At 43.8% G+C, this 115,343-nt stretch carries 114 protein-coding genes and 3 pseudogenes (1 of these 117 running past the window's edge); 71 read left to right on the top strand and 46 right to left on the bottom strand.

Going from position 1 to position 115,343, the window contains the following annotated elements; genetic code table 11:
- The first annotated feature begins 99 nt into the window (after positions 1–99).
- The 10 genes and pseudogenes from V6D42_RS10035 to V6D42_RS09990 all read left to right on the top strand — a co-directional run bounded on the left by V6D42_RS10035 (position 100) and on the right by V6D42_RS09990 (position 7,740).
- The gene (locus V6D42_RS10035; RefSeq protein WP_010333501.1) at positions 100–564 is read left to right on the top strand and encodes a MarR family transcriptional regulator; all 465 of its coding nucleotides are present in this window, start codon (positions 100–102) and stop codon (positions 562–564) included.
- A gap of 35 nt (positions 565–599) precedes the next feature.
- Positions 600–1,266, top strand: a pseudogene (locus V6D42_RS10030) (HlyD family efflux transporter periplasmic adaptor subunit).
- A 40-nt stretch (positions 1,267–1,306) separates the two neighbouring features.
- Positions 1,307–2,911: an MFS transporter gene (locus V6D42_RS10025; RefSeq protein WP_010333503.1), complete on the top strand. Its 1,605-nt coding sequence runs from the start codon at positions 1,307–1,309 to the stop codon at positions 2,909–2,911.
- 22 nt (positions 2,912–2,933) lie between these two features.
- Positions 2,934–3,464, top strand: coding sequence for an NAD(P)H-dependent oxidoreductase (locus V6D42_RS10020; protein WP_010333504.1), 531 nt, complete (start codon positions 2,934–2,936; stop codon positions 3,462–3,464).
- 12 nt (positions 3,465–3,476) lie between these two features.
- Entirely contained in the window at positions 3,477–3,851 is a 375-nt protein-coding gene (locus V6D42_RS10015) for a hypothetical protein (RefSeq protein ID WP_010333505.1), read from the top strand.
- Positions 3,852–4,020: 169 nt separating this feature from the next.
- Positions 4,021–4,800 (top strand): hypothetical protein, encoded by a 780-nt coding sequence (locus V6D42_RS10010; RefSeq protein WP_333513104.1) that lies wholly within the window; start codon positions 4,021–4,023, stop codon positions 4,798–4,800.
- 5 nt (positions 4,801–4,805) lie between these two features.
- Positions 4,806–5,177, top strand: a complete 372-nt coding sequence (locus V6D42_RS10005) for a GntR family transcriptional regulator (RefSeq protein ID WP_326333013.1) — start codon at positions 4,806–4,808, stop codon at positions 5,175–5,177.
- Positions 5,174–5,872, top strand: a complete 699-nt coding sequence (locus tag V6D42_RS10000; RefSeq protein WP_333513103.1) for an ABC transporter ATP-binding protein — start codon at positions 5,174–5,176, stop codon at positions 5,870–5,872. The genes V6D42_RS10005 and V6D42_RS10000 overlap by 4 nt, the downstream gene beginning before the upstream one ends.
- A gap of 16 nt (positions 5,873–5,888) precedes the next feature.
- Positions 5,889–6,806: an ABC transporter ATP-binding protein gene (locus V6D42_RS09995; RefSeq protein WP_010333509.1), complete on the top strand. Its 918-nt coding sequence runs from the start codon at positions 5,889–5,891 to the stop codon at positions 6,804–6,806.
- Entirely contained in the window at positions 6,799–7,740 is a 942-nt protein-coding gene (locus V6D42_RS09990; protein ID WP_168747275.1) for an ABC transporter permease, read from the top strand. Before V6D42_RS09995 ends, V6D42_RS09990 begins: the two co-directional genes overlap by 8 nt.
- Before the next feature lie 92 nt (positions 7,741–7,832).
- On the opposite strand, the gene cspB is transcribed toward V6D42_RS09990, so the two are convergent.
- Positions 7,833–8,036, bottom strand: coding sequence for a cold shock-like protein CspB (gene cspB / locus V6D42_RS09985; protein WP_010333511.1), 204 nt, complete (start codon positions 8,034–8,036; stop codon positions 7,833–7,835).
- Between the two features lie 445 nt (positions 8,037–8,481).
- Between cspB and V6D42_RS09980 the strand changes: the two genes are divergently transcribed.
- Positions 8,482–9,312, top strand: a complete 831-nt coding sequence (locus V6D42_RS09980; RefSeq protein ID WP_333513102.1) for a MetQ/NlpA family ABC transporter substrate-binding protein — start codon at positions 8,482–8,484, stop codon at positions 9,310–9,312.
- A 2-nt stretch (positions 9,313–9,314) separates the two neighbouring features.
- Here V6D42_RS09980 and V6D42_RS09975 read toward each other — a convergent pair whose 3' ends face one another.
- A complete protein-coding gene (locus tag V6D42_RS09975; RefSeq protein WP_333513101.1) occupies positions 9,315–10,394 on the bottom strand; it encodes a diguanylate cyclase in 1,080 nt (359 codons plus the stop codon).
- A 171-nt stretch (positions 10,395–10,565) separates the two neighbouring features.
- On the opposite strand from V6D42_RS09975, the gene V6D42_RS09970 reads away from it, so the two are divergent.
- The 3 genes and pseudogenes from V6D42_RS09970 (at position 10,566) to V6D42_RS09960 (ending at position 14,589) form a co-directional block, all read left to right on the top strand.
- On the top strand, positions 10,566–11,957 hold the full coding sequence (locus V6D42_RS09970) for an L-cystine transporter (RefSeq protein ID WP_333513100.1): 1,392 nt from the start codon (positions 10,566–10,568) through the stop codon (positions 11,955–11,957).
- A 364-nt stretch (positions 11,958–12,321) separates the two neighbouring features.
- On the top strand, positions 12,322–12,915 hold the full coding sequence (locus tag V6D42_RS09965) for a TetR/AcrR family transcriptional regulator (protein ID WP_244956497.1): 594 nt from the start codon (positions 12,322–12,324) through the stop codon (positions 12,913–12,915).
- A 153-nt stretch (positions 12,916–13,068) separates the two neighbouring features.
- Positions 13,069–14,589, top strand: a pseudogene (locus tag V6D42_RS09960) (FAD-dependent oxidoreductase).
- A gap of 229 nt (positions 14,590–14,818) precedes the next feature.
- On the opposite strand, the gene V6D42_RS09955 reads toward V6D42_RS09960, so the two are convergent.
- Positions 14,819–15,250 carry a hypothetical protein gene (locus V6D42_RS09955; RefSeq protein ID WP_333513099.1) on the bottom strand — a complete coding sequence of 144 codons (432 nt, stop codon included), beginning with the start codon at positions 15,248–15,250 and terminating at the stop codon, positions 14,819–14,821.
- Positions 15,251–15,404: 154 nt separating this feature from the next.
- Here V6D42_RS09955 and V6D42_RS09950 point away from each other — a divergent pair, with 154 nt between their 5' ends.
- Positions 15,405–15,974, top strand: coding sequence for a YhcN/YlaJ family sporulation lipoprotein (locus V6D42_RS09950; RefSeq protein WP_333513098.1), 570 nt, complete (start codon positions 15,405–15,407; stop codon positions 15,972–15,974).
- Between the two features lie 122 nt (positions 15,975–16,096).
- Positions 16,097–17,069 (top strand): annotated as a pseudogene (locus V6D42_RS09945) (hypothetical protein); the annotation flags it as partial.
- On the opposite strand, the gene V6D42_RS09940 reads toward V6D42_RS09945, so the two are convergent.
- On the bottom strand, positions 16,995–17,651 hold the full coding sequence (locus V6D42_RS09940; RefSeq protein WP_229147607.1) for a spore coat protein: 657 nt from the start codon (positions 17,649–17,651) through the stop codon (positions 16,995–16,997). The pseudogene V6D42_RS09945 and the gene V6D42_RS09940 overlap by 75 nt on opposite strands.
- Positions 17,652–17,795: 144 nt before the next feature.
- Between V6D42_RS09940 and V6D42_RS09935 the strand changes: the two genes are divergently transcribed.
- Both V6D42_RS09935 and srtA read left to right on the top strand, forming a co-directional pair.
- Positions 17,796–21,353: a 5'-nucleotidase C-terminal domain-containing protein gene (locus V6D42_RS09935; RefSeq protein ID WP_442893207.1), complete on the top strand. Its 3,558-nt coding sequence runs from the start codon at positions 17,796–17,798 to the stop codon at positions 21,351–21,353.
- Positions 21,350–21,946, top strand: coding sequence for a sortase SrtA (gene srtA, locus V6D42_RS09930; RefSeq protein WP_333513097.1), 597 nt, complete (start codon positions 21,350–21,352; stop codon positions 21,944–21,946). The genes V6D42_RS09935 and srtA overlap by 4 nt, the downstream gene beginning before the upstream one ends.
- 32 nt (positions 21,947–21,978) lie before the next feature.
- Here srtA and V6D42_RS09925 read toward each other — a convergent pair whose 3' ends face one another.
- A complete protein-coding gene (locus V6D42_RS09925; RefSeq protein WP_333513096.1) occupies positions 21,979–22,887 on the bottom strand; it encodes an RluA family pseudouridine synthase in 909 nt (302 codons plus the stop codon).
- Positions 22,888–22,998: 111 nt separating this feature from the next.
- Here V6D42_RS09925 and V6D42_RS09920 point away from each other — a divergent pair, with 111 nt between their 5' ends.
- From V6D42_RS09920 to V6D42_RS09855, 14 genes are all read left to right on the top strand, one after another.
- On the top strand, positions 22,999–23,394 hold the full coding sequence (locus V6D42_RS09920; RefSeq protein WP_286058825.1) for a YhcU family protein: 396 nt from the start codon (positions 22,999–23,001) through the stop codon (positions 23,392–23,394).
- 137 nt (positions 23,395–23,531) lie between these two features.
- Positions 23,532–23,954, top strand: coding sequence for a CBS domain-containing protein (locus V6D42_RS09915; protein WP_010333523.1), 423 nt, complete (start codon positions 23,532–23,534; stop codon positions 23,952–23,954).
- A 122-nt stretch (positions 23,955–24,076) separates the two neighbouring features.
- The gene (locus tag V6D42_RS09910) at positions 24,077–24,739 is read left to right on the top strand and encodes an HAD family hydrolase (protein WP_010333524.1); all 663 of its coding nucleotides are present in this window, start codon (positions 24,077–24,079) and stop codon (positions 24,737–24,739) included.
- Positions 24,740–24,754: 15 nt separating this feature from the next.
- Positions 24,755–26,296, top strand: coding sequence for a bifunctional GNAT family N-acetyltransferase/carbon-nitrogen hydrolase family protein (locus V6D42_RS09905; RefSeq protein WP_333513095.1), 1,542 nt, complete (start codon positions 24,755–24,757; stop codon positions 26,294–26,296).
- Positions 26,297–26,410: 114 nt separating this feature from the next.
- Positions 26,411–27,325, top strand: a complete 915-nt coding sequence (locus tag V6D42_RS09900) for an AEC family transporter (protein ID WP_333513094.1) — start codon at positions 26,411–26,413, stop codon at positions 27,323–27,325.
- 132 nt (positions 27,326–27,457) lie between these two features.
- Positions 27,458–28,810 (top strand): aspartate aminotransferase family protein, encoded by a 1,353-nt coding sequence (locus tag V6D42_RS09895; protein ID WP_333513140.1) that lies wholly within the window; start codon positions 27,458–27,460, stop codon positions 28,808–28,810.
- A 30-nt stretch (positions 28,811–28,840) separates the two neighbouring features.
- Positions 28,841–29,416: a glycerol uptake operon antiterminator GlpP gene (gene glpP, locus V6D42_RS09890; protein WP_029441192.1), complete on the top strand. Its 576-nt coding sequence runs from the start codon at positions 28,841–28,843 to the stop codon at positions 29,414–29,416.
- A gap of 170 nt (positions 29,417–29,586) precedes the next feature.
- Positions 29,587–30,411 carry an MIP/aquaporin family protein gene (locus V6D42_RS09885; protein ID WP_268446607.1) on the top strand — a complete coding sequence of 275 codons (825 nt, stop codon included), beginning with the start codon at positions 29,587–29,589 and terminating at the stop codon, positions 30,409–30,411.
- A gap of 18 nt (positions 30,412–30,429) precedes the next feature.
- Positions 30,430–31,920, top strand: coding sequence for a glycerol kinase GlpK (gene glpK / locus V6D42_RS09880; RefSeq protein ID WP_333513093.1), 1,491 nt, complete (start codon positions 30,430–30,432; stop codon positions 31,918–31,920).
- 140 nt (positions 31,921–32,060) lie between these two features.
- The gene (gene glpD, locus V6D42_RS09875; protein ID WP_333513139.1) at positions 32,061–33,728 is read left to right on the top strand and encodes a glycerol-3-phosphate dehydrogenase; all 1,668 of its coding nucleotides are present in this window, start codon (positions 32,061–32,063) and stop codon (positions 33,726–33,728) included.
- A 132-nt stretch (positions 33,729–33,860) separates the two neighbouring features.
- On the top strand, positions 33,861–35,606 hold the full coding sequence (locus tag V6D42_RS09870; RefSeq protein ID WP_333513092.1) for a phospho-sugar mutase: 1,746 nt from the start codon (positions 33,861–33,863) through the stop codon (positions 35,604–35,606).
- Between the two features lie 143 nt (positions 35,607–35,749).
- The gene (locus V6D42_RS09865) at positions 35,750–36,892 is read left to right on the top strand and encodes a GAF domain-containing sensor histidine kinase (protein WP_333513091.1); all 1,143 of its coding nucleotides are present in this window, start codon (positions 35,750–35,752) and stop codon (positions 36,890–36,892) included.
- A complete protein-coding gene (locus V6D42_RS09860) occupies positions 36,889–37,536 on the top strand; it encodes a response regulator transcription factor (protein ID WP_333513090.1) in 648 nt (215 codons plus the stop codon). The genes V6D42_RS09865 and V6D42_RS09860 overlap by 4 nt, the downstream gene beginning before the upstream one ends.
- Positions 37,533–38,057 (top strand): NADPH-dependent FMN reductase, encoded by a 525-nt coding sequence (locus V6D42_RS09855; protein WP_333513089.1) that lies wholly within the window; start codon positions 37,533–37,535, stop codon positions 38,055–38,057. Before V6D42_RS09860 ends, V6D42_RS09855 begins: the two co-directional genes overlap by 4 nt.
- A gap of 14 nt (positions 38,058–38,071) precedes the next feature.
- Here the strand turns inward: V6D42_RS09855 and V6D42_RS09850 are convergent, their stop codons facing one another.
- Positions 38,072–38,314 (bottom strand): YhdB family protein, encoded by a 243-nt coding sequence (locus V6D42_RS09850; RefSeq protein ID WP_010333534.1) that lies wholly within the window; start codon positions 38,312–38,314, stop codon positions 38,072–38,074.
- A 201-nt stretch (positions 38,315–38,515) separates the two neighbouring features.
- On the opposite strand from V6D42_RS09850, the gene V6D42_RS09845 reads away from it, so the two are divergent.
- Positions 38,516–38,839, top strand: a complete 324-nt coding sequence (locus V6D42_RS09845) for a YqzG/YhdC family protein (RefSeq protein ID WP_229147617.1) — start codon at positions 38,516–38,518, stop codon at positions 38,837–38,839.
- Positions 38,840–38,881: 42 nt separating this feature from the next.
- Here the strand turns inward: V6D42_RS09845 and V6D42_RS09840 are convergent, their stop codons facing one another.
- Together V6D42_RS09840 and nsrR are read right to left on the bottom strand one after the other, a co-directional pair.
- On the bottom strand, positions 38,882–40,315 hold the full coding sequence (locus V6D42_RS09840; RefSeq protein WP_333513088.1) for a C40 family peptidase: 1,434 nt from the start codon (positions 40,313–40,315) through the stop codon (positions 38,882–38,884).
- 152 nt (positions 40,316–40,467) lie between these two features.
- Complete coding sequence (gene nsrR, locus V6D42_RS09835; RefSeq protein ID WP_010333538.1) at positions 40,468–40,908, bottom strand: nitric oxide-sensing transcriptional repressor NsrR; 441 nt, start codon at positions 40,906–40,908, stop codon at positions 40,468–40,470.
- A 303-nt stretch (positions 40,909–41,211) separates the two neighbouring features.
- On the opposite strand from nsrR, the gene spoVR reads away from it, so the two are divergent.
- A complete protein-coding gene (gene spoVR, locus V6D42_RS09830; protein ID WP_029441196.1) occupies positions 41,212–42,618 on the top strand; it encodes a stage V sporulation protein SpoVR in 1,407 nt (468 codons plus the stop codon).
- A gap of 30 nt (positions 42,619–42,648) precedes the next feature.
- Here the strand turns inward: spoVR and V6D42_RS09825 are convergent, their stop codons facing one another.
- Positions 42,649–44,025: an alkaline phosphatase gene (locus tag V6D42_RS09825; RefSeq protein WP_333513087.1), complete on the bottom strand. Its 1,377-nt coding sequence runs from the start codon at positions 44,023–44,025 to the stop codon at positions 42,649–42,651.
- Positions 44,026–44,560: 535 nt separating this feature from the next.
- On the opposite strand from V6D42_RS09825, the gene V6D42_RS09820 reads away from it, so the two are divergent.
- Positions 44,561–45,565, top strand: coding sequence for a C40 family peptidase (locus tag V6D42_RS09820; protein ID WP_333513086.1), 1,005 nt, complete (start codon positions 44,561–44,563; stop codon positions 45,563–45,565).
- Positions 45,566–45,634: 69 nt separating this feature from the next.
- On the opposite strand, the gene citR is transcribed toward V6D42_RS09820, so the two are convergent.
- A complete protein-coding gene (citR, locus tag V6D42_RS09815) occupies positions 45,635–46,510 on the bottom strand; it encodes a transcriptional regulator CitR (protein WP_333513085.1) in 876 nt (291 codons plus the stop codon).
- 108 nt (positions 46,511–46,618) lie between these two features.
- On the opposite strand from citR, the gene citA reads away from it, so the two are divergent.
- The 4 genes from citA to V6D42_RS09795 all read left to right on the top strand — a co-directional run bounded on the left by citA (position 46,619) and on the right by V6D42_RS09795 (position 51,779).
- The gene (gene citA, locus V6D42_RS09810) at positions 46,619–47,719 is read left to right on the top strand and encodes a citrate synthase CitA (RefSeq protein ID WP_333513084.1); all 1,101 of its coding nucleotides are present in this window, start codon (positions 46,619–46,621) and stop codon (positions 47,717–47,719) included.
- A 71-nt stretch (positions 47,720–47,790) separates the two neighbouring features.
- A complete protein-coding gene (locus V6D42_RS09805; protein WP_333513083.1) occupies positions 47,791–48,660 on the top strand; it encodes an SDR family oxidoreductase in 870 nt (289 codons plus the stop codon).
- Between the two features lie 248 nt (positions 48,661–48,908).
- Positions 48,909–50,306 carry a branched-chain amino acid transporter BcaP gene (bcaP, locus tag V6D42_RS09800; protein ID WP_333513082.1) on the top strand — a complete coding sequence of 466 codons (1,398 nt, stop codon included), beginning with the start codon at positions 48,909–48,911 and terminating at the stop codon, positions 50,304–50,306.
- Positions 50,307–50,423: 117 nt separating this feature from the next.
- Positions 50,424–51,779 carry a sodium-dependent transporter gene (locus V6D42_RS09795; RefSeq protein WP_333513081.1) on the top strand — a complete coding sequence of 452 codons (1,356 nt, stop codon included), beginning with the start codon at positions 50,424–50,426 and terminating at the stop codon, positions 51,777–51,779.
- Positions 51,780–51,816: 37 nt separating this feature from the next.
- Here the strand turns inward: V6D42_RS09795 and pdxR are convergent, their stop codons facing one another.
- Complete coding sequence (gene pdxR, locus V6D42_RS09790; RefSeq protein ID WP_333513080.1) at positions 51,817–53,223, bottom strand: MocR-like pyridoxine biosynthesis transcription factor PdxR; 1,407 nt, start codon at positions 53,221–53,223, stop codon at positions 51,817–51,819.
- Between the two features lie 109 nt (positions 53,224–53,332).
- Here pdxR and V6D42_RS09785 point away from each other — a divergent pair, with 109 nt between their 5' ends.
- Positions 53,333–53,764 carry a GNAT family N-acetyltransferase gene (locus V6D42_RS09785; RefSeq protein WP_333513079.1) on the top strand — a complete coding sequence of 144 codons (432 nt, stop codon included), beginning with the start codon at positions 53,333–53,335 and terminating at the stop codon, positions 53,762–53,764.
- A 29-nt stretch (positions 53,765–53,793) separates the two neighbouring features.
- Here V6D42_RS09785 and V6D42_RS09780 read toward each other — a convergent pair whose 3' ends face one another.
- Genes V6D42_RS09780 through sigM form a run of 3 tightly spaced genes read right to left on the bottom strand, consistent with a single transcriptional unit; the run spans position 53,794 to position 55,629 of the window.
- Positions 53,794–54,084, bottom strand: a complete 291-nt coding sequence (locus V6D42_RS09780; RefSeq protein ID WP_010333547.1) for a hypothetical protein — start codon at positions 54,082–54,084, stop codon at positions 53,794–53,796.
- Positions 54,072–55,148 (bottom strand): anti-sigma factor, encoded by a 1,077-nt coding sequence (locus V6D42_RS09775; protein ID WP_333513078.1) that lies wholly within the window; start codon positions 55,146–55,148, stop codon positions 54,072–54,074. The genes V6D42_RS09780 and V6D42_RS09775 overlap by 13 nt, the downstream gene beginning before the upstream one ends.
- Positions 55,138–55,629, bottom strand: coding sequence for an RNA polymerase sigma factor SigM (gene sigM / locus V6D42_RS09770; RefSeq protein ID WP_024120735.1), 492 nt, complete (start codon positions 55,627–55,629; stop codon positions 55,138–55,140). The genes V6D42_RS09775 and sigM overlap by 11 nt, the downstream gene beginning before the upstream one ends.
- A 196-nt stretch (positions 55,630–55,825) precedes the next feature.
- Here sigM and V6D42_RS09765 point away from each other — a divergent pair, with 196 nt between their 5' ends.
- The 3 genes from V6D42_RS09765 to V6D42_RS09755 all read left to right on the top strand — a co-directional run bounded on the left by V6D42_RS09765 (position 55,826) and on the right by V6D42_RS09755 (position 58,786).
- Complete coding sequence (locus V6D42_RS09765) at positions 55,826–56,833, top strand: aldo/keto reductase (protein WP_333513077.1); 1,008 nt, start codon at positions 55,826–55,828, stop codon at positions 56,831–56,833.
- Between the two features lie 124 nt (positions 56,834–56,957).
- On the top strand, positions 56,958–57,557 hold the full coding sequence (locus V6D42_RS09760) for a 1-acylglycerol-3-phosphate O-acyltransferase (protein WP_010333551.1): 600 nt from the start codon (positions 56,958–56,960) through the stop codon (positions 57,555–57,557).
- Positions 57,558–57,658: 101 nt separating this feature from the next.
- On the top strand, positions 57,659–58,786 hold the full coding sequence (locus tag V6D42_RS09755; RefSeq protein ID WP_333513076.1) for an NAD(P)/FAD-dependent oxidoreductase: 1,128 nt from the start codon (positions 57,659–57,661) through the stop codon (positions 58,784–58,786).
- 25 nt (positions 58,787–58,811) lie between these two features.
- Here V6D42_RS09755 and V6D42_RS09750 read toward each other — a convergent pair whose 3' ends face one another.
- The 3 genes from V6D42_RS09750 to V6D42_RS09740 all read right to left on the bottom strand — a co-directional run bounded on the left by V6D42_RS09750 (position 58,812) and on the right by V6D42_RS09740 (position 61,712).
- On the bottom strand, positions 58,812–59,711 hold the full coding sequence (locus V6D42_RS09750) for an NAD-dependent epimerase/dehydratase family protein (protein ID WP_010333553.1): 900 nt from the start codon (positions 59,709–59,711) through the stop codon (positions 58,812–58,814).
- 176 nt (positions 59,712–59,887) lie between these two features.
- A complete protein-coding gene (locus V6D42_RS09745) occupies positions 59,888–61,222 on the bottom strand; it encodes a hemolysin family protein (RefSeq protein WP_333513075.1) in 1,335 nt (444 codons plus the stop codon).
- Between the two features lie 58 nt (positions 61,223–61,280).
- Positions 61,281–61,712, bottom strand: a complete 432-nt coding sequence (locus tag V6D42_RS09740; RefSeq protein WP_010333555.1) for a MerR family transcriptional regulator — start codon at positions 61,710–61,712, stop codon at positions 61,281–61,283.
- Positions 61,713–61,870: 158 nt separating this feature from the next.
- Here V6D42_RS09740 and V6D42_RS09735 point away from each other — a divergent pair, with 158 nt between their 5' ends.
- Both V6D42_RS09735 and V6D42_RS09730 read left to right on the top strand, forming a co-directional pair.
- Positions 61,871–63,052 carry a pyridoxal phosphate-dependent aminotransferase gene (locus V6D42_RS09735; protein WP_333513074.1) on the top strand — a complete coding sequence of 394 codons (1,182 nt, stop codon included), beginning with the start codon at positions 61,871–61,873 and terminating at the stop codon, positions 63,050–63,052.
- A 689-nt stretch (positions 63,053–63,741) separates the two neighbouring features.
- Positions 63,742–65,127, top strand: coding sequence for a hemolysin family protein (locus V6D42_RS09730; RefSeq protein ID WP_333513073.1), 1,386 nt, complete (start codon positions 63,742–63,744; stop codon positions 65,125–65,127).
- A gap of 13 nt (positions 65,128–65,140) precedes the next feature.
- On the opposite strand, the gene crcB is transcribed toward V6D42_RS09730, so the two are convergent.
- From crcB to V6D42_RS09715, 3 genes are read right to left on the bottom strand one after another with little or no spacing between them, the layout of a single operon-like run.
- Positions 65,141–65,497, bottom strand: coding sequence for a fluoride efflux transporter CrcB (gene crcB / locus V6D42_RS09725; protein ID WP_333513138.1), 357 nt, complete (start codon positions 65,495–65,497; stop codon positions 65,141–65,143).
- Positions 65,497–65,889 carry a fluoride efflux transporter FluC gene (locus tag V6D42_RS09720; RefSeq protein WP_333513072.1) on the bottom strand — a complete coding sequence of 131 codons (393 nt, stop codon included), beginning with the start codon at positions 65,887–65,889 and terminating at the stop codon, positions 65,497–65,499. The genes crcB and V6D42_RS09720 overlap by 1 nt, the downstream gene beginning before the upstream one ends.
- The gene (locus V6D42_RS09715) at positions 65,882–66,607 is read right to left on the bottom strand and encodes a glycerophosphodiester phosphodiesterase (RefSeq protein WP_333513071.1); all 726 of its coding nucleotides are present in this window, start codon (positions 66,605–66,607) and stop codon (positions 65,882–65,884) included. Before V6D42_RS09715 ends, V6D42_RS09720 begins: the two co-directional genes overlap by 8 nt.
- Positions 66,608–66,841: 234 nt before the next feature.
- Between V6D42_RS09715 and V6D42_RS09710 the strand changes: the two genes are divergently transcribed.
- The 3 genes from V6D42_RS09710 to V6D42_RS09700 all read left to right on the top strand — a co-directional run bounded on the left by V6D42_RS09710 (position 66,842) and on the right by V6D42_RS09700 (position 69,044).
- Complete coding sequence (locus V6D42_RS09710) at positions 66,842–66,949, top strand: YhdX family protein (protein WP_333513070.1); 108 nt, start codon at positions 66,842–66,844, stop codon at positions 66,947–66,949.
- A gap of 153 nt (positions 66,950–67,102) precedes the next feature.
- Positions 67,103–68,218: a small-conductance mechanosensitive channel protein MscY gene (gene mscY, locus V6D42_RS09705; RefSeq protein WP_333513069.1), complete on the top strand. Its 1,116-nt coding sequence runs from the start codon at positions 67,103–67,105 to the stop codon at positions 68,216–68,218.
- 82 nt (positions 68,219–68,300) lie between these two features.
- Positions 68,301–69,044, top strand: a complete 744-nt coding sequence (locus V6D42_RS09700) for an NAD-dependent protein deacylase (protein ID WP_268446626.1) — start codon at positions 68,301–68,303, stop codon at positions 69,042–69,044.
- A 25-nt stretch (positions 69,045–69,069) separates the two neighbouring features.
- Here V6D42_RS09700 and V6D42_RS09695 read toward each other — a convergent pair whose 3' ends face one another.
- On the bottom strand, positions 69,070–69,918 hold the full coding sequence (locus tag V6D42_RS09695) for a polysaccharide deacetylase family protein (protein ID WP_333513068.1): 849 nt from the start codon (positions 69,916–69,918) through the stop codon (positions 69,070–69,072).
- A gap of 282 nt (positions 69,919–70,200) precedes the next feature.
- On the opposite strand from V6D42_RS09695, the gene dat reads away from it, so the two are divergent.
- Complete coding sequence (gene dat, locus V6D42_RS09690; RefSeq protein WP_268504788.1) at positions 70,201–71,052, top strand: D-amino-acid transaminase; 852 nt, start codon at positions 70,201–70,203, stop codon at positions 71,050–71,052.
- Between the two features lie 37 nt (positions 71,053–71,089).
- On the opposite strand, the gene nhaC is transcribed toward dat, so the two are convergent.
- Positions 71,090–72,451, bottom strand: coding sequence for a Na+/H+ antiporter NhaC (gene nhaC / locus V6D42_RS09685; protein ID WP_333513067.1), 1,362 nt, complete (start codon positions 72,449–72,451; stop codon positions 71,090–71,092).
- Between the two features lie 125 nt (positions 72,452–72,576).
- Positions 72,577–73,077, bottom strand: a complete 501-nt coding sequence (locus V6D42_RS09680) for a universal stress protein (protein ID WP_333513066.1) — start codon at positions 73,075–73,077, stop codon at positions 72,577–72,579.
- Between the two features lie 444 nt (positions 73,078–73,521).
- Here V6D42_RS09680 and V6D42_RS09675 point away from each other — a divergent pair, with 444 nt between their 5' ends.
- Positions 73,522–75,279, top strand: coding sequence for an ABC transporter ATP-binding protein (locus V6D42_RS09675; protein ID WP_333513065.1), 1,758 nt, complete (start codon positions 73,522–73,524; stop codon positions 75,277–75,279).
- The gene (locus V6D42_RS09670; protein ID WP_333513064.1) at positions 75,276–77,297 is read left to right on the top strand and encodes an ABC transporter ATP-binding protein; all 2,022 of its coding nucleotides are present in this window, start codon (positions 75,276–75,278) and stop codon (positions 77,295–77,297) included. Before V6D42_RS09675 ends, V6D42_RS09670 begins: the two co-directional genes overlap by 4 nt.
- Before the next feature lie 45 nt (positions 77,298–77,342).
- On the opposite strand, the gene V6D42_RS09665 is transcribed toward V6D42_RS09670, so the two are convergent.
- The 6 genes from V6D42_RS09665 to V6D42_RS09640 all read right to left on the bottom strand — a co-directional run bounded on the left by V6D42_RS09665 (position 77,343) and on the right by V6D42_RS09640 (position 81,459).
- Positions 77,343–77,963, bottom strand: a complete 621-nt coding sequence (locus V6D42_RS09665; protein WP_333513063.1) for an NAD(P)-dependent oxidoreductase — start codon at positions 77,961–77,963, stop codon at positions 77,343–77,345.
- Between the two features lie 37 nt (positions 77,964–78,000).
- Positions 78,001–78,126: a hypothetical protein gene (locus V6D42_RS09660; protein WP_081720765.1), complete on the bottom strand. Its 126-nt coding sequence runs from the start codon at positions 78,124–78,126 to the stop codon at positions 78,001–78,003.
- Between the two features lie 106 nt (positions 78,127–78,232).
- Positions 78,233–78,436, bottom strand: coding sequence for a beta type acid-soluble spore protein SspB (gene sspB / locus V6D42_RS09655; RefSeq protein ID WP_010333571.1), 204 nt, complete (start codon positions 78,434–78,436; stop codon positions 78,233–78,235).
- A 211-nt stretch (positions 78,437–78,647) separates the two neighbouring features.
- Positions 78,648–78,857 (bottom strand): YheE family protein, encoded by a 210-nt coding sequence (locus V6D42_RS09650; protein WP_326201540.1) that lies wholly within the window; start codon positions 78,855–78,857, stop codon positions 78,648–78,650.
- Positions 78,858–79,016: 159 nt separating this feature from the next.
- Entirely contained in the window at positions 79,017–80,378 is a 1,362-nt protein-coding gene (locus V6D42_RS09645) for a YheC/YheD family endospore coat-associated protein (protein ID WP_333513062.1), read from the bottom strand.
- Positions 80,368–81,459, bottom strand: coding sequence for a YheC/YheD family endospore coat-associated protein (locus V6D42_RS09640; RefSeq protein WP_010333574.1), 1,092 nt, complete (start codon positions 81,457–81,459; stop codon positions 80,368–80,370). The genes V6D42_RS09645 and V6D42_RS09640 overlap by 11 nt, the downstream gene beginning before the upstream one ends.
- Positions 81,460–81,721: 262 nt before the next feature.
- Here V6D42_RS09640 and V6D42_RS09635 point away from each other — a divergent pair, with 262 nt between their 5' ends.
- On the top strand, positions 81,722–82,855 hold the full coding sequence (locus V6D42_RS09635) for a DUF445 domain-containing protein (RefSeq protein ID WP_333513061.1): 1,134 nt from the start codon (positions 81,722–81,724) through the stop codon (positions 82,853–82,855).
- A 92-nt stretch (positions 82,856–82,947) separates the two neighbouring features.
- A complete protein-coding gene (locus tag V6D42_RS09630; protein ID WP_010333576.1) occupies positions 82,948–83,301 on the top strand; it encodes a YlbF family regulator in 354 nt (117 codons plus the stop codon).
- Between the two features lie 45 nt (positions 83,302–83,346).
- On the opposite strand, the gene V6D42_RS09625 is transcribed toward V6D42_RS09630, so the two are convergent.
- Positions 83,347–84,420 carry a DNA alkylation repair protein gene (locus V6D42_RS09625; protein ID WP_333513060.1) on the bottom strand — a complete coding sequence of 358 codons (1,074 nt, stop codon included), beginning with the start codon at positions 84,418–84,420 and terminating at the stop codon, positions 83,347–83,349.
- 486 nt (positions 84,421–84,906) lie between these two features.
- Here V6D42_RS09625 and V6D42_RS09620 point away from each other — a divergent pair, with 486 nt between their 5' ends.
- On the top strand, positions 84,907–85,773 hold the full coding sequence (locus V6D42_RS09620) for a Cof-type HAD-IIB family hydrolase (protein WP_333513059.1): 867 nt from the start codon (positions 84,907–84,909) through the stop codon (positions 85,771–85,773).
- Positions 85,774–85,884: 111 nt separating this feature from the next.
- Positions 85,885–87,390 (top strand): coproporphyrinogen III oxidase, encoded by a 1,506-nt coding sequence (locus tag V6D42_RS09615; RefSeq protein WP_333513058.1) that lies wholly within the window; start codon positions 85,885–85,887, stop codon positions 87,388–87,390.
- An 18-nt stretch (positions 87,391–87,408) separates the two neighbouring features.
- Here the strand turns inward: V6D42_RS09615 and khtU are convergent, their stop codons facing one another.
- From khtU to V6D42_RS09600, 3 genes are all read right to left on the bottom strand, one after another.
- Entirely contained in the window at positions 87,409–88,629 is a 1,221-nt protein-coding gene (khtU, locus tag V6D42_RS09610; protein ID WP_333513057.1) for a K(+)/H(+) antiporter subunit KhtU, read from the bottom strand.
- 7 nt (positions 88,630–88,636) lie between these two features.
- Positions 88,637–89,134, bottom strand: a complete 498-nt coding sequence (locus tag V6D42_RS09605) for a cation:proton antiporter regulatory subunit (protein WP_333513056.1) — start codon at positions 89,132–89,134, stop codon at positions 88,637–88,639.
- Between the two features lie 61 nt (positions 89,135–89,195).
- On the bottom strand, positions 89,196–89,534 hold the full coding sequence (locus tag V6D42_RS09600) for a hypothetical protein (protein WP_333513055.1): 339 nt from the start codon (positions 89,532–89,534) through the stop codon (positions 89,196–89,198).
- Between the two features lie 165 nt (positions 89,535–89,699).
- Here V6D42_RS09600 and V6D42_RS09595 point away from each other — a divergent pair, with 165 nt between their 5' ends.
- Entirely contained in the window at positions 89,700–90,467 is a 768-nt protein-coding gene (locus V6D42_RS09595; RefSeq protein WP_010333583.1) for an enoyl-CoA hydratase, read from the top strand.
- A 20-nt stretch (positions 90,468–90,487) separates the two neighbouring features.
- On the opposite strand, the gene V6D42_RS09590 is transcribed toward V6D42_RS09595, so the two are convergent.
- On the bottom strand, positions 90,488–90,673 hold the full coding sequence (locus V6D42_RS09590) for a YhzD family protein (RefSeq protein ID WP_010333584.1): 186 nt from the start codon (positions 90,671–90,673) through the stop codon (positions 90,488–90,490).
- 128 nt (positions 90,674–90,801) lie between these two features.
- Here V6D42_RS09590 and V6D42_RS09585 point away from each other — a divergent pair, with 128 nt between their 5' ends.
- The 6 genes from V6D42_RS09585 to V6D42_RS09560 all read left to right on the top strand — a co-directional run bounded on the left by V6D42_RS09585 (position 90,802) and on the right by V6D42_RS09560 (position 98,558).
- The gene (locus V6D42_RS09585; RefSeq protein ID WP_010333585.1) at positions 90,802–91,698 is read left to right on the top strand and encodes an ABC transporter ATP-binding protein; all 897 of its coding nucleotides are present in this window, start codon (positions 90,802–90,804) and stop codon (positions 91,696–91,698) included.
- Entirely contained in the window at positions 91,691–92,950 is a 1,260-nt protein-coding gene (locus V6D42_RS09580) for an ABC transporter permease (protein WP_333513054.1), read from the top strand. Before V6D42_RS09585 ends, V6D42_RS09580 begins: the two co-directional genes overlap by 8 nt.
- Before the next feature lie 117 nt (positions 92,951–93,067).
- A complete protein-coding gene (locus tag V6D42_RS09575; RefSeq protein WP_333513053.1) occupies positions 93,068–94,294 on the top strand; it encodes a metallophosphoesterase family protein in 1,227 nt (408 codons plus the stop codon).
- A 4-nt stretch (positions 94,295–94,298) separates the two neighbouring features.
- Entirely contained in the window at positions 94,299–97,196 is a 2,898-nt protein-coding gene (locus tag V6D42_RS09570; RefSeq protein WP_333513052.1) for an ATP-binding protein, read from the top strand.
- A gap of 73 nt (positions 97,197–97,269) precedes the next feature.
- Positions 97,270–98,214 (top strand): 3'-5' exoribonuclease YhaM, encoded by a 945-nt coding sequence (gene yhaM / locus V6D42_RS09565; RefSeq protein WP_326129511.1) that lies wholly within the window; start codon positions 97,270–97,272, stop codon positions 98,212–98,214.
- A gap of 131 nt (positions 98,215–98,345) precedes the next feature.
- Complete coding sequence (locus V6D42_RS09560; RefSeq protein WP_010333590.1) at positions 98,346–98,558, top strand: sporulation YhaL family protein; 213 nt, start codon at positions 98,346–98,348, stop codon at positions 98,556–98,558.
- 39 nt (positions 98,559–98,597) lie between these two features.
- On the opposite strand, the gene V6D42_RS09555 is transcribed toward V6D42_RS09560, so the two are convergent.
- The gene (locus V6D42_RS09555; RefSeq protein WP_029441200.1) at positions 98,598–99,470 is read right to left on the bottom strand and encodes a peptidylprolyl isomerase; all 873 of its coding nucleotides are present in this window, start codon (positions 99,468–99,470) and stop codon (positions 98,598–98,600) included.
- Positions 99,471–99,629: 159 nt separating this feature from the next.
- On the opposite strand from V6D42_RS09555, the gene yhzE1 reads away from it, so the two are divergent.
- Both yhzE1 and yhzE2 read left to right on the top strand, forming a co-directional pair.
- Positions 99,630–99,716 (top strand): sporulation protein YhzE1, encoded by an 87-nt coding sequence (gene yhzE1 / locus V6D42_RS09550; protein WP_003327753.1) that lies wholly within the window; start codon positions 99,630–99,632, stop codon positions 99,714–99,716.
- Positions 99,717–99,841: 125 nt separating this feature from the next.
- Complete coding sequence (gene yhzE2, locus V6D42_RS09545; RefSeq protein ID WP_003155248.1) at positions 99,842–99,928, top strand: sporulation protein YhzE2; 87 nt, start codon at positions 99,842–99,844, stop codon at positions 99,926–99,928.
- 70 nt (positions 99,929–99,998) lie between these two features.
- Here the strand turns inward: yhzE2 and V6D42_RS09540 are convergent, their stop codons facing one another.
- Entirely contained in the window at positions 99,999–100,217 is a 219-nt protein-coding gene (locus V6D42_RS09540) for a hypothetical protein (RefSeq protein WP_081720768.1), read from the bottom strand.
- A 71-nt stretch (positions 100,218–100,288) separates the two neighbouring features.
- Complete coding sequence (locus tag V6D42_RS09535) at positions 100,289–100,807, bottom strand: DUF3267 domain-containing protein (protein WP_029441201.1); 519 nt, start codon at positions 100,805–100,807, stop codon at positions 100,289–100,291.
- A 207-nt stretch (positions 100,808–101,014) separates the two neighbouring features.
- Here V6D42_RS09535 and V6D42_RS09530 point away from each other — a divergent pair, with 207 nt between their 5' ends.
- A complete protein-coding gene (locus V6D42_RS09530; RefSeq protein WP_024120776.1) occupies positions 101,015–101,356 on the top strand; it encodes a YhaI family protein in 342 nt (113 codons plus the stop codon).
- Here the strand turns inward: V6D42_RS09530 and V6D42_RS09525 are convergent.
- Together V6D42_RS09525 and V6D42_RS09520 are read right to left on the bottom strand one after the other, a co-directional pair.
- The gene (locus V6D42_RS09525; protein WP_024120777.1) at positions 101,353–101,964 is read right to left on the bottom strand and encodes an HTH-type transcriptional regulator Hpr; all 612 of its coding nucleotides are present in this window, start codon (positions 101,962–101,964) and stop codon (positions 101,353–101,355) included. The genes V6D42_RS09530 and V6D42_RS09525 overlap by 4 nt on opposite strands.
- A 177-nt stretch (positions 101,965–102,141) precedes the next feature.
- Positions 102,142–102,498 (bottom strand): YtxH domain-containing protein, encoded by a 357-nt coding sequence (locus V6D42_RS09520; protein ID WP_010333594.1) that lies wholly within the window; start codon positions 102,496–102,498, stop codon positions 102,142–102,144.
- 127 nt (positions 102,499–102,625) lie between these two features.
- On the opposite strand from V6D42_RS09520, the gene V6D42_RS09515 reads away from it, so the two are divergent.
- Complete coding sequence (locus V6D42_RS09515) at positions 102,626–102,817, top strand: hypothetical protein (RefSeq protein ID WP_333513051.1); 192 nt, start codon at positions 102,626–102,628, stop codon at positions 102,815–102,817.
- A gap of 73 nt (positions 102,818–102,890) precedes the next feature.
- Here V6D42_RS09515 and V6D42_RS09510 read toward each other — a convergent pair whose 3' ends face one another.
- From V6D42_RS09510 to V6D42_RS09500, 3 genes are all read right to left on the bottom strand, one after another.
- Positions 102,891–103,409, bottom strand: coding sequence for a tryptophan transporter (locus V6D42_RS09510; protein WP_010333596.1), 519 nt, complete (start codon positions 103,407–103,409; stop codon positions 102,891–102,893).
- A gap of 123 nt (positions 103,410–103,532) precedes the next feature.
- A complete protein-coding gene (gene serC / locus V6D42_RS09505; RefSeq protein WP_333513050.1) occupies positions 103,533–104,612 on the bottom strand; it encodes a 3-phosphoserine/phosphohydroxythreonine transaminase in 1,080 nt (359 codons plus the stop codon).
- 135 nt (positions 104,613–104,747) lie between these two features.
- Complete coding sequence (locus tag V6D42_RS09500; protein ID WP_333513049.1) at positions 104,748–105,185, bottom strand: HIT family protein; 438 nt, start codon at positions 105,183–105,185, stop codon at positions 104,748–104,750.
- A 490-nt stretch (positions 105,186–105,675) separates the two neighbouring features.
- Between V6D42_RS09500 and ecsA the strand changes: the two genes are divergently transcribed.
- Genes ecsA through V6D42_RS09485 form a run of 3 tightly spaced genes read left to right on the top strand, consistent with a single transcriptional unit; the run spans position 105,676 to position 108,368 of the window.
- Complete coding sequence (gene ecsA / locus V6D42_RS09495) at positions 105,676–106,419, top strand: ABC transporter ATP-binding protein EcsA (RefSeq protein WP_333513048.1); 744 nt, start codon at positions 105,676–105,678, stop codon at positions 106,417–106,419.
- Complete coding sequence (locus V6D42_RS09490; RefSeq protein ID WP_326192538.1) at positions 106,412–107,638, top strand: ABC transporter permease; 1,227 nt, start codon at positions 106,412–106,414, stop codon at positions 107,636–107,638. The genes ecsA and V6D42_RS09490 overlap by 8 nt, the downstream gene beginning before the upstream one ends.
- Positions 107,639–107,660: 22 nt before the next feature.
- On the top strand, positions 107,661–108,368 hold the full coding sequence (locus V6D42_RS09485; RefSeq protein ID WP_333513047.1) for an EcsC family protein: 708 nt from the start codon (positions 107,661–107,663) through the stop codon (positions 108,366–108,368).
- A 16-nt stretch (positions 108,369–108,384) separates the two neighbouring features.
- Here V6D42_RS09485 and V6D42_RS09480 read toward each other — a convergent pair whose 3' ends face one another.
- From V6D42_RS09480 to hmoB, 4 genes are all read right to left on the bottom strand, one after another.
- Complete coding sequence (locus tag V6D42_RS09480; RefSeq protein WP_333513046.1) at positions 108,385–109,575, bottom strand: M20 family metallopeptidase; 1,191 nt, start codon at positions 109,573–109,575, stop codon at positions 108,385–108,387.
- A 72-nt stretch (positions 109,576–109,647) separates the two neighbouring features.
- Positions 109,648–111,039: a hypothetical protein gene (locus tag V6D42_RS09475; protein WP_333513045.1), complete on the bottom strand. Its 1,392-nt coding sequence runs from the start codon at positions 111,037–111,039 to the stop codon at positions 109,648–109,650.
- A gap of 79 nt (positions 111,040–111,118) precedes the next feature.
- Complete coding sequence (locus V6D42_RS09470) at positions 111,119–111,433, bottom strand: hypothetical protein (protein WP_333513044.1); 315 nt, start codon at positions 111,431–111,433, stop codon at positions 111,119–111,121.
- A gap of 50 nt (positions 111,434–111,483) precedes the next feature.
- Complete coding sequence (hmoB, locus tag V6D42_RS09465; RefSeq protein WP_333513043.1) at positions 111,484–111,984, bottom strand: heme-degrading oxygenase HmoB; 501 nt, start codon at positions 111,982–111,984, stop codon at positions 111,484–111,486.
- A 121-nt stretch (positions 111,985–112,105) separates the two neighbouring features.
- Between hmoB and V6D42_RS09460 the strand changes: the two genes are divergently transcribed.
- The gene (locus tag V6D42_RS09460) at positions 112,106–114,250 is read left to right on the top strand and encodes a transglycosylase domain-containing protein (RefSeq protein WP_333513042.1); all 2,145 of its coding nucleotides are present in this window, start codon (positions 112,106–112,108) and stop codon (positions 114,248–114,250) included.
- A 120-nt stretch (positions 114,251–114,370) separates the two neighbouring features.
- Positions 114,371–115,343, top strand: partial view of a uroporphyrinogen decarboxylase gene (hemE, locus tag V6D42_RS09455; RefSeq protein ID WP_333513041.1) — the 5' portion only. 89 nt of this gene lie beyond the right edge of the window; the window shows 973 of its 1,062 coding nt (coding positions 1–973); the start codon lies at positions 114,371–114,373; its stop codon lies off the right edge, out of view.

The following is a 115,343-nucleotide window of genomic DNA, read 5'->3' as shown; positions in this document are numbered from 1 at the left end:
AAATGAGAGGGAAAAAGAGATTTTTCCTTTGACAAATCTTCTTTCATTTATTAATATTTTATCTTGTGAACTATTATTGAGGAATGAGGTGAAAAGGAGTTGACTGAATCAGAACGTGCTTTGCTCACTTTTGAACAGCTCTTCGATACGTCTCGGGCTATCTATAAAAAACAGAAGAAGATATTGGAGATTGTGCTTGAGCCTTTTGATATTACAGTCCTTCAATATTTACTGATGTTTAAAATTCATCAAAGCGGAAGCACGCCGCTCAGCAAGCTGGCCATGTCTCTTGATCTTAAGCCTGCTTCTGTGACCCGGATGACCGATATCCTATATAACCGGCAATTGATGAATCGGTATGACAGTCCGGATGACCGCCGTATCGTCATGATTCAGTTAACCGAAGAGGGGGAAGAACTTTTACAAGAAGCCGCTGTGCAATACGCAAAAATGGGCGCGAGCCTGTATCAGAAGCTTGACACGTCTCAGCTTCAATATTTGCGTAAGCTTGCCGGAAGTTTATCAAAGCTTGCTGAAGGCTGTGCAGAAAAAAGCGGTAATTAAAAACATCCCACATATTTTCACCAGCTTTCCACAAAATGATAGAGGAAGAAACGAAAGGAGAAAAACAAAATGAACAGAGGACGTTTAATTCTGACCAACATTATCGGTTTGATTGTTGTTCTTGCAATTATAGGCGGAGGTGCTTACTACTATTATCAAAGCACAAACTACGTAAAAACAGATGAAGCAAAAGTAGCCGGCGACATGGCAGCTATTTCAGCTCCGGCAGCAGGTAAAGTATCCGACTGGGATCTTGAAGAAGGAAAAACAGTGAAAAAAGGCGACACAGTTGCAAAAATCAAAGGTGAACAAACTGTCGATGTAAAATCCATCATGGATGGAACAATTGTGAAAAACGAAGTGAAAAACGGACAAACCGTACAAGCTGGTACAACAATTGCGCAAACGATTGACATGGACAACCTTTATATCACAGCAAATATTAAAGAAACAGATATTGCAGATGTTGAAGTAGGAAATAGTGTAGACGTAGTGGTCGACGGAGATCCTGATACAACATTTGATGGTACTGTAGAAGAAATTGGCTATGCGACTAACTCAACTTTTGATATGCTTCCATCTACAAATTCAAGCGGAAACTACACAAAAGTAACTCAAAAAGTTCCAGTTAAAATTTCAATCAAAAACCCATCTGATAAGGTGCTTCCAGGTATGAATGCATCTGTTAAAATCTCTGAGTAAAACAGATCAGTCATCAAACCATGAAAGGAGGTTGTCTTAGATGGCTACAGGCAAAGAAAAAAATACAAAAAGCCCTATGACATTGCTGATTGTGCTAATGTCGGGTTTATTTTTGGCAATACTAAACCAAACATTGCTTAACGTCGCAATGCCGCACTTAATGACTGAATTTGGCGTAAGTGCAACGACGATTCAGTGGCTCACAACAGGTTACATGCTTGTTAACGGCGTATTAATTCCGTTATCTGCCTTCCTGATTACACGTTTTGGCCAACGGAGTCTCTTTCTCGTCGCTATGTTCTGTTTTACGCTCGGTACGTTAGTCTGCGGTATCGCACCTAACTTCTCTACAATGCTGATCGGCCGTTTGATCCAGGCCGTGGGCGGAGGTATCTTGCAGCCGCTTGTTATGACAACCATTCTGTTAATCTTCCCGCCTGAAAGCAGGGGGAAAGGAATGGGGATTTTCGGACTTGCGATGATGTTTGCTCCAGCGGTCGGCCCGACTCTTTCCGGGTGGATCATTGAGCATTACACATGGCGCATCATGTTTTACGGACTTGTGCCAGTCGGCGCAATTGTTATCATCGTGGCTTTCTTCATCTTTAAGAATTTGGTGGAGCCGCAAAAAATCAAACTCGACACTCTTGGAGCGATCCTCTCGATTGTCGGATTCGCATCCTTATTATATGGAGTCAGTGAAGCGGGTTCTGACGGCTGGACCGACCCGGTTGTACTGTCTACAGTTATAATCGGCGTCATTGCAATTATTGCTTTTGTTGTTCAGCAATTGCGTCATGATGATCCGATGCTTGATTTCAGAGTGTTTAAATACGACATTTTCTCACTCTCAAGTGTTATTAATATCATTATTACAGTGGCACTTTACACTGGTATGTTCCTGTTACCGATCTATCTGCAAAACCTGGTCGGATTTACGGCGCTTCAATCCGGTCTGCTTCTGCTTCCGGGTGCGATCGTGATGCTGATCATGTCACCGATCTCAGGTATTTTGTTTGATAAATTCGGCCCAAGACCGCTTGCGATTATTGGACTGGTCGTGACAGTGGTGACAACATTCCAATATACGCAATTGACCATTGATACACCGTATACACACATTATGCTTGTATACTCAATTCGCGCATTCGGTATGTCGCTCTTAATGATGCCTGTCATGACGGCTGGGATGAACCAGCTTCCTGCCCGTCTGAACAGTCACGGAACAGCGATGAGCAACACGCTCCGCCAAATCAGCGGATCGATTGGAACAAGCTTAATTACGACGATTTATACAAACCGTACGACATTCCATTATTCACAAATTGCAGATAAAACAAGCACGGCGGACCCGAACTTCCTCCATGCGTTCCAAAATGCAGTTTCGAATATAATGGTGAATATGAATGTACCCTATGAGACAGCGAAAACGTATGTTTACTCACATATTTACAAACACGCGTCACTCGATTCAAACGTCATGGGGATTAATGACGCCTTTATGTGGGCGACATTATTCTGTGTGGCAGGTGTGATTCTCAGTCTTTTCCTGCGTGATGTCAGAAAAGATAAATTGCGTGCGGAGAAAAAGAAAAAAGAGGAGCTTTCATTGCTTCCGGCTCCAAAAGAAGTGAAGGAATCTTAAACTGTACAGGGAGGTTTCCTAAATGAAAATTTATGTAGTGTATGACAGTGAAGGTGAACATACAAAGGTATTGGCAGAAGCGATTGCTGAAGGCGCTCGGGAAAACGACACGGCTGAAGTATTCATCGACCACGTAGATCAGGCGGATATCCGCAAGCTTAAGGACATGGACGCGATTATTTGGGGATGCCCAGGGCATTTCGGAACAATCAGTGCAGGTCTGAAAACTTGGATTGACAGACTCGGCTACTTGTGGGCTGAAGGCGAGCTGATTAACAAAGTCGGCGCAGTATTCTGCACAACGGCAACAACACACGGCGGTTTGGAAATGACAATGCACAACTTAATCACGCCAATGTTCCACCAAGGGATGATTGTTGTCGGTTTGCCTGGCAATGTGCCGGAAAATGCACTGTACGGTTCTTACTACGGAGCGGGCGTCACTTGTCCAGTAGACAGTGATGAGTTAATGTCTGAGGAAGGTATTCAGCTGGGCCGCGCATTAGGAAGACGCGTCAGCCAAGTCACAGGAAACTTAACAGCCGGACAGTAAGGAGAGGTTAAAATGGCCATTATAATAGCAATTATTGCTGCTGTCATTGTGATTGCGGGCCTTATCACGTATAATGTCCGCAACGCCTCTGCTGGACTCGAGAAGCGAGAAACAGCTGAAAAAATCGCCCCTCCAGAAGAGGAAAAAAACGAAGCAAAATACCCTGCTGAAGCACGGGCTGCTGAGCATGTCCCAGCAGTTGTAAAAACTGACTCTGGAAAAGAGAAAAGTGACTCAATTGGGGATGACTTCTACAGGCAGGCGCTTCAAAAGTTTAAGCATTCTGAGGAAGATCAGAAAGAAAAAGAGGTCACTGAAAAAAGTGACAAAATGCAGGACAGCAGTTATCGAGATGCGCTGCTCTCCATGAAAAACAAAAAGAAATAATATCAAAGGCAAATCCGTTTACTCATGGCGGGTTTGCTTTTTTTATGCTGTTTAAATGTATAAAACTTGGTTATTTATTAAATAAATCCATGGAATATGTTGTATTTCCGAAAGTCATAGTGTACTATTTGATTCATACACTTTATAAGTGTTTTTAGGAGGAAAAACAATGAAGCCGTTTTGGGGTTTAGTAAAAAAGGATCTGAGACTGTCAAAAATGCGGTTTTTTACATGTCTCTGTGCAGTCATACTATTATCTGCCGGGAGCTTTTTATTCGAACGATTGGCTGAAGAACCTTTAGCTGTTTTTGGATGCTGGGTAATGCTTGCCATTTTTCAAGTATTTTTAGCTCCTTTGCTGGTCTACAATTGTCTTCGTGTAGAGGGGAAAAACCAGCTATGGTTATATAATCCGAACGGCGCAGCCACGCTTTTACTCTCAAAGCTGACTGCCGGTCTTGTCTATCAATTCATCTTTCAGTTTTTGATTTCAGTTTACGGAATCTCTCTTTATCAGTACCTTGACTCAAAAGCGCTCATTGCTGATCAAGTCCCGCTCGCAGGCACGATACTGGTCTTTAATCTTTATGGGCTGGTATTTACTGCTTATCTTTCCTGTGCGGTAATCCTGCTGTGGAATGTGTTTCATTCTTTAAAATCGAGTTCTTCCTTCATCAGACGGTTTCGCTGGTTCATTTGTATGTTACTGGGGGTAGGGTGGTTTTATGTAGAGGACCATTTGATCATACCTTGGCTGACACCGCTGGATAAACTGTATTATTTCACAACGTATGGAGATGTCGGTTTTACATACAAGGGATCCTTAGGGTGGCGTGTGGAATTAAACATCTTCCATCTTCCATATCCGTCCATTATTGTCATGCTGGTGTTGGCAGCTGTGTTTCTTTTTCTGGCTTCCAGGCTCCTGCAGCGAAAAGTTGAGGTGTAGAGAAAATGAAACAAGACTTTCAATCCTCTAAACCGATTTATATGCAAATTGCTGATCAAATTTTTTATAGGCTGGTCAGAAAGGAGCTTGTGCCCGGAGACAAGCTGCCGTCTGTCAGAGAAATGGCAATTCAAACAAAAGTAAATCCAAATACGATTCAAAGAACCTACAGTGAAATGGAAAGGCTGGGAATTGTGGAGACAAGAAGAGGGCAAGGGACATTTATCGCTGAAAAAGCTGAAATCGTGGATGAACTGAAAGAGAGGCTTACCCGTGAAGTGTTTGAAAGCTTTATTCATCAAATGGCAGAGCTGGGATTAACAAAAGAAGAAATGCTGGCAGGGATTAAAAAATACACGGAGGGAGGACAGGAATGAATATTGTATTTGACAATGTGTCTAAGAGATACGGCGGCCATAAGGGGGTGAATAAAATATCCTTTACTTTATCTCCGGGAAAAATTTACGGGCTTTTGGGCTCGAATGGCAGCGGGAAATCGACAACCTTAAAATTAATCGCCGGACTGATGTTCCCTACTTCAGGCTCAGTGAAAGCAGGTGAACAGCCTGTAACAAGAGACATGATTAAACAGACGGCTTATCTAACAGAGCTAGACATGTTTTATCCCGGATTTACGGTGAAAGATATGCTCGATTTTTACGCATCACAGTTCCCTGACTTTCAAGTGGAGAAAGCCAATCAGCTGCTTGAAGAAATGCAGCTGAAGCCTGAAAAAAAGATAAAACAGCTTTCCAAGGGGAATCGAGGCCGTCTTAAAATCGTGCTGGCACTATCAAGAAGAGCTTCCGTCATTCTATTGGATGAGCCTTTTTCCGGTCTTGATCCGATGGTCAGGGATTCAATTGTCAACAGCCTCGTTTCTTATATTGATTTTGAGCAGCAAATCGTTGTCATAGCCACACACGAAATTGATGAAATTGAAACCCTGCTTGACGAGGTCATCGTACTCGCCGACGGAGAAAAAGTGGCACAGCGTAATGTGGAAGAGATTCGCGAGCAGGAAGGTATGTCCGTGCTGCAATGGTTTAAAACGAATATGGAAGTTTACTAGAAAGAGGAGGAATTCGATGAAAACAGTATTGGAATTAAAAAATGTGACAAAAAACATCAGAGGCCGGACGATCATTGATCAACTGAGTTTTACGATTCGCGAAGGCGAAGTATTTGGATTTCTGGGACCTAATGGAGCGGGGAAAACGACGACAATCAGAATGATGGTCGGTTTAATGAAGCTGTCACAAGGTGATGTGCTTATTTGCGGCCAATCAATCACGAAAGATTATGCCAAGGCAATCAAACATATCGGGGCTATTGTAGAGAATCCAGAGCTGTATAAATTTTTAAGCGGATATAAAAATCTTCAGCAATACGCAAGGATGGTAAAGGGTGTCACGAAGGAAAAAATTGATGAAGTGGTGGAACTAGTCGGCCTTAAAGATAGAATCCATGATAAAGTGAAAACCTACTCTCTGGGAATGAGACAGCGTCTCGGCTTGGCACAATGCCTTCTGCACGATCCAAAAGTGCTGATTTTGGATGAACCGACAAACGGCCTTGATCCGGCGGGAATCAGAGAAATCAGAGACCATTTAAAGAAGCTGACGCGAGAAAGAGGAATGGCTGTCATCGTATCAAGTCATCTGCTGTCAGAAATGGAACTGATGTGTGACCGAATTGCGATTATCCAAAAAGGAAAGCTTATCGATATTCAGAATGTAAGAGATGAAATAACTGATGAAAAGGATACATATTTCTTCCAAGTGGAGCAGCCGAAGGAAACTGCTGCGATTCTAAGAGAATATGATTCGGTAATCAAGACAAACGGTTTGGAAATCAAACTGGCTAAAGAGGACGTCCCTGCAGTGATTGAATTGCTGGTCATGCAGCAAATCCGCATTTATGAAGTCAAAGTGATTACAAAATCTTTAGAGGACCGTTTCTTAGAAATCACAGGCGAAGCAAAAGAGGAGGTTCAACATGCTTAATTTGATTTATAATGAGTGGATCAAAATTTTCAGCCGTGTCGGAACATGGGTGATGATCGGAATTCTTGCTTTGACAATGATCGGGTGGGCATTTTTAACAAACCACTTTTCAACAGATGAAGCAAATCCGAAGTGGAAAGAGACGCTTCAAGCACAAAATAGTGATTTGAAGAAGGCAATGAAAGAAGATCCTTCCCTCAAAGGACAATATGAAGAAACGATCACAATCAATAACTATCGAATTGAACATAATATCCCGAGTGACACTGGATATACCGTTTGGTCTTATGTAACGGATTCTGCCGGTTTTACAATCCTTACTGGGCTGTTCACGATTATAATTGCAGCTGGCATCGTCGCAAACGAATTTAACTGGGGTACGGTTAAGCTGTTAATGATACGGCCGCTCAGCCGTTTTCAAATTCTGCTTTCTAAATATATTACCGTTCTTTTATTTGGTCTCTTATTGCTGTTTATTTTATTTATAGGTTCAACTTTGCTGGGACTGGTCTTTTTTGGAACAGGCGGGGACACTGCCGCGAATGTTCATTTAATCTATAAGGATGGTCATGTATTGGAGCAAAACATGTTGGGATATTTGGCCAAAACCTATCTCTCAGAATCTGTTGCGGCTTTAATGCTGGCTACGATGGCATTTATGCTGTCCGCGGTATTTAGAAACAGCTCTCTGGCTGTAGGGTTTTCCATCTTTTTATTGGTAACGGGCACGACAGCCACTGCGTTTATGGCGGTGAAGTTTGACTGGGCGAAGTATATTTTATTTGCGAATGTTAATCTGATGCAGTATGTAGAGGGAACACCGTTAGTGGAAGGGATGACAATGACATTCTCCATTGTGATGCTGGTGATTTATTTTGTTGTCTTCCTGTTGCTTGCTTTCGGAATCTTTATGAAACGGGATATTGCGAACTAATGAAAAAAAGCTGTTTTGCATAAGCAAAACAGCTTTTCCTTTAAAATAAGAACTGCAGGCTTGCACCTGCAGTTCTTATTATCAATTTATGCTTACGCTTCTTTAGTAACGTTAGCAGCTTGTGGTCCACGGTTTCCTTCAACGATTTCGAAAGAAACTGATTGGCCTTCTTCTAAAGTTTTGAAGCCTTCGCCTTGAATAGCAGAGAAATGAACGAATACATCGTCTTGACCTTCTACTTCGATGAATCCGAAACCTTTTTCAGAGTTGAACCATTTTACTTTACCTTCTAACATGAAATTTCCTCCTAAAGCGATCATAACGCTTAAATTCACTATTCTTGCTCTAAAACAAACTTCCAAGACGAAAACTCTTACAAAACTTTCTTCTTAAAGATAGTTCGAACAAAAATAATTACCTTTACTCTACCAGTAATTTCGAGAAAAAACAACTGTTAAACGAAACTTTTTTCGGAAAATAACATATTATTTTTCATTTTGATATTTATTTGCCGAAATGTATCTGTTTTTTCGATACGTGATCATATGTTTGCAGGACTTTTTCTTTTGTATCTCTTTACGGAAAGGTAGGGGTAATAGTAATTGACAACCCTATCTGATATGAGTAAGGTAAAGTTAACCAATGTTACAAATGACAACGTTTATCAACTAAGAGCGTCTGATTTTTATGTCTGATATTGCTTGCATGCTCTAATAAGATAGATAGGAGTATGGTGTCACAATGAAAAAGTGGCTTGTATGCAGTTTTGTTCTTGTTCTTTTCGTTTCATTTACTGCATGCTCACGGTCAGCAGAACATGAAACGATAAAAATAGGAATTGCTGAGTCGGATGAAGCGATATGGAACTATATCGTAAAAAAGGCTGAAGCGGAAGGGCTTGATATTCAGCTGATTCTATTCTCTGATTATGCAGAATCAGATATAGCGCTGGCAAACAAAGAGATTGATGCCAATGCTATTCAATCCATTTCATATTTTCAGTCGTTCTCAAAGAAATACAAACATAAACTGGCACCGCTTGGCACGACATACATAGCGCCTATGGGCATTTATTCAAAACGATATCGGCAAATCAAAGATATACCGCGCGGTGCTGTTGTTGCTGTCCCGGATGAAGCTCTCGATTTTGGGCGAGCCCTTACACTCCTGCAGGAAGCGGGACTGCTTACTTTGAAGAACGGTTTTAATGGAACCGGTTCAATTGATGTGATAAAAGATAATCCGAAACACTTGAAATTGAAAACCGTACGCCAACAGGATGTAATGAGCGGAGCTGATGTGTTTGTGATGAAAACAGCCGCCGCAAAAAAAGCGGGGCTGAACCCGCAGAAGCATACATTAAAGGGCGGCAGGCAAACCGTGAAGGAAGATATGAATGTAATTGTTGTCAGGGCTGAGGACAGAGATCGCGAAACATTGCAAACCATCCTTGAACTCTATCAATCAGATGATACAGCGGCATTTATTGAACAAGAGTATCAAGGGATGGTTGTTCCGGCTTTTTTGCCTTTACATCGTCTTTCAGATTTGAAGAATGAATTCAAAAAATGAATTCATTCTTTTTTTATGGTAAACCATACTTTGTTTCGGCCGTTTTCTTTCGCTTTATACAGCATTTGATCAGCAAGAACAGGCAATGTTTCCGGCTTATCTGTGTTTCGGGGGTAATGGGCTACTCCCAGTGAGGCCGTAACGGCAAGCTTTTCTCCGTTTGTTAATACAATCGGTGTATTACTGATCGAGTGCCTGATCCGTTCTGCGATTTGGACTGCTTTCTCGGGCGTGCAATTTGGCAAGAGGACGGCAAATTCCTCGCCGCCGATACGTGCGGCAGGATCAGTGTTGCGGATATTTTGTTTTAGTCGGGATCCCAGCTCTTTTAGAACCTGATCCCCCTCATGATGGCCGTATTGATCGTTAATGGTTTTAAAGTGATCGATATCCATATAAATAAGCGAAAATTGTAAAGATGGAGTGTGTGCAGCCTGTTGATACAGGTCTTGTGTGATTTCTTCAAACTTTCTGCGGTTATAAATACCTGTCAAAAAGTCATAGTGCGCCTGGAACTTATATTGTTTAAATAAAAGGTGTGCATTGGTTTCATGCTCGATAATATATAGGCTGAGCATGCCGCCGATAATTGAAATCAGCCAAAAGTAAAAGTGAAGCTTAAGTGAATGGATATCAACAAATACATAGAAGAAAAAGGAGATGAACCCATTTGAAATGATTAAAAGTAATAGTACGTGTTTCAGCTGAACTTCTTCTCTCCTTGATGCAATAAGTGACAGCACAGCAGCGATACAAATTGTAATCATGGAATACAGCGCTGATTCATTCAAGCTGATCAGCATGCGGCCTGTTGCGATTATCATCAGGGCTGTCGCCGTAGACACCCAGCCTCCATAAAGAGCGGCGATCATAATAGGGATATTTCTAAAATCTATGATTGAATGGTGATACGTCAAACCAAAATTCATAAGAATAACCCCGAGGAGACCGCAAGCAGCTCCTTTTACTAGCTGAAAGGAAAGGCGGTCTTTTTTATGTATTAACCTTTCTTTAAACAGGTGGGTGAACAGATAATTAAATGTGATTAAAATAGTCAAGTTTACGAACAGTTCTTTCAGCAATATTATCACCCTTTTATAAGTTACTAAAGAAAGGGGGGAATGAAAAGAACAAAAACGGTATTCATTGGTTTTTTTTATCCAAATATTGATGCAGGAATAATTCTTACTTGAACTATCGGAATTTGTGTAATATAGTATATAAGAAAAATTTGAAGGGAGAGTTTGCCTCAATTGGAGACTTTGCTAGTCATTTTGCATGTATTTATTTTACTTTTACTCATTATTGGGCTCTTTGCCATGCAGAAGAAACATGTTTCTTTTTCAAAACGTGTGTTTACTGCGCTGGGGCTGGGAATCGTTTTTGGGTTTGCGCTTCAGCTGATATACGGTCCGACTTCAAACATTGTGGTTCAAACAGCCGACTGGTTTAATATTGCCGGGGGCGGTTATGTCAAATTGCTTCAGATGATTGTCATGCCGCTTGTTTTTATTTCCATTCTAGGCGCTTTTACAAAGATGAAGCTGACAAAGAATCTCGGGAAAATCAGCGGTTTGATTATCGGGATTTTGGTTGCGACTACGGCTGTAGCCGCGGCGGTTGGTATTGTGTCCGCCCTTTCCTTTGATCTTCAGGCGATCCAGGTTGACCAAGGAAGTACAGAGCTTTCTCGGGGACAGGAGCTTGAACAGAAATCAGAGGAGATGACAGCGAAAACACTGCCGCAGCAAATGATTGAACTGCTTCCTGGAAACCCGTTTTTGGATTTTACAGGGGCTAGACCGACATCAACGATTGGAGTCGTTATTTTTGCCGCTTTTCTAGGCATTGCATTTCTAGGTGTGAGACGGAAACAGCCTGAACAGGCAGAAACGTTCAAAAAATTGATTGATGCTGTTTACGCCATTGTCATGCGGGTTGTTACTCTCATCTTGAGACTGACGCCTTACGGTGTGCTGGCCATTATGACAAAAACGATTGCGACAAGTGATATTGACAGCATTTTGAAACTTGGTATGTTTGTCATTGCTTCATATGCCGCGTTGATTGTAATGTTTATCATCCACTTGCTTCTGTTGACGATCAGCGGATTAAATCCGGTTGTTTATTTGAAAAAAGCGCTGCCTGTACTCGTGTTTGCATTTACGTCACGATCAAGCGCAGGCGCTTTGCCGCTGAACATTAGAACACAAAGGAGCTTGGGGGTGCCGGAAGGAATTGCGAACTTCGCCGGCTCGTTCGGGCTATCTATCGGCCAAAATGGCTGTGCCGGCATTTATCCGGCTATGCTGGCAATGATGATTGCTCCGACAATCGGCCAAAATCCGTTTGATCCGGCGTTTATCATCTCAGTTATCGCGGTTGTTGCCATCAGCTCGTTTGGTGTCGCCGGGGTTGGCGGCGGAGCTACATTTGCAGCGCTGCTCGTTTTATCAGCGTTAAATATGCCTGTCGCGCTCGCCGGTTTATTAATTTCTATCGAACCGTTGATTGACATGGGACGTACTGCGCTGAATGTCAGCGGAAGTATGACATCAGGCCTGATTACCAGCAAAGTCACGAAGGAAATAGATTCTGGTGTATTCCAAGATCGATCAAATGTGATCGAAGCGGAAGAAGCCTAGACATAGTAAAACGTGTAATCCGTCAGAGGATTAATTTCAATAAAAGACCCATGAACCTTGTAATATCAGGGTTTCATGGGTTCTTTTTTTATGATTTGCTTTTACTCCTTTTTACTCCACTTACTAAACGTTACTGAAATAGAGACTGAAAGCTGCCTTATTAAAAGGGTATTCGGATTATGGAGTGCAAATCTTGTTTTAGTTGAGCATGCTTTTTTATTAACATGATTCGGGATAATGAAGTTGAAACTGAATCTGTAGTAATTAATTGAGTATTGGGTGGAATGAGTAAACTTGACAACAAACAATCAATAAAATAAACTAAGTAAGCACTTAATAAATAGGTGGAAGTTAGAGATGGGTGATGAAACTGAAACAATCCGAGAGATCAGCACAACGCAAGGAAAAATTAATTGATACAGCTTTGGAGCTATTTTCTTCGAGAGGGTATAATGGAACAACGGTAAAAGAAATTGCCAAGGAAGCTGGTGTAACAGACGGGCTTATATATCACTACTTCTCATCTAAAGAAGAACTATTACATGCGATTTTGGCAAAACATAATTTTTTGGAGGATGTGCAACGTATCCTATATTTCCATGATGAGCTCCCCGTCGACGAGACGCTCCATAGACTGGGGGAAAGATTATTTGAACTGATGGTTAACAAATCATCATTTATTATTATGGTTTTTGGCGAGTCTCAAAGAAATCAAATAATGGCGGAGAAATTGAAGGGACTGATTGACAAAGGAGTTGCTACCCTTGGTAATTTCTTAGAAAAGAGGGCTGACTACGGAGAAATTAAGAGTCTAGATTATACATCGTTAGCCAGGCATTTTATAGGGTCATTATTTATTTACTTTATGACTTATGGAAAATCGTGTACAGAGAAAGATCATAAGATATATTTAAAAACTCTAATTCAAGCATTATGTGAAGGTATCATAAAAAAATGATACTTTTTCTTTCACCAATAAATTTAGTAAGCGCTTAGTAAGTTTTTGGGGCCGATGTGAAAAGCTCGAATTTGTAACCGTATAAACAATCAAAAAGGGTAAAGTATTAAGGCTAGATTAAATACGATAAAGTTGAATTTAAAGGAGTAGCAAATGAATTCTTTTTATAAAGGTGTTCTTATCGTAGGTGGAGGACCTGTAGGCTTGGCTCTTTCTCTTGTATTGTCAAAGTATAAAGTTTCTTCGCTTATTCTTGAGGCAAGAGAAGATTCAACGTCAAAGGATGAATCAAGAGCTATTACTTGAATGCCGCGTGGAATTGAATTTCTAAAATCACTGGGGATATTTAACCAATTTTACGAAAAAGGAGTACTCCGGGTTTTACATCAATTTGAAAATCAACATGGCAAACTTCTTAGATGGTCCTTTAATACATTAGAGTCGCCCTATCGATACTCTCTTCAATTACCCCAGCGCGATACGGAGGAAATACTTGAAGACGCTGCTAGAAAAACAGGAATTGTAGAAATCCGCAGGGGCCATAAGGTAGTGGAAGTTACTCAAACAAAAGACAAAGTTATTGTTATAGTACATAGTAAAGATGGGCAGTATGAATTGTCCGCCCCTTGGGGTGTTGGATGTGATGGAGCTAACAGTATCACTAGGACTAGGTTGAGGATAAATAAAACTTGGAGAGACTATGGAATGGATTCGGCTGTTGCAGATTTTGATATGGAATGTAATCTTCCTAAAGATATTTCAAATATTATCCTGGATTCTTACAGACCTTATGGATTTTTTTATTTTGCACCAGGGAAATGGCGTTTCATTTATCGTATAAACAAAGGAGAAAGTCGGGAAAAAGCTATAAGTTCGGACTTTGTAAGTAAGTTACTAAAAGAACGGCTACCGGATGCAGAAGTCCGCCGGATGCTTTGGGCGAGTGCTTTTCGTTTAGGACAAGGGCAAAGCCAAACTTATAGAAAAGGGAGATGGCTTTTGGCTGGAGATGCTGCTCATACGATGGGACCTTCGGCTGGTGCTGGGATGATGGTAGGAGTACTGGGTGCCTGGCGTCTGGGATGGAGACTTGCGCTTTCAATGAAACAGCATAAAAATTTTAGTGCTTTTTTGGATGACTATTCTAAAGAACAAAGAGTGGGAGCGGACGAGATACAAAAAAACAACGCATTGATATTCCGGAATATGGCGATTACGAATCCACTTCTTGCTGGAGGACGTTCGCTTTTGCTAAAAACAATTTCTAATATATCCTTCATTGGGGAGAAAGCAATGGAAAAGGAGGCCTTGCTAGGTCAAATACTGCCTGTTGATTATTCAATTGATCGGGTTAGACCACAAGGAAGCATTCTCTTAAAAACATGTGGAAAATGGGTAACAGGCAAAAGGGTTCCCTATATCTATGAAGAAAAGAGTTTTCATCCTATAGAACAATTAGGTCTGAAACATACCTTAATTTCTATTGGTCAATATCAACCTGAAGAGGAGTGGAGATTGTTTACTGATATTTCTAAAGGTATTGATTTCCCGGTTCATAAAGATTTGCTAATTCCAAGTGAAAACTCTAAATATCGAAAGGGTTCTAAAGATTTTATATTTGCACTCGTAAGACCGGACCAACATATAGTTTCTATCTATAAAATAAAATCATAAGTGCTTGAAGTCGGAACAATTAGGTTCTAGCTAAAGATCGCTTCGGATAGAGTTGCAGCATAAAAAAAATCCTTCAAACGTTCATCATTGAACGCAAGAAGGATTTTTTATGCTCACCAATTGTACTTCTAAAGATACGAAAAGAATATAAAATACAAGAAAATCAAAAGCAAAAAACACCTTAAAAGCCAAGAAAATTAACTATTTGCGTCAGAGATTACACGTTTTTTTAACGGCCGGGTTCTAAGTCTTCCAGCATTTCCATTACAGTGTTGTCATCCATTACATTCATTGCGCTTTGATCGAAATGGATTGGCTCTGCATATTGCTGCTGTCTATTTCTGGTTGTTGTGTCCGTTTGACGATTTTGCTTAGACTGAGACTGATGCTGTTGAGGCTGGCTTTGCTGCTGGCCTGCATGCTGACGGCCAGTTTGCTGACGATTTTGAGATTGATCTTGATTATTTCCGCCAAACGCCTGTTTCATCATATCTCCAACATTAGGAAGATCAAACGACTTATTTTGACCATTCCTGTTGTTCATTTGGCCTGTAATAAACCCGCTGATTTTTTGCCGGATCTGTGGTGATAAAGCTGCAACCAGCATAGTTGAACCGATAACTAAGGCTGTCGGACTGATTCCTTTTCGTTGTTTGAACAACGTGATCCCTCCTTTATAAGTGTATTGATATTTTCCCCGCTCATTAGACAAATTAACCGTTTTATTTCCCGGGAAAGCATTTCCGATATTTTTTCATGCATATTTAGAGCCAATTAGAAAAACCTATAAGTAAAGTGATAAAGGAGGAATTCACATGCTTGGAAAAAAACAAGTCCTTGCGTCCATGCTTCTGATCCCTTTGCTTATGACTGGCTGTGGTATGGCCAATCAGGGTGAGGGCAGACGTGATAATGCAGAGCCTGAAAATGTTAACTACCGCAATCCGGGAAATGATAACGGTACAAGAAATATCAACAATGCAAATGATAACCGTGACAACGTCGACAATAATATGACGAATAATGGTGATAACAATAACGGTAATGATAACCGTCAGTTGGAAGTTGCTGATGATGCTGCCGATAAAATTACCAAAATGAAAGAAGTGAAACACGCAAATGTAATTGTTGCCGGAAATCAAGCGTATGTTGCGGTTGTATTAACAAATGGAAAAGAAGAAGTTGGGAAAGATCTGAAAAAGAAGATTTCCGATAAAGTAAAAGATACTGATAAGAACATGGACAACGTGTATGTTTCTGCAAATCCAGACTTTGTTGATCGAATGCAGGGGTATGGCAAACGAATCCAAAATGGTGATCCGATTGCAGGATTCTTTGATGAATTTAGTCAAACCGTGCAACGTGTATTTCCGCAAGCTGAATAAAGGATAAAAAGCCGCATAACTTGTGCGGCTTTTTTCTCTGCAGAAATGACACGCTGTGAACTAAGGCTGCATAGAGTAAAAATAAAAAGGTACAAGACGGACCGGCTCAGGGAGGGAGACGTTTGCAGGGTGGCATAGGAAAGCGTGCGGCATCCGCTCTATTCCTGTGCGGAGTCCTTGTGATGTTGGCCATAAGCTCGGCCATCGTATCAAGCACGATGTATATTCTGTCTTTGCCAGGGCAGGCATCTGGGATAACGAAAGAACAAGTGACGAAGCACATGAAGAAAGAGTCATTTAAACAGGCCGATGTTTATTACACTTCTAAGGAAAAATCCTTACTGCCATTAACGAAAGAAACGCTTGAATATGCGGTGAGTATTAATCAGGTCATGCTTGAATATTCGAATCAGAAGCCTATTGATATCATTTTTTTTCCTACTGAAAAACAGATGGAGGCTTATTCCGGTTTAATAGATGTTGTCGGCTTTTATTCTGAGCGGGAGCAGCTGATCGGATTATTGCCTGAAGAGAAAAAGCAGCTTTTAGAAGGTGATGAGGTAGCGGTTTATCTGTATCAGAGATTATTGATTCATGAGTACACACACCATGCGTTTCATCAGAAATTACGGGAGTTCGAAGCAGATCCTGATGAGTTCCCTTTATGGTTCCATGAAGGATTAAGCGAGTGGATCGCGAACTATGAATTGCTCATAGATCCGATCACGTTTACTGTCGTGCCGTTTGACCGTTTGCAGACAGATCAGGACTGGCAGGAAGCTCGATCGGAATATGAAACCGATGTTTATTTGCAAAGTTTTTATATGGTCAATGAGCTGACGGAAACATACGGGAAAGACATTATTTTGGAGATTATTAAGGAAACAGCGAAAAAAGGGGATTTTAAAAAAGGGTTTAAAGCGGCGACACAGGATAGTCTTGATCAATTTGAAGAAGATTTCACCAGATCGTTTGAAGAAAATGCGGCATTGGATAGAACCTATCCAATGCCTTTTTTAATTAATGAAGTCCTTGCTGGCCCATACCGCCTTGAGTCGCTTGAGTCGGAGGCATTTGTCCTTGTGCAGGGGCAAAGGAATTTCTCAGTTGTTCCATATCCTGCGCGTCAAGCTGCGGAACTTGGTAGTAACCATGTTTGTTTTGGTAAAGGAAAATTTCAAAAGCCATTTCGACATACTGCTGAATTTGCGCAGACAGTACACGTCTGACGGCCGGATTTGTCATTTCTAGAGAAGCCATCGTCAGCATAGATGCCTGTGCCTTAACAGCGCAAAGCATTTGGCGGCTGATGATGCTGTCATCAATATCATTCATGGATTGAACAGGTTTCTTAGGCTGTGCCGGCTGCATGCCGTAAACAGTCTGGTTGTCTTCCTTCATCATATAAGTTGCCGTTTTTTGTGAAGGCTCGCTTCCTGTTTTGAAGCACTCTGCTGTTAAGTTATATTGAGATGTAATGAATTGATATTGGCGGTCAAGGATGTTTAATAATTCCTGATCCTTACAGAATTGTCTCAGCATCATAAACTGATCAAGCACAGTAAGCGTTCCGGAAAGCACCTCGTGCATATCAAACATTTCATGTCCGCCGTGATTCTGATGCGGTTTACCTGGTATCCCTTTGTTCTGTGATTGCTGCTGAAATTGCTGATCCAAACCGAATTCCTCCTTTTTTTTCAGATCAGCTGTATTTTGTGCCTGTCAGCCGAGTTTTATGCAGCGATTGACAGGAATTATATGCTGATTGTCGAAGTGATTAACAAATAAACGAATCATGCAAGATGTAAGGGAGGAAAACTGATGAGGCGTTTTTTGCATGTTGTTTTGATCATGCTTTTCATTTTCTTGAATGTCATGTCTGCTTATGAAGCTGTAAGGGCAGCTGAGCCGGCAGAAGCAATATCGGTTGAAAAAGCGATACAGCAAAAAGAGGGACAAGCTCTTGTCGAAGGATATACAATCGGCCAAGCCGTTTCATCTCAGCATTACAATCTGACGAGTCCTTTTTCAAATGATTATAACGTTGCTATAGCAGACAGCAAAAACGAGACATCACCCAATCACATTCTTCCCGTGCAAATACCCTCCGCGTTCAGAAGCCAATTCGGACTGCAAACGAACCCGCTGCTTCTTGGAAAAAAGATAGCTGTTCAAGGAGAGCTTGAACATTATTTTAATACGATAGGTCTTAAGAAGGTTCAGTCGATGGTCTTAAAGGATGATGCTGTATCGCCGCCGACAGAACAGCCTATTACAATAAAGGAAGCGCGCGGCAGAATGAATCAGCATGTCACGATTAAAGGTGTTGTTACTGCCGATCAAAACGCAATCGGAGGCGGAAAGCTGTCGACCTTTATGCAGGATGACACAGGCGGCATCAACATTTATTCGGCAGCGCCAGAGAATTTCCCTGAGTTAAAAGAAGGAATGGATATTACGGTAACAGGGAAAATAACGACTTACCAAGGGCTTACTGAAATTGTTCCGGATACATCCGGCATCCGTATTATCCAATCCAATCAGCCTCTCCCTGTCCCTGAACCTTCAACGATCAATGAACTGGTCAATGGCAGCTTGGGTGATCAATATGAAGGGCGTCTTGTGACGGTCAAAGCTTATATTTCTTCCATTCCAAATTCTCAAGCGGGCGGCGGTTACAATGTAACAATGATTGATAACGATCACCACGCAATGACATTACGTGTTATGAATGAGACAGGTATCATTGATGGACTGACTGAGAATAAATGGTATGAAATCACAGGCGTGTTGAGCAGATATCAATCCCTTCAGCTTCTTCCGCGAAAATCAGCAGACATCAAGCCGCTTCAAGAGCAGCCTGCCCCGCCTTCTTCAGAAGGCGAATATGAAACTGTGGTTGATCGCGTTGTAGACGGTGACACCATTCATGTTAAAAAACCGATACTTGGTGCGACAAAAATTCGTTTTGTAAATGTAGACACGCCAGAAACGTACCACACACCAAAAAATGAAGCAGATGAAAATCAATTAAGATTTGGAAAGAAAGCATCTGACTATTTAAAAACTGTTTTGTCTCCAGGAGATCACATTACTGTAAAAGTCGGCAGTGAAGCCAAGGACAGCTATGGCAGACTTCTTGGGCAGGTTGTGACTGAAATAGGGTCAAATGTGAATTTAGAACTCGTGAAAAATGGCTATGCTCCAACATATTTTATTTGGCCTGTTGAAAATGAAGAGGATTATCAGGAATTTCAGGCTGCAGTCGCCAATGCAAAAAAAGAGCAAAAAGGCATTTGGAATGAAGCGGATCCTCTTATGGAAATGCCGTTTGAATTTAGAGCCAGAGAGCAGGGAAAAGGGCTGACAAGGTATGTGGGAGACTCATCAAACAAGACCTATGTTGCGCCAGCAGACTGGAAGCAGGTGGCTGTGGAAAACAGGATATTCTTTGCTTCAGAAGCTGAAGCAGAGAGTGCCGGTTACAAGAAAAAGCAAACCTCTCCCCAAGAAAATATACCGCTTAGGATTTTAAGCATGAACGATTTGCATGGGAAAATCGATCAGCAATACGAGCTTGATCTTGATGGAGACGGCACTCCAGATGGCACATTCGGACGCATGGACTATGCAGCTGCTTATTTGAAAGAGAAAAAGGCAGAAAAGAAAAATACGCTCACTGTGCACGCCGGTGATATGATCGGAGGCAGTTCGCCCGTATCATCCCTTCTTCAAGACGAACCAACTGTTGAACTGATGGAGGATATCGGATTTGATGTTGGAACTGTAGGTAATCATGAGTTCGATGAAGGTACGGATGAACTCATGAGAATGTTAAAAGGGGGAGATCATCCGAAAGGCACTAGCGGCTATGACGGGCAAAACTTTCCCCTCGTGTGCGCCAATTGTAAAATGAAGTCTACCGGAGAACCCTTTTTGCCGGCTTATGACATCATAAATGTAGAGGGCATACCCGTTGCTTTTATTGGAGTTGTTACACAGTCGGCGGCCGGAATGGTAATGCCTGGCGGAATAAAGGATATTGAGTTTACCGATGAAGTAAAAGCAGTAAATGCTGCTGCCGAAAAGCTGAAGAAAAAAGGTATCAGGGCAATTGCGGTGCTCGCCCATATGTCTGCCGAACAAAACGGCAGCACAATAACAGGTGAATCCGCTGACCTTGCAAACAAATCTGATTCTGAGATAGACATCATTTTTGCAGCGCATAATCATAAGGTCGTCAATGGTGAAGTGAACGGCAAGCTGATCGTTCAGGCGTATGAATACGGAAAAGCGATAGGTGTCGTTGATCTGGAAATCAATAAACAAACAAGAGACATCGTCAAAAAGTCGGCTGAAATCGAATACGTCGATCAAAGCAAGAAAAAACCTGATGCCAGCGCCTCAGCTATTTTAAGTAAGTATCAGGCCCTTGCAGAACCGATTATCAGCGAAGTAGTCGGTGAAGCGGCTGTTGATATGGAAGGCGGTTATTCTAATGATGGCGACACGCCTCTTGGGAATTTGATTGCCGATGGCATGAGAGCGGCGATGAAAACTGATTTTGCGCTAATGAATGGCGGCGGGATACGGGAAGGACTGAAGAAAGGCCCGATTACATGGGGGGATCTTTATAACATTCAGCCGTTCGGAAATGTGTTGACGAAGCTTGAGATTAAAGGAAAAGATTTACGGGAGATCATCAATGCGCAAATCTCACCGGTTTTCGGCCCTGACTACAGCATAAGCGGGTTTACGTATACGTGGGATAAAGATACAGGCAAAGCAGTTGAGATAAAGATGGCAGATGGAACCAAAATCCAGCCGGATGCCACATACACATTGACCGTTAATCATTTTATGGCGACGGCGACAGGAGCCAAATACCAGCCAATCGGATTGCTCGGGAAACATCCGGTTACAGGGCCTGAGGATTTAGAAGCGACTGTAGAATATGTAAAAAGCTTTGATAAGCCGATTTCATATACGAAAGAAGGCAGGATTAAACTGGCTGAAGACAGTCATGCTGAAGACCCAGCAGACAGTCCGGGAACAGACGATCCAGTCAAGGTAAATCCGACACCTGGGGAAGAACAGCCTGATCTAAGAGAGACCCCGGGCATTGCTCCGATCCATCAGCTCCCGCCTGCAGTCATTTCGACCTTTGAAGAATTTACAACAAAGACCAATCAGCCTGCTACTGCCGCCGGCCGTTTAAACACACTGCCTTTGCATAAAGAAGGTAAGGAAAGCGGCTCTGATCCTAAGCTCCCGGATACGTCAGCAGGATACTACAACTTTATTGTGATCGGTGCAGCGGTCTCACTGTCTGGAACGTATTTATATATCAGAAGGAAAAGGAGTGCCGCTACAACGTGAAAAAATATATTCCTCTTGTAATCATTGTGATCGGTCTTGCGATCACAGGCTACGGGGGCTTTAAATTGATTGATACCAGCATGAAAACTGAGCAAACATTAAAAGAAGCAAAAAAGGCGGCTGAACAGCCGCCGGCCATTGCAGGCACGAAGAAAAACGCTAATCAAGCCGAAAAAAAATCATCGTTTAAGCCGAAAACCGGTCAAGCGAGCGGCATACTGGAAATCCCGAAAATCAATGCGGAGCTTCCGATCGTGGAAGGAACCGATGCTGATGACTTAGAAAAAGGTGTGGGGCACTATAAGGACAGCTATTATCCGGATGAAAACGGACAAATTGTGCTGTCAGGACATCGTGATACTGTGTTTCGCCGGACAGGAGAGCTTGAAAAAGGTGACCGGCTCAACATCATCCTTTCATATGGTAATTTCACATATGAAATTGAAAAAACAAAAATTGTAGACAAGGATGATACGTCCATTATTACGCTGCAGCACGAAAAGGAAGAGCTTATACTGACCACCTGCTATCCTTTTTCATACGTCGGAAATGCCCCGAAACGTTATATTATTTACGGAAAACGTATTTCATAAAAAAAGCCGCAGGTCAATCTCTGCGGCTTTTTTTATGATAAATAAGTATGGCAAAGACTTTCAATATCAGCTGGAAGCGGTGCCTCGGCAACGACCAGTTCTCCGGTAATCGGATGAACAGCCTGTACCTTTTTGGCATGAAGCGCCTGCCTGTTAAGAAATTGGCTCCCGCCTCCGTAAAGCGTATCGCCCGTTAGCGGATGGCCGATGCTTGCCATATGCACACGGATTTGATGCGTTCTGCCCGTTTCCAGCTCTAATTCAGCAAGCGAGAGCTTTTCTCCCGCATTGACAGTAAGGGTACGGTAATGGGTGACGGCGGCTTGTCCGCCTGGTGAAACCCGCCGTCTTGTCGGGTGTGATCTGTCTCTTCCAATTGGCGAATCAATCTTTCCTTTTTTTGGCTTCAGTTTTCCTTCAACAATTGCGAGATATGTACGCTTCAGCGTCTTTTTCTCTAACTGCTGATCTAAGATGGCATGCGCCAAACGGTGCTTGGCGAATACGACAGCGCCCGATGTATCCTGATCAAGACGGTGGACATGGCGCACTTTGATTGTTTCGCCATTTACTTGAAAGTGGTATGCGACCAAATTGGCGAGCGTGCCGGTTTGACCTTCTTCATTGGGATGAGTGGAAATACCGGCTGGTTTATTGACGATTAACATGTGGCGGTCTTCAAATAAAATATCAAGCTCTCCATACTCAGGTATGACAGAGGATTCTTCGTTTTCCTGAAGATCAATAAATAGGCGGTCACTCTTTTTAACGAGTATGTTGTTTTTGACAGGCTCATGATTGATTTTTATATTGTGATGAGTCATCCATTCTTGGATAACGGGTTTAGAAGCTTTGAGCTCTGTTTTCAGCACGGAAAATAGCCATTGTCCGTCCTGTTTTTCACTGATTATCAGCTCTAGCCCTTTGCCTTTTTCTTTCATGATCAAATGGCTCCTTTTTCGCGTGAAAGGCCGTTGCTTTTCATAGGAAACACTTACCTTAACATTCGCGTTTTTTTCTGTGATATTCTTGAGAAAGACTTTGGATATTCGATGGCAAGAAAGGTGATAGACGTGAGAATTATGAACGCAGCAACTGAAGAACAGGAAAGCTTTATCAAGGAACTGTCAATGGAGCTTTTCCATCATGTATTTCCTCTTTATTTCTCCGAACTGGACATTCAGCGCTTTAAAAAGAAAGGCGTTCTGTCTTTAAATAACCAATATTACCAAGGAACATTAAAAGAAGCTTTTCAAATTATGGCTTGTCTACAAATGATACATATTATCCTGACAAAGCCTTCACCGCACGATGACTTGAGTGATCAAGCCATTTTTAATAAAAACAGCAAGTTGCTGAATGATTGCGGAATATATTTTCCGTTTGCTTTATCTGATTTTCAAACGAAAACAAACAAAGCCTTATCCGGTCACAGAAGACTGATATAATCTCGCAGCAAGAGCTTTTCCGTTTCAAGAAAAGCTCTTTTTGCATCAGAGAAATCATACCACAAAACCTTTCCTGCAACTCCCTTTTTAATCATCCGGTGTCTGAACATACTAATGATTGAAAGGGGTGCTGATCAATGAGTTCAGTTAAACATTCAATGACAACGCAGGTAGCAACCGTTTCTCCGAATCAAACGATTCAGGAAGCGGCTTCTCTAATGAAACAGCATAACGTCGGGGCGATTCCCGTTGTAGAGCAAGGTGTTTTAAAAGGAATGCTGACTGACCGTGACATTGCATTGAGAACCACAGCTCAGGGCCGAGATGGCCAGACACCCGTTTCAGAAGTGATGTCAACAGACCTCGTATCAGGAAATCCTAATATGAGTCTGGAAGACGCGTCGCAGCTGATGGCCCAGCACCAAATCCGCCGCCTTCCTATTGTAGATCAAAACAATCTAGTCGGGATCGTTGCGCTTGGAGACCTGGCTGTCAATCAGATGTCGAACGAGTCTGCTGGAGAAGCGCTGACAAACATTTCTCATCAAAACTTGCATTAATTAGAAAGAGCTTGCAGTGTGCAGGCTCTTTCTTCACATAGACCCTTACTTTTTGAAAGCAGAGACGTTTCGGGGTATAGTGTATACATATGTCTCAATTCGGGCCAAAGGAGTTGTACGCAGTGATAAAAGCGTTAATTTTTGATTTTGACGGGCTTATTCTTGATACAGAAACGCATGAATATGAAGTCCTTCAGGAAATTTTTGAGGAACATGGCTCAGTACTGCCACTATCCGTATGGGGAAAGGTTATCGGAACAGCGGCAGGATTTCGGCCATTTGAATACTTAGAAGAGCAGATAGGCAAAAAGCTGAACCATGAAGAGCTGACAAAACTGAGAAGAGACCGGTTTGCAAAACGCATGGAAACAGAAAAAGCGAGACCAGGTGTTGAAGCGTATCTGAATGCGGCAAAGGATTTAGGCTTAAAAGTAGGTCTGGCATCCAGCTCAGATTATAAATGGGTATCCGGCCATTTGAAGCAACTGGGCCTGTTTGACGAATTCGAAGTGATTCAGACAGCTGATGATGTAGAAGAGGTCAAGCCCAATCCCGAGCTGTATTTGTTAGCGGCAAAGAATCTTGGAGTATCGCCGTCGGAATGTCTCGCATTCGAGGATTCCGTCAATGGTTCGATTGCTGCCAAGCGAGCGGGCATGAAGTGTGTCATCGTTCCGAATCAGGTAACAGGCACCCTGATGTTTGAAGAATATGATCACAGGCTCGAATCAATGGCGGAGATGGAGCTCACCCTATTGCTTGATCATCTGAACGCACAAAAATAGAAAGGAGCGAGTAGATTGTCTGAGAAATTAGATTTGACCCGTTTTGAAAAGAAAATGGTCATCCGTAATATCGAAAAGAAAGATATCGACAACATTATCGATCTTCAGAAGGACTGCTTTCCAGGAATGGAGCCGTGGAAGCGCGAGCATTTAATCAGCCATCTAGAGCATTTTCCGGAAGGGCAGTTTTGTGCAGAATTCGAAGGTGAGATTATTGGTTCGTGCTCAAGCCTCCTGATTAACTTTGATGAATATGATGACCGCCATACGTGGCAGGACATTACAGATGACGGATACATCACCAATCACAATCCGGATGGCTTAAACATGTACGGGATCGAGGTCATGGTGCATCCTGATTACAGACGGATGAAAATCGGCCATCGTTTGTATGAGGCAAGAAAGGATTTGGCAAGACGCTTAAATCTGAAAAGCATCATCATAGGCGGACGGATACCGAACTATCATAAATATGCTGATGAAATGACGGCGAGAGAGTATGTTGAACAGGTAACACGCCATCAAATTTACGATCCGGTTCTTTCTTTTCAGCTGATGAACGGTTTTACCCTGATGCGGATTAACCCGGATTATCTCCCGGATGATACAGCTTCAATCAAATATGCGACGCTGATGGAATGGAATAATGTCGATTATTTGCCGCAGCAGACAAAGCGTTATTATAAATCGGCCTTCCCTGTAAGAATTTGTGTCATCCAATACGAAATGAAAAAAATCTATTCCTTCGAGGAATTTGCAAATCAAGTAGAGTACTATGTCGATGTTGCGTCTGACGCGAGATCCGATTTTGCAGTGTTTCCGGAAATTTTCACAACCCAGCTGATGTCCTTCCTTGAGGAACGTTCACCAAGCTTGGCGGTACAGAGAATTACTGAGTATACTGAGGATTACATCAGTCTGTTTACAGACTTGGCTGTTAAGTATAATGTCAACATCATCGGCGGATCTCATTTCGTAGAAGAGGAAGGGAAAATTTATAATATCGCCTACCTGTTCAGACGCGATGGAACAATTGAGAAGCAATATAAACTGCATATTACGCCGAATGAACGCAAATGGTGGGGAATCAGTGCGGGCGACCAGGTGCGTGTGTTTGATACGGACTGCGGAAAAATTGCGATCCAAATTTGCTATGACATTGAGTTTCCTGAGCTTGCCCGCATTGCGGCCGATAAAGGCGCCAAAATTATTTTTACGCCATTTTGTACGGAAGACCGTCAAGGCTACTTGCGTGTCAGATACTGTTCACAGGCAAGAGCGGTCGAAAATCAAATTTATACCGTCATTTCCGGAACGGTTGGAAACCTGCCGCAAACGGAAAATATGGATATCCAATATGCTCAGTCAGGCATCTTTGCTCCTTCTGATTTTGAATTTGCAAGAGACGGCATCGTTGGGGAAACCAACCCGAATATTGAAATGGTCGTCATTGGCGATGTTGACTTAGAAATTCTCAGAAGACAGCGCCAAAACGGAACGGTGCGCCAGCTCAAAGACAGACGCCGTGATATATATCACATACACTATAAGAAATAATGAGAAGGCCCGCCTGAATTGGCGGGCTTTTTTAAAAAAAAGCGGAATTGAAACGCTGCCGCGCTTTCTCTACAATAGAAATAAATATGTGTACATCGGAAAAGAAGGTGCCTTATGGAGTTTCTGCTTGTTTTAGTTCCTGTTTTCGGAATCTTCGCAATTGGTTATATCGGACAGAAAACACTCGGTTTTGATATTCAGACACTGTCCAAAATGTCCTTATATTTAATGTCTCCTTTTTTGGCTTTTGATACCTTTTATTCAAACGAGCTGACGATGGACTATGTGTATCTGTCTATTTTTGTGCTGGGTCTATGCTTGGTTCTAGTGCTGTTGGCCTCCTTTTTATCCTTTTTTCATAAGTATTCGAACCAAGATCGCTGTGCCATGATTCTCTCATCAGCCTTTATGAATAACGGCAATTACGGTACGCCTGTCGTACTGCTTGTGTTTGGGACGGCGGGGCTGGATACGGCTGTTGTGTTAATGGTCTTGCAGCAGTTAATTATGAGTACCATCGGCATGTATTACGCTGCAAAGGGCGGTTCGGAGGAAGGCGGATGTAAAACGGTGATGACTCGGGTTATCCGTATGCCTGTGGTGTACGGAGCACTTTTAGGGACAATACTTCAGCTTATGCATATTTCAATTCCCAAAGAGTTAATGACAGGCATTGAACTGGTCGGAAATGCCACGGTACCGACGATCATGATTATTCTTGGCATGCAGCTTGCGCTGATATCTTTCAGGAATATTGAATACAGAACAATTTCTTATTCTCTGCTGCTGAAGCTGATGGTATCTCCGTTCATTGCGCTGGGCTTCACATTGATTTTGCCTGTGGATGACATGACGAAGCAAATTATGATTCTCGTAGCGGCCATGCCGACCGCTGCCAATACGACCTTAATGGCCGTTCAGTTTAATACAAGGCCTGAGGTCGTTTCCAGTGCCACTTTTATCAGCACAATGCTGAGCATAGTCACTTTGCCGGTTCTGCTTTGGATGCTGCATCCTCTTTCTTCTTGATGAAAGAGGATGTTTTAATTACCCGGCGGTTTATTGACTCCTTTGTCGTCTGGCTTTATATTGAAGTCAGGGAAACATCACCTAGACATCACATAAGAGAAGGTCTGTTTCAATTTATTGAACGCTAATGAAATGGAGATGATGGGGATGGAAAACATTCAGCAAAATCAGGGATTAAAGCAAAAGGATGAGCAATTCGTGTGGCATGCTATGAAGGGAGCGCATCAAGCGGACAGTCTGATTGCCCAAAAGGCGGAAGGCGCCTGGGTGACTGATATAGACGGACGCCGCTATCTTGATGCGATGTCCGGTTTATGGTGCGTTAATATTGGTTACGGCAGAAAAGAGCTTGCGGAGGCTGCCTATGAACAATTAAAGGAATTGCCGTATTACCCGTTAACGCAAAGTCACGCCCCTGCGATTCAATTGGCGGAAAAGCTGAATGAGTGGCTTGGCGGCGATTATGTGATTTTCTTTTCCAACAGCGGATCGGAAGCGAATGAAACCGCTTTTAAGATCGCTCGTCAGTACCATCTGGAAAACGGCGACCACAGCCGTTATAAATTCATCTCTAGATATAGAGCCTATCACGGCAATACGTTGGGAGCGCTCTCTGCCACCGGTCAGGCACAGCGGAAATATAAATATGAACCGTTAAGCCAAGGATTCCTGCACGCCGCCCCGCCTGATGTCTACCGAAATCCTGAGGACGCCGATACGCTAGAGAGCGCAAATGAAATTGACCGTATCATGACATGGGAATTAAGCGAAACGATTGCCGGTGTCATTATGGAGCCCATTATTACAGGCGGAGGCATTTTAATGCCGCCGGACGGATATATGAAAAAAGTGGAGGAAATCTGCCACCGTCACGGCGCCCTGCTGATTTGTGACGAAGTCATCTGCGGATTTGGGCGGACTGGCGAGCCGTTCGGATTTATGCACTACGGCGTGAAGCCCGATATCGTTACAATGGCGAAAGGGATTACAAGCGCGTATCTGCCATTGTCAGCGACCGCGGTTAAACGGGAAATTTTTGAAGCCTACCAAGGAGAAGCTCCCTATGACCGTTTCCGCCACGTCAACACATTCGGCGGCAGCCCGGCAGCCTGCGCATTGGCTTTGAAAAACCTGCAAATTATGGAGGACGAACAGCTGATTCAGCGATCCCGAGATCTCGGAGCAGAGCTTTTAGGTGAGCTTCAGTCCTTGAGAGAACACCCTGCAGTAGGGGATGTAAGGGGGAAAGGGCTGCTGGTCGGAATCGAACTTGTCAAAAATAAACTGACTAAAGAGCCGGCTGGCGCTGACCAAGTGAACCAAGTGGTTGCGGCATGCAAAGAGAAAGGGCTGATCATTGGCAATAACGGCGATACAGTCGCCGGATTCAACAATGTCATTCAGCTCGCCCCGCCATTTTGTCTGACAGAAGAGGACCTTGCATTTATCGTAAAAACAGTGAAGGAAAGCATACTCACGATTTGATACAAAAGTGATTTGTTAAAGGAGCACACTATGAGTTTTCACAACCAGCCTATTTTACCGGCTATTCGTAATATGAAGCAATTTGATGAGTTTTTAAACAGTTCGTTTTCATACGGCGTGATACTTGATATTCATCTCGGACAATTAAAGGGTGTGATCAGAGAGGCGCAAAAGCACGGGAAGAAGATGATGGTCCATGTTGATTTAATTCAAGGGATCAAACATGATGAATACGGAGCGGAATTCATCTGCCAGGATATTAAGCCGGCGGGGATTATCTCAACTAGATCAAACGTGATTGCAAAAGCGAAGCAGAAAAAAATTTATGCGATCCAGCGTTTGTTTCTGCTTGATACAAGCGCAATGGAAAAAAGCATGGAGTTTGTCGGCAAGCATAAGCCTGACTTCATTGAAGTACTGCCGGGCATCGTGCCGTCACTTATTCAGGAAATTAAAGAGAAAACAGGTATCCCTATTTTTGCGGGAGGTTTCATCCGCACAGAACAGGATGTAGAACAGGCCCTGAAAGCTGGTGCCGTTGCTGTCACAACATCCAACACCAAATTATGGAAAAAATATGAAAACTTTTTGACAGAAAGTGATTGACACCGCTTTCATCCACTGATACAATTGCACTAGGTTAATACAATGTGATGGAGAATCCGGAGACCACAGCAGCTCTTTACGGTAAAGGTTATACACCCCCGTAAAGCGGTTTGTTGTGGTTTTTTATTCCTTATCATACTTCTTAATCGCAACCTTAGGAGGAATTATCTATGACAGCATTTTGGGGAGAACTAATCGGTACGATGCTGCTTGTTATTTTTGGCGCAGGTGTTTGTGCAGGAGTCAATTTAAAGAAATCGCTTTCATATCAATCTGGCTGGATTGTTATTGTATTTGGATGGGGATTGGGTGTGGCAATGGCCGCTTATGCGGTCGGCGGCATCAGCGGCGCCCATCTCAATCCCGCGTTAACAATAGCATTTGCTTTTATTGGTGATTTTCCGTGGAAAGAGGTTCCGGTTTACATTGCGGCGCAGATGATCGGAGCAATGATCGGTGCGGTGATTGTTTACCTTCATTACCTGCCACATTGGAAGTCTACCGATGATCCCGCTGCCAAGCTGGGTGTGTTCTCAACCGGACCCAGCATTCCGCATACGTTCGCAAACGTTTTAAGTGAGGTTATTGGGACATTTGTCCTTGTGCTTGGAATTTTGGCGATTGGGGCAAATGAGTTTACAGAGGGACTTAACCCTTTAATCGTCGGTTTTCTCATTGTTGCTATTGGTATTTCTCTTGGAGGAACTACGGGATATGCAATTAATCCCGCCCGCGACTTAGGTCCGCGGATTGCCCACGCACTTCTGCCGATTCCGGGGAAAGGATCATCAAACTGGAAGTACGCATGGGTTCCTGTTGCCGGCCCGATTTTGGGCGGATCATTCGGCGGTGTATTTTACAACGCCGCGTTTCGGGGGCAGATCACGAGCAGTTTCTGGATTGTAAGCGTTGTATTAGTTGTGGTATTGTTAGGACTCTATGGCTATACGAAAAAACATGCAGCTAAAACACTATCAAATTCAAAATATATTTAGGCAAAGGGGAGACATCTTATGGAAACTTACATTTTATCCTTAGATCAAGGGACAACAAGTTCAAGAGCGATTTTGTTTGATAAAGAAGGCAAGATCGTTCACTCTGCTCAAAAGGAATTCACACAATACTTCCCGCATCCAGGATGGGTTGAGCATAATGCAAATGAAATTTGGGGCTCTGTCCTTGCTGTTATCGCATCAGTCATTTCGGAATCGGGAATCAGCGCCTCTCAAATTGCCGGAATCGGCATTACCAACCAAAGGGAAACAGCGGTTGTTTGGGATAAGGATACAGGAAAGCCTGTGTATAATGCGATCGTTTGGCAGTCACGACAGACGGCTGGAATCTGCGAGGAGCTTCGTGAAAAAGGATATAATGATACATTCAGAGATAAAACAGGTCTTTTGATAGATCCATATTTTTCTGGCACGAAGGTGAAATGGATTTTAGACAATGTGGAAGGCGCCAGAGAAAAAGCGGAAAAAGGCGAGCTCTTGTTTGGAACGATTGATACATGGCTCATTTGGAAAATGTCAGGCGGAAAAGCGCACGTGACGGATTATTCCAATGCCTCAAGAACGTTGATGTTTAATATTTACGATTTGAAATGGGACGATGAGCTGCTTGAGATTTTAGGCGTGCCGAAATCAATGCTTCCTGAAGTCAAACCGTCCTCTCATGTGTATGCGGAGACAGTTGACTATCACTTCTTCGGAAAAAATATTCCGATTGCGGGAGCGGCAGGCGATCAGCAGTCCGCGCTGTTCGGCCAGGCGTGCTTTGAAGCAGGCATGGGGAAAAACACATACGGCACAGGATGTTTCATGCTGATGAATACAGGGGAAAAAGCAATTAAGTCGGAACACGGGCTGCTGACAACGATCGCCTGGGGCATTGACGGTAAAGTTGAATATGCTTTAGAAGGAAGTATTTTTGTCGCAGGTTCAGCCATCCAATGGCTTAGAGACGGAATGAGAATGTTCCAAGACTCTTCGCTTAGCGAATCATACGCGGAAAAGGTTGATTCAACTGACGGCGTATATGTCGTTCCGGCCTTTGTCGGCTTGGGAACGCCTTACTGGGACAGCGATGTGCGCGGGTCTGTTTTCGGCCTGACAAGAGGCACAACAAAAGAGCATTTTATCCGTGCCACGCTGGAGTCATTGGCTTATCAGACGAAAGATGTGCTTGATGCAATGGAAGCGGATTCTAAGATTTCATTGAAAACGCTTCGTGTGGATGGCGGCGTTGTTAAAAATAACTTTTTGATGCAGTTTCAAGGGGATATTTTGGATGTGCCTGTGGAACGACCGAAAATCAATGAAACAACTGCGCTTGGCGCGGCATATTTGGCAGGTATCGCTGTGGGATTCTGGAAGGATCGTTCTGAAATTATCAACCAGTGGAAACTGGATAAGCGTTTTGAACCTAAATTGGAAGAAGAAAAACGAAATGAGCTGTATACAGGCTGGCAAAAAGCCGTTAAAGCAGCTATGGCTTTTAAATAAGATAAGAGTATGTTATAATGGTGACAAGTTAATAAGAACGGTCCTGAGATGAGGAGAGACCACAGCACCAAAGTGTGAACATGCACTTTGGCTGTTGTGGTCTCTTTTTCTATTTACCGTGACAACAAGGAGGAAACGTAATAATGAAAAATCAATTTTCAAGTCTTGAGCGGGATCGCATGCTGACAGACATGACGAAAAAAACATATGATCTATTTATTATCGGAGGAGGAATTACAGGAGCAGGTACAGCTCTTGACGCGGCATCAAGGGGAATGAAGGTCGCACTCAGCGAAATGCAGGATTTCGCGGCTGGAACATCAAGCAGATCAACAAAATTGGTTCATGGCGGCTTGCGCTATTTAAAACAATTTGAAGTAAAAATGGTCGCTGAGGTAGGGAAAGAGCGGGCGATTGTCTATGAAAACGGCCCGCACGTCACCACACCGGAATGGATGCTGCTTCCGTTTCATAAAGGCGGCACATTCGGCTCTTTCACAACCTCTATCGGTTTAAGAGTTTATGACTTCTTAGCTGGCGTAAAAAAATCAGAACGCAGAAGTATGCTTTCAGCAAAAGAAACGCTGCAAAAAGAGCCTTTGGTGAAAAAAGACGGCTTAAAAGGCGGCGGCTACTATGTTGAATACCGCACTGACGATGCGAGACTGACAATCGAAGTCATGAAGGAAGCGGTCAAATTCGGGGCAGAGCCTGTGAATTATTCCAAAGTGAAAGAACTCCTTTATGAAAAAGGCAAAGCAGTCGGTGTATTAATTGAAGACGTTTTGACCAAAAAAGAATATAAAGTATATGCGAAAAAAATCGTCAATGCGACAGGGCCTTGGGTAGACCAGCTTAGAGAAAAAGACCATTCTAAAAACGGAAAGCACCTTCAGCATACAAAAGGTATTCATCTTGTATTTGACCAATCTGTCTTTCCTCTAAAACAGGCGGTATATTTCGATACACCGGACGGCCGCATGGTGTTTGCTATTCCTCGTGAAGGCAAAACATACGTCGGCACAACCGATACCGTTTACAAAGAGGCGCTGGAGCATCCGCGCATGACAACTGAGGATCGTGATTACGTCATCAATTCAATTAATTACATGTTCCCGGAACTGAATATTAAAGCGGATGATATCGAATCAAGCTGGGCTGGCCTGCGTCCGCTCATTCATGAAGAAGGAAAGGATCCTTCCGAGATTTCACGCAAAGATGAAATTTGGACGTCAGATTCAGGCTTGATCACTATTGCCGGCGGTAAGCTGACCGGGTACAGAAAAATGGCGGAGCACATTGTCGATCTTGTACGTGATCGGTTAAAAGAGGAAGGCGAAAAGGACTTCGGCCCATGCAAAACGAAAAACATGCCGATTTCAGGCGGGCATGTCGGAGGATCTAAAAACCTTGCATCCTTTGTGACAGCGAAAACGAAAGAAGGCATTGCGGCCGGTTTATCAGAAAAAGATGCGAAACAGCTGGCTATCAGATACGGCTCCAACGTAGAGCGTGTCTTTAATCGAGTCGAGGCGCTGAAAGACGAGGCGCTGAAGCGAAATATCCCAGTTCATATCCTGGCCGAGGCGGAATACAGCATTGAAGAAGAATTGACTGCAACGCCTGCTGACTTCTTTGTCCGCAGAACGGGACGTTTATTTTTTGATATTAATTGGGTAAAAACATATAAAGACGCCGTTATTGATTTTATGAGCGAGCGATTCCAGTGGGATGAGCAGACGCAAAACAAACATACAGAAAACCTTAACAAGCTATTACACGATGCGGTTGTGCCGATCGAGCAATAAAAAAACGGGCTGTCTGCAGCCCGTTTTTTCTTTTATGAGCCAGAAAGCGTCGGATCTCAAGATATCAAGTGACAGAGGCGCTCTCTTCATATTAAAATAATGGCATATGGCTGATACATAGGAGGACGAATTATGACTTGGAGAAAGAGCTATGAACGTTGGAAACAGACAGAAAATTTAGATCCTGAATTAAAAAAGCTCCTCACTGAATTAGAGGGAAATGATCAGGCTCTTGAGGACTGCTTCTATAAAAACCTTGAATTCGGAACTGGGGGGATGCGCGGAGAAATTGGCGCCGGCACGAATCGGATGAATATTTACACGGTGCGCAAGGCGTCAGCGGGATTCGCGGCATACATCTTGCAGCAGGGTGAGGAAGCGAAAAAGCGGGGCGTTGTCATTGCGTATGATTCCCGCCATAAATCACCGGAGTTTGCGATGGAAGCGGCAAAAACGCTTGCTACACAAGGCATCCAAACGTACGTGTTTGATGAGCTTCGCCCGACGCCAGAGTTGTCATTCGCTGTCAGACAATTGAACGCTTATGGGGGAATTGTTGTGACGGCGAGCCATAACCCGCCTGAATACAATGGGTACAAAGTGTACGGTGATGACGGCGGTCAGCTTCCTCCGCGGGAAGCTGACATCGTCATTGAGCAGGTAAACGCCATCGAAAATGAGCTGACAATTACAGTTGACGATGAAGAAGCGCTAAAAGAAAAAGGCTTAATCAAGATCATCGGTGAAGAAATTGATAAGGTCTATACTGAAAAACTGACGTCTATCTCGGTTCATCCTGAGTTATCCAGAGAAGTGGATGTGAAAGTGGTTTTCACTCCGCTGCATGGAACCGCAAACAAACCGGTCAGACGCGGACTCGAAGCTCTTGGTTATCAAAATGTCACGGTTGTGAAGGAACAGGAACGGCCAGATCCGGACTTTTCAACTGTAACATCTCCGAACCCGGAAGAGCATGCTGCATTTGAATATGCTATTAAGCTTGGCGAAGAACAAAATGCAGATATTCTTATCGCAACAGATCCAGATGCGGACCGCCTTGGCATTGCGGTAAAAAATGATGAAGGCGAATATACAGTGCTGACAGGAAACCAAACCGGCGCGCTGCTGCTTTATTATTTGCTTTCTGAAAAGAAAAAACAAGGAATCCTGCCTGAGAATGGCGTCGTTCTCAAAACAATCGTAACAAGTGAAATCGGACGCGATGTCGCATCTTCATTCGGACTCGATACGATTGATACACTGACAGGCTTTAAGTTTATCGGTGAGAAGATTAAAGAATACGAAGCCTCAGGCCAGTACACCTTCCAATTCGGGTATGAAGAAAGCTATGGTTATTTAATCGGTGATTTCGCCCGCGACAAGGATGCCATTCAGGCCGCGCTTTTGGCAGTTGAGGTTTGTGCGTTCTATAAGAAACAAGGAACGTCATTATATGTAGCGTTAATGAATATCTTCAAAGAATATGGTTTTTATCGTGAAGGACTGAAATCACTGACACTGAAAGGAAAACAGGGAGCGGAGCAGATTGAAGCGATTCTTGCTTCCTTCAGACAAAATCCGCCGAAAACAATGGCCGGTAAACAGGTTGTAACAGCTGAGGATTACGCTGTAAGCAAACGGATGGTTCTGACGGAAAATAAAGAAGAAGCCATCGACCTGCCAAAATCAAATGTGCTGAAATACTTCTTGGAAGACGGATCTTGGTTCTGTCTCCGTCCTTCTGGTACTGAGCCGAAGGTCAAATTTTATTTCGCTGTAAAAGGAACATCTCTACAAGACAGTGAACAGCGCCTTGCCGCTCTTTCTGACGATGTCATGAAGACAGTTGACGAAATTGTCGAAGCAACAGCAAAATAATTCAAAAAAGCTGGATCATGCAGTGATCCAGCTTTTTTCTATTCTCATCCAAAAGTCTGAAAGAAAATCATCCTTCATGCGAAGTAACAATATTCAAAAAACTGGTATAATCTTAGATAATAACCATAGCCGGAGTGAGAGACTTGACCAAACCGAGGATGGAAAAATTAAGAACGCTGAAAACCATTGCGGAGACTTTAAATCAAGGACACGATGTCAAAGCAACGCTGAATGAAGTTTTAAAAGAATTGCTGAGCTTAACGAATCTGCAGTCTGGATGGATCTTTCTCATTGAAGAGGACGGTTCCTATACGTTAGCCGCAGACGCATACCTGCCGCCTGCTTTAAGCCGCAGGGAAAAAGTGCTGATGTGTGAAGGGGAGTGCTATTGCCTGACGAAATTCAATAACGGCGGACTTAGAAAAGCAGCCAATATTATGAACTGTAAACGCATAGAATCAGCTGTAGAGCTGCATTGTTTTGACACAGAAGGGATTACCCATCATGCGACCGTTCCCTTAGAAGGTGGAGACAGACGGTTTGGTTTATTAAATGTGGCGGCGGCCGGAAAAACACTTTTTGATGAGGAGGAGCTTCATTTGCTGGAGGCCGTTGCGTTTCAGATCGGAACGGCAATACAGCGGATGAGGCTTGCTGAATACAAACAAAAAAACGCTCTTTTAATGGAGCGGAACCGTCTCGCTCAGGAGCTGCATGATTCAGTCAACCAGATGCTGTTTTCCGTCAGTTTAACTGCCAAAGCGGCAAAGACATTAACACAGGACGAGACCCTGCAGCAAATGATTGATTTTATTCAAACGTTATCGCAGGACGCTCTGGCTGAAATGAAGTCCTTAATCTGGCAGCTTCGCCCCGGAGGATTAGAAAAAGGGCTGGCTGAAGCCATTAAAAGCTACGGCACACTGATCGGATTGAATGTCGTCTTTACACAAAAAGGATGTCCGGTCCTTCGTGATGAAGAGGAGCATATGCTGTGGCGCGTCGCGCAGGAAGCCCTCAATAATTGCAAAAAGCATGCCGGGACTGATACGGCATATGTCAGAATGGCTTCTTCTTCTTCCTATGCAGAACTGGATATTATCGATCATGGGACAGGGTTTTGTTATGAAGCGCACGCCGGACTGCCTTCACTTGGCATCAAAGGTATGAAAGAGCGGGCAGAAAAAGCCGGCGCGGAATTTTCCATTGCATCAGAGCTTGGAGCGGGCACGAAGCTGTCCGTCAGGCTTCCGCTTACCAATCAGAAAGGAAGGACAGTGAGATGAGAATTGTCATTGCGGATGATCACCATGTTGTCCGGAAGGGGCTTCGTTTTTTCTTTGCCACCAAGGATGACATTGAAGTTGTCGGAGAAGCGGCAACCGGAATTGAGGCCCTCCGTGTCATTGAAGAAACAAAGCCGGATCTCGTGCTGATGGATCTGTCGATGCCGGAAATGGATGGAATAGTGGCAACAAAAAAAGCAGTACAGCAATTTCCCGGCGTGCATATCATCGTACTGACGAGTTACTCCGATCAGGAGCATGTCATCCCTGCGCTTCAGGCAGGAGCGAAGGCGTATCAGTTGAAGGATACAGAGCCGGAGGAATTGGTGAAAACATTGAGACAGGTCTATTCAGGTGAATACATGCTGTCTTCAGCTATTATGCCCCATGTGCTGACACATATGAAAAAACAGAATGAACCGGAAAAAGAAAAATATTATCAATTAACCCGCCGGGAAAGAGATGTGCTAAATCAAATTGCTTGCGGAAAAAGCAATAAAGAAATCGCGGCGTCTTTGTTTATTTCAGAAAAAACAGTAAAAACTCATGTGTCTAATCTTTTAGCAAAGCTTGAGCTGGCGGACCGCACACAAGCAGCGCTATTTGCAGTGAAATACAACCTGAATGGAGAGATCACCAAATGAATATATTAGTCATGAGCGGCTCGCCGAGAAAACATGGCAGGACAAGAGTTGCGGCAGCCTTTATATCATCTCTGTATCACACGGATTTGATTGATTTAAGCGAATTTCTATTGCCGTTATTTAACGGTGAAGCCGACCAGGCTGAACTTATGCGGGTACAGGAGCTAAAGCAGCGTGTCAGCGAAGCCGATGCGATTGTATTACTATCTCCTGAATATCACAGCGGCATGAGCGGCACCTTAAAAAATGCACTGGATTTTTTAAGCAACGAACAATTCAAATATAAGCCAGTAGCACTTTTGGCAGCAGCAGGCGGCGGAAAAGGCGGAATCAATGCGCTGAACAATATGAGAACCGTGATGCGGGGCTTATATGCCAATGTCATTCCGAGGCAGCTTGTGCTTGATCCGGTAACAATTGATGTGGAAAATGCAACAGTAACAGAACACATGGCGGTCAGCATAAAAGAGCTGATGGAAGAATTGCACATGTTCGCAAATACAGGAAACCCCGGCGTCTAACCCCGGGGTTTGTTTTATGTGAGAAGCGTTAATTGATCCTCATATGTCAGCTCAGTGGCATGGTCAATATAGCGGAGAAGAGAATACAGCACCTTTTCTAATACAGCATAATCCTGTTCAAAATGGTATGCATGCAAAAAGTGCTCAATTCGTTTTGATAACAAATCATCCTCTGTCCGCACCATTAAAATTAATAAGTTATCCCATTGGGAACGATGGGTGTAATACAGTGCTTTGTCATAATCAGCATAATCCATGTCAACCGCTTCTCCTTTCCTGTGTGAGAAGTTCAGGATTAGTTTATGCCGTATCAGAAGTTATTGACGGGGCAAAACTTGGCGTCTGCGTCAGAACTGGGATAGCAATATGAGGGAGACATAAAATGAAAATGTCTGAATGAAGAAAGCGGTTTTGGAAAACCTAAGAGGAAAATAATCTGGGTACAGGAGACTGAACACATGAAATCTCTGCCGTATACCATTGCGCTTCTTTTTTGCGGACTAATCCTCGTATCAATGGCTGCAAAAGGGCATTCAGAAAACATGAACGAGTCTGTTCAAAAGTGGGAACAGCTCGCTTGGAGTAAAATTCAAGATGAATATAAAGGGGCTTCTTTTTCCGATTACGCCTATATGGGGCGGACCGAGGTGAATGACCAGCAGACAAAGGATGTTTTTCGGGTGACTGTCAGCCAGAATGACGAAACATTTTCCGTGCGAGCTGAAGTATATTTTCACCCTGTGACAAAACATATGATCAGCATCAATGTGTTTCGTCTTTAATAAAAAAACTGTACAGCCGACAAAGGCTATACAGTTTCATTTTTAGAAATAACGCTTTGCACCGAGGTAGCGCTGTTTCCAGTATGAGTTGTTCATATTTGAAATGACGACCCCGGAGTCGTTGGCATTAATGAATTCCCCGTTTCCAAGGTAAATCCCGACGTGAGAAGGACCGGCTTTGTATGTCGAAAAGAAGACAAAGTCTCCGACTGCAGGCTGGCTGACAGATTTCATGGTGTTCCAGTAGCCGGCCGCCGTTAATCTGGACACAGATGTGACTTTGTTTAGCGCATAGTAAATGAATCCGCTGCAGTCAAATCCGGCCGGTGTCGTTCCTCCCCAGCGATATGGAACGCCAAGCTGCTCCTTAGCGGCCGCGATCATTTTGTTAATCTTCGCGCTGGTTGAGATGGTGCTGCCTGAAGATCCGGAACTTGAAGAAGGGGATGAAGCTTTGCCTGTAATCGTGAGCTTCTGGCCGATTTGTAAAACATCGGTTTTCAAGTTGTTTTTCTCCCGAATCTGCTGGGCTGTCACATTGAACTTTTGAGCGATTACCCATAAGGAATCACCGCTCTTCACCGTATATGTAGTCGTCGTGGTGCCGGAGCTGGAATTTGACGAAGACGGTGATGTTGATGTGCCGGAAGATGATTTGCCGGTCAGCTTTAGCACTTGTCCAACGTACAGAACGTCTGATTTCAGATTGTTGCTGTTTCGGATTTGCTGTACAGTCAGGTTATATTTGTTTGCGATTTTCCAAAGTGAGTCTCCGCTTTTTACGGTGTACTTCGTTGTTGCTGACGCTGATTGATTCGATTTGGATGAATTGTCTTTGGATGACGAATTAGAACCCGCTGATTTTGTTTTTAACACTTGATTCACATAAATGGTATCTGATTTTAAATTGTTCAATACCTTCAATTCAGCGATGGACATATTGACTTTGTTTGCGATTTTCCAAAGCGAATCACCAAGCTGCACTTTGTAAGTGCCAGTCTTTGCTGAAGAGCTTGAGCTCGATTTGGGACTGTTTGAAGTGCCGGAACTTGAATGTGAAGAAACTTTTCCGGATACTTTTAATTTCTGCCCTGCACGAATCATGTCGCTGCTCAATCCGTTTAACTTTTTCAGTTCTTGTACCGACATCTTATACTCATTGGCAATCAGCCATAGTGAATCGCCGCTTTTCACTGTATAAACAGCATTTCCGCTCTTCTTTTTTGACCCTGAAGAAGATGATGAAGTGTCGGAGTTGCTGCCTGGAATGGTAAGCGTCTGGCCAATTGACAGGACGGTCGTCGAAAGATGGTTGGCGGATGAAATGGCTGCTACACTTGTGTTGTAGGTTTGCGCCAGCTTCCATAAGGAATCTCCGCTTTTGACTTTAATCGTTGCTGCTTCAGCGGGTGTCATCGCTAATGTTGAGCTGACAATCGCGGTTGCTGTCAGCCCTGCTGCTAATTTTTTTTTCATCTGAGCTCTCCTTTTTCCCCCAATGATTTTGAATATGCTGTTTCTTTTTTATATCGGCAGATTCATCTCATCGTTTTGCTTTTTTAAAAAATCAGTCACATTTTCTTAACAGAACGCATGAAAAAAGGCATAAAAAAAGAAGGAATCATCAATTATTCCTTCATTTTCAAAAGCTGCATAATCTCCTCTTTGTTTTTGACAAGGTCTCGCAGCGTGTATTTGTTTAAAACGGCAAGATAGGCCATAAGCGCTTCATTAAGCACGTGTTTTAAGCCGCACACCGGAGAAATAATACAGAGATTTCTATTCGCATCAAAACATTCAACAATATTAAAATCGTCTTCTGTTTTTCTGACGACCTCCCCGATATTAATGTCTTCAGGATCCATGCCTAAACGTATGCCGCCGCCCCGTCCGCGTATCGTTTCCACGTATCCGAGCTGACCGAGCCTATATATGACTTTCATGAGATGATTTTTTGAAATAGAATACGTTTCGGCGATCTGTTTTATATTTGAAAGTTCTCCGGGACGTTCTGCAGCCAGAAAAATCAAAACTCGTAATGAATAATCTGTATAATTTGTTAACTTCATATTAAGACCTCGGAATAAGACATTTTCTATATCTTATCATAATCTATTATAAAATGAAAAAAAAGGAATTTTCCTTTTAATAGAAGCTGAGCATACGCTTTTCTTAGTGCATGTCATTCTGGGGATTTTGTTTTGAACGGTTTTTCGTTATCAACTTCATTGTTTTGAATGTTGCGTTCGAATGACACATTCGGCAAACAGGTTAGTGTGCCGGGCAAGTTTTTGTCAGGCAGAAATGTGACTTATCATCTTTTGTCAGGCGGGCTCATACATTATAGATAAGTCCAAGTAGGGGGGATTCGGTTGAACGCGGAGGAGAAAAAGGGATTACAGCGGGCGATTGAGGAAATTACCGAAGTAGCAAAAGGATTCGGCCTTGATTTCTATCCGATGAGGTATGAAATCTGCCCGGCTGAAATTATTTATACATTCGGCGCGTACGGGATGCCGACAAGATTCAGCCACTGGAGCTTCGGGAAACAGTTTCACAAAATGAAACTGCATTATGACCTTGGATTAAGCAAAATTTATGAGCTTGTCATTAACTCAGACCCATGCTACGCCTTTTTGCTGGACAGCAATTCACTGATTCAAAATAAATTGATTGTCGCCCACGTTCTCGCCCACTGTGACTTTTTCAAAAACAACTGCCGCTTCCAAAACACGAAGCGTGACATGGTGGAAAGCATGGCAGCCACGGCGGAGCGGATTAAGCATTATGAACGCATTCATGGAATACAGGAAGTAGAGGCCTTTTTAGACGCGATTCTTTCAATCCAGGAGCATATCGATCCGTCTTTGGTGCGTCCGAAGCTCCAGTGGAGTGTGGATGATGAGGAAGAAGAGTGTGAGGAAATGGCTACGCCGTACGATGATCTATGGAATTTAGATGAGAAGAAACCGAGAAAACAATTGAAAAAATCAAAAAAACCTTTCCCGCCTCGGCCCGAAAAAGATATTCTCCTTTTTATTGAGGAGCATTCAAGGGAACTTGAGCCGTGGCAGCGTGATATTTTGACGATGATGAGAGAAGAAATGCTTTATTTTTGGCCTCAGCTGGAAACGAAGATAATGAATGAAGGATGGGCTTCATACTGGCATCAAAGAATTATCCGGGAGCTTGATTTAACCTCTGATGAAGCGATAGAGTTCGCCAAGCTGAATGCCGGGGTTGTCCAGCCGTCAAAAACGGGAATCAACCCTTATTATTTGGGACTGAAGATTTTTGAAGATATTGAGGAACGGTACAACAATCCGACTGAGGAAATGAAGAAAATGGGCGTCAAGCCGAACGCGGGCCGGGAAAAAATGTTTGAAGTTAGAGAGATTGAATCAGATATCTCATTCATCCGCAATTATTTAACAAAAGATTTAGTGATGCGCGAGGACCTTTACTTGTTCCAAAAGCAGGGCAGAGACTACAAAATCGTCGATAAAGAGTGGGAGGCTGTGCGCGACCAGCTTGTGAGCATGCGGGTAAACGGTGGGTTTCCGTATTTGACTGTAGACGACGGCGATTATTTGAAAAATAACGAGCTCTTAATTAAGCATTGGTATGAGGGCATAGAACTGGATTTGAAATACTTGGAGAAAGTGCTTCCTTATTTATACCAGCTGTGGGGAAGAAGCGTGCATATCGAATCCGTGCTGGAGGATAAGCAAGTGATGTTTTCGTATGACGGAAAAGGGGTTCACCGCAGGTATTTATAAGAAAAAAGGATGCAGCGATCTGCATCCTTTTTATTTTCCTGTTTTCAAAATCCTAAATATGATTTTTGCCTGGTCGGTATTGTTGATCAGGCCGCTGAATTTCTCTTTTCCGGGGCCGTACGCGTAAACCGGCACTTCTTCACCGGTATGATCGGTACTGGTCCAGCCGCTGTTAGAGCGGGTGTTGAAAATCTTGATGATGGCTTTGTATGCGCCTTTGCTTTTGTCAGCTTGTGAAGCGGCTTCAACGCTTTTGATTTCTTCACGTGTAAAATCCAGATCTGTATAGCGGGCCAGCACATCTTTGACAGGTTTGCCTTCGCTGATTTTTTTGGCCATAAATTCAGGTGTTCTTTTCGCAGCCAAAATCGGCTCCGCATGCCAATTTTTTTCACCGTTTGCCCCAATGGTGAATCCGCCTGTCGTATGATCAGCAGCTGCTATCACCAGCGTATGTTTATCTTTTTTCGCGAATTCAATGGCAGCTTTATACGCCTGTTCAAAATCTCTAACCTCGCTCATCGCTCCGACAGTATCATTGTCATGAGCGGCCCAGTCAATTTGGCTGCCTTCGACCATCAAGAAAAATCCTTTTTTATTATGATTCAGCCGGTCAATTGCTGAAACAGTCATATCTTTCAGGGATGGGGTTTTGCTGTCGCGGTCGAGCGACTTATCAAGCCCTCCGTCTGCAAAAAGCCCGAGCACCTGCTGATCTTTATTTTTCTTCAGCGCTTGTTTTGTTGTCACATAGCTGTAGCCAGCTTGCTTAAATTCTTTCGTTAAATTTCTGTCCTTGCGGGTAAAGTAGGATTTTCCGCCGCCAAGCAAAACGTCAATTTTTTGTTTGCCTTTTATTTTATCATCCATATAGCTGTTGGCGATTTGGTTCATGTTTTTCCGGGATTCATTGTGGGCGCCGTATGCTGCGGGTGTGGCGTGGTTAATTTCAGAAGTTGCGACAAGCCCTGTTGACTTGCCTTGCTGTTTGGCTTCTTCAAGTATTGATTTTACTTTTTTTCCGTTTTTATCGACACCAATTGCATTGTTATATGTCTTAACGCCTGTCGCTAATGCTGTTCCGGCTGCAGCTGAATCTGTAATAGTATAGTCAGGGTCATCCGGATGCGTCATCATCATGCCTGTCAGGTTCCGGTCAAATTCAGTTAACGTCGGGTTGTTCGGTGTTTCACCGTTATTTTTCATGGAACGGTAAGCGTTTATGTATGATGCTCCCATGCCGTCACCAATCATCACAATGACATTTCTGATCTCATCTTTGTTTTGTTTTTTTGCGCTTGCTTTTTCGGTCTGCTGCAGCTCTGCACCGGCGAATATACCGGCTGTAAGCACGGAAACAGCTGCGACTGGCAGCAATTTTGATTTCATTTTTTGAAACAGACTCATTTTTGCAGGCCTCCTTTAATTTGTTCTGCTTATTACGATAGGGAATGTTTGTAAAGTGCGGCTGTTGATCCTGTAAATATTCAGTAAAGGATTGTGATGAATATAAAATGGCTGTTCCGTTATCTTGCCTTTCTTTTATCAAAGCATTCATTTTTCCAGAAAAATCTTTACCACATGTTTTATGCGTGATATGGTTGTTTAAATAAAAAAACTGCGATTATTCGCAGTTTTTATCGAATGCTATCAGTCTCCAATTTTCGGCTATGTTCTAAATACCTAAAATCCCCTTCAATTATTTCCTAAATGTTGATAAAGCGTCCAAATAACATGACAAAAGCACTCGTTTTTTGTCACCTTTGAAACGAAAATGAAATATTTAATACCCTTAAAAACTTTTTTTGAAAACGAATAATTAAGAAATTTGTCACGTGAAGTCAAGACTATTTCTATTGGGAATACAACCTTATAATAGAAAACAAGATGATTAATTAAAAAAAAGAGATAATGATAGATATACATATTTAGGGAGGAAAACATGAAAAAGCAAATCATTACAGCTACAACAGCAGTTGTTTTAGGATCGACTTTATTTGCAGGAGCGGCATCTGCACAAAGCGTCAAGGTAAAAAAAGGTGACACGTTATGGGATCTTTCAAGAAAATACGGCACGACAATAAGTAAAATTAAATCAGAAAACAAGCTTCATTCCGATATCATTTACGCAGGACAGACTTTATCCATTAACGGTAAATCGACAGCATCAAGTTCAAAAAGCAGCAGTTCATCTTCTTCTACATACAAAGTAGTGAGCGGCGACAGCCTTTGGAAAATTTCCAAAAAATACGGCATGACGATCAATGAACTGAAAAAACTGAACGGCTTAAAATCAGATCTTCTCCGTATCGGACAAGTTCTGAAAGTGAAGGGCTCAAGCAGTTCAAGCAGTTCAAGCTCATCAAACGTGTCGACGTCTGCAACTTCTACATACAAAGTAGTGAGCGGCGACAGTCTATCTAAAATCGCGAAAAAATACGGTACAACGGTTAGCAAATTAAAGAGTCTCAATGGCTTAAAATCAGATTTAATCTATGTCGGACAAGTATTGAAGGTGAAAGGAACAGGTTCAAATACTGTAACTTCCTCTAAGCCTTCATCTAGCTCAAGCAGCAAAGTATCATCTACATCACTTAACGTAAGCAAACTGGTCTCTGATGCAAAAGCGCTAACTGGAACGCCGTACAAATGGGGCGGAACAACAACTTCCGGTTTTGACTGCAGCGGATTCATTTGGTACGTATTAAACAAACAAACAAGTGTGGCAAGAACGAGCACTGCGGGATATTGGAGCTCCATGAAGAGCATTGCCAGCCCGTCTGTCGGTGATTTCGTATTCTTTACAACATATAAATCCGGCCCTTCTCACATGGGGATTTACGTTGGAAACAACAGTTTCGTTCATGCAGGATCTGACGGCGTACAAATCAGCAGCCTGAACAACAGCTACTGGAAGCCTCGCTACCTTGGTGCGAAAAGATTCTAATTTTACAAAGTAACCCGTTCATAGAACGGGTTTTTTTCATTAGACGGAGCATCTTTGTTTTGGTTACATCTAAAAATGAAAATGTGATAAAAAGTCCAAAAACTTTTTTTCCTTCTTATTTTCATAAAGGGCGATCGCATAAGCACCGGCATAGGGCAGCTGCACAGAATGGTAAGGGATTCTGATCATCTGTTTCTCCTCTAATTCGCGCTTTACTGTAGATAATGGGAGGAATGAAACGCCAAGTCCTTCTTTTATAAACCGTTTCGTTATATGGGTTTGTGTGACCTTCATTGTTCTCACAAATGGAAGGGTCACTCTGACTTGACGGAGTAAGTCGTCCCAGTAGTCAGGATGATTGTGGGTCAAAAGCAGGTACTGCTCAAGCACCTCTTTGGCATCAATTTCTTCGTCTGCTGTGAAGCGCCGATCAGGAGGCGCAACGAGGACGACAGGGTCCTTATATAAACAGTGGCATGTTAAAGAAGAAGACTGGACTTTTAAACAGCTCAGTCCGATATCCGCCTCGCCGGATTTAATCAGGGACGAGATTTCTGCCGATTCAAAAATCTTCACTGCAATTTCTGTTTCAGTATTTATTGATGTGTATCGTTTCATAACAGATGGAAGCACAGTATCGGCAATAAGCGGCGAAACCGCGAGCTGTAAGGTTTGAGAGTAGCCTTGTCTTACTCTGTGGAGCTCTGCCATGCTGTTTTCATAGTCATCAAGCAGCCTCAGTGCAAACGGCAAATAAGCCCTGCCTTCATCGGTTAACTGAATCTGTCTGCCTTTTCGCTCGAATAGCTTGCAGCTGATTTCTTTTTCTAATTGCTTGATATGTACGGTTACAGTGGGCTGAGATAAAAAAAGCGTTTCCGCTGTTTTTCTGAAGTTTTCATATTTCGCAGCGGTCACAAAGGTGTGAAGCCATTTGAAATCCATTTCCATTCTCCCTCTGATTAATATTTTTAATTAATTCCCTTTAAAATATTCAATATTTTTTAAATATTATATTTACTATAATAACAGAAAAGGATAGGGGGAATACAAATGGTACATTACGGATTAAAGGGAATTACATGTGTGGACACATCAATCAGCCATATTGACGGCGAAAAAGGGCGCCTTATCTACAGAGGGCATCATGCAAAAGACATCGCGCTGCAACACAGCTTTGAAGAAGCCGCTTACTTGATTTTATTTGGAAAACTGCCAGCATCAGATGAATTACGGACATTTGAAGAAAAGCTGATCGCGGAGCGAAACCTGCCTGACCGCATCGAAAGTTTGATTCAGTCGCTGCCAAATAACATGGACGACATGTCGGTGCTGAGAACGGTTGTTTCAGCATTAGGGGAAAATACGTACACGTTTTATCCAAAAATAGAAGAAGCGATTCGGCTGATTGCCATCACGCCGTCTATTATCGCTTACAGAAAACGCTGGGTGCGCGGCGAGCAAGCCATTGAGCCATCTTCCCAGTACGGACATGTTGAAAACTATTATTATATGCTCACAGGTGAACAGCCTTCAGAAGCAAAAAAGAAAGCGCTTGAAACATATATGATTCTGGCCATGGAGCATGGCATGAACGCATCAACTTTTTCGGCACGGGTTACTTTGTCTACAGAGAGTGATTTGGTATCGGCCATTACCGCGGCGCTTGGCACGATGAAAGGCCCGCTTCATGGAGGGGCTCCTTCTGCTGTAACAAAAATGCTTGAAGACATTGGAGAAAAAGCGAATGCTGCAGCGTATTTGACAGCAAAGCTTGAAAAAGGAGAACGCCTGATGGGATTTGGGCACCGCGTGTATAAGACGAAAGATCCGCGTGCAGAAGCTTTGAGACAGAAAGCTGAAGAGGTTGCAGGCGATGACCGTGATTTGGATCTGGCGCTGCATGTAGAGGCAGAAGCGATTCGTTTGCTGGACATCTACAAACCGGGCCGTAAGCTGTACACAAACGTTGAATTCTATGCAGCTGCTGTCATGAAGGCGATTGATTTTGATGATGACTTGTTTACACCGACGTTTTCAGCAAGCCGAATGGTAGGCTGGTGCGCACATGTGCTGGAGCAAGCAGAAAACAACGTGATTTTCCGTCCGTCAGCTAAATATACAGGGGCTATTCCTGAAGAAGTACTTTCATAACATATTTTGCAGTTTATTCGCTTCTGTGATGTGGTAAACATTCAATATCATCATGTCTAGGAGTGATCAATATGAACCCAATGGACAGACAAACAGAAGGACAAAAACCGCAGGGGCAGGACCGTCAGCCGGGGATTGAGTCTGAAATGAATCCTTTTCCTTTAACAGAAGACCGTGATTACAAAGGAAGCGGAAAACTGAAAGGAAAAGTCGCGATCATTACAGGAGGCGACAGCGGAATCGGGAGAGCGGCAGCAATTGCGTATGCAAAAGAAGGGGCAGACGTCTCCATTCTTTATCTGGACGAACATTCTGACGCGGAGGAAACGCGAAAACAAGTTGAACAGGAAAACGTCCGCTGCCTGTTGATTCCTGGGGATATCGGAGATGAGAAGCATTGTGAACAGGCTGTACAGCAAACCGTAGACCATTTTGGGAAGCTGGATATTTTGGTTAACAACGCTGCTGAACAGCACCCGCAGGACAGTATTCTTGATATTTCAACAGAACAGCTTGAAAAAACCTTCCGCACGAACATTTTTGCTATGTTTCATATGACAAAGAAAGCGTTGCCTCACTTGAAAGAAGGGAGCGCAATCATTAATACGACATCGATTACCGCTTATGAAGGAGATACCGCATTAATTGATTATTCCAGTACAAAGGGTGCAATTGTCTCCTTTACACGATCAATGAGCAAATCTCTTGCGGATAAAGGCATCAGAGTGAATGCGGTGGCGCCCGGCCCGATTTGGACACCGCTGATCCCGGCGACATTCCCGGAAGAAAAAGTGAAACAGCATGGACTTGATACACCGATGGGCAGACCGGGACAGCCGGTTGAGCATGCAGGTGTATACGTTTTGCTCGCATCTGATGAATCTTCCTATATGACGGGACAGACGATTCACGTGAATGGCGGCCGTTTTATTTCAACATAATGTACAAAAAACCAGCAGAATTGCTGGTTTTTTTGTGCATGAAAATAGGCCAGTGCAGAAATTTGTCGAATTTTTTAAAAATTTAGTTTTCATTTTTAGATTTTTATATATAATATTGAGTAGGAGAAAGGAATGATTCATCACCAGTACAAATATAGTAGAAAAAAAGAAAAACGGTCATTGTTGCTCATGAATTCAGAAAATTCAAATAAAATATAAAGAGATCATCAGCTAGGAGTTGAAGGGGAATGAAAGGAAGCGTATTTAGGAAGAAAAGTATTCAGGATTTAATCGCTGCAACGAAAGGTGAAAAATCTTTAAAAAGAGAATTAGGGGCATTTGACTTAACACTGCTTGGGATTGGGGCCATTATAGGTACTGGGATTTTTGTACTGACGGGGACAGGGGCGGTTACTGCCGGACCCGGACTGACCGTTTCATTTGTTGTCGCAGCGCTGGCTTGTTTATTCGCTGCATTGTCTTACGCTGAATTTGCTTCAAGTGTGCCTGTCTCAGGTTCGGTGTATACATTTACTTATGCTACAATGGGAGAACTTTTGGCCTTCATTATCGGGTGGGATTTAATTTTAGAGTATATGCTGGCGGTAAGTGCCGTTTCAGTCGGGTGGTCCGGCTATTTTCAATCATTTTTGTCCGGGCTTGGCATTCATCTTCCGGTGGCCTTAACGGCTGCTCCGGGGGCTATAAAAGGAACATTTACCATTTTTAATCTGCCTGCGTTTGTCATTGTTCTGGCCATTACGTATTTGCTTTATTTAGGCATCAGAGAATCTAAAAGAGTCAACAACATTATGGTGATTTTAAAAGTGCTGGTCGTTCTCTTATTTATTGCGGTGGCAGCTGTCTACGTGAAGCCGGATAACTGGCAGCCGTTTATGCCAATGGGCTTTGGCGGCGTATTCAGCGCAGCGGCGCTCGTTTTCTTTGCTTTTATCGGATTTGACGCTGTATCCTCTGCCGCGGAAGAGACGAAAAACCCTGGGAAGGATCTGCCGAAAGGAATTATTTTCTCATTATTGGTTTGTACCATTTTATATGTTACTGTATCAGCCATCATGACAGGGGTTGTTCCTTTTGCCCAGTTTGAAGGCATCGATCATCCGGTTTCTCTCGTTCTTCAAAGCGCGGGGCAAAACTGGGTGGCAGGCATTATCGATATCGGTGCGGTTTTGGGAATGACAACGGTTATGCTTGTGATGCTTTATGGACAGACACGTGTCATGTTTGCTATGTCTCGTGACGGCCTGGTTCCAGGATCGCTTTCTAAGGTTCATCCGAAGCATAAAACTCCTTATGTTGCGACTTGGTTTTTCGGCATTATGTCGGCGCTCCTCGGTTCACTTGTTCCGCTTGATGAGCTCGCCAAGCTGGTAAACATCGGAACGCTTTCAGCGTTTGTGCTGATTTCTGCCGCGGTTATTGTGTTGAGAAAGAAACAGCCTGATCTTCCGAGAGCCTTTAAATGTCCGGGGGTTCCGGTTATCCCGGGCTTAGCAATTCTATTCTGCCTGTTCTTAATTTTAAATCTCGGCTGGGTGACGATTGTCCGCTTCCTTGTATGGCTGTTAATTGGCATGGCGATCTATTTCTTATATTCAAGAAAGCATTCAAAATTAAATCAATAACTCTCAAAGAAGAGAGCGGCTTACACTGGCTGCTCTCTTTTCTATTCTCATCAAATGAATATATAGAAATCAGCATGAAAATAAGAGATAATATAGGCTGGAAAGGAAGTGACATCATTGTCTGAGCAAAAACCAGTCCAATGGGCTTCAAAAATCGGTTTCGTCATGGCTGCCGCTGGATCAGCCATCGGCTTAGGCGCGATTTGGAAGTTCCCTTATGTAGCGGGGACGAATGGAGGAGGCGCCTTTTTCCTTATTTTTGTGCTATTTACCATTCTCTTGGGCTATCCGCTTTTAGTAGGAGAATTTATCTTTGGAAGACGGAACCAAACGAATGCCATTGATGCATATAAAAAAGAAGCGCCGCGAACAGCTTGGTTTCTCACAGGATGGGTCGGTGTAGCGGCTTGTTTCTTAGTTTTATCGTTTTACAGTGTTATCGGAGGATGGATTTTACTATATATAGTAAAAACAGCATCGGGTTCACTGTCCGGTCTCACCCAGGAGCAGTACGGTGCACTTTTTGGCTCTGTTATTCAAAACCCTGTGCAGACGCTCGCGGCTCAGCTTATCTTTATGGTACTGACTGTGCTGGTTGTCGCCAGAGGGGTTCAAAAAGGGATTGAACGGGTAAGCGCGGTGATGATGCCGATTTTGTTTATATTGTTTGTCCTGCTTGTTCTTCGGTCGCTCACGCTGGATCATGCGATGGAAGGCGTGAAATTTTTGCTTGTGCCCCATTTCGGCGATTTGACCCCGGAGTCTGTTTTGTTTGCGCTGGGACAGGCTTTCTTTACGTTAACACTGGGGGTTTCGGTCATGGTGACCTACAGCTCCTATCTGCCGAAAACGCAAAATATCCCGCGTTCTGCAGCCTCCATTGTCGTCATGAATATCATTGTGACACTTTTGGCAGGTTTGGCTATTTTTCCTGCTGTTTTCTCCTTCGGATTGGAGCCGAATGAAGGTCCGACTTTGCTGTTTACAGTGCTTCCGGCCGTTTTTGAACAGCTGCCGTTCGGTATCCTGTTTTTCATCGGCTTTCTTGTCGCATTTTTATTTGCCGCACTGACCTCTGCCTTTTCAATGGTGGAAATGATTGTAGCCATTATCGGCAAAGGGGACGAATCGAAGAGGAAAAAGCTGTCATGGACAAGCGGGTTTTTGATCTTCTTAGTCGGTATCCCATCTTGCTTATCCTATGGCGTGCTGAGCGATGTAAGCATATTTGATAAGACGTTTTTTGACGTTGTCGATTTTACCGTCAGCAATGTTTTGCTGCCGTTAGGCGCCCTGTTAATTTCTATTTTCATTCCGCTGAAAATATCGAAACAGGAGCTATGGGCAGAAATGAGAAAAGGATCACATCCCGGCAAAGCATTCTTTTATATATGGTTTTATTTGCTCCGTTTCGTTGTCCCGCTGGCTATTATTATCGTGTTCTTAAATTTAATCGGAATTATATCCTTTTAGAAAAACAGGCTCCGCTGGGGGCCTGTTTTTTTGTTTATTATGATTTCATCAGCGGCTCCCAAGCGGTTTTCAGCTTTTTGATACCGAGCCGGATGTCCTCTTCACAAAGCCCTCCATAACCCATTAAGACATAAACAAACGGCGGCCGGCTCTTGTAAGATGGAGATACCGGATAGACATTCACTCTGTTTTTGGCAGCGGCTTTTATCGCTTCATCCTCACTGGCTGAAAACATAAGCCGAAGAAGGATATGGAGCCCCGAGTTTTTTCCGAGAACCTCCACGCTGTCTCCCAGCTCAGTTCGTATCGCTTCGAGCAGAACAGCGTGTTTTTTTCGATATAAGGATCTCATCCTGTTCAAATGCTTTTGCCATTCGCCGTTTTCAATGAAATCTGCCAGTGCCAATTGATTATGGGAAGAGACCGTCTGTTTCATCAAAAGCGCATTTTTTCTTACGGGTTCAATAAGTGGAGCAGGAAGAATCATATAGCTGATCCGCAAGGAAGGGAGCAATGATTTTGAAAAAGTGCCGAGATAAATGACCCTGCCATTCGGGTCAAGGCCTTGCAGCGATGGAATGGGCTGTCCGCTGTAGCGAAATTCTCCATCATAATCATCCTCAATAATAAATGAGTTTGCCTCTTTTGCCCAAGACAGCAGCTCCTGTCTTCGGGCGATCGTCATTATCGTCCCGAGCGGGAATTGATGCGAGGGAGTCGTATAGACGAGATGCGGGCTCTCGTGTTTAAGGCTAGCCGGCAGGACTCCTTCTTCATCTGTGCAAATGGGAATCACATTCATGTGATTGGCCTCAAACATTCGTCTTGAACGGTGAAATCCCGGTTCTTCAAAACCGATTTTTGTTCCCGGCTGAAGCGTAAGGCAAAGAATTTGCAGAAGGACGGTAGTGCCTGCTCCGATGATAATTTGGCTGGGGTCACAATTGACACCGCGTGACAGTCGGACAAATCGGGCTATCATTTCTCTGAGTGCAGGTTCTCCTTGAGGATCGCCTGAGGTTTGAAATTGTTCAGAATACCGATCCAGACTTTTCACCATGCTTTTTCGCCACGCGTTAAAGGGAAAGTGGACCGGATCGACATTTCCTTGATGAAAGTTAATAACAGATTCTACTTCTTTATGAGTGACCGGCTGCGGAGGCGGTTGATATGGTATTGGAGCATCCGGAAACTCAGGTTCAATGTCTGCTGCAAACCAGCCGATTTTAGGCTTGCTTTTGACATATCCTTCAGCGGTTAATTGCTCGTAGGCGCGTTCTACCGTTGCTGTGCTGACACCGAGCAAGCCGGAGAGCCTGCGTTTTGACGGAAGCCTCATTCCCTTGGTGATTCTGGCATGTGACATTTCTTGTTTGAAATAGGTGTAAAGCTGTTCATACAGCGGTGTTTTGCTTGTTTTGTCCAGAAACGGCGTGATATCCATTTTATCTCTCCTTTCCATCTGGCGTGGTCATATTTTCTGGTTTTGGCTATTTGGCGAATGCCATAAATCGGATATCATCATTGTAACGAATGGAGAGGGGATTGATAAGATGCTTCATATCAAACAATTAACGACTAGAGAAGAGTGGATGGAAGCATATCCGGTGATGCACGAATTAAGAACAGAGCTGGATGAAGAGACGTATTTACATAGGCTGGAGCGCTGTGTCCAAAAAGAGTCGTATATGCTGTTTGCTTTATATGAGGATAAAGCGATCAGGGCACTGTGCGGCGCGCTGCCAAGGGTTTCGCTTCATCAAGGAGAGTACGTGTGGATAGCGGATCTTGTCACAAGCGGGTCTTACAGATCTAAAGGGTACGGCAAACTTCTTTTGGATTATGCGGCAAACTGGGCGAAAGATGCGGGCTATCCTCTTGTCAGTCTTTCATCTGGTCTTCAGCGCAAAGACGCCCACAGATTTTATACGGATAAAATGGGATTTACGATTGAAAGCTATTTATTCAGAAAACAGCTGTCATAAAAAAAGACGCCGTTTCAGGCGTCTTTTTTCTAAAAGCCAAACTGTAAGTTGGTATCCACAGACACAATAGTATACACACAGATAATCACAAAGAGATTAAGGACAACGCCGAGCAGGCCGGGACCCGTGCGTCCTCTTTTAATGAATAGCTCAATAATGCCAAACGGAACGGCGGCCATGGCAAACGGCAGCATTTGATAAGAATAAGAGGTCACATTGCTGATAATCGCCAAATTAAGCAAGAGCAAAGACAGAATCGCTGTCCCGACAGATATCCAGCCAAATACATTATGTTCTTTAAAAATTCTTACCAATTCCATAATTCCACCTCGCCGACATTTGCTGATTTTACTGATTTGTTTTTCAGCATGCGCTGGATTTCCTTGGTCGGTCCTGTAACGACAGAGCCGTATACATTAACACCATTTTTCTCTACATAATCCAAGCGGGAATCTACTTTTAAGTCTTTTCGTTTTGAAATGACCTGCGCCCATTTTTCGTGCTTCGATATGTAAGTTAAAGCATCGATAAATTGGTCGCCGTTGGACTTCCCTTTTGTATTAAGCGCAGCCAGGAACTTTGAGTCTTTCCCTGGGTAGCCAAGCGGCTCTGCGTAAGCGGTATTCTTTGTATTGTTCTCTGTTTCAATCGCGTTCCACAAAAAGCTTACATCATAACCTCTGAATTTTTTATACACTTCTTTTGTCGGGTATGCCCGGTCATAAGAAAGGTAGACCTCGGAAACAGTCCCTTCAGGCAAAGTTTTTAATGTTTTTTCCGCTTTTGCGGTTGTTTGTTCAGATCCGCTTGATGGGTGTGTAAAGTAATGGCCGGCTTTATGGATTTCTAAGTCATAGTAGTTGACGACCGGCGCTTTCACTCGGTCATAAAACATTTCCACCCGTTCATTCCCCACGGCAGCTGTTTTCGTGCCAATCTGTTTTTGCAGCGGGAATTCTGTATTCATGCCAAACAGCTTCACCTGACTCTTCAGTCCAGAAGTATCAACAAGAACATTAGGCATAGTCAGGGCTACAGTGACTGCGGCAGTTTCCATAAATTCATTGCCGGTGCTGTGTTTTCCTCCCATTCCGTAATAGAGGTAGCTTCCCAGCGTACATAGCGGCAAAATCATTAATGTCGATATGACGGCAAGAGCGGAAATACGCAAATAAGACTTCCGTTTGCCGTAGGCCAGAATGGCTTTTTGTTTTTCAGGACTGATGTCGACATCCCAATCATGATCGTCTGGCAGCTCACTATCAATCAGTTCCTGATACACTTCGAGTTTCTCAAGTTCCTCTTCAAACGCGGTCATTTCCTGATCGCTCATTTCACCGTTTTTATATTGATCAAAACGCTTTTTAAATTCTTCATTCATCATTAACACCTCTATTATAAAGTGCTTTCAGCCGCTGTCTGGCACGAAACAAAACACTTTTAAAATTCGCCTCTGAAATATTCATAATATGGGATGCTTCTTTGTAATTTAATTCTTTTAAATAATATAGTGTTAACGCCTCCCGATAGTTATCGGGGAGCTCGGACATATAACCAGTCAGCACTTCCTTTATCTCTACCTGGTGGGCAGGGCTCTGAACAGCAGTTTGAAAGAGACTTCCAATCAAATCATCAGAAATGGTAACTTCTTTCTTATGCTTTCTGACGTAATCAATGAAGGCGTTCCGCGCCACTTGAAAAAGCCAGGGCTTTACTTTGCTGTGATCATAGGAGTGAATGTGTATGTATGCCCGCATAAAGGTTTCCTGCAGCAAGTCTTCGGCAAGATGCTTGTCTTTTGTCATAGAGAGCAGGAACCTATAAACATCATTCATGTACATTTGGTAAATTTCATCGATCGTCACTGCCTTTTCTCCCCTCTATGTTATACACGCATAAGAAAGGTTTAAAGTTGCACATTACATGCAAACGGCTTTTTAATACGTAATCAAACACCATTACTCTATAGTACAAAAAATTTGCCCTGAAAGATAGTGGTGAGAAATGTTTAACATTTTTTCCATCAGGGAAAACATAGTGAAAAAGTGAAGGAGTGGCACAATGGAATATACCAGTATCTCAGACACAGGAATAAAAGCCTCCCGAATTGGCCTCGGCACATGGGCGATCGGCGGAACCATGTGGGGAGGCACTGATGAAAAAACATCGATCGAAACCATCCGCGCCGCTCTTGATAAGGGGATCACACTGATTGACACCGCGCCGGCATATGGCTTCGGGCAGTCCGAAGAAATTGTCGGGAAGGCGATCAAGCAGCATGGGGCAAGAGATCAGGTTGTTCTTGCAACTAAAACGGCGTTGGATTGGAAAAACAATCAGCTGTTCCGCCATGCTAACAGAGCGAGAATTATACAGGAAGTCGAGGATTCCCTGCAACGGCTGCAGACAGATTATATCGATCTATATCAGGTGCATTGGCCTGATCCGCTTGTGCCGATAGAGGAAACGGCAGAAGTGATGAAGGAATTATATGATGCCGGGAAAATCCGCGCGATTGGCGTCAGTAATTTCTCGGTTGAACAAATGGATACGTTTCGGGCTGTTGCTCCGCTTCATACAATCCAGCCTCCTTACAATCTGTTTGAAAGAGACATTGAAGAGAATGTGCTCCCGTATGCGAAAGACAAACAGATAACAACACTATTGTACGGCAGTTTATGTAGAGGGCTGTTAACGGGAAAAATGACAGAAGATCATTCGTTTGAGGGAGACGATCTCCGAAATCACGATCCGAAATTCCAGAAGCCGAGATTTAAAGAATATCTTTCTGCAGTCAGTCAATTAGAAGACTTGGCGAAGACACGCTATGGAAAATCTGTGATTCATCTGGCTGTGAGATGGATTTTAGACCAGCCGGGAGCGGGAATCGCCCTTTGGGGGGCAAGACAACCTCAACAAATAGAGGCGGTATCAGAAATTATCGGCTGGACGCTGAGCAGCGAAGATAAAAAAGACATCAATACCATTTTGAAAAATACGATATCAAACCCGGTTGGACCGGAATTTATGGCGCCTCCGACAAGAGAGGGGTATATAACAAAAAGCTGAGGATGATTCCTCAGCTTTTTGACGTTAAGAAAAGAGAAATCTCAAAAATTAGTACCAGGTAATAAAAAATGTTGTTATAATAAGTAACAGAAAGAATCATTGATTACGACAAAGGAAGTGCGATATGTATAAGTTTTGTGCAAATGCTTTAAAAGTTATTCTTTCTCTTCGCGGAGGAGTGAAGGTGTATAACAAAGAAAACCTTCCGGCCGATTCAGGTTTTGTCATCGCGTGTACACACTCTGGCTGGGTTGATGTGATCACACTCGGAGTCGGGATTCTTCCTTATCAAATACACTACATGGCGAAAAAAGAGCTTTTTCAAAATAAATGGATCGGTTCGTTTTTGAAGAAAATTCATGCCTTTCCGGTAGACCGGGAAAATCCTGGCCCAAGCAGCATTAAAACGCCGATTAAGCTGCTGAAAGAAGGAGAGATTGTCGGAATCTTCCCAAGCGGAACAAGAACCTCTGAGGATGTGCCTTTGAAGAGAGGCGCAGTGACAATTGCGCAAATGGGGAAAGCGCCCCTTGTTCCGGCTGCTTATAAAGGACCTTCAAGCGGAAAGGCGTTGTTCAAAAAAGGAAAAATGAAGCTGATTATCGGTAAACCTTTGCAGCAGGCTGATTTTGCCCACCTTCCGTCTAAGGAAAGGCTGGCGGCTATGACAGAGGCTTTGAATCACAGCATTAAAGAGCTTGAAAAGAAGCTCGAACAACTGTAATTCATCAGTCATTGCACTCGCCAATTTCCCGATTGTTTATAATTTCCTGGGCCATTAGCTATACTAAGTGAGGAATTGATCATTGGGAAAGGTTATGGTTCATGAAAAAAATGATAATAGTCGGGGCTGGAATTTTGGGAGCATCAACAGCATATCAGCTAGCCAAAATGGGTGCAGAGGTTCTGGTTATAGATCGGAAAGATAAGGGCCAGGCCACCCATGCAGCGAAAGGCATTATCTGTCCATGGCTGTCTCCTCGTCGTGATCAGGCTTGGTACCGGCTGGCAAAGGACGGAGCGCGCTTTTATCCTCGGTTCATAGAAGAACTTAGAAAAGAAGGCGAGACGGACATTGGTTATGCTCAAGTCGGTGCTCTTAGTATTCATCGCGATAAAGAAAAGATCGAAACGATCGAAAAACGTGTGCGGGAGCGTAAACAAGCTGCCTTGGAAATCGGTGAGATATCCTTTCTTCATGAAAACCAAACCGCAGATTTGTTTCCTCTGCTTGCTGAACGGTACCATTCTGTTCATATAAGCGGAGCTGCCCGCGTGGATGGAGAAGTGCTGCGAGATACATTATTGAGATCTGCTCAAAGAAACGGTGCAGTCATTTTAAAAGGTGATGCTGCGCTCCGACATCATTCGAATCGTGTCACAGGCGTCACTGTCGGTAATGAAATCTATTCTTCTGATGAGGTTATTGTTTGTGCCGGTGTTTGGGCAGACCAATTGTTAGCGCCTTTAGGCATTCACTTCAAAGTAAGTGCGCAGAAAGCGCAAATTGTGTATGTGCAGGTGCCGAATGTAAATCATATTGACAGCTGGCCTGCAGTGATGCCGCCTTCCAAAGAATATCTTTTAGCTTATCATGACAATAGAATAGCTATCGGCGCGACACGTGAAGATGAGATAGGCGGACGTGATGTAAGGATAACGGCTGGCGGGCTGCAGGAACTGCTAAACAAGGGATTAGAAATGGCTCCCGGCTTAGCAAACAGCACCTTTCAAGAGGCAAGAGTCGGTTTACGCCCCTTTACACCAGGTGATGTGCCGGTGATCGGATCTCTTCCCGGCTGGGATGGGGTGATAGTGGCAAACGGTCTTGGATCGTCTGGTTTAACAATGGGCCCCTATATGGGGGAGCAGTTGGCGAAGCTGGCCCTCAAAATGGATTTGGATATCAATTTAAATGATTATGATATAAAAAAAGCAGCAGGAGTTCGGTGATCACCTGCTGCTTTTTTTGTGGTGTTTATATTTTTGATAGTGAGAGCTGATCCTCTGGCAGTGCTTTAAGAGAGCCGTCATTATTTAATACAGAGCGCCATGTATAACGCGGTTCATAGCCAAGGACCTTTTTGGCTTTATCGATTGCCATCAGCGTTTCATATCCTTTTATATCTCTCTTTAAAGATACATCGGGGAAAAATCGTTTTACTAAGTCTTCACTAGGCTCTTTCATGATGGTATCGGGTGCAGTAATATGGAAGACGTCATTTCCGAGATTGTTTTTTTCGAGTGCTAGAAGGCAAGCATGTGCAGCATCCCTGACATCACAATACGCCCATGCATTTTTCTTTTGAATATCCTTTTGCTGCTCGTTCCAGTGCATGCCTGGGATTTTTTCGTACTCATCAGGCTCATATATATTCGCAAAGCGGAGAGTGACAATTTGTGTATTGATCAGCTTTGAATACATATCTGAGAGGATTTCGGTCAGCCGTTTTGCCATCGCATAAGATGACTTTACGATCGTTGGATGCTCCTCGTCTACGGGAAGGTAACTGAGCTCGTCCGGCACAAATGGATATCCCAGCACCGTTTCACTTGAAGCCCACACAAGCTTACGGATTTTAAAGTCTTTACAGGCTTCCAGGATATTAAAATTAACAAGCATATTATTTTCAAATATCGCCTGGGAGGTATTCCTGACATCTGTAGGAATATTGCCAAGATGAACCACAGCGTCGCAGCCCATGATTAGCTGACATACCTGGCCGTAATCCCGTAAATCTGCTTGAATAAATGTTTTCGATGCGGACTCTTCTTTTAATACTCTGTCTGATGCTGTCACATCATGGCCAGCCTCTAATAACGTTCTTACAGCCCAGCGTCCGATTTTACCTGCTGCTCCAGTTACGACAACTTTCATGTTTTCGCTCCTTTCTATAATGATGCGGAAATATTCGTTTTTCTCGCAGTTGCACCTTTTTAGAGTTCCCACGGATGACCGATTTATTAGCAGCAGTTTTCAGAAGAAAGGTATGACAATGTCAAAAACGAACCAGAATAAAAAAGACACCTCAATAAAAGGTGTCTTTTTCAAAATTATGCTTCTTGCGACTCTCCAACTTCTATCAGCTCTTCTGCTGCGAGCTTTTTCACTTCAATATAAGCGACGTGGTGGCCGTCAATTTCATTAATAATAAATTCACAGCCTTCTTCGATAATAGAATCGTTCTTTTCAACATCGTATTTCTGAGTAAGGAACCAGCCGCCGATCGTATCGACTTCCTCATTCTCTAAATGAATGCCGAGCAGCTCATTCACTTGGTCGATCAAGACTTTACCGTCCAGCATGTAATGGCCTTCGCCAATCTTGCGGATTTCGCTGATCTCATCAATATCAAACTCATCGCGGATTTCGCCAACGATCTCTTCAATAATGTCCTCAACGGTCACCAGTCCGGCAGTTCCGCCGTATTCATCTGACAGGATTGCCATGTGGACTCTTTCTTTTTGCATTTTGACAAGCAAATCATGGATTGGCGCAGATTCAATCACATGAATGATCGGATTCACAAATTGAGAGATGGTGGAATCAACAGAAACCTCGCCGCTGATGCATGCGGTCAGCACTTCTTTAATATTAATAACCCCGATAATATTATCTTTATCGCCCTCTTCTACTGGGTAGCGGGTATATTTTTCAATTTGAATGATTTCCATCATGTCAGCGATCGTAATATCGTGCGGCAGGCTGACAATTTCGGTTCTTGGAATCATAATTTCTTTCGCAAGCCTGTCATCAAATTCAAATATCTTATTCACGTATTTAAATTCTGATTGGTTGATTTCTCCGCTTTTATAGCTTTCGGATAAGATAATCCGCAATTCTTCTTCGGAGTGAGCCAGTTCATTTTCAGAAACGGTCTCCAAGCCGAAAGCTTTCGTTAATAATCGTGCTGAGTTGTTCAGCACCCAAATAAATGGGAACATAATGCGGTAGAACCAAATCAGCGGTTTGGCAAACAGCATGGACACTGCTTCAGCTTTCTGAATTGCGACCGTCTTAGGCGCCAATTCTCCCACAACGACGTGCAGGAAAGTAATGATGGCGTAGGCAAGGATGAATGAGATGACGTGAGACAGTGAACCTGGCATGTTCATCTGTACGAAAAGCGGGTGAAGAAGCCTTTCAATTGTCGACTCGCCTAAAACCCCTAATCCAATCGAGGTCAATGTAATTCCCAGCTGGCACGCTGATAAATATTCATCAAGGTGCGTGGTCACTTTTTTTGCGGCAATGGCTGATTTATTTCCTTCCGCGATCAACTGATCAATCCGTGAGCCTCTGATCCTGATAATGGCAAACTCAGATGCTACGAAAAATGCCGTCAGCGCGATTAAAACGGCGACTAAAATCAAATTAACAATATCCAATTAGAACCTTCACTCTACAATGAGAATGAAGGTAACACCTCCTGTTAGTAAAATGGTTTTAACTTAACAGCAGCATAAATGATTGGAACACGGCGAGCTTTTCGGGCGTAAGTTTGCTTTTCAGCTCGTCACGATCCTCAGGCTTCAGCCGTTCAAACCGATGCAAGATTCCGGAGATGTTTTGATTCATATAATCAATTTCAGATGCCAGATTTCCAATTTCATCATGATCTATGGCTGAAGAGGGAAACTGGTTCTCCAGTCGATCTTTAATATCGGACAGGGCCAATCGCTGCTGCTTGCAATCTACAATAAATATGAGTCGTTTAAGTGCGTTTTCATCGTAGTAACGATAATTTGAACAGGATCTGGCCGGCGTCAGCAGACCAAGATTCGTATAATAATCAACTGTTCGTTTCGTTACTCCGGCAAGTGCCGCTAGTTCACTGATACGATAAGTCTCAGCCCCATCTAAATCCCTCCCAACCATCACGTTATAGTTATGAGAATAGTTTAATATATGAAGGGTGCCTTACACAAGTTTATTGTTTTTTTCGGGAAGCCGGATATGGAAAAAGTGGCATCCGAATTCTGGTTGGAGTAACATAGATAGATAGAATGTTCAATTTATATGTGCAGAAGGGACAGATGAGATTGGCTGGTTTATCGCGGGAAATTGAAGAGAACCTAAATAAAGGATCGTGGATTCGAAAGCTGTTCGATGAAGGAGCGAGACTGAAGAAAGAGTTCGGAAATGACCAGGTGTTTGATTTTTCAATCGGCAACCCGGTGGTTGAACCGCCTGAAGCCTTTACGAGAGCATTAATAGAAGAAGCTGAAAAAGGAAATCACGGATACATACAAAATCAGGGCCTTCCTGAAGCTAGAGAAAAAGTCGCGCAATTTCTGGCCGGCCGCTTTGCTGCCGAGTTTTCAGCTGAGCGTGTTGTCATGACAGTAGGTGCGGGCGGCGCATTGAATGTGGCGCTAAAAAGTATATTAAATCCGGGAGAAGAGGTCATCATTCTTGCTCCTTATTTTGCAGAATATAAATTGTATATTGAGAACTATGGTGGGAAGGCTGTCAGCTGTCCGCTGACAGCCCGGTTCGAGATTGACATTGAAGCGGTAAGGCAGGCGATTACCCCGCAGACGAAAGGACTCATCCTGAATACACCTCATAACCCGACGGGAACCGTACTCAGCCAGAAAAATATAGATGATCTGGGCGCTCTGTTAAAAGAGATTGAAGAGACAAACGGCCAAACCATCTATGTACTGTTTGATGAACCGTACAGTCAGCTGATTTATGATGAAGAGCTGGCAAATCCGTTTCAATCGTATCATCGTGTCATTTTGGCGAGCTCATTCAGTAAGGACCTCGGCATAGCAGGGGAGCGGCTCGGTTATATCGGCTTAGACAGCAGCATGCCGGATGCCGACCTTTTGATAAATGCTTTTGTGTACTGCAATCGAACGCTTGGGTTTGTAAATGCACCTGTCATGATGCAGCGGGCTGTGGCGAGAATGGATGATTTAAGAATAGACGCAAGCGCTTATAAAGAACGCAGAGATGTCATGGTTGACATTTTAAAGGAAGCCGGTTTTGAATTTGAAATGCCAAAAGGCGGTTTCTTCGTTTTTCCGAAGTCGCCAATTGAAGATGAAGTTGCATTTTGTGTGCATGCAGCGCAAAAGTATAAATTGTTAATTGTGCCGAGCAGCGGTTTTGGGATGAAAGGGCACTTCCGTTTATCCTTCAGTGTGCCGCTGGAGCAAATCAAACAATCACGCGACATCTTTATCGCCTTATATAAAGATTTTTTATAAGCCATCTCGCACAAAAAGATAACAGCGATCCCGAGGCTGTTATCTTTTTTTATTTGCCGTATGCCCCAGGCTTTAGCCCGTTTTTTAATTACCTGATTTTATCCCTCCCCCGAATAAACCGCCAAGTTCAACCATAACAGCAGAGCCGGCCTGAAGGTAGAAACCGTTTATAACGCAAACTGGTCGAGCCAATTCCTGGCCCTTGCCTGTGCTGTGTGACCAGACACATCTATTAACACATTTAAAAGCACACGTCATGATCTAACAGTCAAACTGGTCTCAAACGAACTTTATCCTATGCACGCCGCCGAAGCAGATACGAGCGAATGAGCCGTACGAGCTTCAGCTTGAAAAACAGATATATTTACGATATTTCAGTGAACAGCACCTTGCCAATAATCTTTGCATCTCTACAGGTGCAGAGTCTTGAAAGGCTATGCATGAATAGCAAGAACCTGCTGGCCGGATGAATCAATAGGCTGTCCTATGATAGAAGTCTAAAAATTAAAAATCATTTTTGGAATGAGTTGTGTTACAATAAAATATACAATTTATAATCAAACTTTGACTTGGAGGTGGTATGATGGGGCCCTCTGCTTAGGCAACAATACACCGCGTACCTCAATGTTAAGGAAAAATGATTATATCAGGAGGTGACTCCTTATCCTTTAATGAGGGGATAAGGTTAAATGGACGATATTGACAGTCTGATTTTAATTGGTGTGCTCATTGCTTTAACTGCATTTTTCGTCGCAAGTGAGTTTGCGATTGTTAGAGTAAGGAGATCCAAAATTGATCAGCTTATAACAGAAGGAAACAAACGGGCGATACTCGCAAAGCGTGTCATTACAGATTTGGATGAATATTTATCTGCATCCCAGCTGGGCATTACAGTGACATCAATTGGACTCGGTGTGCTGGGGGAGCCGGCATTTGAACGGTTGCTGCATCCATTGTTTGAACCGCTCGGCCTGCCGGAATCGGTTTCTCATGCAGTCTCTTTTGCGGTCGCGTACGGCTTGATTACATTTCTGCATGTTGTTGTAGGTGAACTGGCTCCGAAAACGGTCGCGATTCAAAAGGCTGAACAGCTAACCTTGCTGATAGCGGGTCCGTTGCGACTATTCTATTTGCTTCTGTTTCCGTTTATTTGGATCCTGAATGGATCGGCGCGGCTTTTATGCGGCATGTTTGGTTTGAAGCCGGCGTCAGAACATGAGGGTTCTCATTCTGAAGAAGAACTCAGAATGCTGTTGTCTGAGAGTTTAAAAAACGGAGAGATTAATCCGTCTGAATATAAATATGTGAATAAGATTTTTGAATTTGATAACCGCATTGCCAAAGAAATTATGATACCGCGGAAGGAAATGGCCGCTGTATCAACGGATATGACAATGGCTGAGATGCTGGAGGTTATGCTGAAAGAAAAATACACCCGCTGGCCTGTCACAGATGGGGACAAAGACAGTGTCATCGGCTTGGTCAATACGAAGCATTTGTTTTCTGACTTGCTGTTTATGACAGAAGAGGAAAGAATGAAAATGACGATCCATCCGTATGTGCGGCCAGTGATCGAAGTCATTGAAACAATTCCGGTTCATGATCTGCTGATTAAAATGCAGCATGAACGCATTCATATGGCGATTTTGTCGGATGAATATGGAGGAACCTCGGGACTTGTCACGACAGAGGATATTCTTGAAGAAATTGTCGGCGAGATCAGAGATGAATTTGATGAAGACGAACAGCCGTTGATTCAAAAGCTTGGCGACCGCCATTATGTTATGGATGGAAAGGTTCGCATGGATCAGGTGAACAGCCTTCTCGGCGCGTCGATTCAAGAAGACGTGGACACTATCGGCGGGCTGATATTGAAAGAAAACATTGATATTGAGGCTGGCGAATCCATTCGCATCGGATCATATACGATAAAGGTGCTGAAGATGGATGGCCGTTTGATTAAGCAAATAGATATAAAAGAAGAACTCAGCCAGACAACCGGGATTACGGCCCACCATAAGCTGCCGATGCCCGATCCGGTCATGCTGAACAGTGCAACCTTGAGCGAGAAATAAGCTCAAGGTTTTTTTATGTCAGCAGCGTCCAGCCGCACCAAAACGCCAGAAGGGACCCGCAAAGCGTTAAACCGATGTATAGGATGCTTTCCTTTACACGCTTGGCCAGCAAGAGCTGAACACTTTCAACGCTGAAAGTGGAAAACGTGGTAAAGGCGCCAAAAAAGCCGGTGCCGATGATGAGTGCTGCAGATGAATTTGTCACATGAAGCCCTGTAAAAAGCCCAAGGCCGAGGGCACCCAGTATATTAACGATCAAAATGCCGACTGGAAAACGAAGGCTTTGCGTTTTAGATGTTATGATATTGCCAAGCCAAAAACGCAGCACAGCACCGAGTCCTCCCGCTGCGAAAATACCAGCCAGTGTCATCATTGCTTCCGCCCCTTTCCTATTCGAAATTGGGCTATTCGCCGTCCTGCCAAAACGCCAAAGAGCGCAAGCCCGATTCCGGATATGAATGAGAGCGCCATATACAAAACAGCTAATGACGAATGCGATTGCAACAGCATGACCGTTTCTTTAGAAAACGTTGACATGGTTGTAAAACCTCCGCAAAAACCGGTGCCTAAAAAAGCCGATAGCAAAGGCCGTTTCGCCCTAATCATAAAAAAACCGGTCAGAATGCCTAAAAGAAGGCTGCCTGCCGCGTTCTCCAGCCAAGTTGCAGCCGGAAATATATTATTGTTTATGCCGATGGTACATCCGTATCGGAGACAAGCGCCAAGGGCGCCTCCAATAAAAACCGCACTATATCTATTCATGTTTTCCATCCTTTAATACGTAGTCCGGGTAGTCTGTGACAATTCCGTCGACGCCCATGGCCTGCAGTTTGGCTGCTGTTTTCTGATGCTTTACTGTCCATGCAAACACTTTTAATCCATTTTTATGGGCGGAAGCGATCATGAGACGATTGAGACGTGTGTATTTGATATTGACATAATTTGCGAAAGCTTTGCAGGCTTTCAGCTGATTTCTGGACAGCATGCCAAAATTCGGTCTTGTAATAACAGCTGTCGGAATCGATGGATAAAGCGCGCGGAACCTTTGGATGGAACGGAAACCAAAGGATTGAACAATATTGTTAATAGAAAAAGAAAATTGTCCTAACAGCTGTCCCACTTCTTCTTCAATCCCGATTTGCGAAGGGTGGCCCTTTAGTTCAATTAAAAGGCCGATTTTTTTGTGGTAGCGCTTGAGCACCGCCTCCAGAGTTGGGATTTTTTCTCCTTGAAAAGCGGGGCCGTACCAGCTTCCTGCATCAAGTGCCTGCAGCTCCTTCAGTGTAAAATCCTTAACAAAGCCTGAGCCGTTTGTTGTCCGGTCCACTCTGTCATCGTGTATAACGACAATCTGCCTGTCTTTTGTAAGCTGGACATCCAGCTCAATCATATCTGCATTCATTTCTGCCGCGAGATCAAATGCAGCAATTGTATTTTCGGGAGCGTAGCCGGATGCTCCGCGGTGGGCAATGGTGTACAAGCTTGTCAGCTCCTCATATGGGCATTTCTGTTATTGTATCAAATCCATATATGCACCGCGATACCAACTTGTGAATTTTTTTCTGGCATAGTTGAATAGTCCAGGCTGACCGCAACGTATAACTGAAACAGAAACACCCATCGTATCCAAGCATACTTCTACAGAAAAATAGTGCTTTCGACATGTTCACAAAATATTCTGTTACTTTATAATAGCAAAAAAGGAGGCGAGATCATGGGAAAAGGGAGAATCAGAGTGGAGGAAAGTATTAAAGCCGAAACAGATGCTGAAATGCAAAAAGCAACTCTCCTTGATCAGACACAAACGAAAAAAAGTAAGTGACTGTCCCTATTGAATCTGGCTGAATGGTTAATATGAGAAGTTGCCCCGGCGCTCCGCCGGGGTTTTGTATGTTATGAAGAAGACATTTAGAGGAGCATTTTGCCGAATGTTTTAGTATAATAAACATTCGATTGGAATAGAGGGGAGACTGCCATGCTAGATTATCTGCAGCAATATTTCACGCTTGATAAAATCATTCAAACCGGCATCAGTTTGGCAATTTTGCTGTTGTTTCTTATACTAAGAAAACTGTTTACAAGATATCTCTTTAATTTGCTTTTTAATATGACAAACAAACCGAAAACTGAAATTTTTAAACAGGTGGTTGTGGCATTCGATAAGCCAGCCAGATGGTTTTTTGTTGCCTTAGGGCTGTTTTTGGCGATTCGTTATTCACCGTTTTTAGATGAGCAGATGCCGCTGATCAGCAAAATATATCGCTCGCTGATTGTGGCGCTGTTGTGCTGGGGGCTTTGTAATTTGACTGCTACATCATCTTTTATTTTTCATAAAGTGAATCAGCGCTTCGAACTGGATATGGATGACATTCTGGCGCCGTTCTTATCTAAACTGCTCCGTTTTGTCATTATAGCGCTCAGTGTGAGCGTGATCGCCCAGGAATTTAATTATGACGTCAATGGGTTTGTGGCTGGTCTTGGGCTTGGCGGATTGGCTTTTGCGCTAGCTGCGAAAGACACGATCAGCAACTTCTTTGGCGGGATCATCATTATCACTGAAAAACCGTTTACGATCGGTGATTGGGTGGAAACGGCGACAGTGACCGGATCTGTGGAGGATATTACCTTCAGAAGCACAAGATTCAGAACAGCGCAGGGTGCACTAGTAACGGTGCCAAATTCCACGCTGTCGATGGAAGCCATCACGAACTGGACGAGAATGACCAAGCGCCAGATTACGTTTTCCATTCATGTATCCTACGCTACGCCGATTGAGAACCTTGAACGCTCTATTCGTTCTCTTAGAACAATGCTCATGGAGCATGAGGGCGTTCATAATGAAACGATCATGGTCAATTTTGATACGTTTGCCGACAGCTATTACAATTTATTTTTCAACTTCTATACAAAAACAACGGTTTGGGCTGAAAACCTCGATATTAGAGAGGACATCAACTATAAAATCATTGAAATCCTTGGCGCAGAGGGTGTCGAGTTTGCATATCCCGGCCAAATGGTTGTTGTAAAGCAAAAGCACCAAAGCGATCCGTTCCAAGTGAATCTAAATAAAGAGGAAAAGGAACGGGCATAAAAAAGAAAGACTTCGTCTGCAAAGAGGCGAAGTCTTTTTCATGGTAAAATAAGAGAAAAAATGACTGTAAGGCGGTGTTGAATTGGAAGCATTCAGAAACATGCTGAATGAAGCACAGCGAATTGTCGTGCTGACCGGAGCGGGAATGAGCACAGAATCAGGCATACCCGATTTTCGCTCAGCCGGCGGCATCTGGACTGAGGATGCCTCAAGGATGGAGGCGATGAGCCTCGATTATTTTTTAAGCCAACCGCGTCTGTTTTGGCCTAAGTTCAAAGAATTGTTTCAAATGAAAATGAGCGGGAGTTATGAACCGAATGAAGGGCATTTGCTTTTGGCTGAACTGGAGAAACAAGGGAAGCAGGTGGATATATTCACACAAAACATTGACGGCCTTCATAGGAAAGCCGGAAGCAGACATGTATACGAATTGCATGGCTCTATCCAAACAGCGAGCTGTCTCTCATGCGGCGCCCGATATGATCTCCCTCATTTGCTGAAGCATGATGTGCCGGAGTGTACTGCGGTCGGACATGACGGTGAGGTGTGCGGAACGGTATTAAAAACCGATGTCGTTCTGTTTGGCGATGCCGTTTTGCATTTTGACACGCTTTATGAGAAGCTGGATAAAGCCGACCTATTATTGGTAATCGGCACGTCTCTTGAAGTTGCTCCCGCCAGATTTGTGCCTGAGGATGCAAGCCGGATTCCAGGCATTAATAAAGCTATTATTAACCTGGAGCCGACGTACTGCGACAGTTTGTTTGATTTCGTCATCCATCAAAAAATCGGAGAGTTTGCCCGGAGCTTGGGCATAAAAAAGTGAGGCCGCAGATAAGCGCCTCACTTTTTTATTCGTGAACAGGAACCATTGTGTCTTTTAACACACCGAAGGAATAGCCCTTTTCTTTCAGTTTATGGATGAGCACCGGCAGTGCGTTTACTGTAGCAGGAAGATCGTGCATGAGAATCACATACGGCCGATTTGAATGGCTGTGTTCCATATTGTCAAGCTGCTGCAGTACTTCTGCTACGTATTTTGAGTTGCGGTATTTCCAGTCCATGCTGTCAATCGTCCAATCCCAGTATACAAAACCGTCTTTTTCTAGATTGCGAATTTGTGAATCTGTAAGAGACGGCTTGCTCCCATAGGGCGTTCTAACGAGATCGGTGCGATAGCCTGTAATGCTTTCCAGCGTGTCACGCGCCTGCTGCATTTCTTTTAGCGGTGATGTCGGCGTTTGATAAAACAATTTGTTATTATGCGTGACCCCGTGTAAACCGAGTGCATGCCCTTCATTTTCGGCCCTTTTAACCGCGTGTTTGAATTCGTTCATTCGCGGTGACAGCATAAAAAATGTCGCCTTTACATCGGCGCTTTTCAATACGTCCAGCAAGCGGTTTGTATAGGCTGATGGGCCATCATCGAATGTTAAGTAAACCGTTTTGTCTCCCATATTTTGTTCGGTCTGCAAATGTTTTATCAGCAGGCCTGGGGAGTCGTCTTTCAGCTTCAGGCTTTCCTTCTCATCACGAAGCTGGCTGTTTGTTGTGACAGTGATTTCTTTTGCTTTCGAGGAGCTGTTGGAATAACCTAAAATCACCATAAGCAAAAGCAGCACACATAAAACTGCTAAACTTGCAAATTTAAAAGCAAGCGAAACTGCAGAAGGAGAAGCATCTCCTCTCGTTTGTCGCATATCAATCTCTCCAGTGGCATAAAATCTCTACATACCGCTGTATTGGCAGCCCTGAAGGTGCCATTGTTTACAACCTATGTATTACGAGTCAAGTATACAGGAATAAAACTGGAAAGAACATAGAAAAAATGTCGAAATGTCGGATTTTAAGGAAAAAATAATCTCCTTCCCAGCTATCGAGCTCTTGATCTTTCTGTTTTTCAGCTGGTTTAATATGGTAGAATGAGTGACAATGACAGCTTGATTAGACATCATGATTAATACGAAAAAGGGAGGGTTTATATGAAGATTTTGGTTAATGGCCAGCTGGTGGAGCGGAACGAGGCATCCATTGATGTGGAAGATCGCGGCTATCAGTTTGGAGACGGAATCTATGAGGTTATCAGGGTGTATAAAGGAGTACTATTCGGCTTACGCGAGCATGCGGAGCGTTTATTCAGAAGCGCGGCTGAGATCGGAATTTCACTGCCGTTCAGTTTAGAAGATTTAGAGTGGGACCTGCAAAAGCTTGTGCAGGAAAATGCGGTCAGCGACGGAGCGGTTTACATTCAAACAACCAGAGGGGTTGCTCCGCGAAAACACCAATATGAAGCGGGACTTGAGCCGCAGACGACTGCCTATACATTTTCTGTTAAAAAGCCGGAACAGGAGCAGGCATACGGCGTTTCTGCCATCACGGATGAAGATCTTCGCTGGCTGAGATGCGATATTAAAAGTCTGAATTTACTGTATAATGTGATGGCAAAACAGAAAGCTTATGAAGCGGGAGCATTTGAAGGCATTTTAATAAGAGACGGAATTGTTACAGAAGGTACATCTTCTAATGTTTATGCCGTTTTAAACGGTACGGTGCGGACGCATCCGGCTAACCGAATGATTCTCAATGGGATTACACGAAAGAATATTTTGGATCTCATCGTAAAGAACGGCATAGAGCTTGATGAAAAGCCAGTTACTGAGGAAGAGCTGAGACAGGCGGACGAAATCTTTATTTCTTCAACGACGGCAGAAATTATTCCGGTTGTGACGCTTGATGGGAAATCAGTCGGAAGCGGAGTGCCCGGACCGGTGACAAAACAGCTGCAGGCTGCTTTTCAAGAATGTATTCAGCAGGCAGCCCGCGTATCATTTTAATGATAAAAAAGAGCCCGCTTTGCAAGCGGCGCTCTTTTTATTTTTTTACAAATCCAACTAAAATCGAGATCATCGGGGATATATAGAGGAAGAATGCAAATGGGATATAGTCAATGACGGGAACACCAAGCGCGGTTGCCATAAAAGCCCCGCTGACGCCCCAAGGGATCAATGGATTAATCAATGTTCCACCGTCCTCTAATGATCTTGATAGAAACTTCCGCTGAATGTTTTGTTTGTCATATAAAGACTTAAAAGATTGTCCTGGTATTAATATAGATAAGTACTGTTCGCCTGTTGCAAGATTAACACCGATACTTGAGCAGACAGTTGCTGCAATGAGACTGCCCTTTGAACGGATTCCTTTCATTACACCCTCCAATAGTGCGGAGATCAGGCCGATTTCCTCCATTAAACCGCCGAGTGCAAAAGCGATCATAATAAGAGAAACTGAGCCCATCATGGATTGCAGTCCGCCTCTGTTGATGATTTTGGCGGCTGCCTCATTGTCAGTTTCGAACATGGTGCCATTTTGCAGGGCTGACATAAAAGCCTGAATGCTGCTGTCGGGAACGAAAATGGCTGTCAAAATTCCCGAGGAAATAATACCGGCAGTCAGAACGGGAATAACGGACACGCGCTTAATCGCCAGCAAAACAACTAAGAGCGGAGAAAGAAGCGCCCACGGTGTGACATTTGCTGCATTTTTTATTCCGGCAATAACGTGTGCAATATCACCTGTTGAAGCAGCGTCCGCTGAGACTGAAAAACCAAGGAAGTAAAAAAGGACAACAGTGATCAGCAAGGCGGGAATGGTTGTGCCCATCATGTTGCGAATGTGTTCAAAGATTGATATTTCGCCTATACCCGCAGCAAAATTTGTTGTATCCGACATCGGTGACATTTTATCACCAAAGCAAGCTCCGCAAATGACTGCCCCTGCCGTCCATTCGAGCGGAACGCCTGCCGCGCTTGCCACGCCAATCAGTGCCACGCCAATTGTACTTACTGTTGTCAGGCTTGAGCCGACAAGTGTGCTGATGATCATGCAGGAAAACAAAGCAGTCAAAAGAAGGTGGCTCGGTTCAATAAAGGACAATGCATAAACAGTAACGGACGGTATGGCGCCGCTGTACATCCAAGCGCCGATTAAGATACCGATCAGCGCCAGAACGATAATCGGCTGTACACCGTTTTTAATCCCGCTAACAATTCCTTTTTCAAGGCTATTCCAGGAAAAACCGTACCATAAACCGGCTGCTGAGAGCAGGACAACGCATAGGAACAGCGGGATATGCGGTTCTGTATGAAGAAAAAATAAGCAGGAGATAATGACTCCTAACATTAATATAAATAAACCGACGGCTAACGGAAACGTCAGCTTTTTTTGAGAATCCAAAACAACACCCCATCATTTTCTTTAATGCTTTTGTGCTTTTGGGCACGAAAGCATTATATCAGAAAAAAACGAAAATCCATATTTTTTCACAATTATGAATTTAAAAAAGCGAGCACATGGCGTGCTCACTTTACGATCAGAACCGGTATGTCTGATTTCGCCGAAAGCTTTTCACTTACACTTCCAAACAAAAGTTTCTTCAGTCTGTTTTGGTCTCTGCTTCCGGTTACAATCAGATCGGCTGAAACCCGGTTGGCATGCTCGATAATTGATTCAGCCGGGTCACCTTCTAATATATCGATATCTCCCTCTGTCAGTTGATCATTCAGCATCATTCTGGCTTCGGCGATGACTTCTTCCGTACGGTCTTGATAAATCATTGGCTCCGTTGGTGCAACATCTGATATCAGCGGATCAGGAACACTTGTCATGCCTCCGCCAATATAGCTTGCCCCTGCTGCGGGCCTCGGCGGGTCGATGATGGTCTGGTTGTCTTTCATATCATGTGAATGGGCGACTGTTATGGCTGCATTTACCGTTTTCGCAAGATCAATGGCTGTCTGAAGCGCTTTCTTACTGTTTTCACTTCCGTCAAACGCAACAATAATACGGTCAGCATGAAACATCATTCTCACCCTTTCAAAAACGTCGTACAATACAATACCCGAAATAAAATCTATTTAATCTTTTTCTCGGCAGTAATGATTGACAAAAAAAGGTTTTGTTTATATTATGAAAAAAGAGTGAAAAATCAGAATGAATGGAGGGTTTGCTATGCCAAGGAATGATATGTCTTACAGAACAGTTTCATATTGGCGCGGCAAACCCTTATTCTGTTATTTTGATTTGGGTTAATCCGCGCGCCGAAAAGCGCTCTGTACATCATAATCAATAACAAAAGGCATGGAGCTGACGCTTCATGCCTTTTTTATATACAAAATCTTAAGAAAGACAGGTGTATCGGATGTGAAGACAAATACAGAGGCAAGGATTGGTTATGACAACCTGAACGAAAAGAGCTGCAAGGAAAAAATAGAAGGCGGCTGACGAGATAAAGGAGATGGGGATGGATGTTTTCAGTATTGAAAAAGCTGGGCTGGTTTTTTAAAGCCTACTGGCTGCGCTATACGATTGCGATTGTGCTTTTATTATGTGTAAATGTACTTGAGATGTTTCCGCCTAAACTGTTGGGGAACGCCATCGACGATATGAAATCGGGGGAGTTTACCTCAGGCGGGCTGCTGTTTTATGTCAGCGTATTTTTAGGTTTGACGGCGGTGGTGTATATCATGTCTTATTTTTGGATGCACCAGCTGTTCGGCGGAGCGAATGTGATGGAAAAAATTCTCCGCTCTAAGCTGATGGGTCATTTGCTGAAAATGGCACCGCCGTTTTATGAGAAATACAGAACAGGAGATTTAATGGCGCGGGGGACAAATGATCTCCAGGCTGTTAGTTTAACGACGGGGTTTGGCATTTTGACGTTAGTCGACTCGACGATGTTTATGATGACGATCTTTTTGACGATGGGATTTTTGATTAGCTGGAAGCTGACGCTTGCAGCGATTATACCGCTTCCCATTATGGCTGTTGCCATCAGCATATACGGAAGTAAAATTCATGAGAGGTTTACAGAGGCACAACATTCATTCGGAGCGTTGAATGATAGGGTGCTCGAATCAGTCTCGGGTGTGAGAGTGATTCGCGCTTATGTGCAGGAAACAAATGATGAACGCCGTTTTAATGAAATGACGGCCGATGTGTACCGGAAGAATATGAAGGTAGCCTTTATCGATTCTCTGTTTGAGCCGACTGTTAAGCTGCTTGTCGGCGCCAGCTATCTGATTGGACTGGGGTATGGAGCGTTTCTTGTTTTCCGCAATGAGCTGACGCTCGGCGAGCTTGTTTCCTTTAATGTCTATTTGGGCATGATGATTTGGCCGATGTTTGCGATCGGTGAATTAATTAATGTGATGCAGCGCGGCAACGCGTCCTTAGATCGGGTAAATGAAACCCTTTCTTATGAACCGGACGTGACAGATCCGAAGCGGCCGTCTGATCTAGAAGAGCCTGGAGACATCGTTTTCAGCCATGTCAGCTTTACATATCCAAGCTCAACAAATGTAAATATTCAGGATGTTTCTTTTACCGTGCGAAAAGGGCAGACCGTCGGGATTGCCGGTAAAACTGGGAGCGGGAAAACGACGATCATTAAGCAGCTTTTGCGCCAGTATCCAGCCGGTGAAGGGAGCATCACATGTTCAGGTGTGCCGATTGAGCAGATTCCTCTTGATCGGCTCCGCGGGTGGATTGGATATGTGCCACAGGATCATTTACTGTTTTCCCGGTCTGTAAAAGAAAACATCTTGTACGGAAAGCTTGACGCAAGTGATGCTGAGGTAAAGAAGGCTGTTTCAGAAGCTCATTTTGAAAAAGACTTGCAAATGCTTCCGGACGGTCTGGAGACAATGGTGGGGGAAAAAGGCGTCGCACTCTCTGGAGGGCAAAAACAAAGAATTTCAATCGCGAGGGCGCTGATGGCGAATCCGGAGATTTTAATCCTGGATGATTCTCTTTCCGCTGTAGATGCGAAAACAGAGGCGGCCATTATCAGCAACATCAGGAAAAACCGCCAAGAGAAAACGACATTTATTCTGACGCACCGTTTATCCGCTGTGGAGCATGCCGATCTCATCCTTGTGATGGACGGCGGCGTGATTTCTGAGAGAGGCACACATCAAGAGCTGATGGCCAATAACGGATGGTATCGGGAACAATACGAAAGGCAGCAGCTGTTCACTGCGGAAGAAGGGGGAGCAGGGGCATGAAGACAGGAAAAACCTTATGGAGATACGCACTCCTATATAAAAAATTGCTCATCACTGCCGTCCTGTTGCTTGCGATTGCAGTCGGGGCAGAGCTGACCGGACCGTTTATCGGCAAAAAAATGATTGACGACCACATTCTCGGCATTGAAAAAACATGGTATGAGGTCTCAGAAAAAGATAAAAATGCAGTTAAATTTAACGGCACATCCTACGTCAGGGAGGACCGGATGCAGGGATCGGCTGCTAAAGAGAAAGAAGTGCATATTTATCAAGTGGGAATGGCGTTTTACTTTGTTGATCAGGCTGTCAGCTTTGACGGGAACAGAACGGTTTCTGACGGAAAGCTGACGATCACTAACGGAAACGAAAGCCGGACGTATCCTGCTGAACAGCTGACAAAGCAGGAGATTTTTCAGTTCTATAAGCCGGAAATGAAGGGGATGACGTTTCTCATTTTTCTGTATGCCGGTTTGCTTGTCTTCTCGGTATTTTTCCAATATGGTCAGCATTATTTATTGCAGATGAGTGCCAACCGCATTATTCAAAAGATGAGACAGGATGTGTTTTCCCGCATTCAGAAACTGCCGATCCGTTATTTTGATAATCTTCCGGCGGGCAAAGTAGTCGCAAGAATTACAAATGATACCGAGGCAATCAGAGATTTATATGTGACAGTGCTATCGACGTTTGTGACAAGCGGCATATATATGATCGGGATATTTACGGCGTTGTTCCTGCTGGATGTAAAGCTCGCGTTTTTATGCTTGGCGATTGTGCCGATCATCTGGCTGTGGTCGATTATCTACCGGAAATACGCTTCCTATTATAATCATCAAATCCGTTCGATCAATAGTGACATTAATGCAAAAATGAATGAGTCCATTCAAGGCATGCCGATCATCCAAGCTTTTCGCCATCAAAAAGAAACAATGAGAGAGTTTGAGGAATTAAATGAATCTCATTATTACTATCAGAACAGGATGCTGAATTTAAACTCCTTAATGTCACACAACCTTGTGAATGTGATCCGCAACCTTGCGTTTGTTTGTCTGATCTGGCATTTTGGCGGCGCAAGCCTAAACGCGGCAGGAATTGTTTCCATCGGTGTGCTGTACGCGTTTGTGGATTACTTAAACCGCTTATTCCAGCCGATTACAGGTATTGTCAATCAGTTTTCTAAACTGGAACTGGCGCGGGTGTCCGCCGGGCGTGTTTTTGAACTGCTTGAAGAAAAGGAAACGGAAGAAGCGGGTGAACCGGCGAAGGAGCGCGCGCTGGGGCGGGTTGAATTTCGAGACGTATCATTTGCTTACCGAGAAGGAGAAACTGTTTTGAAACACATCTCCTTTACAGCACAACAAGGCGAAACTGTAGCGCTTGTCGGCCATACCGGTTCAGGTAAGAGCTCGATTTTAAATATCCTTTTCCGCTTTTATGATGCGCAAAAAGGGGATGTGCTCATCGATGGGAGAAGCATTTACAGCATGTCAAGGCAGGAACTTAGATCCCATATGGGAATTGTGCTTCAGGACCCTTATTTATTTTCAGGAACAATCGGTTCTAACGTCAGTCTGGAGGATGAAAGAATTTCGAAAGAAGACATCATAGAAGCACTGCGGCAAGTCGGGGCTGAGTCGCTTCTTGAAAAGCTTCCGAAAGGCATTAGCGAACCTGTCATTGAAAAAGGCAGCACGCTATCCTCGGGAGAGCGGCAGCTTATTTCCTTTGCAAGAGCTCTGGCGTACGATCCCGCTATTTTGATTTTGGATGAAGCAACAGCGCATATTGATACGGAGACAGAGGCTTTGATCCAGAAGGCGCTGGATGTAGTGAAACAAGGGCGCACGACATTTGTCATTGCCCATCGGCTTTCAACCATCAGAAACGCGGATCAAATTTTAGTGCTTGTAAAAGGAGAAATTGTGGAGAAAGGGAATCATGAGGAACTAATGGCATTAAAAGGGCAATATTATCAAATGTATAAGCTGCAAAAAGGGCAGAAGCATTCCATTGCATAGCTTTCAAAAACCCAAGACATCCAATGTTTTGGGTTTTTGTACGCATTAATAAGCCAGTCCTACCCGGCAGCCGATATAGTCTCCTGTAAGAAGCTCGTGATACAGAAAAGCCGCTGTGTCGCCGACAGTGATCATTTTGCCTTCTACCGGCAAGACGTTGCGTTCTGCACGGTATTCACCCGCTGCTTCTCCGTCGGGAAGATATGTGGGGCAGATAATGGTCCAGTCTAAGGACGAAGCTCTGAGCATTTCATATACCTTTGCATGCTCCTTGGCAGCGCGGGTCAGTTTTCGTTTTGTTTCGTTTGTTTCAAATCGGTATTTTCCTGGTTCAATCCGTGAATTAAGAATGCCCGCGGTGCCGATCGTTATGACCCGTTGGATATGCTGTTCCTGCATAATGGCAAGAATATGTGTCATGGCAGCTGACAGCGTATCATCGCCATCTGTTCCGAGACAGCTGATGACGATCTGAGCATCTTTCATGACTTCTTTCACATTTTCCCGGCAGCGAGCATTCCCGATAACGATCCGTTCTTTCGGCAGATCAAGTTTATCATTTGGTGACCTGATCAAGGCGTAAATATCAAGTTGTTCATCGGTGCCTGCCAATTTTAAAAAGGCTTGTCCGACCCGGCCGCTTGCCCCAAATAAAGCAATTTTCATGAAAAAACCTCCTCGCCCCCATTATAAAAGGATGTACTCAGTTTGAACAGCGTGGGAAAGAATACCTGTACAAGAATGCAGAACGATGGGAAACATATTCGTTAATCATGGATATACTTACGAACTGCACCAGCTCCCAATTCACAATCGCGATGAATGGCACCCTCATTCCCTCCCTTTTTTTCTAGGATATGTGGAGCAGGAAAAAAGGGTGACAAATATAAAGAAGGCGCGGAAACCGCGCCTTCTGTCAGCCATTTATTGAATTGTTATTGTACGCGGCCGCCCATGTTCTGCTGAGCGAAAGATACTAAACGTTTTGTGATTTCTCCTCCGACAGAACCGTTAGCGCGGGAAGTCGTATCCGCTCCAAGGTTAACGCCGAATTCAGAAGCGATCTCAAGTTTCATTTGGTCGATAGCCTGAGCTGCGCCAGGTACTAGCAATTGATTTGAAGAGTTTTGGTTAGCCATGTGTAAAATCTCCTTTATTATTTGATATGGTTGGGTTAACTGGAGTTGCACCAGTCTGTGGACCCGCTTCGGGTGTCACTGCCGTCTCGGCGTAACCCAATGCTTTGCCGGCTTGTTACTACGTATTATGTTAGATTTGACTGAAACTCATGCGGGCATTTTAGTGGTAAATCTTGAGAAGCATAAAAAAAGCTTAGCCGTTCAGGCTAAGCTAATCGTAAATATGAAAAAGCATCAATTCATGTACCTCGTTTTTGAGTGCAGGCTCATCAGCACGGGCGGGAAACAAGCCTCCCCATTCAATCTCGCCGTTTTTATGATAGACGCCTTCATAATGCGTGCCTTTATAGTAAAACGAAATGGTCCATCCGGGCAGTTTTTCTTTTTGAAACAAAGGTTTCCAGCTGAAATGAGAAATCATCAGGGGCCACGCTCCTTGAAGTTGATATCAATTGACATGGATACGGACGAATTATATTCATTGTATCATTGTTGCAAAACATCATTGAAGGGACTTTATGATGTGACTTGTCCCAGCGATGAATAAACTTCAAGCCCGCTTTTACATAAAGCGGGCAAATTAGGATGGCCACAGCGATTCATGGGAGGTAATCGCCATCTTCGAAAGATATGACGCATATTCAAAGCTTCTTCGTTTTGTCAAAGAATCGACAGATTGCAGATTCGGATGAGAAAAAATACTGCGGCCCGGACGTGAATTCGCTTCAAACATCCATATCTTACCGTTTTGATCAATGCCAAAATCAAAACCGATCTCGCCAACGAACCCATCGATATGGTCATGAAGCACTTGGCTGGCGGTCAGCGCCGCCGCAGAAAGCTTTTTAATGACATGTATTCGTTCCGTCGGATCATCGTATACTTCGGCCAGTGTTTTTACTACCCCGCCATTGGATAGGTGTGTTGTAATGCTGTTTTCTCCTGAAATTTTTACTGCGATGGCAGTCACAGTCCATTTTCCTTTTCCGTTTTTATTTGTATGAACACGGAAATCGGCTGGTTTTCCTTGAAATTCAATTAAATGTACCCCTTGCTGAACGAGAAAGACAGCGGGATCATGCTGTTTTTGAAATTCATCCAAAAATGCGGAAGCATCGGGATAGTCGATTGAAGAAAAAGATTTGGCATCATTCGTATGTTTCACAGTCAAACCGGATTCCGTTTTGGCGAGCTGATAAATCCCGGTGCCGAGTGCTCCGTCCGCCGGTTTTATATAAACCTTGCCGAATGAATCACTCAGCTCTTCAATCTGCTCAACAGTAGGATGAAGGATTGATTTTGGTAAAAAAGGAGCCGTTCTTGGGTCTTTTTCCAGCAATTGATGAACATCCCATTTGTTAAAAAATGTTTTGTTGAACCATGGAATTTGATATTCATTGATCAGCCGGTTTTTTGTATTCTGCAAGACAATTGAATTCTCGATTTTTCTGTTTGGCAAACGGTCATACACGACGTTCGGCAGCGGGACAATGTGTTTCTCCCAGCCGTTTTCCCTGTATAGAAGCGCTTCAATCGTTCCTTCCTGCCAATTGATTTGGTGCGCGCCGAACACGAAGCAATAGCTTCCTGTTTGTTCATGCAAAGTGAGCAGTTTAGAAAAAAAGAGAGATCGATCCTTAAAAGGGCGCTCAAGTGAGGCGGTAAACCCCGCGGTGAAGATGCCGATTAACGGACCAATGTGCACCGAATGATCATGAATGAGAATATCAGCCCGGCTGCGGTGCGGTATCAACAGTTCGTGAAACAGATTTTCAGAGAGGAGCACTGTCTGTTCGAGATTTCGTCTGAAAGTAACATGGCATCTGACAACCTTCGTTCCAAATGAGGCAGACAAAAGGCCATCTTGCTTCATTGCGGAGGGCAGAAACAGAGTATTTTCACTGTTTTTGTCTATGCCGATCAAAAACCGTTTATGATTCACGCGGAAGGACTCCTTTCTGGTTTTGCAGCGAAAATAGATACTTGCACCGCTTAAGAGGACAAGTAAATAGATGTTCTTTTTTCTCAGGGGAAACATGAAGTATTGATTTTCTGCCTGGTTTAGAATTGATATCCAGGATCCAGATTCTCCCGTCCTTCGCAAGGCATATATCCAGACCAAGTTCAAATAACGGCCCGTATCGCTCATCCAGATAATAAGGAACCGATTGGGTAATCGAGAATACGTCATCCAGTAGAACTACCTGCTGTTTTTTCGGAATATTTTCAAACCATGTATCAAATGTAAGCGTATCCGATCCGCCTGATAAATTGGCCAGCAGCCCATTTTTGTATCCGCGTCTCACTGCCTTTCCAACAGTATGCCATTCACCGTCCTCATTTTTTTGCATAAACAGCCGGATATCACAAGGGTATTGCTCCTTATCTTGGATATTTAAATAAGGCTGTATCAAATATTGGTGCTGAAGCACTTTTTTGCACCAGGTTTTAAAAGAAGCTTGGTTAGAAAAGGATTTTGTCTGTTTATCCTTTCCGATATGGTAAGTGGCGGTTATGTTTTTTTTGCCGAGCTCCAGAAGTATCACGCCTCTGCCGCCAGCACCGAACGCCGGCTTTAAAATACAGGCTTTTTCTTTCAATAAATACGAATGAATTTGTTCAAATCGGCTCACCTTCATGGTTTCTGGAATGTAAGGATTGATCACAGAATGCTCCTGCAAATCTTGAAGCACAGTCCATTTATCAGGAAGACCCCGCCCGATAAATTCGGTTTTCGGATATTTTTTGAGCCATTCAACGATCGGCTTTGCTTTTTGGGATTGTGAATCCTTCCCATAAAAACAGCGGTCATAAATATAATCGGGAATCGCGAGTTCTGTTTCGTTCCAATTGCTGCTCGCTGGGTGATAAACCAGCGCTTTGACACGCAGGGTGTCGGGCAAAATGTCAAACGGTGTAAAGCGGATCAAACGTATGCCGAATTCGGGCGCTCTTACGGCCAATTCTGCGGAAAAATCCTGCTCATGCTGGCGGGTTAAGGACATAAAACCGAGTGTTATCATGGTGAGACTCCCCCTTTTATTAAAAAGCTGCCGGCGGGTGTCAGCAGCTTAACGCTTCAAAAAACATCAGGAACACAGCTGTCGGTATTCTACTTTACAGATTACGATTCAGTATCTTGCCCTATTCCTGTTAAACAAGCTGATTTTATGGCACTGTGTTTTGCCTCCTTGTTTGCTAAGTGATCACACCAACCTCTATAATACAAATAGGTCATTCTATTTATGAAAAAGTAAAAGCACAGATGGAGGCAGATGAGCAGGAATGGGTATTGCAGGAACCTTTATATTTATGATCGTGATCGGCGCAGTTATCGGCGCGGTGACCAATCATTTAGCAATTCAAATGCTATTTAGGCCGTATAAGGCATATTATTTGTTTGGAAAACGAGTCCCTTTTACTCCGGGATTGATTCCAAGAAGACGTGATGAGCTTGCGAAACAAATGGGGCTGATGGTGGTAAACCACTTATTAACGCCTGAGGGTATTAAAAAGCGGCTTGTCTCAGATTCAGCCAAAAAGCAGGCGCTGCAAGTCGGAGAACAGCTGATTCAGAACCTGTCATTATCTGAAATGACAGTAAAAGCAGCGCTTGAAAAAATTGGAGTAAAGCATCCGGGTGAAGCGGCAGATGCCTGGATCAGCCGCTGGACGGATGATAAATTGAATGAACTATTCCGCCGATATGAGCATCAAACGTTAAAAGAAGCACTGCCATTGGAAGTGCAGGAAAAGCTTGAAGAGAAGATACCGATGATTTCAGGCTATATTTTATCGCGAAGCATTCATTATTTTGAAAGTGAAGAAGGAAAAATCCGTCTCGGCAATATGATTGATGACTTCTTAAAAGAACGCGGAATGCTTGGAAGTATGGTGCAAATGTTTCTCGGCAATTCAAGCCTTGCTGATCGCGTGCTGCCGGAGCTTCTGAAGTTTTTGCGGAATGAGGAAACGAATAAGCTGCTTTCTGATCTTCTGAAAAACGAATGGGGCAAGCTGAAGGAGTATACATTTAATGAAGCGGACGAAAAATGGAATGCAAAAGTATTAATCTTTAGCTTGAAACGAAGAGTGCTTCAAGCATTTTCAACTGCTCCGTTTTTTGAAAATACGATTGGCTCGCTTACTGCCCGCTATAAAGATGATCTGAACCATCGTGTCCTGCCAGCGCTTTTAGACAAATTGCTTGAGGGGATTTCAACCAATCTTGAACGTGTATTAAAACGAATGCGCCTCGAGGAAATTGTAAAGGAGCAGGTGGATCAGTTCCCGGTACAGCGTCTTGAAGAAATGGTGCTGTCGATTTCGAAAAAAGAATTTAAAATGATAACCTATTTGGGCGGCCTTCTCGGCGGAATCATAGGTGCGATTCAAGCTTTGTTTGTCATCCTTTTTTAAGAAGAAACGGGTTTCGATTAATGAAAGGAGCTCCATAGTCTGTTATAGTGGAGGGGTATGTCAATTGGCAATGATGAAAGGAGCTATGTACAATGGCTGTTAATTTTTATGATGTAGCGTATGATCTGGAAAATGCATTGCGCGGGAGCGAAGAGTTTACCCGTTTAAAAAACCTGTACGATGAAGTCAACGCAGACGAGTCTGCGAAACGGATGTTCGAAAACTTCCGTGATGTGCAGCTGAGACTTCAGCAAAAACAAATGGCTGGAGAAGAAATTACAGAAGACGAAGTGCAGCAGGCTCAAAAAACTGTTGCGCTTGTGCAGCAGCACGAAAAAATCTCTCAGCTGATGGAAGCGGAGCAGCGTATGAGTATGCTGATCGGCGAATTAAACAAAATCATCATGAAGCCTTTAGAAGAGCTTTACGGCAGTGTCGAAGGCTAATCAATCAAAATCCCTTCTGGATAAGAAGGGATTTTTTTTATTCGTTCAGCAAATTTGAAAATCCAGCGACTTTTTGACCTCTCCATTAATAATCACTGATAATGTGTGAATTCCTTTGTAATGTTTTCTTATAGATAAATCCTTAAAAGATTGTGTTTTGGTATATGATTTTGTTTCGTTTTTTCCTATATTCGTTTCTGTTATTTTAAATACCTTTCGATGACGCTGGCCTCTGGCTTTTACGTAATCAATGGCGTATTCAATTCTTACTTTCTGATCCCTGTCTGAATGAATGTGAAAAGTAAACTTGAGGGTTTCACCAATAGAAATACGGCTGGACTCGCACGTTAAATCCTGCAGTTGAATCGAATCAGCATCATGATAGCCAAAAAGTGATAAAGCCTGTTTATCGCCCTTTTTTAACAAGGTCCGGTAAGCGTGTTTGATGATCCAGTCTGTATGAGGATGTGTTCCATACCATTGTTCAGCGACTTTTTTCAGCAAGTGAGGATGTGTTTTTGATATATCATTCAGGTTGTTGGCCACACTTTTTCTCACATACAAAGACTCGTCCTGCATCAGCTGCTCAAGGATCGGCAGCACGGGGGAGGGGTCCGATTTTAAAGCGGGTATCGATTTTCCCCATGGAAGGCGGGGCCTGCTTCCTTCACTCGCAAGTCTTCTCACGTGCTCATTTTCATGCTTAGACCATATCAGCAATTGCGCAATCATTTTTTCCTGATCTAAAAGCAAAAAAGGCCTCACAGCAAATTCTGAAGTAGAATAATGTGTAAAGTATTCTAACGCCTTCATTGAATCATCCCAATGCTCTAATCCATACTGTTCCACATAATCAGGAAAAATGATTCCGCTGAGTCCCTTAAAATGAGGAGCTGCATCCCATAATACTGCAAGCGCTTCACCGTAATGTTTCGGCAGTGTTTCGTATAAAGAAACGGTAATGCGGCGCATGCGTTCTTTTAAAGCGAGCGCAGGCCATTCTTCCTGCATTAAGAGTTCCTCAAATCTGTCTTTGTTGAACGCTGGATAGGTTTCTTTTACAGTATCTATTAATTGAGAGATCAGGTCTTGATTATAAATTTCTTTTAATACAGTCATCAGACCACCACTTTTCAGTTGATTGTTTCTATTATATGCGAATATATGTTCCTGTTCAAGTGTCGATATCCAATAATTAACATTCTGCGCTACCTTAGTTACACAGATATTGGTTACTTTTTTTAGTTAAAAAAACCCTTGTCTTCTGCAGAGAAAACTGCGATAATAACATTGAAAGCGCCTACACTTACCTATTTCAAATGGATACGGTCGCATATCATGCCGTTATATAGAGGGGATAAGCAACAGAGAGTAAGTGTTCGGAGCGCATCATTGGTCAAATAAGGGGTTCCTAATACATGATTTTTCGTAAATCGAAATAACGATATTAGGGAGAATGGCTGCTTCGATCGTATCCTATCATGTTTGCATAAATAAAGCCTGCTGAGTCAGGCTTTTTTTGCTGTGCAGAAAAGGTTGTTCTAAACACAGAGACAGGGTCATATCCTATACACAAGTACAGTCATCAAGGAGGGGGACATCTCTGTGTCAAAACAATTGCTTGCCTTAAACATAGATGGAGCGCTGCTTCGGTCGAACGGGAAAATTCATCAGGCGACGAAAGATGCGATTGAATATGTTAAGAAAAAAGGGATTTACGTCACACTTGTCACCAACCGCCATTTTCGCTCAGCTCAGAAAATAGCAAAATCGCTGAAGCTTGATGCAAAGCTGATCACCCACAGTGGCGCCTATATCGCTGAGAAAATAGACGCGCCCTTTTTTGAAAAAAGAATTTCTGACGACCATACTTTTAATATCGTTCAAGTGCTTGAGAGCTATCAATGCAACATTAGGCTTCTCCACGAGAAATATTCGATTGGAAACAAGAAAAAGGTCAATTCAAATTTGCTTGGGAAAGCGCTGATCCACCCGTCAGATCCCATCTTTTACCCGGTTCAGTTTGTTGAATCGTTAAGCGATCTTCTGTTGGATGAACCGGTTAGTGCGCCCGTCATCGAAGTGTATACAGAACACGATATTCAGCAAGACATTACAGAAACGATCACAAAAGCCTTCCCGGCGGTTGACGTGATTCGCGTAAACGATGAGAAAATGAACATTGTTCCAAAGGGAGTTTCGAAGGAAGCGGGTCTTGCACTTGTCGCTTCGGAACTGGGACTGGCGATGGAGGATGTAGTCGCTATCGGCCATCAGCAAGACGATCTTCCGATGATTGAGCTTGCCGGCCTTGGGGTAGCAATGGGGAACGCTGCACCGGAAATTAAGAGAAAGGCCGATTGGGTCACGAGGTCAAATGACGAGCAAGGCGTCGCATATATGATGAAAGAATATTTCCGTATGCAGCAGCGAAAAGGGTTCCTCGATAAGTTCCACATGAAACGCGTATAAAAAAGCCGCTCGCGCCCAGACAGGTGCGGCGGCTTTTTTGCCGGATTGATTTTAGCTATTTATTTCTGTACACTTAAGAAAGTTTTGAATCTGATAAATTAGGTGATGAAGTTGCAAATGAAAATAGAAGGCATACACGATGACCGCCTTCATCGGCCACTGCAGAATATCGCAAATTTGTTTTATGAGGAATGCGATCTTGTCTACGGCGGAGAGGAGCCGGTGGATCTTGTCATCTCTTTAGCGTGCACGCAAACGGATGAGCATGTGACGGTTTCAGGAGAAGTGAAAGGAACCGGAATTAAGGAACACCATACGAAATCTTTTTCTCCTGATATGAATGAAAAAGAAGCTTTCAAACAAGTAAAAAACACAATTTCTTATGTTTACTTAAATCTTCTTCAAGCGCATACGGGCATCACGCAAAAGTGGGGAATCCTCACGGGAATCCGCCCGACGAAGCTGCTTCATAAAAAGCTGCAAAGCGGGATGCCGAAGGAACAGGCGCATGCAGAATTGAAAAAAGACTATTTAATTCATGATGAGAAAATCGAATTGATGCAGCAAATTGTCGACCGGCAGCTGGCGGCGGTGCCTGATTTGTATCAAGTAAAGGAAGAAGTCAGTATTTATATCGGTATTCCTTTCTGCCCGACCAAATGTGCGTATTGCACCTTCCCTGCGTACGCCATCCAAGGACAAGCAGGCAGAGTCGGCTCTTTTTTGTGGGGGCTGCATTACGAAATGCAGAAAATCGGCGAATGGCTGAAGGAGCATGACGTCAAGGTCACAACCATTTATTTCGGCGGCGGGACGCCTACCAGCATTACAGCGGAAGAGATGGATCTTCTGTATGAAGAAATGGTCCGCTCCTTCCCGGATGTGAAGAACATACGTGAAATTACTGTGGAAGCCGGCCGCCCCGACACGATTACTGAAGAAAAACTTGCCGTGTTGAACAAATATGATATTGACCGGATCAGCATTAACCCGCAATCCTATGAAAACGAAACGCTCAAGGCGATCGGCCGTCATCATACGGTGGAAGAGACCATTGAAAAATATCATCTGTCACGCCGGCATGGCATGAATAATATCAATATGGATTTAATTATCGGATTGCCTGGAGAAGGCGTGAAGGAGTTCAGACACAGCCTTTCAGAAACCGGGAAACTGATGCCGGAATCGCTGACTGTTCACACCCTTTCCTTTAAGCGGGCGTCAGAAATGACAAGAAATAAACATAAATACAAAGTTGCCGGGAGAGAAGAGGTTTCTCAAATGATGGATGATGCGGTAGCTTGGACGAAAGAGCATGGATACGTGCCTTATTATTTGTATCGCCAGAAAAATATTCTTGGAAATCTGGAAAACGTCGGGTATTCGATTCCGGGCCAGGAAAGCATCTACAACATTATGATTATGGAAGAAGTCCAGACGATTATCGGCATCGGCTGCGGTGCGGCAAGTAAATTTATTGATCCGGATACAGGGAAAATCACGCACTTTGCCAATCCGAAAGACCCGAAATCATACAATGACCGATTTGAGCATTACACGGACGAAAAAATCAAATATTTAGAGCAGATTTTTGAGAGAACGACAAAGCAGCACTGATCACAGTGCTGCTTTTTTTTATCCCCGCTGTTTTTTCACAGGCTGAACGTCCGGCTTCCATTTAAACACCTTGTTCAGCTGGCGGTAAATCCATTTTGATTCTTTTGTTAATAACGGCCCCAAAATCGCCAGAATAAGGACATATAGTGCGGCGAATGGCTTTAATGTGGCTGACAGGCCGCCGGCTATGCCGAGATTGGCGACGATAATCGAAAACTCTCCCCGTGATACGATCGTAAGACCGATATTTGATGAGGCTTTATGAGAAAGCCCTGCGCGGCGTCCCGCCACCATTCCGGCGATAAAGTTTCCGAATATGGTCAGGATCACAGCACCCAATGCCAGCCAAACCGCTTCACCAAGTGAAAAAGGGTCTATGCTGAGGCCGAAGCTGAAAAAGAACATCGAGCCGAAAAAGTCGCGAAACGGAACGACAAGGTGCTCAATCCGATCGGAATGCTCTGTTTCTGAAAAGACCAAACCGAGCAGCAGCGCGCCGATGGCTTCTGCCACATGAATTGTCTCTGAAAACCCGGCGATGAAAAAGAGCGCTGCAAAAATGACGATAATAAACACTTCATTTGAGCGAATGTCCAACAGCTTATTCAAAAGCGGCGGGAGCTTTCTGGCTGCGATAAAAAACAGCAGCATATAGCCAAATGCGATCAGAATGGACAAAAGCGCACTCCCGACTGATGTCGCGTCTCCAAGCACAAGGCCGGAAACAACAGACAAATACACGGCAAGGAAAATATCCTCAAACATAATAATGCCGAGAATCAGTTCGGTTTCCGGGTTGGCCGTTCTTTTTAAATCGACCAGCACTTTTGCGACGATCGCGCTTGAAGAAATGGTGATGACGCCTGCCAGCACGAGGACTTCCAGGAAAGAAAACCCGGTGATAAAGCCATAAAGCAGTCCAAGGCTGAAGTTAATCAAGATATAAATTGATCCGCCAATTGCGATGGATTTTCCAGACTTGATCAGCTTTCCGACAGAGAATTCAAGTCCGAGATAGAAAAGGAGGAAAAGCACGCCCATCCGCCCGAAAAACTCAATGATTTCACTGCTCTCTATAAACGTGAGGTCAATAATCCCGACTTTAGGGGCATGAGGGCCTAGCAGCATCCCTAAAATAATGAGAAACGGGATAATTGAAAACTTAATTTTATTTGCGATGACACTGGCAATCGCGACAAGCACAAGCGCGGTTCCGACTTCAAACACAAGATGATCCATCCGCTGATCACACGCCCTCTCTAGAAAGAAAATCATGAGTCAGTTTTTTCAGATGCTGTCTTTCACCTGAGAGGACAAGGGTATCATCTTCTTCAATCACCGAGTCAGCACCCGGATTTAAAAACTTTTGCTGGTTGTGTTTAATGATGGCGATGACAGTGACATCATAGTTTTGACGGACATCAAGTTCGCCAAGGGTGCGCCCGATTGACTTCGCGCCTTTTTCCACCTTAAACCACTCAATAATGAGGTCGCTAAACGCCATCTCAATGGACTCCAGCGCCTGCGGCTTATAGACCATGCCGCCTAAAATCGCGGCAATTTGCCTTGCTTCGGAATCATCCAATGAAATATTGGAAAGAAGCTCATCCGGATCTCGGTCATCAAACCGATAGATTTCTCTTCTTCCGTCATCATGAATAATAATCGTCATTTTTTCGCGGTTTCTTGTTTCAATTTCAAATTTTTTGCCGATTCCCGGCAGGTCGTTTTCTTTTATATTCAATGAGAATCCCTCCGAATGTAGTATTGGCATAATGACAGGGTACAAACAAAACGGTATCCATTCATATTCGGAGGTAATTAGACTGGTATTTGATCGGGATGGCACAAACCCTTTCCAGCCTGTTGATGTGAGGATCATCAAGCGGTTTGGCAGATAACGTTCTGATAGACTGCGCCAATGGATTGTACTCTTTCATAAACTCCGCCAGATGCAGACTGCCCGGTGACGGCGTTTTGGCTGATTGTGATTCTTTTGGATATGAGGACATTGGCACATAGCTGTCAGTGCTTGCATCAAACTGGGAGGGCAGGACCACGTCAGAAGGGGGAAAGTACACCATAAATAAGCTTAATAGAAAGCTGATCAGCAATTTATCCATGTTACCTTCCCCCTTTCTCATTCTATATCCCTTCCATTTCACTATATAAAACTTTATGTTCCCATTCAAATGATATGCATTTTTCAGTATCTATTGACCTTGAAAAATAAAAAAGGTTTCTTTAAGGACGGCGGGGAATGTATATGAGAAAGAAAAAAAGAAAGCGTATACATGGAGGTGTTTCATATGGATTATATTCAATATGAACTGAAGGGGCCTGTGGCAGAAATTGTGCTGAATCGCCCTGATGCTCATCACGCCTTGAATGAGCAAATGCTGTTTGAGCTGAAGGAGGCGTGTGAAAAGGTTTCTGAAAGCGAGGCGCTCATCGTCCTCCTGAGAGGTACCGGAAAAGGTTTTTCGGCAGGCGGTGATATACGGATGATGACTTCTGATCATGATCCTGATCAATTTAGACAGCTGATGGATACGATCGAAGCTATCACTTTAACGTTATACGAAATGAAAAAAGTGACGATTGCCGCTGTCCATGGCGCTGCCGCGGGACTGGGTCTGAGTTTGGCACTTTGTGCTGACATTGTGCTTGCAGAGAAAAATGCCGTACTTGCAATGAACTTTATCGGCATCGGACTTGTTCCTGATGGCGGGGGCCATTATTTGCTGAAAAAAAGGATTGGGGAAGCGAAAGCGAAAAAGCTGATTTGGAGCGGGAAAAAGCTATCCGCTGAAGAAGCAGCTGGCATGGGTCTCTTGGATGGTACATTTAACGGAGAGCCTGCGGAAGGGGCAAGACCTTATGTTGAAACACTTTTAGCCTCGCCTCTACTGGCAATGATTGAGACGAAAGCCATTTTTCAAAGCCTCCATATTGATGAATTGAAGAAGGTGCTGGCTCTTGAACGAAGTGCCCAGGAGAGAATGAGGAGGACAAAAGATCACCAGGAAGGAATCCGTGCGTTTTTAGAGAAACGGGAGCCAAAGTTTCAAGCGTAACAGATCAGCCGGGAAGCTGATCATCTCTGAAACAAAATCAGCTTTCCGGCTGCATTCACTAAACGATGGGTATGATGATGAAGCTCTTTTTCCTTTAACAGGGCTTCACCCTGCTTTTTTGCCGCATCTTCGTTTTCCGCCTCAAATCGCTCGTTTATCAGTGTTTCTCCCGAAGGATCAAAAGCCGTAAGAAAATACTCCGCCATCATATTTCGCCTCCAACTCTATCATTTATCGTACCTTCTCCATTTATATTCTAAAAAAGCAAACCAAAATCCTTTATTATGTTTTAACCAGATATAGTATATAATGGGTCGAGGAAGGAGGAGATTCGGTGCTGACGATTGATCACGTAACGAAGACATTTGGAGATTATAAAGCGGTTGACGGATTGAATTTAGAAATCCCGGAACAGCAAATGTTTGGCCTCTTAGGCGCAAACGGAGCGGGAAAAACGACGACCTTTCGCATGATTCTCGGCTTATTAAGCATCACGAAGGGTACGATCAGCTGGAAAGGACGCCCCGTCAACTACAGTATGAGCAACAAAATCGGGTATTTGCCGGAAGAGCGCGGGCTTTATCCAAAAATGAAGGTAAAGGACCAGCTTGTCTATCTGGCAAGATTAAAAGGTATGGAGAAAGGTGAGGCTGTAAAAGAGCTCGGAACATGGCTTGAACGCTTCAATATAACAGAATACGAGAATAAAAAAGTAGATGAGCTTTCAAAAGGAAACCAGCAGAAAATCCAGTTTATTTCGTCGGTTTTGCATAAGCCTGAGCTGCTGATTCTCGATGAACCATTCAGCGGGCTGGACCCTGTCAATGTCGAGCTGTTGAAGGAGGCTGTTATCTCTTTGAAAAACAGCGGTGTCTCGATTTTATTTTCCAGCCATCGGATGGAGCATGTCGAGGAGCTGTGTGAACACCTTTGTATTTTGCAAAAAGGAAAGCCTGTTGTGCAAGGCAGTCTGAAGGAAATTAAACGTTCATTCGGCAAAAAGAATGTGACCATACATTCCGATGACGATCTGCATTTTTTACAGGGGCACGAAGGCATTACGCAATGGAAAGAAACGGCCGGCGGCGTAAAGCTCCAAATTGCCAATGAAGACATCTCTCAAGAGATCTTCGCCATGCTCCAAGGAAAAGGATTTATTCGAAAGTTTGAGCTTGAAGAGCCGTCACTCCATGACATTTTTATAGAAAAGGTGGGGGCCGTCTATGAATAAATTTTTGATCATGCTTTCTCATACATATAAAAATAAGATTATGGCAAAATCTTTTATTATTTCTACTGTCGTCACGGTTTTGCTTGTTTTGGCTGTCACTAATTTAGAATCGATCATTTCTATGTTTCAAGGAGAAGATACAAAAGAGAAAATTGCTGTTATTGATGAAACAAACGAATTATATCCGATTTTCTCAAAGCAGCTGAAAGCAGTCGATACAGACAGCGATCTTGATGTGAAGCAGTCTAAGCAATCAGAGGAAAAAGTTACAAAGCAGGTCAAAGATGAAACGCTTGACGGCATGCTCATTATCAAAAGAGATGAAAAAGGGACGGTCTCAGGGACGTACAAAGCGTTAACGATTTCGGATGAAAGCACGGTTCAAACACTGCAGCAGGCGTTAACGCAAACAAAAACTGCTGTTGGAACTGAGGAGCTCGGCGTTTCGCAGGAAACCATCAGCAGCCTCTATGCGCCTGTCACTGTCGGGCAGGAGGCGCTGAAAGAGGGTGCAAAGTCTGAGGAAGAGCTGGGGCAGGCCATGGGGCTTGTTTACATTATGCTGTTTGTCATCTATTTCTCAGTTATTATGTATGCCAGCATGATTGCGATGGAGGTTGCGACCGAAAAATCTTCGCGTGTCATGGAAATCCTCATCTCAAGCATGCCGCCGATCCAGCAAATGTTTGCAAAGCTGTTAGGCATCGGGCTCGTCGGAATAACACAGCTTGCTGTCATTATTTCTGCAGGATATCTGTCGCTGAAACTGAACAAAACGAGCGAAACGGCTTCATCTGTCGGCGGTTTTCTTAATCTGACCGACGTTCCCGTTTCCACCGTGATATATGCGGTTATTTTCTTTTTGCTCGGTTACTTTTTATATGCGACACTGGCCGCGTTTCTTGGTAGCGTCGTCAGCAGAATAGAGGACGTGCAGCAAACGATTACACCGATGACGCTTTTGGTGGTTGCCGGTTTTATGATTGCCATGTTCGGACTAAACGCTCCTGAAGCAGGATTTATTACGGTCACATCGTTTATCCCGTTCTTTACGCCGATGATTATGTTCTTGCGCGTCGGCATGCTTGATATTCCGTTTTGGCAGGCGGCTGTCGGAATCGGGATAACTCTGCTTACCATTATCATACTTGCCGTCATTGGCGCCAGAATTTATAAAGGCGGCGTCTTGATTTACGGCAACTCAAGCGCGTTTAAAGCAATCAAACAAGCGCTGCGTTTGGCAAAAAACTGATCAAAAAACAGCCTGAGAATGCTCAGGCTGTTTTTTGATTGTATTCGTTCTGACAGAACGTGCATTCGTAAGAAATCGGTGCTAAAATAAGGGTACTCCATCCTGGAAAGGAGCAGAATGTTGACTGATCTAACCTTTATTCATGCGGCAGATCTTCATCTCGACAGCCCGTTTTACGGGATATCGCATCTGCCGCAACCCATTTTTGACCGGATCAAAGAAAGCACGTTTTCAAGCGTGAGACATATCATAGACGCTGCAATCACAGAGAACGTTGATTTCGTTTTGCTGGCGGGGGATTTGTTTGATGAGGCCAATCGAAGTTTAAAGGCGCAGCTCTTTTTGAAAAAACAGTTCGATAGACTTAGAGAGTACGGGATTTCAGTCTATGTGATTTTTGGGAACCATGATCATCTCGGCGGAGAATGGGCACCGATTGAATGGCCGGAGAATGTTCACATGTTTACATCCCAAGTCCCTGAAGAAAAATCGTTTTATAAGGATGGCAGGCGCGCAGCAAGCATTTACGGTTTCAGCTATCAGACCAGAGCTGTGACGGAAAATCAAGCCGCCCGCTACCGGAAATCAACTGATGCGCCCTTTCATATCGGGATGCTCCACGGCACGTTATCAGGCTCTGAAGGGCACGATCCATATTGCCCGTTTACTCAGGACGATCTTGTGAAAAGCGGAATGGATTATTGGGCGCTTGGCCATATTCACAAACGCCAGGTTCTTGTTGCCGGGCACCCAGCCGCGATATATCCGGGAAATCCTCAGGCGCGCCATATGAAGGAGACAGGAGATAAAGGCTTTTATCTTGTCCGTGTGGAGCGCGGAGATATGTCCTATGAATTTAAGAAAGCGCATGACGTCCTATGGGAGAAAGCAGAAATTGATGTGTCAGCGGCAGAGAATATGACCGCGCTCTTTCAAATTGTCGAGGACACGTTTTCAAAACTGCGGAAAAAGGGGACTCCTGCATGTGTGAAGCTCGTATTACAGGGTACCGCGCCAGAATGGTTATTGGATGCGCCGAGAGGTTCACTGGACGAGCTGCTTGAAGCCTTTCAGGAGCAAGAGGCGGACGAGGAGAATTTTATATGGCCGCTTTCATTGGAAGATGAGATGGAAAATGAAGCAGAGCTTAACAGCCTTGATCCTTTTTTTGGCGGTCTGTTGGAAGACATTGAACAGACTGATCTGGCAGGCGTGCTGGAAGGGCTTGAACGGCACCCGGTATATAGGAGACACGCAGACCGGTTTAGTCAAGAGGAGACAAAGGAAATAAAAGAGCAGGCACAGGTTCTATTGAAAAGACAGCTTAAGGTGCTAGAGACATGAGGCGGTGAAAGCTATGCGAATCATATCATTACATATCTACCAATACGGAAAATTTTCAAACCGGACCTTTCACTTTTCCGCCTCGCCTGTCCAATTAATCTATGGATTAAATGAGGCAGGAAAAACGACGATGATGTCATTTATAGAAAGCATGCTGTTTGGATTTCCGAAATCGAAAAAATATGAACCGAAATCAGGCGGCGTGTATGGCGGTGTTCTTGAGGCTGAGCACCCTGAATACGGCGTGATGAAGATTGAACGGACAAAAGGAGCCGCTGAGAAGGTAAGGGTGTACACAGAATCCGGCGAAGTAAAGCAGGAAGATTTTCTAAAGCAGCTGTTCCAGGGCACGGACAGGGCGCTGTACAAAGCCATTTACTCGTTTGATGTATTCGGATTGCAGGAAATACACGCCTTTAATCGGGACAAGATCGGGGAATTCCTGCTGTTTTCCAGCCTGTTTGGCGCTGAGGCTGTATCAAAGCTTGATTCAAGGCTGACGAAGGAAAGCGAAAGGCTCTTTAAACCAAACGGCCGAAATCCTCATTTGAATCAGGAATTGGAAACGCTGAAGCAGCTGGCAGCAAAGCTGAAACAGGCTGAGACAGAGGAGGCGGGCTATCATCAGCTTCTTGAGGAGAAAAGAACGCTCGAATCCCGTCTTGCAGCCGCTGAAACAGAGCTGAAAGAGACTGCGGAACATATTCGAAACATCGAAAGAGCCATTGAACTGAAACCGGTGCTAACCGAAAAAACTGCGCTGGAACAGGCGATTGAACAATATCCGGAGCACGCGGGTCAATTCCCTGCTGACGGATTACATCGTTTAGAAAAGTATGAATCCCATCTTCATCCGAAATCCGCACAGCTGGAGGCGCTTCGGGTAAAGCTTGCAGAATTGGACAAACAGCTGCAAAAGCTTAACCCAAATGAGGCCATATTGGCGAATGAAGCACTTATCTCAGAGCTATCATCAGCGTATCATATGTACCAATCCTACGGGGAGCAGCTTGCCGCCATCCAGGCTCAGCTGCGCCAGTCCTCTTCACAGGCAGCGGCCGGGCTGGAGCAGCTAAATAAAACAGATGAAAATGAACTGCTGAATATGAACACGTCCTATGACTATGAATGGCAGCTCCAGCAGACGGTGCGGCATTACGTGCAGGCGAGAGACAAAAAAAGACAGCTTGATGAAGTGTTTGAAGTGGCGAGGCGCGAGCTGGAAGATGCTGAAAGGGCAGTTCGTGACATATCTTCCGTCATCCTTGAAAACAGCCAAAGAAAAGAAAAAGAAGCCGTTCTTAAAGCATATGATGAAGCACAGGGACAGCATCAAGAGCAGATGAAACTGAGGGAACAGCTGAAGTTCTTCGAAAGGCAGCAGGCGAAACAAAAGAAGACCGTGATGGCAGCAGGCATTCTCTTCATGGTTCTCTTTCTGCTGCTGAAGCAATGGATTCCAGCTATATGCATCGGCGCCGCACTCGTGCTGTATGCCTTTACAACTGGCAGAAAGCCGCTGTCTTCTGAAGAAGTAAGGGAGACGAAAGAGCCAGAGACGGATATTTCTCCGCGAGAAGCCGAAGCGATTAGAGAAGCATTATGGGAGGATGACCGCAATAAACAGCACCTTATATCGTTGCGGGCAGAGCTTCAGCAAAAAGAGGCAGCTTACGAAAGGATCATTGAGCAATTTGAACAGTGGGAGGCCGATATGGCTCCTTCCTTCAGCCAAGCTGAGCAATTCATGAATGAACTCGGATTTAAGGAAGACCCTTCCTTCTTACTGGATGCTTACAATGTAATGAAGGACGTACAAAAAGAAGTGAAGAAAAAACATGAGCTGACGATCGAAGCCGGGAGACTACAAAAGCTTCGGCGGACATTTGAGGAACGCGTCAGAATGCTGCATTCTGACAAAATCGATTCTCAAACCCCCGTTGCTGATGTCCTTCACGAACTGCGGAAAAACGCGGAACGCGAAAAAGAGATTGAGAAGCAAAAAAATGAAATGAATAAAGATATCCAATTTCACGAAGAGCAGGTGCTGGAGCTGGAGCAAGAAATACGTTATTTCCACGCACAGATCGAACAATTATTCACTGAAGCGGGAGCAAAAGACAGAAATGAGTTTTTCGCCATAGCCGACATCAGCAAGAAATGGAAGGATATTGACACAAAGCTGTATAACGTAAATGCACAGCTTCAAGGTGTCAGCTCAGCAGAACTTAATCTGGCAGACTCCGGCACTCTTTCTGAATTGGAGCAAAAACGACAGCAGGAACATGAAAAAAAAGAACGGCTCGATGAGGAGCTGAAACAGCTGCGCGCTCAAATCGCATTGCTTTTGGTCAAACAGGAACAGTTAGAGGCTTCGGGATTGGTCTCTGACCTCAAATTGCAAACTGAAATGCAAAAAGAGCGTGTGAAAGAATCTGCAAAAAAATGGGCTTCGATTCAAATGGTCAGACATGTGATCAAAAACAAAATGGAGCGGCATAAAAAAGTCGGTCTGCCGCGTCTTTTGGAGACAGCCGAGAAATTCTTCCGCCCGCTGACTGACGGCAGCTATCAATCAATTTATTTCTCCGAAACAGATGATTCCATCCTGGTCATGAACAGTGCTGGAACGGTGTTTCAGGCGGAAGAGCTGTCTCAGGGCACGTGTGAACAGCTGTATACAGCAATTCGTTTCGCTCTGGCCGTTACTCGTCAGGATGGGGCTATGCTGCCCTTCCAGCTCGACGATAGCTTTGTCCATTTCGATCAGAAACGACTGAACCGCGTGCTGGAGATGCTTTCTGTTTTATCAGGAGGGGAACGGCAGATTTTCTATTTTACATGCCATGAACATGTAAAAACCGCGTTTCAAAGTGATCAAATCACCCATTTAGTGTCATAAATGAGGTTATATAGCTGATAATCGGTATGTGATATACTGATATTATGTAAGATACGGAGGGAGCTTTAATAGTATGGCTAAAGGGATTATGCTACATGAGGTTGGCGAACAGGTTGACCAATATCTATTGATTAAATCCTTAACAAAAGGGATTGCAAGCAATGGAAAACCGTTTTTAACACTGATGCTTCAAGACCAGTCAGGTGATATTGAAGCCAAGCTGTGGGATGCCAAGCAAAGTGATGAAGTAACCTATGCGCCGCAGACGATCGTTAAGGTGGTGGGAGATGTCCACCATTACCGCGGCCGCACCCAGCTAAAGCTGAGAAATATCAGACCGGTGAGTGAGCATGAAAATGTCAATATTGATGATTTTTTGGAAACTGCGCCGATTCCGAAAAATGAAATGCTGGATACCATCACTCAATATATATTTGAAATGAAAAATCCAAATATCCAGCGGATGACAAGATATTTGGTCAAAAAGCACGAAGCAGAATTCATGGATTACCCGGCGGCTACGAAAAATCATCACGAGTTTGTCTCAGGTTTAGCGTATCACGTCGTCTCTATGCTGAATCTGGCAAAAGCAATTGCTGATTTATATCCGTCTCTTGATCGTGATCTTCTGTACGCAGGAGTTATCCTTCACGATCTCGGAAAAGTAAAAGAGCTGTCGGGGCCAGTTGCCACTTCCTATACAGTAGAAGGCAATCTGCTAGGCCACATTTCGATTATGGTCACAGAGCTGTCAAAAGCGGCTGAGGAGCTTCAAATCGATTCTGAAGAGGTTTTGATCCTCCAGCACTTAATCCTGAGCCATCACGGCAAAGCAGAGTGGGGCAGCCCAAAACCGCCGATGGTAAAAGAAGCGGAAATTTTGCACTATATTGATAATCTGGATGCGAAAATGAATATGATGGACAGAGCGCTGGAACGCGTGAAGCCGGGCGAGTACACTGAACGTGTATTTGCACTTGAAAACCGTTCCTTTTATAAACCGACGTTTCATAAATAATCAATAATGAAAAAGGACTGATGCTGACATGTTCAGCTCAGTCCTTTTTTACATGCTTTTCCCGCTCATAACCTGTCTCATTCCTGCATAAGGTTAAAAATAAAGAATCTATGCAAAAGGGGGAGAAGCCCGTGTTGTTTTTTCCATGGTGGGTATATCTTTGTATTGTGGGCATCATTTTCAGTGCATATAAGCTGGTATCAGCAGCCAAAGAGGAAGATAAGTTAGACCAGTCTTTTATTGAAAAAGAAGGTCAGATCTATATTGAAAGGATGGAAAAAGAAAAAGAACGCCGCACGTCCCAGCAGCGTGAGGAAGAAAACCAAAATCATTCCATCGCATAAAAAAAGCTGCGCAGCTCAGTGAGCCTGCACAGCTTTTTTTTATTTAGAACTGCTTGAAGAGCTGCTATTTGAAGAAGTGTTAAATGTATCCTTCAAATCTTTATCCTTCACATCAATGTCAGCTTTTTTCATTACTTTTTGAACGGCTGCCTGCACAGCTGTGTTGTCATTAAGTTTTTGGTCGAGAACATCAGATTTCAGCTCTTTTTTCATATCTTCATATTTTCCGCGTTCTTCAGTCTTTTTGATGATATGGTAGCCGAATTGTGTTTTCACAGGTTCGCTGACTTCGTTTGTTTTCAGTTTGAATGCAGCTTTTCTGAATGTAGAATCCAGTTGTTCGTTATCTTTTGAAATCCAGCCAAGTTCGCCACCGTTTGTAGCTGAGCCTGTGTCTGTAGAGTATTCCTTCGCAAGGGCATCAAATTTCTCGCCTTTTTTCAGTTTTTTCTCTACTTCCTCAGCTGTCTTTTTGTCAGCGACAAGGATGTGGCTAGCGCGAATTTGGCCTTTTAAGTTTTCCCAGTATTCTTTAATTTCGTCATCTGTAACTTTGATGTTATCTTTAGCTGCTTTTTGTGTAAGCAATTCATATTTAACTTGTTCTTTGAGGTAATCTTTTCCATATTGATCTTCTAACGCAGTATATTGATCACCGAGCTGTGTTTTGTATTCTTTCATTTTGTTGTCAATTTCTTTATCTGATACTTTGTATTTCTTGTCCAAAACTTTTTCTTGCACCAGCTGAGTCAGGACGCTCGCTCCAGCTTGCTTTTTCATGTTTGTGTAAAGTTCGCCTTTTGTTACATCGCCTGCGTCTGTTTTTGCGATGACTTCTTTGTCGCCGCTGCTGCAAGCACTGAGAGTGAGGATGCTTGTAGCAGTGATAGCTGCTATTGCGATTTTCTTCATTGTTTTCAAACACTCCTAATCATTCCAAATTGAATTGCCTATGCGTATCATAACATATTGTGGCTTTCTGTAAAAAGATTTTAAATAAAGGGCATTCGTCTAGTCAAACTTTTCCTGATGACATACAAATATATTGATCAAGAAAAGGAGGTATGTAACATGAGCGGAGGATATTCAAACGGTTTCGCTTTGCTTGTTGTACTGTTCATTTTGCTTATCATTGTAGGTGCAGCTTACATCTACTAAGCAGCAAAAGGGATCGCTTGTTGAAAAAGCGATCCTTTGCTTTCACAAGCGCCTAATCGTTTTATCAATTAACTGCATAAGATGTAATTGGAAAATAAAGCTTTTTACAGGAGGTGCTTTTTAAGATGGGTGAAGTATTTGCAGGCGGTTTCGCTTTATTGGTCGTCTTATTTATCTTGTTGATTATCATCGGCGCTTCTTGGCTTTACTAATCAATGTAAAAAAGCATAGCTGCCGGTTCTAACGAGGCCGGCAGCTATGCTTTCTTTACTTTCCTCATATTTAAACAGTAAAGGATATCTCCACAAATGAAGAGATCAGTAAAATTAATATACATACATTGATAAATCGAAATACCTTATCCTGGCGCTCTTCAGGAATCTCTCTGACAAGGCATAATGTATTGGTGAGCCTGTTTATAAAGTAAACAATAAACAAGGCAGCCACGATAAAATAGAATAATATGATGGGAGATTCCCCCTCTCTCTGAACTGCTCCCATATTACATTACCAAATATTGATCAAAAAAGATAGAATGCAAACTGAAAAATCGGCACAGCGTCAAGCGTCAGCTACTTTTCGACCAAAATATCAAAGCCGTCTGCCTCCTGATCGATAAAGCATGCTTTCGGTGCTTGCATCAGCTTCAGAGCCAGCAAAAAGTCCGGCAGACAGTAGCCTGCATGAATGCCTGAAATCATGCAGAAGTAATGGGCGTGATTCGGAAACGCCAGCGCGGCGTAAAATAATACAGGTGTTATCAGCATAAAAGGGCTTAACAGTGAAATCAGCATCGTCGTTTTCGGTATCCGTTTCCACGTTCGCATACGCCATACGTAAATCTTTTTTTCTATTTTTCTTTTTTTGCAGATGATCGGCAGGACATGGATGACTTTATGTACAAATAAAATAACGACGAGCAAAACGCCGAACAGCGGTACATATTCATCGCTCAAGCTTGTTTTAGGCCGCAAAAGCTCAAATGCTAAGAAGTTAGATATAAAAACCATAATCATGAAACACACAGCAATCAATATTATGCGAACGGCACCATAATCTTTCATCAGATTTATGGTTTTCCAGCAATTCATCAAAGTCATCCTTCCGTACATCTTGAGTAGAATCTCAAAATAATTTACTCCTCTCAAGAAAAAAAATCAATGCTTTTTTAAGAAAAAATATCTTTCAGCAGGTATTTTTTTGAAAGGGGCAAACAATCTATGAAATATGGGGTTAGAACTTTCTTCTCAGTGAATTATCAGCTAAAATAAGATTAAAGATAGAAAGAAGTGGTGTGGATGGATTCGATGGATCATCGCATTGAGCGATTGGAATATTACATACAATTATTAGTGAAAACAGTGGATATGGACAGGTACCCTTTCTATGCGCTGCTGATTGATAAAGGGCTGAGCAGAGAAGAAGGGGAAGAGGTTGTGCGCATATGCGGTGAGTTGTCAGAGGAGCTGGCAGCACAAAAAGCGCAAGGATTTGTAACCTTTGATAAGCTCCTTGCGCTTTTTGCCGGACAGCTGAATGAAAAACTAGATGTTCATGAAACGATTTTTGCCCTGTATGAGCAGGGGCTTTATAAAGAACTGATGGAGGTTTTTATAGACATTATCAGACACTTTGATTAACTGTTTACAGGTTCAAGTTCTTCGGCTGATTCATCCGCAGCAGTGTCCGTTGCTTTTTTCTTCAGTTTTCCGTTTACGCTTTCAAAGTCGTTGTCGATATTTGTGAGTGATGTTTCAAAGATTTCCATAAAATCATCGCCGTATATATGTCGGATCATACACATCATTTCTGCCACTTCAGGGAACTTTCCGAATAAATGATACAGAGGCTGTGACCCTTTAAAAACCGCGTTGCGCGTCGGATCAAATTCTTCAAGCAAGCTCCAGAATACCTCAGTTCCTTCCTCAGTCAGCTGAACATATGTGTTTCGTTTATCGTTCAGCCGTTTTGAAAACCTTAAATACCCGCGTTCTTCGAGCTTTTTTGAAAAGTTAAATGCCGTTGATACGTGCATGACCCCGAACTTTGCTATTTCAGAAATGGAAGCTCCATTCAGCTGATAAGCAATCCATAAAATATGGTGCTCATTAATATTCAGGTCATACGGTTTGAGCCATTGCTGCCAATCCTTCTCAATCGATTTCCAAAGAGCCTTGCTAAGCTGAGCCATTTTCTGGGTGAAGACCAGAGCCTCTTTCACATCATAAGGCGGTTCCACTTGATTCATTACGTCACCTGCTTCTCTTTATCTTTTTCTCTATTATGCCAATAAAATAAAGATTAATAAAGGTGAAAATGTAAGAATTTTTTAATAAATTCTTGAGCCGTTGCTAGGAAAGGCTTTTGCGACTAAAAAAAGTGCAGGTCATGTTTTGACCCGCACTTTTTTCCTTTGAATAGGATATTAGTTTTGTAAGGTTTTCTCCAGCTGTTTGATTTTTTCTTCAATATCGGCGATTTCTTTTTGAAGATCCTGCTGATGAGGTTTGATCTCTTCCTGCCATTTTTTAATTGAGGTTTGCAGTTCACCGCTTACGTCTTTAATGACATCTGCACTTTCTTTTGCCGCTTTTACTAGCTGGTCCTTTAAGGTTACACCATCTGATTTTAAGCGCTTGATCGTTTCTTCAAAAGAATCGCAATTGGTTTTTATTTTTTCACGCAGCTGTTTACCTGAAGAAGGTGCTGATAGAAGAACTGCAGCACCTCCGATGATGCCGCCCACAAATAGTCCTGTTAATAGAGAACGTCCGTCCGCCATTAAAATCACCCCGTTTTTTTCTTGAAATATGATACATTCAGATTTTTCCATTTTGTTCGAAGAATGAACTTCTATACATAGCTTGCTTTATTTTAGCATATTTTTTAAGTGAAAAGGAGGGAGAAGGTTGTCTGTCTTTATGATTGTGTTATCCTGTATCACCCTTGCCTTTGCAACAGGCGCCATTTACTATATCAGACTTCTCAGCCAGGCTGCTTCTTATCCGCCGAAGAGAGTCATTCAGCAGAAAGCGCTTGTTTGTTCAACCGGAACCGCCTTTACACTATGTCTTATCTTTATCACAAAACTCATCGCTTAAAACATGCTGACATGCTGCGGGCTCTTTTTAAGAAAAAACCTCTCCCGGAAGCGGAAGAGGTTTTGTGTCACATTTATTTTGCAGCTTCCATAAAACTTGAGCGTCTTAAAATGGTTTGCACGATCGGATACATCATGATCATGGCAATTGTATTCAATACAGCTGCCGGCAGAACGACTGCGGCGAATAATGCGGCGAAACCGCCAGGCAAACCGACGATACATAAAGCTGACGTTAAAAATACAGTTCCTGATAAGATGGTGCCAATGACTGTCAGAACTGCGACTACAGCTGTTTTCTGGCTCTTTCTCACCAGAAGGAACAGGAAGAAAAACAGAAACGCTGATACAGGTTTGTCAATGATATTTGGAATCTGTCCGGCAGGAAACGCGGTTGTAAGAGCTGAAATGATTCCGGTCACAATCCCGATAACGAGAACGTTTTGCACCCGAGGGAACAGTAGAATGCCCATAAACATCATGATCAGCATCATATCAGGTTTCATCCCGCCTAAAAAGGGCGGAATAATGGAATGGAGCGCTGCGCCGATTGCGGCAAACAGAGCCATAACGACTAACTCTTTTGTTTTCATATCTATGCTCTCCTCTGCTAAGCTTTCTGCCCTCCAATAATATGCTCATCATTTATTGCGAAGGCTTAAAGAATTTGTTATGCAAACAGTATACCAAACGAACGGTTTGCACAGCCAGACTTTTTACTCATTTTCCTGCTGGAATTTCTTCATGAAAGCAGCTAATGTTTCACAGTCTTCCAGTGACACCGCATTATAAATGGAAGCACGGCAGCCTCCTACTGAACGGTGTCCGCCAAGGCCTACCATTTTTGCTTCTTTCGCCTCCTGGACGAACTTTTTCGTTAAACTGTCATCACGGAGCGTAAAGGTAACGTTCATGCGTGAACGGCTGTCTTTTCTGGCATGGCCTTTATAGAAGCCATTGCTCTCGTCAATGCAGCTGTAAAGAAGCTGTGCTTTTTGTTCGTTGCGCTGTTCAGCAGCCTCAACTCCGCCGTTTTTCTTCAGCCACTCAAGGACGAGGCTCAGCATATAAATGGCAAATGTGGGCGGAGTGTTGTAAAGAGAATCCGCTTTGACATGTGTTGAATATTTAAGGATTTTCGGAACGTTGGCATTTTCATTTTGCAGCCATGATTTCTTCATTACGACAACGGTAACACCTGAAGGACCAAGGTTTTTTTGGGCACCGCCGTAAATGACGTCAAATTTGGGTACATCGATTTTTCTGCTTAAAATATCACTGGACATGTCAGCGACGAGCGGAATTGGAGAACTCGGGAATTCCTGCCACTGTGTGCCAAAAATCGTATTGTTAGATGTAATATGTAAATAGGCGCCGTCTTTTACCTCTGTCAGGTCAACCTCGGGAATGTAGCTGTAATTGTCTGATTCGCTTGTCGCCGTCACAGATGTGTTTCCGAACAGTTTCGCTTCAGCGAGCGCTTTTTCAGACCAAGCGCCTGTCATCACAAAATGAGCGGTTTTTTCAGGTGTTAAAAAGTTCATCGGAAGCATTGAGAATTGAAGGCTCGCCCCGCCTTGAAGAAACAGAATGTCATAGTCATCCGGGATGCCCATCAGTTCAATCAGCAAGCTTTTCGCTTTTTGATGCACCGCTTCATATTCTTTGCTGCGGTGGGAAAGCTCCATAACGGACATGCCGGATTCATTAAAATCAATAAACTCTTTCTGTGCTGTTTGCAGAACTTCTAATGGCAGCGCTGCAGGCCCTGCGTTAAAATTCGTTGTACGTTCCATCATGATCTCTCCCTGTTTTCCACGTTAATGTAACAAATAATACAATTATCCTATCACAAAAATTCAGTTTTTTTGATAAAAAATTAGAATTATCAAAAGAAATTGCGAATTGTTCACAATAAAAAAACCTCATCTTTATGATGAGGCTAAGCGTTTCGCAATGGATGAAGAAATGTCTTGCAGATCTTCCGGTTTGTAATCATCTGCATGTGTTTTCCACACTGCTCCGAATCCGTCTCCTTTTCCGTAGCGCGGGATAATATGCATGTGGTAATGGAAAACAGATTGTCCTGCTTTTTCGCCGTTGTTGTTTAACGTATTTAAGCCGATCGGTTCAAATTCATCCCTGATGGCGCGGGCAATTTTCGGAACGGCGTGAAAATACTGTTTCGCTAATTCGTCTGTGAATTCGTAAACATTTTCAATATGTGTTTTCGGGATAACGAGGGTGTGGCCTTTCGTCACTTGGCTGATATCGAGAAATGCCAGCACATGTTCATCTTCATAAACCTTTGCTGACGGAATTTCGCCGGCGATAATTTTACAAAAGATACAATTCTCTGCACGATGCATGAGGGTTCCTCCTTATGAATTTGTGTTTTTATGTATAAACTCATCGTACCACAGAAATGCAGAAAATAGAAAACAGGATGAACGGCGGAGCGTTCATCCTGAATGCAGAGGAATCAGCTTTATGAAGAAAATGTGATATGCCTTTGGTAAGCACCTCATTTGTCAATAAAATGAAGACTTGTTTAATGCCTAACGATTCCTGCGATAAACACCTCATTTGACAGTCAGCTTCAAAATTGAAGATTTATCAATTCAGTGAATGAGAAAAGGTTTGAGCATAGGACATGTTTATTTTCTATCCAACTGTGCCTAAGACGTCTTTGACAAACACCTCATTTTTCAGTTGATATGCTTTTTCCTCTACAACCATTATAATGTCCAGGAACCTGACTCTTTATGACAGCAAATTCTTCATTTGTTAAAAGGGAATTGTTTCAAATCAGCCTTTGTTTTTGGTACTATGAAGAAAAACAATATAAGGGGAGAAACTATGTCTCTGCTATCGGTAAAAGACTTAACCGGCGGTTATACAAGAAATCCGGTTTTGAAAAACGTGTCATTCAGCCTTGAGCCGAACCAAATTGTCGGTTTAATCGGTTTAAATGGTGCAGGTAAAAGTACAACAATCAGACATATCATCGGGCTGATGGACCCGCACAAAGGATCTATTGCGTTAAATGGAAAAACCTTTGCCGAGGATCGGGAAGGCTATCGGTCCCAATTCACTTATATTCCTGAGACTCCCGTTTTATATGAAGAGCTGACGCTGATGGAGCACCTTGAATTGACGGCGATGGCATACGGCCTTTCAAAAGAAACGATGGAAAAAAGATTGCCTCCGCTGTTAAAGGAATTCCGAATGGAAAAGAGGCTGAAGTGGTTCCCGGCGCATTTTTCTAAAGGGATGAAGCAGAAGGTCATGATCATGTGTGCGTTTTTGGCAGAGCCTGCGCTCTACATCATTGATGAGCCGTTTCTGGGACTTGATCCACTGGCCATCAATGCGCTGCTTGAGCGGATGAATGAAGCCAAGAAAAGCGGAGCGAGCGTGCTGATGTCAACACACATCCTAGCAACGGCGGAGCGCTACTGTGATTCGTTTATCATCTTACATAACGGCGAAGTGCGGGCGCGCGGCACGCTGTCAGAGCTCAGAGAGCAGTTTGGAATGAAGGACGCGGCGCTGGATGATTTGTATCTAGAGCTCACAAAGGAAGACGCTGGCCATGAATAACATGCTGGATATTTGGCAGTCACGGCTGCAGGAGCATATCAAAGAAACAAGAAGGTACATGAAATATATGCTCAACGATCACCTCGTTATCGTTTTGATCTTTTTTATCGCAGGTGCGGCGAGCTGGTACAGCAAATGGGTACGGGACATTCCCGCCCACTTTCCGTCCTTTTGGGTGATGGCCGTGCTGTTTTCACTCGTTCTGACAGGGTCTTATGTGCGGACGCTTTTAAAGGAGGCTGACCTTGTCTTCTTATTGCCGCTTGAGGCTAAGATGGAGCCGTATTTGAGACAGGCGTTTGTTTACAGCTATGTGTCCCAGCTGTTTCCGCTGATTGCACTGAGCCTCGTAGCAATGCCGCTTTATTTCGCTGTCACGCCGGGGGCCTCGCTCGTGTCGTATGCGGCGGTATTTGTACAGCTTCTGCTGCTGAAAGCGTGGAATCAGGCCATAGAATGGCGTATGACGTTTCAAAATGACCGAAGCATGAAACAGATGAATCTTGTCATTCGTTTTGCCGCTAATACAGTCGTCCTGTATTTTGTTTTTCAATCGGTTTATGTGTATGCGCTTGTGATCTATATCATTATGGCGGCTCTTTATCTTTATGTGTCTTCCGCTGCAAAAGGAAAAACATTCAAATGGGAGAGCCATATTGAATACGAGTTGAGACGCAAGCAGCGTTTTTACCGGATTGCCAACCTGTTTACGGATGTGCCGCATTTAAAGAAACAAGCGAAACGGAGAGCGTATCTCGACTTTTTGCTGCGGTTTGTGCCGTTTGAACAGCGTAAAACGTTTGCTTACATGTTTGCCCGCGCGTTTTTGCGTTCAAGTGATTACTTAGGCATTCAAGTCAGATTAACCGTTATTTTTGCTCTGATCATTATGTATGCCTCTGCAAGCCCGATGATCGCAGGGATTTTGACTGTGTTTACCATCTTTATCACAGGTATTCAGTTTCTGCCGCTATTTGGCCACTTTGACCATCTGGCGCTTCAAGAGCTATATCCTGTCAAAAAGGAAGCGAAGCTGAAAAGCTATTTCTCCCTATTAAAAGCTGCGCTTAGCGTGCAGGCTCTGCTCATGGCAGCGGCCTCTGCCTATGCTGCGGGCGCTGCAGGTTTTCTGTACGCGTTGATCGGCTCTGCCGTCTTGATCTTTGTTGTTCTGCCGTCCTACATGACCGCCAGATTAAAAAAACACGGAAAGCTGTGAGCTGAAAAAAGGGGTAGGTCAAATGAGCGAGAATCTGCTGATGCAGGAAGCTCTTCAATGGAAAATGCATTTTTTGCGAAAGGATTCCATGTTTGAACGCTTCTCAAAGCGTGTGCAAACAAAGGTGAATGAACGGATACCTGAAAAAATTCATGCAGCAGTAACTGAAAGCGTGAAAAAAATGGTGGAAGCCACGATGGCGGGATCTAATATCATTACCTATAAGAAGGATACAAGCACACTATCACTCAGTGAAAAAAACGAGCTTGCCAAAAAAACGATCGCTTCTTATCAGAAAGTGGCGGCTGCTGAAGGAGTCGGCACCGGGGCGGGCGGCATCTTTTTAGGTATTGCCGATTTCCCGCTGCTGCTTTCCATTAAGATGAAATGTTTATTCACTTTGTCCTCGATATACGGCTTTGATGTGAAGAATGCAGAAGAAAGGATGTTTTTGCTGCTTGTATTTCAGCTTGCTTTTTCAAGTGATGACTGCCGCAAATCACTTTTTTCTGTCATAGAAAACTGGGAGACGGAGAAAAAGGATATTGACTGGAGGGTGTTTCAGCAGGAGTATCGCGATTATATAGATGTCGTCAAGCTTTTTCAGCTTTTACCAGGGGTAGGGGCCGCAGTCGGCGGAATTGCCAATTATAACCTGCTTGCTCAGCTTGGAGATACAGCAAGACACGTTTTTCATCTGAGAATATTAAAGGAAACAGCCGGAGAGTAAAACTCCGGCTGTTTTTTTATGATAAATGATAAGTGATTGCAGCCCCTGCAAGCACTTTGGCAGCAGTCAGCATTGCTTTTTCATTGATATCAAATTTCGGATGGTGGTGGGAATAGATACGCTCAGGCTGTTCAGGAGCGGCTCCGGTAAAGAAAAAGGTTCCTTTGACATGCTGTAAGTAATAAGAAAAATCTTCGCCGCCCATTTGCGGTTCACCTTGAAGAACCTGATGAACGCCGTCTGTGTTTTTTGCAACGTTTACCAGATGGTCGGTCTCCGCGGGGTGATTGACTACCGCTGGGTATCCGCGTTCGTAGTTGTAGTCATAGGAAGCGCCGTGCATGCTGCACACTCCTTTTACAACGGCTTCGATTTCTTTTTCCAGAATGTCGCGGACATTGTCATCAAACGAACGGGCTGTGCCAATGAGTGTTGCATGGTCTGCAATCACATTAAAGGGATTATCAGCCATAAAAGAGCCTGTCGATATGACGGCGGAGTGAATCGGATTGACTTTGCGGCTGACAATATGCTGCAGCGAGGAAACGATTTGCGAGCCGATCAGGACGGCGTCTTTTGTATCATGGGGGTGAGCGCCATGGCCGCCCTTTCCGTGAATGCTGATTGTAAATCTGTCAGCTGCGGCCATTACGGCGCCGGAGCGGCAGAGAATGGTTCCAATCGGCTCAGTCGCCCAAAGATGGGTACCGAATATGACGTCTGCGTTTTCAAGACAGCCGTCCTCAATCATCGGTTTTGCACCTCCTGGCGCGTACTCTTCAGCGTGCTGGTGGATCATAATAAACGTTCCTTTGAGATCATGCCTGTTCTGATAAAGCACCTTTCCGACGGCAAGCAGAGCCGCTGTATGGCCGTCGTGGCCGCATGCGTGCATGACACCGGGCACTTTGGAAGCGTAAGGAACATCTTTTTCATCCTGGATGGGAAGGGCGTCAAAATCGGCCCGCAATGCGACAGCAGGACCAGGTTCGCTGCCTTCAATATAAGCCAGAACCCCATTGCCGCCGACTTTGGTGCGGATCGGGACTCCTAACGATTCGTAATAGGAAGCAATAAAAGCGGCCGTTTTTTCTTCCTGATTGGAAAGTTCAGGGTACATATGGAAATGGCGCCTGATTTCCACCATTTCATTGAAACAGCTGTCGAGCTGTTTGTTTATCTCTTTTTGCAGCGTGTTGATGGACAAAGCCGCTTCCCCCTTTTCTAAGCTTTTCCATGATTGTATAGAAAAAGTCTGAATATTTCAACTGGTTGTGTTTCAAAGCATGATCATCGCTGCAGTGGTTGTCACCGAAAGCCCGATGACTACGGGGAGGAAGTTCTTTCTGGCAAGCTCGAATGGATCGACCTTGCAAATGGCTGCAGCGGGAATGAGCGCCCATGGAATAAGCGTACCGCCGCCCACCCAGATGGCTGATATTTGCCCGAGTGCAGTCAGGACGGCTGGATCAGCATGAAGAGCAGATGAAAAAAGCTTGGCGATGGAGCCGGCGAGGGAAATGCCTGAAAATCCTGAACCGTCGAGCCCGGTTACGGCTCCAGCGGCAGTCAAAGCTGCGGCCGCAAGCTCTTTGGACATAGGCATCGCGTGGGATAGGGCGATGCCGAGATCATTGACAATGCCGTGTGAATGTTTAGGAAGTTCAGTACCCAATATGCTCTCATAGCCGGAATCACCAAGATAAAAGAAAGCGGCAATCGGGATAACGGGGCCGAAAACCTTAAAGCCGAATTGAAACCCCTCGATAAAATATCCAGTAATTTTTTCAAGCCCTTTCTGTTTATACACAAGGAAATGGACGATCAGCAGGATGCAAATGGATGATCCGCCAATTAACGCGGTTGCATCATTTCCTTGAAGGTTGAATATGACCATACAGGCGATATCAGCTGCAAATACAAGAGGAATCAAAAGAGCCAGCAAAGACCGAAGACGTTTCGGCAAATACATTGAAGTGTCATGTTCAGCTGACATCATCGGGGAAAAAGAAGCGGGCCGCATTTGTTTTTTGCGTTCACGCTGAATCAAAAAGAAAGCGGCAGTTGTTGTAGTCACGCCCATAATCAGAACGAGCGGAATGCTTGCTGAGACGACATCACCGACAGGGATGCCTGCTGCATCAGCTGTCAGTTTTGGCGCTGCTTGAATGACAAAGTCTCCAGAAAGGGCAAAGCCGTGCCCGAATAAATTCATTGCCATGGCGGCAGCGATAGGCGGCAGGCCGGCACGGGCGGCTGCCGGAAGCAGAACGGCGCCGATTAAAGCGACACCCGGCGAAGGCCAGAAGAAAAGAGAGATGGCAAACATCAGTCCGCCTATCAGCCAGTATGCCATCACAGGTCCTTTAACTAGTCGGACAAAGGGAGAAATCATCGCTTCATTTATCCCTGTTTTCGTTAACACATCACTCATAGATACGATAAAACAGATAATGAAAATCGTAGGCAGCAGCTCAGATGCCGCGTAGATGAAGCTGTGGAATAAACTGCTGACCGAAGCTGAAAGCGAATGGCTGGCCCATAACGAAATGATGAAAATCCCAAACAACGATATAAAGGTTGTATCTTTTCGCAGCAGCATAAAAAGAATGATTGCTCCAATAAAAAACACATAAAGAACATGAACAGACATAATCCCGATTTCCATCATTGATCACTCCTTCCGCTTCCTACAGATTATTCATAGGCGGGCGGAAGGTGCTGGGACAGAAGGTATCCGATAGCAGATATTACTTCAGATCAACATTGATATGTTTTAGCTGCTCGACCAACTCATGCTTCAATCCCTTTTTAGCCTGCTGCTGATGCTGTGGGTAGCATTCGGGTGAAAAAATAACGGCACCGGCAGCAAGCCAGTTTTTTCGGTAGGCGATTATGCTTTCCGAAGGTTCTAAATAAGAGCCGTCCTCACTCGTCATTTCAAAATCGTCGAATTCGAATTGGAAGCCGCAGCACGAGCAGATTTCATAGGAGTGATTCCCTCGGTCATCATATGCCGGTTCTGTCAGCCCTTTAAACCCGCAGACTGGGCAAATATATTTCATCTCACTTCCCTCCCTTTCGCCATAAAAAAAACTGCCGGACATTCCGGCAGCTATTCGACAGCAACATATGTGGTGACATACGAAGGCCGGGAGAAGATGGACGTTGTGTCAACTCCGGCAGACGTGCCGCGTTTTTTGTGGGCTTCTTTGTATGAGCCTGACTGCTGCCAGTCTTGGAAGGCTCTTTCTGTTTCCCACAAGGTGAGAATGACGTACGTATCGCTGTCAAGGGGACGCAGGACACGGATGGCTTCAAAACCGGGCTCGTTTTCGACTTTTCCCGCTCTGTTTTTAAATCTGTTTTCAAACAGCGGCCGCCCTTCCTGTGTGACGGCTATATTGTTCAATACTGCGAAACCGGGATGCTTCATGTCTCCGACTTGGTCAATGACTTCATAAGAATGGGGGGACTGAAAAACCGTTTCTCCGTTTGTTTCGTGAATTAAAATCGCATTTTCCTGTCCCTGCATCAAAAGCATACTTTCCGAGGAATGTTTTTGCACGATGGTTTTTAAAAAATCGGCTGTCCCATATGTAATATATACCTTCATATCAGCCACCTCCTGCTTGCTAGTATATCAAAACAATGGTATAAGTTTCTATTGGCGACTGCTTCAAACATAAATCAAAACAATTTTTCCCATACTACCTTTAGAAAGGCGAGGTGAGTTCATGTTTAAGATAAAGAAAAAGAAACTTTTCATTCCCATCATTATTTTAGTGTTAACTGCTTTTCTCGCATTAATAGGATATATTTCAATCATTTTTCTCGGTCATTATGTCATAGATGAAAAGAAGCTGGTCCTTCACGCATCTTCAAAAATTGTTGACCAAAACGGGGATGAGGTCGCAAGTCTGTATACAGAAAATCGTGAACCGGTCTCCATTAATGAAATTCCGAAAGAGGTTAGAGAAGCGTTTATCGCAGTGGAAGATAAGAGGTTTTACGAACACCACGGTATCGATGTGAAATCTGTTGGAAGAGCGGTGTACCGCGATATATTAGCAGGAGGAAAAGTAGAAGGCGGGAGCACGATCACCCAGCAGCTTGCCAAAAATATTTTTCTGACACATGACAAAACGTTTTTAAGAAAAACGAAAGAAGTGATCATAGCGATCAACCTTGAACGGGACTACAGCAAGGACAAGCTGCTGGAAATGTATCTGAACCAGCTATACTTCGGACACGGGGTTTATGGCATTCAAGCTGCGTCCCACTATTATTTTAATAAGGAAGTTAAAGATTTAACCGTATCCGAAGGCGCGGTCTTGGCTGCTATTCCGAAGGCGCCTTCTACGTATTCTCCTGTTTTGCATCCTGATAAAAGTAAGGAGCGGCGGGATACGATTCTCGGCATGATGAATGACCAGGGCTATATCAGTGCGAAAGAGGCTGTCAGTGCGCAGGGGAGGACGCTCGGGCTGAACGTGAAGAAACAGTCAAAAACACCTTGGTTTGACAGCTATATTGACCTCGTGATCGAAGAAGCGGAGGATAAGTATTCCATTTCCGGAGAGCAGCTGCTTCAAGGCGGGTACACGATTAAGGTGCCGCTTGATTCAAAACTGCAAAAAACGGCTTATCAAGTCATGAAGGAAGGCAGCTATTATCCCGGAACAGATCAAGATGCAGAAGGAAGCGCAGTTTTTATCAACAATAAAACGGGCGGTGTGGAAGCAGCGATCGGCGGAAGAGATTACACGGCTAAAGGATATAATCGTGTGACAGCTGTGCGCCAGCCGGGGTCAACGTTTAAGCCGCTGGCTGTATACGGACCGGCGATGCAGGAAAAGAAATTTAAGCCGTACTCTCTGTTAAAGGATGAATTACAATCCTACGGAGACTATACACCCAAAAACTATGACGGGCGTTATGAAGGGGAAGTCACGATGTCGGATGCCATCACTTACAGCAAAAACGCGCCTGCAGTGTGGACGCTGAATGAGATCGGTGTGGAAACGGGAAAATCTTATTTAAAGTCAAACGGTATTGATATACCGGATGAGGGGCTTGCTCTAGCTCTCGGCGGTTTAGAAAAAGGCGTGTCGCCCCTCCAGCTTGCCGGCGCTTTTCATACGTTTGCCGCAAATGGAACATACACCGAGCCGTACTTTATTTCAAACATAACAGATGAGGACGGGGAAACAATAGCCGATCATAAAGAAGAAGGAAAACGAGTATTCAGCAAACAGACGTCTTGGAACATGACAAGAATGCTTCAGCAGGTGGTTAAGAAGGGAACGGCAACGTCCGGCACCTATCACGGCGAACTTGCCGGGAAAACCGGTTCTACCTCATATACTGGCGTTTCCGGCGCCACAAAGGATGCCTGGTTTGCAGGCTATACGCCGAACATAACGGGTGCTGTCTGGATGGGCTATGACAAAACAGATCACAACCATTACTTAAAAGGCGGAAGCGCATATCCAACCAGAATGTTTAAGGATATTTTGACACAGGCTGGCGAAACGGGTTCTGCGTTTACGAAGCCTAAAAAAGTAAAAGAACTTGAAAGCCCTATTGAGCTTGAACCTGTCAAAACGCTAACGGCTGACTATACATTTAGGGCAGCGGGGCTGTTTACGATTGAATTAAAATGGGATGCGCAAGAGGATGATCGGGCAGTATACAGAATTTATGTAAATAAGGACGGCAAGGATACGCTTCTTGATTCTGTTGAAGGAAAGGGAAGCTATGAGATCCCATATGCCAATTTGTTTTCGGGTGCTTCCTATAAAGTGGTGCCTTATAATACACAGACAAAAAAAGAAGGAGAAGGAACCGATTACGTTCAGCCGAAGTTGTTTTCCTCTTAATGGAATTCGGCGATTTTTTGAACTTTGGGCCGGATTTCTATACCATTTGCCCAAAACGAGGTATAGTGTAATGGTCAAGGAACACGAACGTATGGTTGCAGTATGAAAGGTGGAAATCAAATGAGGAAACGAGAAACGTTTAACGAGACGTTTTTAAAAGCTGCGCGGGGAGAAAAAGCGGATCACACGCCTGTTTGGTACATGAGACAAGCCGGGCGCTCACAGCCGGAGTACCGTAAGCTGAAGGAAAAATACGGATTGTTCGAAATTACACATCAGCCCGAATTGTGTGCGTACGTCACAAGGCTGCCGGTCGAGCAATACGGAGTCGATGCTGCAATCCTTTATAAAGATATTATGACGCCGCTTCCGTCGATCGGTGTGGATGTTGAAATTAAAAATGGAATCGGGCCGGTGATTGATCAGCCGATTCGTTCTCTGCAGGACATTGAAAAGCTCGGAAAGCTTGAGCCGGAAGAGGACGTGCCGTACGTGCTCGAAACGATCAAACTGCTTGTCAATGAACAGCTTGACGTCCCGCTCATCGGTTTCTCTGGTGCGCCTTTTACGCTTGCCAGCTATATGATCGAAGGCGGGCCTTCGAAAAACTACAATAAAACAAAAGCCTTTATGTACAGCATGCCGGATGCCTGGAACCTGCTGATGACAAAGCTTGCCGACATGATTATCGTGTATGCGAAAGCGCAAATTAAGGCGGGCGCAAAAGCCATTCAAATCTTTGATTCATGGGTTGGCGCGCTGAATCAAGCGGATTACAGAACGTACATCAAACCGGTGATGAACCGGATTTTTTCTGAGCTGGCGTCCGAAAATGTGCCGCTTATCATGTTTGGTGTAGGTGCCAGCCATTTAGCAACGGATTGGCATGACCTGCCTCTCGATGTCGTCGGGCTCGATTGGAGACTTAGCATTGATGAAGCCAGATCAAAAGGTATCACCAAAACAGTGCAAGGCAACCTGGACCCGTCCATTTTGCTTGCTCCGTGGGAAGTGATCGAGAAGAGAACAAAAGAAATTCTTGATCAAGGCTTACAATCGGATAGCTTCATTTTTAACCTCGGACACGGCGTAT

The sequence above is a fragment of the Bacillus sp. 0909A genome (genome assembly GCF_036765115.1).
GTDB lineage: Bacteria > Bacillota > Bacilli > Bacillales > Bacillaceae > Bacillus > Bacillus mojavensis.
The sequence above is the reverse complement of the archived record's forward strand: the minus strand, read 5'-3'. Positions and strand labels throughout refer to the sequence as shown.

Coding starts and splice junctions, on each gene's coding strand:
- V6D42_RS09500 (WP_333513049.1), bottom strand. CDS start 105,185: ATGCATCGTGCAGAGAATTGTATCTTTTGTAAAATTATCGCCGGCGAA.
- V6D42_RS09775 (WP_333513078.1), bottom strand. CDS start 55,148: ATGATGAATGAAGAATTTAAAAAGCGTTTTGATCAATATAAAAACGGT.
- V6D42_RS09950 (WP_333513098.1), top strand. CDS start 15,405: ATGCTTGGAAAAAAACAAGTCCTTGCGTCCATGCTTCTGATCCCTTTG.
- V6D42_RS09680 (WP_333513066.1), bottom strand. CDS start 73,077: ATGTTTCATGCTGACCGTATTATTGTTGCGTTTGACGGAAGTGAAAAC.
- hmoB (WP_333513043.1), bottom strand. CDS start 111,984: ATGAAGGTATATATTACATATGGGACAGCCGATTTTTTAAAAACCATC.
- V6D42_RS09980 (WP_333513102.1), top strand. CDS start 8,482: ATGAAAAAGTGGCTTGTATGCAGTTTTGTTCTTGTTCTTTTCGTTTCA.
- V6D42_RS09470 (WP_333513044.1), bottom strand. CDS start 111,433: ATGAAATATATTTGCCCAGTCTGCGGGTTTAAAGGGCTGACAGAACCG.
- V6D42_RS09755 (WP_333513076.1), top strand. CDS start 57,659: ATGAAAAAAATGATAATAGTCGGGGCTGGAATTTTGGGAGCATCAACA.
- V6D42_RS09825 (WP_333513087.1), bottom strand. CDS start 44,025: ATGAGTCTGTTTCAAAAAATGAAATCAAAATTGCTGCCAGTCGCAGCT.
- yhzE1 (WP_003327753.1), top strand. CDS start 99,630: ATGAGCGGAGGATATTCAAACGGTTTCGCTTTGCTTGTTGTACTGTTC.
- V6D42_RS09485 (WP_333513047.1), top strand. CDS start 107,661: ATGAGCGAGAATCTGCTGATGCAGGAAGCTCTTCAATGGAAAATGCAT.
- V6D42_RS10025 (WP_010333503.1), top strand. CDS start 1,307: ATGGCTACAGGCAAAGAAAAAAATACAAAAAGCCCTATGACATTGCTG.
- V6D42_RS09885 (WP_268446607.1), top strand. CDS start 29,587: ATGACAGCATTTTGGGGAGAACTAATCGGTACGATGCTGCTTGTTATT.
- V6D42_RS09855 (WP_333513089.1), top strand. CDS start 37,533: ATGAATATATTAGTCATGAGCGGCTCGCCGAGAAAACATGGCAGGACA.
- V6D42_RS09640 (WP_010333574.1), bottom strand. CDS start 81,459: ATGATAACACTCGGTTTTATGTCCTTAACCCGCCAGCATGAGCAGGAT.
- V6D42_RS09580 (WP_333513054.1), top strand. CDS start 91,691: ATGAATAAATTTTTGATCATGCTTTCTCATACATATAAAAATAAGATT.
- glpK (WP_333513093.1), top strand. CDS start 30,430: ATGGAAACTTACATTTTATCCTTAGATCAAGGGACAACAAGTTCAAGA.
- V6D42_RS09540 (WP_081720768.1), bottom strand. CDS start 100,217: ATGGGAGCAGTTCAGAGAGAGGGGGAATCTCCCATCATATTATTCTAT.
- V6D42_RS09675 (WP_333513065.1), top strand. CDS start 73,522: ATGTTTTCAGTATTGAAAAAGCTGGGCTGGTTTTTTAAAGCCTACTGG.
- V6D42_RS10000 (WP_333513103.1), top strand. CDS start 5,174: ATGAATATTGTATTTGACAATGTGTCTAAGAGATACGGCGGCCATAAG.
- citA (WP_333513084.1), top strand. CDS start 46,619: ATGGTACATTACGGATTAAAGGGAATTACATGTGTGGACACATCAATC.
- V6D42_RS09860 (WP_333513090.1), top strand. CDS start 36,889: ATGAGAATTGTCATTGCGGATGATCACCATGTTGTCCGGAAGGGGCTT.
- V6D42_RS09735 (WP_333513074.1), top strand. CDS start 61,871: ATGAGATTGGCTGGTTTATCGCGGGAAATTGAAGAGAACCTAAATAAA.
- V6D42_RS09920 (WP_286058825.1), top strand. CDS start 22,999: ATGGCAAGAAAGGTGATAGACGTGAGAATTATGAACGCAGCAACTGAA.
- V6D42_RS09460 (WP_333513042.1), top strand. CDS start 112,106: ATGTTTAAGATAAAGAAAAAGAAACTTTTCATTCCCATCATTATTTTA.
- V6D42_RS09765 (WP_333513077.1), top strand. CDS start 55,826: ATGGAATATACCAGTATCTCAGACACAGGAATAAAAGCCTCCCGAATT.
- V6D42_RS10015 (WP_010333505.1), top strand. CDS start 3,477: ATGGCCATTATAATAGCAATTATTGCTGCTGTCATTGTGATTGCGGGC.
- V6D42_RS09915 (WP_010333523.1), top strand. CDS start 23,532: ATGAGTTCAGTTAAACATTCAATGACAACGCAGGTAGCAACCGTTTCT.
- V6D42_RS10020 (WP_010333504.1), top strand. CDS start 2,934: ATGAAAATTTATGTAGTGTATGACAGTGAAGGTGAACATACAAAGGTA.
- V6D42_RS09820 (WP_333513086.1), top strand. CDS start 44,561: ATGAAAAAGCAAATCATTACAGCTACAACAGCAGTTGTTTTAGGATCG.
- crcB (WP_333513138.1), bottom strand. CDS start 65,497: ATGACACTGGCTGGTATTTTCGCAGCGGGAGGACTCGGTGCTGTGCTG.
- V6D42_RS10010 (WP_333513104.1), top strand. CDS start 4,021: ATGAAGCCGTTTTGGGGTTTAGTAAAAAAGGATCTGAGACTGTCAAAA.
- V6D42_RS09625 (WP_333513060.1), bottom strand. CDS start 84,420: ATGACTGTATTAAAAGAAATTTATAATCAAGACCTGATCTCTCAATTA.
- nsrR (WP_010333538.1), bottom strand. CDS start 40,908: ATGAAGTTAACAAATTATACAGATTATTCATTACGAGTTTTGATTTTT.
- V6D42_RS09530 (WP_024120776.1), top strand. CDS start 101,015: ATGGATTCGATGGATCATCGCATTGAGCGATTGGAATATTACATACAA.
- V6D42_RS09650 (WP_326201540.1), bottom strand. CDS start 78,857: ATGATTTCTCATTTCAGCTGGAAACCTTTGTTTCAAAAAGAAAAACTG.
- V6D42_RS09990 (WP_168747275.1), top strand. CDS start 6,799: ATGCTTAATTTGATTTATAATGAGTGGATCAAAATTTTCAGCCGTGTC.
- yhaM (WP_326129511.1), top strand. CDS start 97,270: ATGGCTAAAGGGATTATGCTACATGAGGTTGGCGAACAGGTTGACCAA.
- pdxR (WP_333513080.1), bottom strand. CDS start 53,223: ATGGATATCACGCCGTTTCTGGACAAAACAAGCAAAACACCGCTGTAT.
- V6D42_RS09900 (WP_333513094.1), top strand. CDS start 26,411: ATGGAGTTTCTGCTTGTTTTAGTTCCTGTTTTCGGAATCTTCGCAATT.
- V6D42_RS09895 (WP_333513140.1), top strand. CDS start 27,458: ATGGAGATGATGGGGATGGAAAACATTCAGCAAAATCAGGGATTAAAG.
- V6D42_RS09695 (WP_333513068.1), bottom strand. CDS start 69,918: ATGCGACAAACGAGAGGAGATGCTTCTCCTTCTGCAGTTTCGCTTGCT.
- V6D42_RS09520 (WP_010333594.1), bottom strand. CDS start 102,498: ATGGCGGACGGACGTTCTCTATTAACAGGACTATTTGTGGGCGGCATC.
- glpP (WP_029441192.1), top strand. CDS start 28,841: ATGAGTTTTCACAACCAGCCTATTTTACCGGCTATTCGTAATATGAAG.
- V6D42_RS09525 (WP_024120777.1), bottom strand. CDS start 101,964: ATGAATCAAGTGGAACCGCCTTATGATGTGAAAGAGGCTCTGGTCTTC.
- V6D42_RS09785 (WP_333513079.1), top strand. CDS start 53,333: ATGCTTCATATCAAACAATTAACGACTAGAGAAGAGTGGATGGAAGCA.
- V6D42_RS09665 (WP_333513063.1), bottom strand. CDS start 77,963: ATGAAAATTGCTTTATTTGGGGCAAGCGGCCGGGTCGGACAAGCCTTT.
- khtU (WP_333513057.1), bottom strand. CDS start 88,629: ATGGATCATCTTGTGTTTGAAGTCGGAACCGCGCTTGTGCTTGTCGCG.
- V6D42_RS09730 (WP_333513073.1), top strand. CDS start 63,742: ATGGACGATATTGACAGTCTGATTTTAATTGGTGTGCTCATTGCTTTA.
- V6D42_RS09475 (WP_333513045.1), bottom strand. CDS start 111,039: ATGATGGAAATCGGGATTATGTCTGTTCATGTTCTTTATGTGTTTTTT.
- V6D42_RS09575 (WP_333513053.1), top strand. CDS start 93,068: ATGTTGACTGATCTAACCTTTATTCATGCGGCAGATCTTCATCTCGAC.
- ecsA (WP_333513048.1), top strand. CDS start 105,676: ATGTCTCTGCTATCGGTAAAAGACTTAACCGGCGGTTATACAAGAAAT.
- V6D42_RS09845 (WP_229147617.1), top strand. CDS start 38,516: ATGAAATCTCTGCCGTATACCATTGCGCTTCTTTTTTGCGGACTAATC.
- V6D42_RS09840 (WP_333513088.1), bottom strand. CDS start 40,315: ATGAAAAAAAAATTAGCAGCAGGGCTGACAGCAACCGCGATTGTCAGC.
- V6D42_RS09995 (WP_010333509.1), top strand. CDS start 5,889: ATGAAAACAGTATTGGAATTAAAAAATGTGACAAAAAACATCAGAGGC.
- V6D42_RS09710 (WP_333513070.1), top strand. CDS start 66,842: ATGGGAAAAGGGAGAATCAGAGTGGAGGAAAGTATTAAAGCCGAAACA.
- V6D42_RS09595 (WP_010333583.1), top strand. CDS start 89,700: ATGGATTATATTCAATATGAACTGAAGGGGCCTGTGGCAGAAATTGTG.
- dat (WP_268504788.1), top strand. CDS start 70,201: ATGAAGATTTTGGTTAATGGCCAGCTGGTGGAGCGGAACGAGGCATCC.
- V6D42_RS09870 (WP_333513092.1), top strand. CDS start 33,861: ATGACTTGGAGAAAGAGCTATGAACGTTGGAAACAGACAGAAAATTTA.
- V6D42_RS09510 (WP_010333596.1), bottom strand. CDS start 103,409: ATGAAAACAAAAGAGTTAGTCGTTATGGCTCTGTTTGCCGCAATCGGC.
- V6D42_RS09535 (WP_029441201.1), bottom strand. CDS start 100,807: ATGAATTGCTGGAAAACCATAAATCTGATGAAAGATTATGGTGCCGTT.
- V6D42_RS09720 (WP_333513072.1), bottom strand. CDS start 65,889: ATGAATAGATATAGTGCGGTTTTTATTGGAGGCGCCCTTGGCGCTTGT.
- V6D42_RS09490 (WP_326192538.1), top strand. CDS start 106,412: ATGAATAACATGCTGGATATTTGGCAGTCACGGCTGCAGGAGCATATC.
- V6D42_RS09630 (WP_010333576.1), top strand. CDS start 82,948: ATGGCTGTTAATTTTTATGATGTAGCGTATGATCTGGAAAATGCATTG.
- V6D42_RS09805 (WP_333513083.1), top strand. CDS start 47,791: ATGAACCCAATGGACAGACAAACAGAAGGACAAAAACCGCAGGGGCAG.
- V6D42_RS09925 (WP_333513096.1), bottom strand. CDS start 22,887: ATGAAAGAAAAAGGCAAAGGGCTAGAGCTGATAATCAGTGAAAAACAG.
- V6D42_RS09555 (WP_029441200.1), bottom strand. CDS start 99,470: ATGAAGAAAATCGCAATAGCAGCTATCACTGCTACAAGCATCCTCACT.
- yhzE2 (WP_003155248.1), top strand. CDS start 99,842: ATGGGTGAAGTATTTGCAGGCGGTTTCGCTTTATTGGTCGTCTTATTT.
- bcaP (WP_333513082.1), top strand. CDS start 48,909: ATGAAAGGAAGCGTATTTAGGAAGAAAAGTATTCAGGATTTAATCGCT.
- V6D42_RS09600 (WP_333513055.1), bottom strand. CDS start 89,534: ATGAGAAAGGGGGAAGGTAACATGGATAAATTGCTGATCAGCTTTCTA.
- V6D42_RS09740 (WP_010333555.1), bottom strand. CDS start 61,712: ATGGTTGGGAGGGATTTAGATGGGGCTGAGACTTATCGTATCAGTGAA.
- V6D42_RS09935 (WP_442893207.1), top strand. CDS start 17,796: ATGAGGCGTTTTTTGCATGTTGTTTTGATCATGCTTTTCATTTTCTTG.
- V6D42_RS09635 (WP_333513061.1), top strand. CDS start 81,722: ATGGGTATTGCAGGAACCTTTATATTTATGATCGTGATCGGCGCAGTT.
- V6D42_RS09780 (WP_010333547.1), bottom strand. CDS start 54,084: ATGGAATTGGTAAGAATTTTTAAAGAACATAATGTATTTGGCTGGATA.
- V6D42_RS09965 (WP_244956497.1), top strand. CDS start 12,322: ATGAAACTGAAACAATCCGAGAGATCAGCACAACGCAAGGAAAAATTA.
- citR (WP_333513085.1), bottom strand. CDS start 46,510: ATGGATTTCAAATGGCTTCACACCTTTGTGACCGCTGCGAAATATGAA.
- V6D42_RS09590 (WP_010333584.1), bottom strand. CDS start 90,673: ATGGCGGAGTATTTTCTTACGGCTTTTGATCCTTCGGGAGAAACACTG.
- V6D42_RS09760 (WP_010333551.1), top strand. CDS start 56,958: ATGTATAAGTTTTGTGCAAATGCTTTAAAAGTTATTCTTTCTCTTCGC.
- serC (WP_333513050.1), bottom strand. CDS start 104,612: ATGGAACGTACAACGAATTTTAACGCAGGGCCTGCAGCGCTGCCATTA.
- mscY (WP_333513069.1), top strand. CDS start 67,103: ATGCTAGATTATCTGCAGCAATATTTCACGCTTGATAAAATCATTCAA.
- V6D42_RS09850 (WP_010333534.1), bottom strand. CDS start 38,314: ATGGATTATGCTGATTATGACAAAGCACTGTATTACACCCATCGTTCC.
- V6D42_RS09750 (WP_010333553.1), bottom strand. CDS start 59,711: ATGAAAGTTGTCGTAACTGGAGCAGCAGGTAAAATCGGACGCTGGGCT.
- V6D42_RS10005 (WP_326333013.1), top strand. CDS start 4,806: ATGAAACAAGACTTTCAATCCTCTAAACCGATTTATATGCAAATTGCT.
- cspB (WP_010333511.1), bottom strand. CDS start 8,036: ATGTTAGAAGGTAAAGTAAAATGGTTCAACTCTGAAAAAGGTTTCGGA.
- sspB (WP_010333571.1), bottom strand. CDS start 78,436: ATGGCTAACCAAAACTCTTCAAATCAATTGCTAGTACCTGGCGCAGCT.
- V6D42_RS09670 (WP_333513064.1), top strand. CDS start 75,276: ATGAAGACAGGAAAAACCTTATGGAGATACGCACTCCTATATAAAAAA.